The 112732-nt window shown below is 72.5% G+C and carries 100 protein-coding genes and 2 pseudogenes (1 of these 102 cut by a window edge); 47 read left to right on the top strand and 55 right to left on the bottom strand.

What is annotated here, in order from left to right; all coding sequences use genetic code 11:
* The 5 genes from ACFY9E_RS00510 to ACFY9E_RS00490 all read right to left on the bottom strand — a co-directional run.
* A protein-coding gene (locus tag ACFY9E_RS00510) for a beta-propeller fold lactonase family protein (protein ID WP_390980222.1) crosses the window boundary here: on the bottom strand, positions 1-1082 show its 5' portion. The gene continues 112 nt to the left of window position 1, outside the view; the window shows 1082 of its 1194 coding nt (coding positions 1-1082); the start codon lies at positions 1080-1082; the stop codon falls past the left edge of the window.
* Between the two features lie 108 nt (positions 1083-1190).
* On the bottom strand, positions 1191-2297 hold the full coding sequence (locus ACFY9E_RS00505) for a hypothetical protein (protein WP_390977885.1): 1107 nt from the start codon (positions 2295-2297) through the stop codon (positions 1191-1193).
* A gap of 45 nt (positions 2298-2342) precedes the next feature.
* A complete protein-coding gene (locus ACFY9E_RS00500; protein WP_390977883.1) occupies positions 2343-3596 on the bottom strand; it encodes an aromatic acid exporter family protein in 1254 nt (417 codons plus the stop codon).
* A gap of 129 nt (positions 3597-3725) precedes the next feature.
* The gene (locus ACFY9E_RS00495) at positions 3726-4220 is read right to left on the bottom strand and encodes an FBP domain-containing protein (RefSeq protein WP_390977881.1); all 495 of its coding nucleotides are present in this window, start codon (positions 4218-4220) and stop codon (positions 3726-3728) included.
* A gap of 102 nt (positions 4221-4322) precedes the next feature.
* Positions 4323-4976: a PAS domain S-box protein gene (locus ACFY9E_RS00490; protein WP_390980220.1), complete on the bottom strand. Its 654-nt coding sequence runs from the start codon at positions 4974-4976 to the stop codon at positions 4323-4325.
* Positions 4977-5121: 145 nt separating this feature from the next.
* Between ACFY9E_RS00490 and ACFY9E_RS00485 the strand changes: the two genes are divergently transcribed.
* The 4 genes from ACFY9E_RS00485 (at position 5122) to ACFY9E_RS00470 (ending at position 11042) form a co-directional block, all read left to right on the top strand.
* Complete coding sequence (locus ACFY9E_RS00485) at positions 5122-8304, top strand: cytochrome P450 (RefSeq protein WP_390977879.1); 3183 nt, start codon at positions 5122-5124, stop codon at positions 8302-8304.
* A gap of 30 nt (positions 8305-8334) precedes the next feature.
* A complete protein-coding gene (locus tag ACFY9E_RS00480) occupies positions 8335-9306 on the top strand; it encodes a phosphotransferase (RefSeq protein ID WP_390980218.1) in 972 nt (323 codons plus the stop codon).
* A 109-nt stretch (positions 9307-9415) separates the two neighbouring features.
* Complete coding sequence (locus tag ACFY9E_RS00475) at positions 9416-10705, top strand: ROK family protein (protein ID WP_390977877.1); 1290 nt, start codon at positions 9416-9418, stop codon at positions 10703-10705.
* 61 nt (positions 10706-10766) lie between these two features.
* Positions 10767-11042, top strand: a complete 276-nt coding sequence (locus ACFY9E_RS00470) for a hypothetical protein (RefSeq protein ID WP_390977876.1) — start codon at positions 10767-10769, stop codon at positions 11040-11042.
* Between the two features lie 95 nt (positions 11043-11137).
* On the opposite strand, the gene ACFY9E_RS00465 is transcribed toward ACFY9E_RS00470, so the two are convergent.
* The 4 genes from ACFY9E_RS00465 to ACFY9E_RS00450 all read right to left on the bottom strand — a co-directional run bounded on the left by ACFY9E_RS00465 (position 11138) and on the right by ACFY9E_RS00450 (position 15467).
* Complete coding sequence (locus tag ACFY9E_RS00465) at positions 11138-12166, bottom strand: NAD-dependent epimerase/dehydratase family protein (protein WP_390977874.1); 1029 nt, start codon at positions 12164-12166, stop codon at positions 11138-11140.
* A 210-nt stretch (positions 12167-12376) separates the two neighbouring features.
* Complete coding sequence (locus tag ACFY9E_RS00460) at positions 12377-13558, bottom strand: aromatic acid exporter family protein (RefSeq protein ID WP_390980216.1); 1182 nt, start codon at positions 13556-13558, stop codon at positions 12377-12379.
* A 166-nt stretch (positions 13559-13724) separates the two neighbouring features.
* A complete protein-coding gene (locus ACFY9E_RS00455) occupies positions 13725-14390 on the bottom strand; it encodes an HAD-IA family hydrolase (protein ID WP_390977872.1) in 666 nt (221 codons plus the stop codon).
* Between the two features lie 39 nt (positions 14391-14429).
* A complete protein-coding gene (locus ACFY9E_RS00450; RefSeq protein ID WP_390977870.1) occupies positions 14430-15467 on the bottom strand; it encodes a PHP domain-containing protein in 1038 nt (345 codons plus the stop codon).
* 123 nt (positions 15468-15590) lie between these two features.
* Here ACFY9E_RS00450 and ACFY9E_RS00445 point away from each other — a divergent pair, with 123 nt between their 5' ends.
* Both ACFY9E_RS00445 and ACFY9E_RS00440 read left to right on the top strand, forming a co-directional pair.
* Positions 15591-16400 (top strand): SDR family oxidoreductase, encoded by an 810-nt coding sequence (locus ACFY9E_RS00445; protein ID WP_390977868.1) that lies wholly within the window; start codon positions 15591-15593, stop codon positions 16398-16400.
* Between the two features lie 66 nt (positions 16401-16466).
* Positions 16467-16703 carry a hypothetical protein gene (locus tag ACFY9E_RS00440; protein ID WP_390977866.1) on the top strand — a complete coding sequence of 79 codons (237 nt, stop codon included), beginning with the start codon at positions 16467-16469 and terminating at the stop codon, positions 16701-16703.
* A 159-nt stretch (positions 16704-16862) separates the two neighbouring features.
* Here the strand turns inward: ACFY9E_RS00440 and ACFY9E_RS00435 are convergent, their stop codons facing one another.
* The 4 genes from ACFY9E_RS00435 to ACFY9E_RS00420 form a co-directional block, all read right to left on the bottom strand.
* On the bottom strand, positions 16863-17408 hold the full coding sequence (locus ACFY9E_RS00435) for a VanZ family protein (protein ID WP_390977864.1): 546 nt from the start codon (positions 17406-17408) through the stop codon (positions 16863-16865).
* Positions 17409-17588: 180 nt separating this feature from the next.
* Positions 17589-18251, bottom strand: a complete 663-nt coding sequence (locus ACFY9E_RS00430) for a DUF4230 domain-containing protein (RefSeq protein ID WP_390977862.1) — start codon at positions 18249-18251, stop codon at positions 17589-17591.
* Positions 18252-18354: 103 nt separating this feature from the next.
* On the bottom strand, positions 18355-18732 hold the full coding sequence (locus tag ACFY9E_RS00425) for an anti-sigma factor antagonist (protein WP_390977860.1): 378 nt from the start codon (positions 18730-18732) through the stop codon (positions 18355-18357).
* Positions 18733-18933: 201 nt separating this feature from the next.
* Positions 18934-19371 carry a MarR family transcriptional regulator gene (locus tag ACFY9E_RS00420; RefSeq protein WP_390977858.1) on the bottom strand — a complete coding sequence of 146 codons (438 nt, stop codon included), beginning with the start codon at positions 19369-19371 and terminating at the stop codon, positions 18934-18936.
* 103 nt (positions 19372-19474) lie between these two features.
* Here ACFY9E_RS00420 and ACFY9E_RS00415 point away from each other — a divergent pair, with 103 nt between their 5' ends.
* Positions 19475-20929 (top strand): aldehyde dehydrogenase family protein, encoded by a 1455-nt coding sequence (locus ACFY9E_RS00415; protein ID WP_390977855.1) that lies wholly within the window; start codon positions 19475-19477, stop codon positions 20927-20929.
* Positions 20930-20951: 22 nt separating this feature from the next.
* Positions 20952-22058: a zinc-binding dehydrogenase gene (locus ACFY9E_RS00410; protein ID WP_390977853.1), complete on the top strand. Its 1107-nt coding sequence runs from the start codon at positions 20952-20954 to the stop codon at positions 22056-22058.
* A gap of 776 nt (positions 22059-22834) precedes the next feature.
* Here the strand turns inward: ACFY9E_RS00410 and ACFY9E_RS00405 are convergent.
* Positions 22835-23785, bottom strand: a complete 951-nt coding sequence (locus tag ACFY9E_RS00405) for a zinc-binding dehydrogenase (protein WP_390977851.1) — start codon at positions 23783-23785, stop codon at positions 22835-22837.
* A gap of 71 nt (positions 23786-23856) precedes the next feature.
* On the opposite strand from ACFY9E_RS00405, the gene ACFY9E_RS00400 reads away from it, so the two are divergent.
* The 6 genes from ACFY9E_RS00400 (at position 23857) to ACFY9E_RS00375 (ending at position 29404) form a co-directional block, all read left to right on the top strand.
* On the top strand, positions 23857-24801 hold the full coding sequence (locus ACFY9E_RS00400; RefSeq protein WP_390977849.1) for a helix-turn-helix domain-containing protein: 945 nt from the start codon (positions 23857-23859) through the stop codon (positions 24799-24801).
* Between the two features lie 261 nt (positions 24802-25062).
* Positions 25063-26799 (top strand): ATP-binding protein, encoded by a 1737-nt coding sequence (locus ACFY9E_RS00395; protein ID WP_390977847.1) that lies wholly within the window; start codon positions 25063-25065, stop codon positions 26797-26799.
* Positions 26796-27206, top strand: coding sequence for a roadblock/LC7 domain-containing protein (locus ACFY9E_RS00390; protein ID WP_283972747.1), 411 nt, complete (start codon positions 26796-26798; stop codon positions 27204-27206). Before ACFY9E_RS00395 ends, ACFY9E_RS00390 begins: the two co-directional genes overlap by 4 nt.
* Positions 27203-27574: a DUF742 domain-containing protein gene (locus ACFY9E_RS00385; RefSeq protein ID WP_104784390.1), complete on the top strand. Its 372-nt coding sequence runs from the start codon at positions 27203-27205 to the stop codon at positions 27572-27574. The genes ACFY9E_RS00390 and ACFY9E_RS00385 overlap by 4 nt, the downstream gene beginning before the upstream one ends.
* Positions 27555-28157, top strand: a complete 603-nt coding sequence (locus tag ACFY9E_RS00380; protein ID WP_390977845.1) for an ATP/GTP-binding protein — start codon at positions 27555-27557, stop codon at positions 28155-28157. The genes ACFY9E_RS00385 and ACFY9E_RS00380 overlap by 20 nt, the downstream gene beginning before the upstream one ends.
* Complete coding sequence (locus ACFY9E_RS00375) at positions 28154-29404, top strand: cytochrome P450 (protein ID WP_390977843.1); 1251 nt, start codon at positions 28154-28156, stop codon at positions 29402-29404. The genes ACFY9E_RS00380 and ACFY9E_RS00375 overlap by 4 nt, the downstream gene beginning before the upstream one ends.
* A 46-nt stretch (positions 29405-29450) precedes the next feature.
* Here ACFY9E_RS00375 and ACFY9E_RS00370 read toward each other — a convergent pair whose 3' ends face one another.
* Positions 29451-30482: a 7-epi-alpha-eudesmol synthase gene (locus tag ACFY9E_RS00370; protein ID WP_390977841.1), complete on the bottom strand. Its 1032-nt coding sequence runs from the start codon at positions 30480-30482 to the stop codon at positions 29451-29453.
* A 305-nt stretch (positions 30483-30787) separates the two neighbouring features.
* Between ACFY9E_RS00370 and ACFY9E_RS00365 the strand changes: the two genes are divergently transcribed.
* On the top strand, positions 30788-31252 hold the full coding sequence (locus ACFY9E_RS00365; RefSeq protein ID WP_390977839.1) for a pyridoxamine 5'-phosphate oxidase family protein: 465 nt from the start codon (positions 30788-30790) through the stop codon (positions 31250-31252).
* 79 nt (positions 31253-31331) lie between these two features.
* Positions 31332-31724 (top strand): VOC family protein, encoded by a 393-nt coding sequence (locus ACFY9E_RS00360; RefSeq protein ID WP_390977837.1) that lies wholly within the window; start codon positions 31332-31334, stop codon positions 31722-31724.
* A 147-nt stretch (positions 31725-31871) separates the two neighbouring features.
* Here the strand turns inward: ACFY9E_RS00360 and ACFY9E_RS00355 are convergent, their stop codons facing one another.
* Positions 31872-32168 (bottom strand): DUF4235 domain-containing protein, encoded by a 297-nt coding sequence (locus tag ACFY9E_RS00355; protein ID WP_390977835.1) that lies wholly within the window; start codon positions 32166-32168, stop codon positions 31872-31874.
* Positions 32169-32204: 36 nt separating this feature from the next.
* Complete coding sequence (locus ACFY9E_RS00350; RefSeq protein WP_390977833.1) at positions 32205-33230, bottom strand: glutathione S-transferase C-terminal domain-containing protein; 1026 nt, start codon at positions 33228-33230, stop codon at positions 32205-32207.
* A 139-nt stretch (positions 33231-33369) separates the two neighbouring features.
* Between ACFY9E_RS00350 and ACFY9E_RS00345 the strand changes: the two genes are divergently transcribed.
* The gene (locus ACFY9E_RS00345; RefSeq protein ID WP_390980214.1) at positions 33370-34290 is read left to right on the top strand and encodes a cation diffusion facilitator family transporter; all 921 of its coding nucleotides are present in this window, start codon (positions 33370-33372) and stop codon (positions 34288-34290) included.
* A gap of 88 nt (positions 34291-34378) precedes the next feature.
* Here the strand turns inward: ACFY9E_RS00345 and ACFY9E_RS00340 are convergent, their stop codons facing one another.
* Positions 34379-34828 carry a nitroreductase/quinone reductase family protein gene (locus tag ACFY9E_RS00340; RefSeq protein WP_390977831.1) on the bottom strand — a complete coding sequence of 150 codons (450 nt, stop codon included), beginning with the start codon at positions 34826-34828 and terminating at the stop codon, positions 34379-34381.
* 104 nt (positions 34829-34932) lie between these two features.
* Positions 34933-35565 (bottom strand): LysE family transporter, encoded by a 633-nt coding sequence (locus tag ACFY9E_RS00335; RefSeq protein ID WP_390977829.1) that lies wholly within the window; start codon positions 35563-35565, stop codon positions 34933-34935.
* A 349-nt stretch (positions 35566-35914) separates the two neighbouring features.
* Between ACFY9E_RS00335 and ACFY9E_RS00330 the strand changes: the two genes are divergently transcribed.
* Together ACFY9E_RS00330 and ACFY9E_RS00325 are read left to right on the top strand one after the other, a co-directional pair.
* Positions 35915-37111, top strand: a complete 1197-nt coding sequence (locus ACFY9E_RS00330; RefSeq protein ID WP_390977827.1) for a cytochrome P450 — start codon at positions 35915-35917, stop codon at positions 37109-37111.
* Positions 37112-37124: 13 nt separating this feature from the next.
* On the top strand, positions 37125-37319 hold the full coding sequence (locus ACFY9E_RS00325) for a ferredoxin (protein ID WP_390977825.1): 195 nt from the start codon (positions 37125-37127) through the stop codon (positions 37317-37319).
* A gap of 9 nt (positions 37320-37328) precedes the next feature.
* Here the strand turns inward: ACFY9E_RS00325 and ACFY9E_RS00320 are convergent, their stop codons facing one another.
* Positions 37329-37880: a TetR family transcriptional regulator gene (locus tag ACFY9E_RS00320; protein WP_390977823.1), complete on the bottom strand. Its 552-nt coding sequence runs from the start codon at positions 37878-37880 to the stop codon at positions 37329-37331.
* Between the two features lie 91 nt (positions 37881-37971).
* Here ACFY9E_RS00320 and ACFY9E_RS00315 point away from each other — a divergent pair, with 91 nt between their 5' ends.
* The 3 genes from ACFY9E_RS00315 (at position 37972) to ACFY9E_RS00305 (ending at position 40109) form a co-directional block, all read left to right on the top strand.
* Positions 37972-38430 (top strand): DUF1348 family protein, encoded by a 459-nt coding sequence (locus ACFY9E_RS00315; RefSeq protein WP_390977821.1) that lies wholly within the window; start codon positions 37972-37974, stop codon positions 38428-38430.
* 28 nt (positions 38431-38458) lie between these two features.
* Positions 38459-38998 carry a flavoprotein gene (locus ACFY9E_RS00310; RefSeq protein WP_390977819.1) on the top strand — a complete coding sequence of 180 codons (540 nt, stop codon included), beginning with the start codon at positions 38459-38461 and terminating at the stop codon, positions 38996-38998.
* Between the two features lie 142 nt (positions 38999-39140).
* On the top strand, positions 39141-40109 hold the full coding sequence (locus tag ACFY9E_RS00305) for an aldo/keto reductase (protein WP_390977817.1): 969 nt from the start codon (positions 39141-39143) through the stop codon (positions 40107-40109).
* Between the two features lie 15 nt (positions 40110-40124).
* Here ACFY9E_RS00305 and ACFY9E_RS00300 read toward each other — a convergent pair whose 3' ends face one another.
* Positions 40125-40967: a phytanoyl-CoA dioxygenase family protein gene (locus ACFY9E_RS00300; protein WP_390977815.1), complete on the bottom strand. Its 843-nt coding sequence runs from the start codon at positions 40965-40967 to the stop codon at positions 40125-40127.
* Positions 40968-41030: 63 nt separating this feature from the next.
* On the opposite strand from ACFY9E_RS00300, the gene ACFY9E_RS00295 reads away from it, so the two are divergent.
* Both ACFY9E_RS00295 and ACFY9E_RS00290 read left to right on the top strand, forming a co-directional pair.
* Complete coding sequence (locus tag ACFY9E_RS00295; RefSeq protein ID WP_390977813.1) at positions 41031-41969, top strand: helix-turn-helix domain-containing protein; 939 nt, start codon at positions 41031-41033, stop codon at positions 41967-41969.
* A gap of 372 nt (positions 41970-42341) precedes the next feature.
* The gene (locus tag ACFY9E_RS00290) at positions 42342-44798 is read left to right on the top strand and encodes a ricin-type beta-trefoil lectin domain protein (RefSeq protein WP_390977811.1); all 2457 of its coding nucleotides are present in this window, start codon (positions 42342-42344) and stop codon (positions 44796-44798) included.
* A 12-nt stretch (positions 44799-44810) separates the two neighbouring features.
* On the opposite strand, the gene ACFY9E_RS00285 is transcribed toward ACFY9E_RS00290, so the two are convergent.
* Positions 44811-46040 (bottom strand): SLC13 family permease, encoded by a 1230-nt coding sequence (locus tag ACFY9E_RS00285; protein ID WP_390977809.1) that lies wholly within the window; start codon positions 46038-46040, stop codon positions 44811-44813.
* A gap of 197 nt (positions 46041-46237) precedes the next feature.
* Positions 46238-48625: a SpoIIE family protein phosphatase gene (locus ACFY9E_RS00280; RefSeq protein ID WP_390977807.1), complete on the bottom strand. Its 2388-nt coding sequence runs from the start codon at positions 48623-48625 to the stop codon at positions 46238-46240.
* A 256-nt stretch (positions 48626-48881) separates the two neighbouring features.
* Between ACFY9E_RS00280 and ACFY9E_RS00275 the strand changes: the two genes are divergently transcribed.
* From ACFY9E_RS00275 to ACFY9E_RS00265, 3 genes are all read left to right on the top strand, one after another.
* Positions 48882-51977 (top strand): glycoside hydrolase family 2 TIM barrel-domain containing protein, encoded by a 3096-nt coding sequence (locus tag ACFY9E_RS00275; protein WP_390977805.1) that lies wholly within the window; start codon positions 48882-48884, stop codon positions 51975-51977.
* A 153-nt stretch (positions 51978-52130) separates the two neighbouring features.
* Positions 52131-54374, top strand: a complete 2244-nt coding sequence (locus ACFY9E_RS00270; protein WP_390977803.1) for a glycoside hydrolase family 9 protein — start codon at positions 52131-52133, stop codon at positions 54372-54374.
* 76 nt (positions 54375-54450) lie between these two features.
* On the top strand, positions 54451-55242 hold the full coding sequence (locus ACFY9E_RS00265; protein WP_390977801.1) for an alpha/beta fold hydrolase: 792 nt from the start codon (positions 54451-54453) through the stop codon (positions 55240-55242).
* On the opposite strand, the gene ACFY9E_RS00260 is transcribed toward ACFY9E_RS00265, so the two are convergent.
* Positions 55202-56719, bottom strand: a complete 1518-nt coding sequence (locus tag ACFY9E_RS00260) for a cytochrome b N-terminal domain-containing protein (protein ID WP_390977799.1) — start codon at positions 56717-56719, stop codon at positions 55202-55204. The genes ACFY9E_RS00265 and ACFY9E_RS00260 overlap by 41 nt on opposite strands.
* Positions 56716-57648 (bottom strand): sigma-70 family RNA polymerase sigma factor, encoded by a 933-nt coding sequence (locus tag ACFY9E_RS00255; protein ID WP_390977797.1) that lies wholly within the window; start codon positions 57646-57648, stop codon positions 56716-56718. Before ACFY9E_RS00255 ends, ACFY9E_RS00260 begins: the two co-directional genes overlap by 4 nt.
* Positions 57649-57823: 175 nt before the next feature.
* Between ACFY9E_RS00255 and ACFY9E_RS00250 the strand changes: the two genes are divergently transcribed.
* From ACFY9E_RS00250 to ACFY9E_RS00240, 3 genes are all read left to right on the top strand, one after another.
* Entirely contained in the window at positions 57824-58069 is a 246-nt protein-coding gene (locus ACFY9E_RS00250; protein WP_283972723.1) for a hypothetical protein, read from the top strand.
* 3 nt (positions 58070-58072) lie between these two features.
* On the top strand, positions 58073-58450 hold the full coding sequence (locus ACFY9E_RS00245) for a toxin Doc (RefSeq protein WP_390977795.1): 378 nt from the start codon (positions 58073-58075) through the stop codon (positions 58448-58450).
* A gap of 324 nt (positions 58451-58774) precedes the next feature.
* The gene (locus tag ACFY9E_RS00240; RefSeq protein ID WP_390977793.1) at positions 58775-60397 is read left to right on the top strand and encodes a ricin-type beta-trefoil lectin domain protein; all 1623 of its coding nucleotides are present in this window, start codon (positions 58775-58777) and stop codon (positions 60395-60397) included.
* Between the two features lie 58 nt (positions 60398-60455).
* Here ACFY9E_RS00240 and ACFY9E_RS00235 read toward each other — a convergent pair whose 3' ends face one another.
* The 3 genes from ACFY9E_RS00235 to ACFY9E_RS00225 form a co-directional block, all read right to left on the bottom strand.
* Complete coding sequence (locus ACFY9E_RS00235) at positions 60456-61625, bottom strand: alpha-hydroxy-acid oxidizing protein (RefSeq protein ID WP_390977791.1); 1170 nt, start codon at positions 61623-61625, stop codon at positions 60456-60458.
* An 81-nt stretch (positions 61626-61706) separates the two neighbouring features.
* Positions 61707-62405 (bottom strand): alpha/beta fold hydrolase, encoded by a 699-nt coding sequence (locus ACFY9E_RS00230; protein WP_390977789.1) that lies wholly within the window; start codon positions 62403-62405, stop codon positions 61707-61709.
* Between the two features lie 58 nt (positions 62406-62463).
* Complete coding sequence (locus tag ACFY9E_RS00225) at positions 62464-63021, bottom strand: hypothetical protein (RefSeq protein ID WP_390977787.1); 558 nt, start codon at positions 63019-63021, stop codon at positions 62464-62466.
* Between the two features lie 326 nt (positions 63022-63347).
* On the opposite strand from ACFY9E_RS00225, the gene ACFY9E_RS00220 reads away from it, so the two are divergent.
* A complete protein-coding gene (locus ACFY9E_RS00220) occupies positions 63348-63782 on the top strand; it encodes a protease inhibitor (RefSeq protein ID WP_390977785.1) in 435 nt (144 codons plus the stop codon).
* Between the two features lie 164 nt (positions 63783-63946).
* Here the strand turns inward: ACFY9E_RS00220 and ACFY9E_RS00215 are convergent, their stop codons facing one another.
* The 10 genes and pseudogenes from ACFY9E_RS00215 to ACFY9E_RS00170 all read right to left on the bottom strand — a co-directional run bounded on the left by ACFY9E_RS00215 (position 63947) and on the right by ACFY9E_RS00170 (position 73869).
* Positions 63947-64153: a CDGSH iron-sulfur domain-containing protein gene (locus ACFY9E_RS00215; RefSeq protein ID WP_390977783.1), complete on the bottom strand. Its 207-nt coding sequence runs from the start codon at positions 64151-64153 to the stop codon at positions 63947-63949.
* On the bottom strand, positions 64134-64790 hold the full coding sequence (locus tag ACFY9E_RS00210; protein WP_390977781.1) for a HemK2/MTQ2 family protein methyltransferase: 657 nt from the start codon (positions 64788-64790) through the stop codon (positions 64134-64136). The genes ACFY9E_RS00215 and ACFY9E_RS00210 overlap by 20 nt, the downstream gene beginning before the upstream one ends.
* A 22-nt stretch (positions 64791-64812) precedes the next feature.
* Entirely contained in the window at positions 64813-65820 is a 1008-nt protein-coding gene (locus tag ACFY9E_RS00205) for an iron-containing redox enzyme family protein (RefSeq protein WP_390977779.1), read from the bottom strand.
* Positions 65821-65928: 108 nt separating this feature from the next.
* Entirely contained in the window at positions 65929-66129 is a 201-nt protein-coding gene (locus ACFY9E_RS00200; RefSeq protein WP_390977777.1) for a hypothetical protein, read from the bottom strand.
* A gap of 48 nt (positions 66130-66177) precedes the next feature.
* Positions 66178-67188 carry a Ppx/GppA family phosphatase gene (locus ACFY9E_RS00195; RefSeq protein WP_390977775.1) on the bottom strand — a complete coding sequence of 337 codons (1011 nt, stop codon included), beginning with the start codon at positions 67186-67188 and terminating at the stop codon, positions 66178-66180.
* A gap of 124 nt (positions 67189-67312) precedes the next feature.
* Positions 67313-67638 (bottom strand): annotated as a pseudogene (locus ACFY9E_RS00190) (MFS transporter); the annotation flags it as partial.
* A 42-nt stretch (positions 67639-67680) separates the two neighbouring features.
* Positions 67681-70506, bottom strand: coding sequence for an NHLP bacteriocin export ABC transporter permease/ATPase subunit (locus ACFY9E_RS00185; RefSeq protein ID WP_390977773.1), 2826 nt, complete (start codon positions 70504-70506; stop codon positions 67681-67683).
* A gap of 1 nt (position 70507) precedes the next feature.
* Complete coding sequence (locus ACFY9E_RS00180) at positions 70508-72733, bottom strand: NHLP family bacteriocin export ABC transporter peptidase/permease/ATPase subunit (RefSeq protein WP_390977771.1); 2226 nt, start codon at positions 72731-72733, stop codon at positions 70508-70510.
* Positions 72730-73536, bottom strand: coding sequence for an HlyD family efflux transporter periplasmic adaptor subunit (locus ACFY9E_RS00175; RefSeq protein ID WP_390977769.1), 807 nt, complete (start codon positions 73534-73536; stop codon positions 72730-72732). Before ACFY9E_RS00175 ends, ACFY9E_RS00180 begins: the two co-directional genes overlap by 4 nt.
* A gap of 117 nt (positions 73537-73653) precedes the next feature.
* Positions 73654-73869, bottom strand: a complete 216-nt coding sequence (locus tag ACFY9E_RS00170) for a type A2 lantipeptide (RefSeq protein WP_390977767.1) — start codon at positions 73867-73869, stop codon at positions 73654-73656.
* A gap of 744 nt (positions 73870-74613) precedes the next feature.
* Between ACFY9E_RS00170 and ACFY9E_RS00165 the strand changes: the two genes are divergently transcribed.
* Entirely contained in the window at positions 74614-76005 is a 1392-nt protein-coding gene (locus tag ACFY9E_RS00165) for a trypsin-like serine protease (RefSeq protein ID WP_390977765.1), read from the top strand.
* 115 nt (positions 76006-76120) lie between these two features.
* Here ACFY9E_RS00165 and ACFY9E_RS00160 read toward each other — a convergent pair whose 3' ends face one another.
* On the bottom strand, positions 76121-78277 hold the full coding sequence (locus tag ACFY9E_RS00160) for a SpoIIE family protein phosphatase (RefSeq protein ID WP_390980212.1): 2157 nt from the start codon (positions 78275-78277) through the stop codon (positions 76121-76123).
* 263 nt (positions 78278-78540) lie between these two features.
* On the opposite strand from ACFY9E_RS00160, the pseudogene ACFY9E_RS00155 reads away from it, so the two are divergent.
* A pseudogene (locus ACFY9E_RS00155) lies at positions 78541-79122 on the top strand (LuxR C-terminal-related transcriptional regulator); the annotation flags it as partial.
* Here ACFY9E_RS00155 and ACFY9E_RS00150 read toward each other — a convergent pair.
* The 4 genes from ACFY9E_RS00150 to lanKC all read right to left on the bottom strand — a co-directional run bounded on the left by ACFY9E_RS00150 (position 79045) and on the right by lanKC (position 85734).
* Positions 79045-81018, bottom strand: coding sequence for an ATP-binding cassette domain-containing protein (locus tag ACFY9E_RS00150; RefSeq protein WP_390977763.1), 1974 nt, complete (start codon positions 81016-81018; stop codon positions 79045-79047). The pseudogene ACFY9E_RS00155 and the gene ACFY9E_RS00150 overlap by 78 nt on opposite strands.
* Positions 81015-82856, bottom strand: a complete 1842-nt coding sequence (locus ACFY9E_RS00145) for an ABC transporter transmembrane domain-containing protein (RefSeq protein ID WP_390977761.1) — start codon at positions 82854-82856, stop codon at positions 81015-81017. Before ACFY9E_RS00145 ends, ACFY9E_RS00150 begins: the two co-directional genes overlap by 4 nt.
* Positions 82857-82938: 82 nt before the next feature.
* On the bottom strand, positions 82939-83055 hold the full coding sequence (locus ACFY9E_RS00140; protein ID WP_031113019.1) for a SapB/AmfS family lanthipeptide: 117 nt from the start codon (positions 83053-83055) through the stop codon (positions 82939-82941).
* Between the two features lie 84 nt (positions 83056-83139).
* Positions 83140-85734 carry a class III lanthionine synthetase LanKC gene (gene lanKC / locus ACFY9E_RS00135; RefSeq protein WP_390977759.1) on the bottom strand — a complete coding sequence of 865 codons (2595 nt, stop codon included), beginning with the start codon at positions 85732-85734 and terminating at the stop codon, positions 83140-83142.
* 185 nt (positions 85735-85919) lie between these two features.
* On the opposite strand from lanKC, the gene ACFY9E_RS00130 reads away from it, so the two are divergent.
* Entirely contained in the window at positions 85920-88367 is a 2448-nt protein-coding gene (locus tag ACFY9E_RS00130) for a SpoIIE family protein phosphatase (RefSeq protein WP_390977757.1), read from the top strand.
* 99 nt (positions 88368-88466) lie between these two features.
* Here ACFY9E_RS00130 and ACFY9E_RS00125 read toward each other — a convergent pair whose 3' ends face one another.
* On the bottom strand, positions 88467-89162 hold the full coding sequence (locus ACFY9E_RS00125) for a DJ-1/PfpI family protein (protein ID WP_390977755.1): 696 nt from the start codon (positions 89160-89162) through the stop codon (positions 88467-88469).
* A 154-nt stretch (positions 89163-89316) separates the two neighbouring features.
* Here ACFY9E_RS00125 and ACFY9E_RS00120 point away from each other — a divergent pair, with 154 nt between their 5' ends.
* The 7 genes from ACFY9E_RS00120 (at position 89317) to ACFY9E_RS00090 (ending at position 94998) form a co-directional block, all read left to right on the top strand.
* Positions 89317-90252 (top strand): LysR substrate-binding domain-containing protein, encoded by a 936-nt coding sequence (locus ACFY9E_RS00120; protein WP_390977753.1) that lies wholly within the window; start codon positions 89317-89319, stop codon positions 90250-90252.
* Between the two features lie 80 nt (positions 90253-90332).
* Positions 90333-90752, top strand: coding sequence for a CBS domain-containing protein (locus ACFY9E_RS00115; protein WP_390977751.1), 420 nt, complete (start codon positions 90333-90335; stop codon positions 90750-90752).
* A gap of 240 nt (positions 90753-90992) precedes the next feature.
* Complete coding sequence (locus ACFY9E_RS00110; protein WP_390980335.1) at positions 90993-91175, top strand: hypothetical protein; 183 nt, start codon at positions 90993-90995, stop codon at positions 91173-91175.
* Between the two features lie 104 nt (positions 91176-91279).
* Positions 91280-92347 (top strand): glucose-1-phosphate thymidylyltransferase, encoded by a 1068-nt coding sequence (locus tag ACFY9E_RS00105; protein ID WP_390977749.1) that lies wholly within the window; start codon positions 91280-91282, stop codon positions 92345-92347.
* Positions 92344-93324: a dTDP-glucose 4,6-dehydratase gene (rfbB, locus tag ACFY9E_RS00100; protein ID WP_390977748.1), complete on the top strand. Its 981-nt coding sequence runs from the start codon at positions 92344-92346 to the stop codon at positions 93322-93324. Before ACFY9E_RS00105 ends, rfbB begins: the two co-directional genes overlap by 4 nt.
* The gene (gene rfbD / locus ACFY9E_RS00095; protein ID WP_390977746.1) at positions 93321-94208 is read left to right on the top strand and encodes a dTDP-4-dehydrorhamnose reductase; all 888 of its coding nucleotides are present in this window, start codon (positions 93321-93323) and stop codon (positions 94206-94208) included. Before rfbB ends, rfbD begins: the two co-directional genes overlap by 4 nt.
* Complete coding sequence (locus tag ACFY9E_RS00090; RefSeq protein ID WP_390977744.1) at positions 94195-94998, top strand: class I SAM-dependent methyltransferase; 804 nt, start codon at positions 94195-94197, stop codon at positions 94996-94998. The genes rfbD and ACFY9E_RS00090 overlap by 14 nt, the downstream gene beginning before the upstream one ends.
* 120 nt (positions 94999-95118) lie before the next feature.
* Here ACFY9E_RS00090 and rfbC read toward each other — a convergent pair whose 3' ends face one another.
* Together rfbC and ACFY9E_RS00080 are read right to left on the bottom strand one after the other, a co-directional pair.
* A complete protein-coding gene (gene rfbC, locus ACFY9E_RS00085; RefSeq protein WP_390977742.1) occupies positions 95119-95724 on the bottom strand; it encodes a dTDP-4-dehydrorhamnose 3,5-epimerase in 606 nt (201 codons plus the stop codon).
* A gap of 4 nt (positions 95725-95728) precedes the next feature.
* Positions 95729-97672 carry a glycosyltransferase gene (locus tag ACFY9E_RS00080; RefSeq protein WP_390977740.1) on the bottom strand — a complete coding sequence of 648 codons (1944 nt, stop codon included), beginning with the start codon at positions 97670-97672 and terminating at the stop codon, positions 95729-95731.
* 209 nt (positions 97673-97881) lie between these two features.
* On the opposite strand from ACFY9E_RS00080, the gene ACFY9E_RS00075 reads away from it, so the two are divergent.
* Together ACFY9E_RS00075 and ACFY9E_RS00070 are read left to right on the top strand one after the other, a co-directional pair.
* Positions 97882-98391: a YfcE family phosphodiesterase gene (locus ACFY9E_RS00075; RefSeq protein WP_390977738.1), complete on the top strand. Its 510-nt coding sequence runs from the start codon at positions 97882-97884 to the stop codon at positions 98389-98391.
* A 32-nt stretch (positions 98392-98423) separates the two neighbouring features.
* Positions 98424-99233, top strand: a complete 810-nt coding sequence (locus ACFY9E_RS00070; protein ID WP_390977736.1) for a methyltransferase domain-containing protein — start codon at positions 98424-98426, stop codon at positions 99231-99233.
* A 124-nt stretch (positions 99234-99357) separates the two neighbouring features.
* On the opposite strand, the gene ACFY9E_RS00065 is transcribed toward ACFY9E_RS00070, so the two are convergent.
* From ACFY9E_RS00065 to ACFY9E_RS00045, 5 genes are all read right to left on the bottom strand, one after another.
* Positions 99358-99963 (bottom strand): carboxymuconolactone decarboxylase family protein, encoded by a 606-nt coding sequence (locus ACFY9E_RS00065; RefSeq protein WP_390977734.1) that lies wholly within the window; start codon positions 99961-99963, stop codon positions 99358-99360.
* A gap of 73 nt (positions 99964-100036) precedes the next feature.
* Positions 100037-101089: an alcohol dehydrogenase catalytic domain-containing protein gene (locus ACFY9E_RS00060; protein WP_390977732.1), complete on the bottom strand. Its 1053-nt coding sequence runs from the start codon at positions 101087-101089 to the stop codon at positions 100037-100039.
* Positions 101090-101117: 28 nt separating this feature from the next.
* Positions 101118-102125, bottom strand: a complete 1008-nt coding sequence (locus ACFY9E_RS00055) for a zinc-binding dehydrogenase (protein ID WP_390977730.1) — start codon at positions 102123-102125, stop codon at positions 101118-101120.
* 131 nt (positions 102126-102256) lie between these two features.
* A complete protein-coding gene (locus tag ACFY9E_RS00050) occupies positions 102257-102589 on the bottom strand; it encodes an antibiotic biosynthesis monooxygenase (RefSeq protein ID WP_390977728.1) in 333 nt (110 codons plus the stop codon).
* 128 nt (positions 102590-102717) lie between these two features.
* Positions 102718-103824, bottom strand: a complete 1107-nt coding sequence (locus ACFY9E_RS00045; RefSeq protein ID WP_390977726.1) for an XdhC family protein — start codon at positions 103822-103824, stop codon at positions 102718-102720.
* Positions 103825-104013: 189 nt separating this feature from the next.
* On the opposite strand from ACFY9E_RS00045, the gene ACFY9E_RS00040 reads away from it, so the two are divergent.
* Positions 104014-105996, top strand: a complete 1983-nt coding sequence (locus ACFY9E_RS00040) for a GTP-binding protein (protein WP_390977724.1) — start codon at positions 104014-104016, stop codon at positions 105994-105996.
* Between the two features lie 82 nt (positions 105997-106078).
* Complete coding sequence (locus ACFY9E_RS00035) at positions 106079-107950, top strand: cellulase family glycosylhydrolase (RefSeq protein ID WP_390977722.1); 1872 nt, start codon at positions 106079-106081, stop codon at positions 107948-107950.
* On the opposite strand, the gene ACFY9E_RS00030 is transcribed toward ACFY9E_RS00035, so the two are convergent.
* Positions 107931-109184 carry a YncE family protein gene (locus ACFY9E_RS00030; protein ID WP_390977720.1) on the bottom strand — a complete coding sequence of 418 codons (1254 nt, stop codon included), beginning with the start codon at positions 109182-109184 and terminating at the stop codon, positions 107931-107933. The genes ACFY9E_RS00035 and ACFY9E_RS00030 overlap by 20 nt on opposite strands.
* Positions 109185-109362: 178 nt before the next feature.
* On the opposite strand from ACFY9E_RS00030, the gene ACFY9E_RS00025 reads away from it, so the two are divergent.
* Positions 109363-110022, top strand: a complete 660-nt coding sequence (locus tag ACFY9E_RS00025) for a TetR family transcriptional regulator (protein ID WP_390977718.1) — start codon at positions 109363-109365, stop codon at positions 110020-110022.
* A 273-nt stretch (positions 110023-110295) separates the two neighbouring features.
* On the opposite strand, the gene ACFY9E_RS00020 is transcribed toward ACFY9E_RS00025, so the two are convergent.
* Entirely contained in the window at positions 110296-110856 is a 561-nt protein-coding gene (locus ACFY9E_RS00020) for a TetR family transcriptional regulator (protein ID WP_390977716.1), read from the bottom strand.
* Positions 110857-110952: 96 nt separating this feature from the next.
* Here ACFY9E_RS00020 and ACFY9E_RS00015 point away from each other — a divergent pair, with 96 nt between their 5' ends.
* Entirely contained in the window at positions 110953-111561 is a 609-nt protein-coding gene (locus ACFY9E_RS00015; RefSeq protein ID WP_390977714.1) for a DUF2867 domain-containing protein, read from the top strand.
* A gap of 93 nt (positions 111562-111654) precedes the next feature.
* On the opposite strand, the gene ACFY9E_RS00010 is transcribed toward ACFY9E_RS00015, so the two are convergent.
* Positions 111655-112005, bottom strand: a complete 351-nt coding sequence (locus ACFY9E_RS00010) for a hypothetical protein (protein ID WP_390977712.1) — start codon at positions 112003-112005, stop codon at positions 111655-111657.
* Positions 112002-112732 (bottom strand): cbb3-type cytochrome c oxidase subunit I (locus ACFY9E_RS00005; protein WP_390977710.1); only part of this gene is annotated, 731 nt, incomplete at its 5' end. The genes ACFY9E_RS00010 and ACFY9E_RS00005, both read right to left, overlap by 4 nt.

Below are 112732 nucleotides of genomic sequence, written 5' to 3'. Positions count from 1 at the left end.
TTCGCCGCGAACAGCAGCGTGCCCTCCGGTGAGAAGGCGATCTGGCGCGGGAAGTCCCCGCCGACCGGCACCGTGTCGAGCAGCCTGAGCCGGGCGCCGTCCGCCTCGACGGCGTAGCGGGTGAGGCTGTTGTGGCCGCGGTTGGCGAGGTAGGCGTACCGGCCGTTCGCGGTCACCAGCAGCTGCGCCGGGTAGTTCGTCCCCGGACCGGTGCCCGTGGACTGCGCCTCGCCGACGGTCAGCCGGCCGGAGGCCCGGTCGTACGAGCAGACCGCCACCGTGTTGTCGACCTCGTTGGCGAGATAGGCGTACCGGCCGCCCGGATGGAACGTGAGGTGGCGCGGTCCGGCGCCCGGCCGGGTCCGCGCCTGCGCGACCTCGGTGAGCGTGCCGGCCTTCTCGTCCAGCCGGTACGTGTAGACGGTGTCCGTGCCCAGATCGACGGCGAGGACATGGCGCCCGTCGGGACTCGTGACGAACTGGTGGGCGTGCGGGCCCTCCTGACCGGGGCCGGGCGGCGGGCTGGAGTGCCGGACGAGGGCGGTGCGCTCGCCGAGCGCGCCCGAGGCGTCGATGGGGTGCACGGCCACACTGCCCGAGCCGTAGTTCGCGCTGAGCAGCCAGCGCCCGCCCGGGTGCACCGACAGATGGCAGGGCGCCGCGCCACCGGTGCTCCGGCGGCCCAGGAGCTTCCGGTCGGACAGCCGGACGGCGGTCACGGCACCGTCGTCCCGCTCGTCCACCGCGTACAGCGTGCCGCGGTCCGGGTGGATCGCGAGGTACGACGGGTCGCCGACGCCGGTGATGGTGCCGTCGGCGGTGATCCGGCCCGTCGCCGGGTCATAGGTGGCCAGGCCGATGCCCTTGCCGCCGCCCTCGACGGAGGTGTAGGTGCCGAGGTGGAGCGGGCGGGGCCCGGAGGGGCGCCGGGCCTCGCGGGACGGGCCGGCGCTCGCCTCGGGCACCGGGGTCGCAGTCGTCGTGGGCGCGGGTGCGTCGTCGCAGGACGGCAGGGCCGCCGCGGCGGCCCCGCCCGCCAGTGCGCCGACGAACCGGCGCCTGCTCCAGCCACCACTGTCCATGTCGCCCCTCAGGTCGTCACTCGTCCCCGTCGTGACAGCCACCTTGACGTTTCCCGGCCGTCGGGTGCAACAACGGCAGCGGGTGGGCGCGAAGCGCAGCGGGGCCGGTTACCAGTTCCCGTCCTCGACGGGCTTGCCCGGGGCGTCCCCCAGTTGCTGCGTCTGGCCCGGCGTGGGCGGCTGCCAGGGCTCGTGGTCGTCACCGAGCCAGTCGCCGACCGGCTTCACGGAGCCGAGCGTGTCCGTGGGGGCGAGGTCCTCCCCGTCCTCGTCGTAGTAGTCGAACCAGGGCAGGCCCGCTCGGGTGTACGCGGCCCGGTCCACCGGCGAGGGCGGCGCGGCCTCGCCGGTGATCCGGCGCCACTCCGGCGGCGTCACCAGGTGCACGAACACCCGTCCCTCCGGACGCTCCGACCAGTGGGAGAGCGGCCGGTCGTCCTGGTAGACCTCCTGCCGCATGGAGCCGCCGACGCCGAGACCCATCGCCACGGCCGCGCGCGGCGGGCCCGCCGGGGCGGCACCGGCGGCGGGCGCCGGAACCGCTCCGGGCGCGGGCGGGGCCGCCATGGCCATCGGGGCGCCGAAGCCGCCGGACGAGGACGGGGCCGCCATGGGCATCGCGGCGCCCCAGCCGCTGGGCGGCTGCATCGCCCGCTGCCGCTCCGCCCGCTGCCGCTCCTCCGCACGCCACCGCGCCAGCTCCCGGTCGTTCAGCGCGAAGGACTGCAACTGGACCCCGCCCCACACCTCCTCGCCCGTGACCTGCCCCTCCACGGTGGCGCCCAGGCCGAGCGGGACGGCCACGAACTGCCGGACCGTGCCCGTGCCGGAGTTGATGCCGTCCAGCCAGGGCTGGCGGGGGAGCACCACGTAGTTCTGGGGGCCGCGCGCCAGGCGGTCGCTCCAGGGGCGGCCCGAGACCGCGCACACCTTGCCGACGCCGACCTGGAGGGCGGCCGGCTCCGAGGTGCCCGCGAAGCTCAGCCACATCGCCTCGCGCAGATACACCGGCAGCATCACACCGCCGCGCGCCCGCCACGCCTCGGGCACTCTGTCCGCGTAGTCCGCGACCCGCCGCACCGGGAACTCGCCCAGGCCCGGCGGCAGCGGATGGGTGCCCGTCTCCGGCAGGCGCAGGGTGCGGATGAACCGGACCGCCACCCCGCCCGGCAGCCGCAGTGTGTTTCCGTCGATCCGCACGGTCGTGTCGGCCATCGGCCCGCTCCTCACCTCAGGTGCCGGCCCTTGCCGACGTTCCCCTCAACGAGAACGCCCGCCGAACCCCGCGCGGTTCCGCCACATCTGTTCCGTGACGCCCAGCCGCTCCCGCAGCCGCGTCAGGCGTGGCATCCGCGCGCGTTGTTCCCGCGACACACGGTCCAGTTCCTCGAACAGGCGCCGCGTGCGGTGCTCGGTGTCGAGCTCGTCGAGGATGCGGTTGACCTCCGTCAGGACGGCGCCCGGAAGCTGCCAGTGCCGCGGGTCGCGCTCGGCCTCCTCGCGCAGCAGCAGACCCAGTTTGTCGCGGGTGCCCGCCGCCGTGCGCAGCTCCGCGGCGAGACGTTCCTCCGCCGACTCGGCGCTCGCGCTGAGGTGGGTGGTGACCAGCACCGCGAAGCTCACGACGGCGTCGGCGATCTCGGAGAGCAGCTGTTCCAGGGCGGCACCCGTCTCGGCCTCGAACAGCGGCTCGGGTTCGCGCTCCTTCGCGAGGTCGGTGAGGGAGCGGGCGAGCACGCGCAGCACGACCGTGCAGATCTCCAGCGTGTCCAGGCCGGTGCGCATCACGACCCGGTGCAGCACGCTGTCCTGCACACGCGGGTTGAGCCGCAGACTGTCCTCGGCCTGCCTGAGCGCCGCGTCCACCTCGACGATGTCGTGATCCAGGCGGCGCGCCTCGTGCAGCTGCTTCTCCGCGCGGTGCACGGGCGTGCCGCCGGCCGCCTCCTCGCCCATGCGCAGCATCAGCTGCCGCAGCCGGCGTGCCAGGCCCTCGATCGACTCGCCCGCCTCCTCCACCCACACCGGCGGAGCCAGCAGCAGGTTGCAGGCGAGTCCGACGACGGCGCCGATCAGCGTCTCCACGACCCGGGCCCAGGCCGTGTCCCCGACAGTGGTGACGCCGAGGACGAGCATCGCGCTGATCGCGACCTCGGGTACGTACTCCTCCACCCGGACCAGCCGTCCCACCGCCAGCGAGGCCACGAGGAGCAGTGCCAGGCTCCACCAGGTCAGGCCCACCAGCAGGCTGAAGGCGATCGCGACGAGGACGCCGGTCACCACGGCGTTCACCCGCCGGAAGCCGTTGGTGATCGTGGCGTACAGCGTCACCTGCACGACCAGCAGTGCCGTCAGGGGAGCGGTGAGAGGTGCCGGCTCGGGGCTCAGCCGCAGTGCGATGACGTACGCGATCGTCGCCGCGATCGCGGACCGCAGCGTCTGGACGACCACGGGGTCACGACGCTTCCTCACGATCCGCTCGGCGCGGGCCGTCCACTCACGTACCTCTCGCATCCTCTGGCTGTTCCCCTTCCCCGGCGTAACGAACGCATCCATGATCACATCCATGACGGACGCTCACGAAGGACGTTAACGCCGGGGGAAACCAGGGGCGACCGAGGGTGCTCGGGCGGACACCTCGTCTCAGGCGGACACCTTGGCGAGGAAGGCGGCCAGATGGCCCGCGGTCCGCTCGATCTGCTCCTCCAGGGTGAGGCTCTCCTCGAACCGGGCCCCGGTCTCCGGTGTCTTCTTCCCGCGTACGTACAGGGAACAGGCGAGGTCGGTGCACATGTACACGCCGACGGAGTTGCCCTCGCGCCCCGCGGCCCCCGCCTTGCGCGCGGTCATCAGCGCGACCCCGCCGCGCGGGTGCGTCGTCAGGCACAGCGAACACATGCTGCGGTGCAGGAACCCGCGCTGCGCGGCCTGGAATCGCATCGCGACCCCGACGAGCCGCCCTTCCCGTTCGGTGACCAGATAGCTCCGATCCGGTGCTCCCGGATCCCGCCACCCGAGAAAGTCGAGGTCGTCCCACGGGCGGTCGTCGAGGTCCCGGGGCACGGCGAGGCGCTTGGCCTCTCCCTTGGAGCAGTTGACGAAGGAGGTGCGGATGTCCTGCTCGCTGAGTGGTTTCACGGGGATGCTCCCGGGGTGGTCGTCGCGAAACCTAGGGGTCCTAGGTTTTGTGGGCCAGGTCAGGGTAGGCAGTCGCGCCGGAACGAGGCCACCGGATTTTCGTCAGGCCTCGTCGGCCGGGACGCCCGGCGGCCAGACCCCGGCCCTGAGGACCCCGAGCGCATACGCCCGGGCCACGAGTTCCGTCCGGTTGGACGCACTCCAGCGGGAGGACAGGCGGCGCAGATGGTAGGTCACGCCGTCGGTGGTGAGGCCGGTCTCGCGGGCCGCCCGGGCCGTTGTGGCACCGGCGGCCAGGAGGGCCAGGATGCGGGCCTCCATCGGTGTCACCCGGGCCTGCTCGGCGGGCGCGGCGGGGGAGGGGGAGGGCTTGTTGTCCACCCGGAGCATCACCAGCAGGGCCGGGGTGTCCTGCACCGTGTCGCTGACCGGATCCGCCGTCAGTTCGCCGTGGCGCTCGGTGCCGCAGGGTGCCCGCCAGCGCACCGAGACCTGGTAGCGCGAGCGGTGGCGCAGACGCAGGGCCTCGGCGATGCGCTCGACCTGCGTGGCCTCCCGCGGACTGAACAGGTCCAGCACGTCACGGCCGCGCAGCCGGCCCGGCGTCGTACCGCACTCCGCGGCCATCGCCGGATTGGCCAGCAGCACCGCCCCGTACACATCGCACACCGCGACCGGCATCGCGACCCGGTCGAACAGGAGCAGGGCGCGGTTGCGCCACGTCACGGCCTCCCGCCGGGCCAGGTCCACGAGCATCTCCTGCCACGCCGGGCCGCTCTCCCGCAAGAGCGGCGCTTCTGCTCGCACTACACAATCATGTAGGGCCGCGGCACGGGCCCCGGGGCCCGGTGGATCACGCTGGAGCGCAGTACTTCCGTAGCGCGAAAGGCAGTTGCCCGTCATGCCCCCCACCGGACAGACTCCCCCGACCGCCGACACCCTCCCCGGCGTCCCCGTCGCCGACATCTCCGCCACCGGACCCGGCGGCGCGCCCGTCCAGCAGGCCATGGACCTGATGCGTGAGCACGGGCCCGTGTTCGTGCGGCGGCTGTACGGCCGGGACACCCTGTTCGTGGGCGACCTCGATCTCGTGGCCGACCTGGCGGACGAGCAGCGGTTCGCCAAGCACATCGGGCCCGGCCTGGAGAACGTCCGCGAGTTCGCCGCCGACGGCCTGTTCACCGCGTACAACGACGAGCCCAACTGGGCCAAGGCGCACGACATCCTGATGCCCGCCTTCGCGCTGGGCTCGATGCGCACCTACCACCCGGTGATGCTGAAGGTGGCCCGGCGGCTCATCGCGTCCTGGGACCGCGACGCCCGGGCCGGGCAGCCGGTGAACGTCCCCGACGACATGACCCGCATGACGCTCGACACCATCGGGCTCGCCGGCTTCGGCTACGACTTCGGCTCCTTCGAGCGGGCCGAGCCGCACCCCTTCGTCGAGTCGATGGTCCGCTGCCTGGAGTGGAGCATGACCCGGCTCGCGCGCGTGCCCGGCAAGGACTACTCCGCGCGGGACGCGGCCTTCCGCGACGACTCCGCCTACCTCGCCCGGGTCGTCGACGACGTCATCGACGCCCGCACCGGTGCCGACCAGAGCGACGCCGACGACCTCCTCGGCCTGATGCTCACCGCCGAGCACCCGGCCGACGGCACCACACTCGACACCGCCAACATCCGCAACCAGGTCATCACCTTCCTGATCGCCGGCCACGAGACCACCTCCGGCGCCATGTCCTTCGCGCTGTACTACCTCGCCAAACACCCCACCGCCCTGGAGCTCGTGCGGCGCGAGGTCGACGAGTTGTGGGGCGGCCAGGCCGACCCCGAGCCGACGTACGACGAGGTCGGCAGGCTGACCTACACCCGCCAGGTCCTCAACGAGGCCCTGCGGCTGTGGCCCACGGCCGCCGTCTTCTCCCGGCAGGCCCGCGAGGACACCCTGCTCGGCGGGCGCATCCCGCTGCGCGCCGGACAGTCCGCCCTCGTCCTCACGCCGATGCTGCACCGGCAGCCCGTGTGGGGCGACAACCCCGAACTGTTCGACCCCTCCCGCTTCACGCCCGAGGCCGAGGCGGAGCGCCCGGTGCACGCGTTCAAACCGTTCGGCACCGGCGAGCGCGCCTGCATCGGGCGCCAGTTCGCGCTGCACGAGGCGACCATGCTGCTGGCGATGCTCGTGCACCGCTACCGGCTGAGCGACCACGCCCACTACCGGCTCACGGTCAAGGAGACCCTCACCCTCAAGCCCGAGGGCTTCACCCTCGCGCTCACCCCGCGCACCCCCGCCGACCGTGTCCACACCCCGCTGCCCGGAGCCGCCCCGGCCCGGGACGCCGAGTCGGCCGCGCCGCAGGGCCTGCCCGCCCGCGTCCGGCCCGGCACCGCCGCCCTCTTCCTGCACGGCAGCAACTACGGCACCTGCCGTGACTTCGCCGGCCGGCTCGCCGACGAGGCCGCCGCCATCGGCTGCGACACCGAGGTGGCACCCCTCGACGCCTACGCGGGCGGCCTGCCCACCGACCGGCCCGTGGTCATCACCGCCGCCTCCTACAACGGCCGCCCCACCGACGACGCCACCGCCTTCGCCACCCGGCTGGAGGAGACCCACGACCTGTCCGGTGTGACGTACGCCGTCCTCGGCGTCGGCGACCGCAACTGGGCCGCCACCTACCAGCACGTCCCCACCCGGATCGACGAACGGCTCGCCGAGTCGGGTGCCGTCCGGCTGCTGGAGCGCGCCGCCGCCGACGCCTCGGGCGATCTCACCGGCACCGTCCGGGAGTTCACGACGGCACTGCGCACCACCCTGCTGGAGCGGTACGGCGACCCGGACGCCACGGCCCCGGACCCCGGGCCCACCGCCGCCTACGAGGTCCGCACCCTGACCGGCGGTCCGCTGGGCGTCCTCGCCGAACGGCACGGACTCGTCCCCATGCGCGTCACCGAGGCCCGCGACCTCACCGCGCCCGGGTACGCGCGCCGCAAGCGGTTCGTCCGCGTCGCCCTGCCGGAGGGCGTCACCTACCGCACGGCCGACCACCTCACCGTGCTGCCCGCCAACGCCCCGGACCTCGTCACCCGCGCCGCCACCGCGCTCGGCGTCGACCTCGACACCGTCCTGGACATCCGCGCCACCCGCCCGCGCCGCGACGGCATCGCCGTGGACCGGCCCCTGACGGTACGGCAGCTCCTCACCCACCACGTGGAACTGCAGGAACGCCCGGGCGCCGGGCAGCTGGCCGCGCTCGCCGCCGCCAACCCGTGCCCGCCGGAGCGCGCGGCCCTGGCCGCCCTCACCGACGACCCGCGCACCCTCGTGGAGATCCTGGAGGACCACCCGGCGCTGCGGGGCGCACTGGACTGGCCGCGGCTCCTCGACCTCCTGACCCCGCTGCGCCCGCGCCACTACTCCATCTCGTCCTCGCCCGCCGTCGACCCCGGCCACGTGGACCTGATGGTGTCGCTGCTGGAGGCACCCGCCCGCTCCGGCAAGGGTGTCTACCGGGGCACCGGCTCCGGACACCTCACCACCCTCGGTCCGGGCGACACGGTGTACGCGCGCGTGCAGCCGTGCCGGGAGGCGTTCCGCATCGACGTCCCCGGCGACTCGGCACCGGTCGTGATGGTCGCGGCCGGCACCGGCCTCGCCCCGTTCCGCGGCGTCATCGCCGACCGTGCGGCGGCGGCCGCGACGGGCGCCGAACTGGCCCCGGCCCTCTGCTACTTCGGCTGCGACGCACCCGAGGCGGACTTCCTGCACGCCGAGGAACTGCGCGCCGCCGAGGCGGCCGGAGCCGTCTCCCTCCGCCCCGCCTTCAGCGAGACCCCCGAGGGCGAGGTGCGGTTCGTGCAGCACCGGATCGCCGCCGAGGCCGAGGAGGTGTGGACCCTGCTGGACGCGGGAGCGCGGGTGTACGTCTGCGGGGACGGTTCCCGAATGGCACCCGGGGTGCGGGAGGCGTTCCGTACCCTGTTCCGCAAGCACACGCCGGATGCCGACGAGGCCGCCGCCGAGCAGTGGCTGGACGGGCTGATCGCGGACGGGCGTTACGTCGAGGACGTGTACGCGGCCGGCTGACCGAAATGGCGGGGAGGGGTGGGGCGCACGGTGGCGGACTCCTGGGAACGGGCCCGGCACATCCTTCAGACGGCGGGTCTGGACCCCGGTCGCCTCGTCCACCTCGCCCCGCTCACCGGCGGCACGTACAACACCGTCGAGGAACTCCGCCTCACCGACGGCAGCCGCTATGTGCTGAAGATCCCGCCCGCCGCGGCCGTCCCCGGCATGCGGCACGAGAAGCGGCTGCTCGTCTCGGAGGCCGAGTTCTACCGCTCGGCCGCCCGGGCCGGGGTGCCCGCGCCGCGGGAGGTGTCCGCCGGGGACGACTTCCTGCTGATGACGGCCGTCCCGGGCGATCCGTGGGACGGCACGCTCACCGGCACGGAGCGGACCGCCCTGCGCACGGAACTGGGACGCCAGGTGGCCCGCCTGCACCGTGTGACGGGCCCGGGCTTCGGCTACCCCTCCGGTGCCCTCGGGCCGCTCGCCCCCGACTGGCGGACCGCCTTCACGGCGATGTTCGACGCCGTCCTCGACGACGCCCGGCGCTACGGGGCCCGGCTGCCCCGGCCCGTCGACGCGGTGGCCCGTGCCGCCGCGTCCGCGTACGGCGTACTCGACGAGGTCGGCGAACCGTGTCTCGTCCACTTCGACCTGTGGCCGGGCAACATCCTCGTCGACCGCCCGGACGGACAGGCCCGCATCGGCGGCCTCATCGACGGCGAGCGGATGTTCTGGGGCGACCCCCTGGCCGACTTCGTCTCCCTGGCGCTGCTCGGGGACATCAGGAGCGACGAGGCGTTCCTGGCCGGCTACCGGCAGGCGGGCGGCCGGGCCGGCTTCGACGCCGCGGCCCGCCTGCGACTCGCCCTGTACCGGACCTATCTGTACCTGATCATGCTCACCGAGACGGTCCCCCGCGAGGCCGGTGAGCAGCAGGAGCGCTGGGTGCAGGAACGGGTCGCCCCGGAACTCGTCGCGGCTCTGGACGAGATCGAGGAGGGTCGCAGGCCCCGCTGAGCGGACCTCCGGTTAGCTCACACCGTGAAATAAGGGGTGGAGGAATGTCGCGCCGTGCCCGGCCCCGACGGTATGTTGCAGGTCGGACAGGGGATGCGAGGGGAGCCACATGGCGGCGCGGAACGGGCGCACGGTACGCGATCTCAGGCGGGCCAACCGCACGGCCGTGCTGCAACGGCTCTACTTCGACGGCCCGCTCAGCCGCTTCGAACTCGGCCCGGCCACCGGGCTCAGCTCGGGTTCCGTCAGCAACGTCGTCGCCGACCTGGTCGCCGACGGGCTGGTCGAGGAGGCGGGCAGCGTCGACTCGGACGGCGGCCGGCCCCGCACCCTGCTGCGCGTGGCGCCCGGCAGCGGCCACATGATCGGCGTCGACGTCGGCGAGACCAGGGTCCGCGTCGAACTGTTCGACCTCACCCTCACCGAACTCGCCCGCGCCGAGCACCCGCTCACGCCGCAGCGGTACGACGTCGAGGTCATCGTCGACCACGTCCGCCAGGGCATCGCCGAGGTCCTGGACACCGCCGGCCTGGCGCCCGAGAGGCTCCTCGGCGTCGGCATCGGCGTCCCCGGCATCGTCGAGCGCACCCCCGACCGCGGCGCGCTCGTGCACGGGCAGACCATCGGCTGGGACGCCGTCCCGCTGGAGGCCCTGCTCCGCACCGGCTCCCCGCTGCCGGACACCGTCCCGTACTTCATCGACAACGGCGCCAAGACGCTGGGCCAGGCCGAGATGTGGTTCGGCGCCGGCCGGGGCGCCCGCAACGCCGTCGTGGTGCTCTTCGGCTCCGGCGTCGGCGCGAGCCTGGTCACCCCCGACGTGGAGCAGGGCCGCGCCGTCGAATGGGGGCATCTGACCGTACGGGTCCGGGGCCGCCGCTGCCGGTGCGGGGCCCTGGGCTGCCTGGAGGCGTACGCGGGCGCCGAGTCGCTGCTCGCCCGCTGGCGCGAGGAAGGTGGCCGGGTCCCCGACGGCACCGACGAGGAGACCGCCCTCACCACGATGCTCGCCGCGGCCTACCCGCCCGAGGGCGGCACGGCCGACCCTGTCGCGCTGGCCGTCCTGGAGGAGACCGCCGAATACCTGGGCGCGGGCCTGTCCGACCTGATCAACCTCTTCCAGCCCGAGCGCATCCTCATCGGCGGCTGGGCGGGCCTGGCGCTCGGCTCCCGCTTCCTGCCCGCCGTACGCCGCCACGCCATGTCGTACGCGCTGCGCCACCCGGCCGGGAAGGTGACCGTCGACCTCGGCAGGCTCGGGCCCGACGCGGTCACCGTCGGCGCCGCGATCCTGCCGCTGGCCGACTTCTTCGCCCGCGGCGGACGACGCCCCGACCCGGCGCCGGAGTATCCGCTCCCCGCCTGGCGCACCGCACTTCAGGAACGGACACCGCGCTGAGGTTTCACCGATCACCGCGGAGGTACTCGCGTGGCGCCCGGACCACAGAAGGGAGCGCGCCGTGACCGACCACCGCCTCGAAGGACCCGGCGAGAACGGTGAGCCCATTCCGCGGGACATGCCGGACCAGCAGGCCGACGACGGCGAGGACCCGTGGGAGGTCGCCCCGCGCTTCACGGGCACCGGCAAGGACGACAGTCGCGAGAGCGGCGACGAGACCGACGAGCCCGCCGGTGACGTCCCCGACACGGACGAAGCGGGGACGGGCCGGCAGGGCGCACCGCGCTCGGGAACGGTCCACCCCGAGCATCCGGTGCCGGACGAGCCCTCCGCATAGGAGGGCATCCCAGCGAGGGCCGCAGCCGACTGTGGGGGTCGGCTGCGGCCCTCGCGCACGTCCTCATGCCCGAGGATGTGCGCGAGCCGCCCGGATCAGCCCACCTTGCGTCCCCGCAGCGGTTCCGTGCGCGCCCCGGCGCCCTCCCGGAGGCCCAGCAGGAACTCCTCCAGCACCTCGGGCGCCGTGTGCTCCGGTCGCCAGCCGAGCTCCGTACGCGCACGCGTCGAGTCCATCAGCGGCAGCCGCAGCACCGCGTCGAACAGGTGCGGTGAGGCGGGCAGCAGATGCAGGCCCCAGGCGGCGGCGATCGCCGACCGGGCCGCGGTGCGCGGCAGCCGCACCGGACGGGCGTCGAACATCTCGCTCAGCAGCCGCGCGTCGACCGGCGGATCGGCCGCCAGGTTGAAGGCACCCCGGACATCGGAGCGCAGGGCCAGCCGGTACGCGTTCGCCGCGTCGTCCGTGTGCAGGGCCTGCATCCTCAGCCCCGGGATGTCGGGCAGGAAGGGCAGCAGCTCCGGGCGGGCCAGCGGGCCGGGCAGGAAGCGGCCGCCGAAGATGCGGCGCTGCTCGCTCGCCGACTCCCGCTGGAAGAGGAAGGCGGGCCGCATCCGCACCACCCGCGTCCCCGGACGGTCACGCTCGAAGGTGTCCAGCGCCCGCTCCAGATACGCCTTCTCCCGGCAGTACGCGGCGTCCGGCCAGCCGTGCGTCGGCCAGGACTCGTCCACCGCCTCGTCCTTCGGGCCGGGCGAGTACGCGCCGACCGACGAGGCATGCACCAGCGTCGGCACTCCGGCCGCCGCCACCGCTTCGAAGACCCGCATGCTGCCCAGCACGTTGGTGCGCCAGGTCACCGCCGGGTCGTGTGTCGGCTGGAACGCCCAGGCCAGATGGACCACCGCGTCGGCGTCCGTGAACCGCTCCACCAGATCGGGCCGCTCGGAGGACAGATCGACGGCGGCCCAGTCCGTCTTCGGGGGCGACCAGTCCGGGATACGCCGGGCCAGGCCCAGCACGGAGGCGACCTCCGGGTCCTGCGAGAGGAGGCGCACCACGCTGGTGCCCACGTTGCCGGTGGCGCCCGTGACGACGACCCTCATGCCTGTTCCGCTGCTCACCTTGCGCTCCTCTCGGCCGCGTGGTTCCACGAGACGTGCCGAGTACCCGGGCGGAGCGGATTGCACGTGGGCAAGGGAGAAGCCCCGGCCGGACGGGGGAATCACGGCCGGGGCGGCTGAAGGGCGGGTCCTGGTCCGGACCCACGCCTTGTTCAACGGGCAACCATCTCTGGGTGTTCCGTGCTCACGGCGCCCGCCCGGTGAGGTGCGTCACTGCTCCCGGTCGTCCGGGACGGTCTCGGCCCAGAGGTTCTCCGCCTGGAGGAGCAGCGTGCCCAGGACGGCGGTGGGGGCGGCTCCCTCCCCCGCGTGACGGCGCAGCTTGTCCTGCAGTTCCTCGTGCAGCTCCCGCATCGCCTCCTCGGCCTCCTCGTCCGGCCGGGCGGTCACGCCTCCGTCGAGCAGGCCGTCGGCCTGAGCGCGCAGGGCGTCCCCGATCAGCTCCAACAGCCGCGCGTACGAGCGCAGGGCAGGCCCCTCGGGCGGGGCGGGCGACCGGTTGTCGTCCACGGACACCGCGAGGGCCCGGGTGAGCGTGGTGACGTGCCCGGTGACCCGGCCGAGCCGCTCGTCCTCCTCCTCCGCGGGCAGGACACCCTCGTGCGGGACGCGGTGCAGGGCGCGCAGCGGCGCGTAAGTCAGGCGCAGGCTCTCCTGGCTCCACCGGCGTGCCGAGCGAAGCGCCTTAAGCCGGTGGTCCAGCCGGGCCGAGGCCCTGACCCAGCCGTAGGCGGTCTGCGCGTCCCACTCGCCCTCGCGCAGATCGGCGGCGACGGTGTGCAGGACGTCCCCGGCCTCCCGGGCCAGCGCCGCCAGGTTCTCCCGCACGTCCCGCAGATGGATCGGGGGCAGGATCAGCGCGTTGACGGCGACGCCGATGACCGCGCCGATCGCGGCCTGACCCACCCGGTGCCCGACGGCGGACAGGCTCACCATGCCCGAGGAGAGGGTGAACAGGGCCGTGGTCGCCGCGTAGATGCCCTGGTCGCCGAAGCGGGGCCAGTTCGCCAGCAGCATGAGCACCGGTACGGACAGGGCGAGCGCGCCCGTCGTGTCGTCGGTGAGGGCCTGCGCCCCCGAGGCGACCAGGGTGCCGACACAGATCGCCCCGAACTGGCGCGCACCCTGCACCAGCGAACTGAAGACGGTGGCCTGGACCAGCACCAGCGCCACCCAGGGCGCCATGAGTGCCAGCGGGTCGCCCATCCAGACGCCGCCCACCAGCCAGGCGATCACCGCCGCCCCGGCCGCCTTCAGCGACTGGACGACCAGGTCCCGCTGCCGGCCGGGCCCGCGCCACGCCGCTCGCAGGGCGTTGACGGCCCCCAGCGTGTCGCGCCGTACGGCATCCACCGGCCGCACGGAGCGCGCTCCCTGCTCCAGGCTGCGCATCCGGCCCCGGGCCGTCGGCGCTCCGCGAGGCGGCGTACCCGAGGCCGCCCCCTGGTCTTCGTCCTTGTCCTTCCGTCCGCGGAAGGCTCTCGCCGTCCGCCGTACCGCACTCGTCACACGCGTCATGCGCTGCGGGTATCCGCGTGACCGTGGGTTTCACGTCGCGTCATGACAGCGGGCTGTCGCCGAGGGCCGACAGCAGGTGTGCGGGGTCGGCGTAGACCGCGTCCGCGCCGGACTCCTCCAGATCGGCGCGCGGGACACCGCCGCACAGGACGCCCACACAGCGCACCCCGGCCCCGGTGCCCGCCCGCATGTCCCACACGGTGTCGCCGACGAACACCGCCCGCTCCGCCGGCACCCCGGCCAGCTCCAGGGCGTGTTCGACCGGCTCGGGGGAGGGCTTGCCCTCGTCGACGTCGTCGGCGCTGGCCGTGGCCGCGATGGCCTCGTCCGCGTCGATCGCCCGGCGCAGCGCGCTCAGCTCCGCGCCGCCCGCCGAGGTGGCCAGCACCACCGTCCAGCCCTCCCGGTGCAGCCGCCGCAGCAGCCGGCCGGCCTCCGGCAGCGCGGGCAGCCGGTCGAAGTACTGCCCGTACAGCGCCTTGTGCCCGGCGCTGATGTCGGCGTCCTGGTCCGTGTCCCGGTCGTCACCCAGCAGATGGGCGATCAGGTCGGTCGACGGCAGGCCCACGGCCCGGTGAACGGCGTGCATCGGAACCTGGTGGCCCGCCTGCCGGAAGGCCTCCCACCAGCTCACGACATGCAGATGATTGGTGTCGACCAGCGTGCCGTCAACATCGAACACGGCCGCCCGTCCCGCGCTTCCCATAAGTGCAGTCCCTTCCTCTCCGGCCGCGCGGGTACCACGTCAGGCGCCCGCCACGCCCGACGGCACCCGCCGCTCTCGCGTCCAGGCCAGAAGCTCGTCGAGGGACCACGTGGTCACCACCCGCTCGGGCGGCACCCCGCACTCCTCCGCCCGCATGCACCCGTTGATCTGCCAGTCCAGCTGCCCCGGCGCGTGCGCGTCGGTGTCGACGGAGAACAGCACTCCGGCGTCCACCGCCCGGCGCAGCAGCCGCCGGGGCGGGTCGAGCCGCTCCGGCCTGCTGTTGATCTCCAGGGCCGTGCCCGTCTCCGCGAGCGCCGCGAACACCTCGTCCGCGTCGAACTCCGACTCCGGCCGCCCCCGGCCGGTCACCAGCCGCCCCGTGCAGTGCCCGAGCACGTCCGAGTGCGGATCGCGTACGGCGGCCACCATCCGCCGGGTCATCGACCGGGCGTCCATGCGCAGCTTGGAGTGCACCGACACCACCACCACGTCGAGCCGGTCCAGCAGCTCCGGCTCCTGGTCGAGCGAGCCGTCCTCGAGGATGTCGCACTCGATGCCGGTCAGCAGCCGGAACGGCGCCCAGGTCTCGTTCAGTTCCGCCACCACGTCCAGCTGCTCCCGCAGCCGTTCGGGCGACAGGCCGCGCGCCACCGTCAGCCGGGGCGAGTGGTCGGTCAGCACCGCCCACTCGTGGCCCAGCTCCGCGGCGGCCCGTCCCATCTCCTCGATGGGGCTGCCGCCGTCCGACCAGTCGGAGTGCAGATGGCAGTCCCCGCGCAGCAGGGCCCGCAGCGTCTCCCCACCCCGCACGGCGGGCCGCTCCCGGGCCTCGCCCTCCAGTTTCGACAGGTAGCCGGGCACCTGGCCGGCCAGCGCCTCCCGCACCACCTGCGCGGTCTTCGGACCGACCCCCTTGAGCCTCTCCAGCGATCCGTCCGCAGCCCGCCGGCGCACGTCCTCGCCGAGGTCCTTCAGCACGCGGGCCGCCGTACGGAAGGCGCGCACGCGGTAGGTCGGTGCCAGGGACCGCTCCAGCAGGAAGGCGATCCGGTCCAGTGCCTCGACGGGGTCCATCGCCACCTCCATCTCAAGGGTTCCCCAGCGCCCGGCGGGCCGCACGACGGGCCCGCGGTTTGCCCCGTATCCCCCCGGGTACTGCGATGCCTCGTCCCGCCCCCGCCGACGAGGAGGCTCGTCATGCCCGCTCCCAGCGCGTCACCCAGCAAGGTCGCCGTGATCACCGGCGCCGACTCCGGCATCGGCCGGGCCACCGCCGTACGCCTGGCGCAGGCGGGTATGGACGTCGGGATCACCTACCACAGCGACCGCGAGGGCGCGCAGGAGACGGCCGACGAGGTGCGCTCGCACGGGCAGCGGGCCGAGGTCGCCCGGATGGACCTCACCCGGCTGCCCGACGCCGCCGACACCGTCGACGCATTGTGCGAGCGGCTCGGCCGGATCGACGTGCTGGTCAACAACGCCGGCACCGGCACCATGACGCCCTTCCTGGACCTGGAGCTGTCCGATGTGCGCGAGGTCCTGGACGTCGACCTCGTCGGGCCGTTCCTGTGCGGGCAGAAGGCGGCCCGGCACATGATCGGGCACGGTGAGGGGGGCCGGATCATCAACGTCACGTCCGTCCACGAGCACCAGCCGCGGGTGGGCGCCGCCCCCTACTGCGCCGCCAAAGGCGGTCTCGGACTGCTCACCCAGGTCATGGCCCTCGAACTGGCCGAGCACCGCATCACCGTCAACGCCGTCGCGCCCGGCGAGATCTCCACGCCCATGACCGGCCAGGAGGACATCGACCCGCACACCGAGAGCCGCCCGGGCATCCCGCTCGGCCGGCCCGGTGACGCCCGCGAGGTCGCCGCCGTCATCGCCTTCCTCGCCGGCCCGGACGCCTCGTACGTCACCGGTGCCTCCTGGAGCGTCGACGGCGGCATGCTCCGGATGGGCCCACAGGCCGGGTCCCACCTGACCGGCCACGACTGGCGCCGTCCCTGAGCGGGCCGGCCGATCCGCGGGCGCCCAGGACCCGCGTCGGCGCCGGTTGCGTTCTACGCTCGATGCATGACCGAAAGCGCGAGCCCGTACATATCCCACCCGCGGATCATGGTGCTCGGGGTGCAGCCGGCCACACCGCCGTTCCGGATCGTGCAGATCGACGGCCAGGTGGTCGGGGAGGCCCGGGCCGTCACCGACGTGCTGTCCGCCGCGGCCGCGTTCGGCATCACCGTGCACGACATGGACGATCCGGACGTGGTCCGCTGGGTGGGCGGAGACAAGTTCACCTGGACGGTGCACTAGGGCCCGTCGGCGGCGCGCCAGGGGGTGTCCGCGAAGCCGCGTCGGCCGCCCGGAGGGCGGGCCCTGCGGCGTCATGGGGTGCCCTCTGCCCGAGCGGAGCCGAAAGCTCGGGGGAGGGTGCCGGGCGTCGCGGGGCGGACGGGACGTTGCGGACGCCCCTTAGGCCTTGCCGGTGGAGGGTTCCTGGTCCGCCCGGTCCGGGCGCGGCTTGCGCGCGTGCACGGCCCTGCTGAGGCGGCGCCCCAGGAGCAGGTAACCGATGAGCGCGCCCGTCGTGTTGAGGATGACGTCGTCGATGTCGAAGGCGCGTCCGGTGACCAGGGCGCCCTGCGCGAACTCCACGAGGAGCATCACGACCGCGGTCAGGAGCAGCACGCGCAGGATGCCCCGGGTGCGGGGGGCGACCACCGGCACGAGGACGCCGAAGGGAATGCCGAGCAGGATGTTGCCACCGATCTGTTTGACGGCGTCGCGCAGCGCGGGCTGGTCGAGATAGGCCTTCAGGGAACTGCCCGGCTGGAGATTGCTGTGGGTCAGCGCCTCCGAGGCGGGGGAGGGCTGCAGGGTCAGCCGGGCCAGCACCACGGCGAAGGCGACCATGAACAGGAACGCGCACAGTGTCGCCAGCAGCCGGACGGGCCAGGGGAGCGGGCGTCGCTCGCTCCCTGACCCGGTGGTCCGGTGACGTGAGGCTGCACTGGCCATGGGGGTCCTCCAGTCTTCAACTGCGCTGCGTGACACGGCGGTTACCCCCGGGCGGGCCGACGATGCCGTGGGGGGTCGTTCTCGGCCACGGTCCCCGGCGATGTCGCCGGGGACCGTACCCACCCTCGGTTGCCCCGTGTCCGCCAGGGCACTCCAGGCCGGGAGCCCGTGCGGAGCCGATCAGCTCCCGTACGACACCCGCACCTCCTTGAAGCCCAAGGAGCGCAGCAGGCCTTCGAGCATGCCGGTGGTGTTCGACTCGGCGCGTGCGGTCAGCTCGCTCTCCTTCGCCGCGTCGCCGATGTGCCGCACCGCGAGCTTCTGCACGGCCTGTTCGCCGTTGGGGTTGTCCGAGAAGAGGTCGCCGAGGCGGTCGAAGAGACCGCGCTGCTTGGAGACCGCGTAGGAGCGGTCGGGGTCGAGGGCGGGCTTGCCCAGTCGCGCGTGGGGCAGCCGGAGCGTGGCGGACGTGCGGTCGCCGTTGACCTTCACGTCGTTCTCGCCGACCTTGCCGAGGTCGACATAGGCGTCGACGGTGCCCGCGCCGACGTACAGGGTGCGGGTGCCGCGGATCGCGTCGGGCAGGAGCTTGGCGTCCTTCTCCAGGTCCACGACCACCTGGAAGTTGCCGGAGGCCGCGTCGTAACGGCTGATGTCCTGGATGGACTTCAGCAGCGCGGGGCCGGACCGGTCCTGCGTCTCGGTGCCGAACAGGTCCTTCAGGCCCGGGAGCACGCTCAGACGGAGCCCGGCGAAGAACACGACGAGCACCAGCACGAGCGCGGCCACCACCTTCGCCCAGCCGGGCATGCGCCTGGGGAGGCGCTTGACGGGAGTCGTCATGCGACGGCCCTCCTTCCTACTGTCCGGATGCCCGCCACAACCCGGGCCAGACCGCCGAGTTGAGGATCGGGTGGCCTCGGCGGAAGCACGCGGGGCGCATTCCTCACGGGTGGGACGTCGCCTCCGGCTGTTCCAGCGCCGCGTCCAGCGTCGGCTGCGGAGGCAGCACCCGGGACAGTCCGGTGATCCGCAGGACGCGCAGGGTCAGCGGATGGGAGCAGACCAGGAGCACGTGTCCCCGCCGGTCGAGCACCCGCCTGCGGGCGCGGTACAGCAGCCGCAGACCGGAGCAGTCGAAGAACTCGATCCCGCTGAGGTCGATCACGACCCGGGCGGCGGGGCGGTTCGTCTCCCGGTCCAGGTGCGGGGCGATCTCCGAGGCCGCGGCGAGATCGATCTCGCCGCGGAACTCCAGCACCGTGTGCCCCCGTTCCTGGCGGACGCGCAGATGCCGGGTGAGCGGTGCAGGTTCCTGCCGCACGACGAGATCGCCTCCAGCCTGCTCCGTGCGTGGGGAGGGGCCACGGCTCAACGCCGTTCCCCGCCCTGCAAGTTACCCTCCATCGAGTGAATTTGAGCATGTTCGATTGACATATGTCTTTGAATTGCGGCCGAGTTGGCCGGTGTTCGCGCCGGGGTGTGCGCGGGTGCGTTCCGGGGGCGCGCTCAGGGGTCGGCCGGGTTACGACAGCGCGTGCCAGGCCTTGGTGAGTGCCTGGCGGAACTGCTCCGTCTGGTGCGCCGTGAGGTCGCGCACCATCCGCTCCTCCAGCTCCCGGACCGGCCCGGTGTACCGGGCGAGCAGCTCGCGGCCGGAGTCGGTGAGCAGGATCAGCAGCTCCCGGCGATTACGGGGGTTGCGCTCCCGGCGCACCAGCTCGCGGCCCTCCAGGGAGCGGACCAGGTCCGCGATGGACTGGGCGGTGACGAAGGAGTCGCGCGCCAGCTGGGCGGCGGACAGCCCGTCGTGGCGTTCCAGCACGGTCAGCGCCGTGTACTGAAGGGCGGTGATCCCGGACGGCCTGACCAGCTCGTCCAGATGCGAGCGCACGACGAGCTCCACTTGCTTGACCATGTAGAGGAGGGAAGGAGGCGCCTTGGTCACCTGTGAGTCGAGCATGGGGGCAGGCTAGACCATTGACAGGAAACCTGTCTGTAAAGAGACTGCGCACAAACAGGAATCCTGTTTGTTGAAATCTTGGCGACGACGCTGGGGAGTGGCGATGACCACCTTCGAGAGCACACCCGGGCAGCTGTTCATCGGGGGCCGATGGCGCGAGGCCGCCGACGGGGCGCGCACCGGGGTGGTCGACCCGTCCCGGGGCGCGGTCGTCACCACCGTGGCCGAGGCGGGCCCCGCCGACGTCGACGCGGCCGTACGCGCCGCCCGCGAGGCCTTCGACGACGGCGCCTGGTCCGGTCTGAGCGGCCGGGAGCGCGGCCGGGTGCTGCAGCGCGTCGCCCAGCTGATCCGGGAGAACGCCGACGAGCTCGCCGCGCTGGAGAGCCTGGACGTCGGCAAACCGATCACGCTGTGCGGCGCGGTCGACGTCACCAACGCGGCCAACGACTACGAGTACTACGCCCATCTCGCCCAGAGCCAGGACGGCGCTCTGCGCGACCTCCCCATGAACGCCCTCGCCTACACCAAGCGCGAGCCCCTCGGTGTGGTCGCCGCGATCACCCCGTTCAACTTCCCGCTGATCCTGGCCGGTTCGAAGATCGCCCCGGCGCTCGCGGCCGGCAACACCGTCGTCCACAAGCCCGCCGACGAGACGCCGCTCAGCGCCCTGTACATGGCCCGGCTGCTTCAGGAGGCGGGCGTCCCCGACGGTGTCGTCAACGTCGTGACCGGCAGTGGCCCGGTGGCGGGCGAGGCTCTGCTGTGGCACCACGGTGTCGACAAGGTCGCCTTCACCGGCTCCACCGCGATCGGCCGTCACGTGGCGAGCGTCGCCGGAGAGGCGCTCAAGCCCGTCACCATGGAGCTCGGCGGGAACGCCGCTCACCTCGTCTTCGAGGACGCCGACCTGGAGAAGGCCGTCGGCGCGGTCATCAAGGGCTTCGTCTTCAACACCGGTCAGTTCTGCATGGGCGGCCCGCGCCTGCTGGTGGCCCGCTCGGTGTACCCCACTCTGCTCGGCATCCTCGCCGAGGCCGTGCCCGGTGTGCCGGTCGGCGACCCGCGCGACCCGGCCACGGTCATCGGCCCGATGGCGGCCGAGAAGCATCTGAAGAAGGTCGAGGAGTACGTCGCCCTGGCCCGCAAGGAGGGCGCCCGCATCGTCTGCGGCGGTGAACGGCTCGACCTCGACGGCGGCTACTACTACAAGCCCACCGTCATCGCCGACCTGGCCAACGACTCCCGCGTCATCCAGGAGGAGATCTTCGGCCCGGTCCTCACCGTGCAGCCCTTCGACGACGAGGACGAGGCCGTCGCCCTCGCCAACTCCACGCCCTACGGCCTGGCCTCGGGCGTCCAGACCAGCCACCTCGCCCGCGCCCACCGGGTCGCCGACCGGCTCCAGGCGGGCATCGTCTGGGTCAACGACTGGGCGATGCTCGACCCCGCGGTGCCCTTCGGCGGGGTGAAGGACTCCGGCTACGGCCGCGAGTACGGACCCGAGGCGCTCGCCGGTTACACCAAGGTCAAGTCCGTCGTCGTCTCGCTCGACTGAGCACCGTCAAGGAGTCATCGCGATGCCCACCACCACCCGTGCCGCGGTCGTCGAATCCGGCGGCGCGCCCTTCACCCTCTCCGACGTCGTCCTCGACGAGCCCGGCCCGCACGAGGCGCTGGTCCGCATGGTCGCCACCGGCCTGTGCCACACCGACCTCGGGGTGGCGAGCGGCGGACTGCCCTTCCCGCTGCCCGGCGTCCTCGGCCACGAGGGCGCCGGCGTCGTCGAGGCCGTCGGGCCGGCCGTCACCGGCGTCGCGCCGGGCGACCACGTCCTGCTCTCCTTCACCTCCTGCGGCGACTGCCGCAACTGCCGCGGCGGACACCCCGCGTACTGCGCGACCTGGCTGCCGCTGAACCTGATCGGGGGCAGCCGGGCCGACGGGACGAGCACCATCAGCCGGGGCGGCGAGGCCCTGGGCGGCCACTTCTTCGGCCAGTCCTCCTTCGCCGAGCGGGCCCTGGCCGACGAGCGCAGCCTCGTCAAGGTCGACCCGGACGTGCCGCTGGAGTCGATCGCCCCACTGGGCTGCGGCGTGCAGACCGGTGTCGGGGCGGTGTGGAACGTTCTGAAGCCGGAGACCGGCGGCACGGTCGTCGTGCTGGGCGCCGGAGCGGTCGGCCTGTCCGCCGTGATGGCGGCGGCCCTCACCCCGGCCACCAGGATCGTCGCCGTCGACCGGGTCGCCGAACGCCTGTCGCTGGCCGAGGAACTGGGCGCCACCCACACGGTCGACACCAGCGGGACGGACCTCGCCCCGGCCCTCGCCGACATCACCGGCGGGCAGGGCGCGGACGGGGTCGTGGAGACCACCGGCAACGTCGGCGTGCTGCGCCAGGGCGTCGACGCGCTCGCCGCCCGCGGCACCCTGGTCGTCGTCGGCGCCCCGCCCTTCGGCACGGAGGTCGCCCTGGACGTCAACGGCCTGCTCGGCGGCAAGCGGATCGTCGGTCTCACCCTCGGCGACAGCGAGACCCGGACCATGATTCCGGCCCTGGTCCGCCTGGTGAAGGACGGACGGCTCCCGCTGCACCGCCTGATCAGCACCTACCCCTTCGGGGACATCGACCGGGCGGTCCAGGACATGAGGTCGGGCAAGACCATCAAGCCGGTCCTGACGTTCTGACGCCGCCGCGGCCGGCCGGGAGACCGGAGCCACGGCCTTCGTCGTCGCTCGGGCCCGGGCCCGAGCGCCACGCCGGCCCGATAGCCGGGGGAGTGGCGGCCCGGGACGGCTCGGGTGCACCGGGAGCCGCGCGGCGCACAGTCACGACGGCCCGGCTCGCCCACCGGCCGCCGGTCCGCTTCCGGCTCTTTCGCGCCCGCTTGGTGGGGCCGGGGCCGGTCCGGGCGCGTGTAGCCCGGCTGTGTCTGACCGTGGCTCGGGAGACGGTCGCGTAGCGTTCCGGCCCCCGTGTCCACCATGGAGGTGCCCCGGCTGTCCTCCGGCCGGGGCACTCGTTCTCGTGGGGCGGCCTGGGATGTTCCGGCTCGCCCACCGGCCGCCGGTCCGCTTCCGGCTCTTTCGCGCCCGCTTGGTGGGGCCGGGACCGGTCCGGGCGCGTGTAGCCCGGCTGTGTCTGACCGTGGCTCGGGAGACGGTCGCGTAGCGTTCCGGCCCCCGTGTCCACCATGGAGGCCCCGGCTGTCCTCCGGCCGGGGCACTCGTGCTCGTAGGGCGGCCTGGGATGTTCCGGCTCGCCCACCGGCCGCCGGTCCGCTTCCGGCTCTTTCGCGCCCGCTTGGTGGGGCCGGGACCGTCCGGGTGCCTGTCGGCCGGTGCCTGACCGAGGCCCGGGAGGCGGTCACGCAGCCTCGGGCATCGGCTGCCCGCCGGCCGGGGCACTCGTGTCCGCAGAGCGCCCCGGGGTGTTCCGGCTCGCCGGCGGGGCGGGGGTGTGGTCAGTCGTTCAGCAGTACCAGCTTGCCCGTGGTGCGGCCGGTGTCGCCGAGGGTGTGTGCCTCGGCCGCGTCGGCCAGCGGGAAGGTCCCGGCGATCGTGGCGCGCAGCTTCCCCGCCTCGACCAGTCCCGCGACGGCCTCCATGCCGCTGCGGTCGGCGTCCACCAGCATCCGCAGCGCCCGCACACCGAGCCGCTCGGCCTCCTCGTAGAGGTCGTCCGAGCCGCCCGGGAGGATCGAGACCAGCACACCGCCGGGGCGCAGCACCCGCAGCGAGCGCAGGGAGGTGTCACCGCCGATCGTGTCCAGGACGACATCGACGTCCTTCACGGCCTCGGTGACGTCCGTCTCGCGGTAGTCCACCGTCTCGTCCACACCGATCTCGCGCAGGAAGTCGTGCTTGCCCGCGCTCGCCGTGCCGATCACGTACGCGCCGCGCGCCTTGGCGATCTGGACCGCCACATGCCCGACCCCGCCGGCCGCGGCGTGGATCAGCAGCCGCTGCCCGGGCCGGAGGTCCGCGTGCTCGGTCAGCGCCTGCCAGGCGGTGAGGGAGACCAGGGGGAGCGCGCCCGCCTGGGTGTGGTCGACGCCCGCCGGCTTGCGGACGAGGGCCCGGACCGGGGCGATGACGTACTCGGCGTGCGAGCCGTGTCCGTACGGATACGGCAGCATGCCGAAGACCTCGTCACCGGGCGCGAAGGCCACCACGCCGATGCCGACCGCCTCCACCACCCCGGAGACGTCCCAGCCGAGGACGAAGGGCGGCTCGCCCAGGAAACCGCCGGTCGCGCGGTGCTTCCAGTCGGTCGGGTTGACCCCGGCGGCCCGCACCCGGACAAGTACCTCGTTGGGCCTCGGCACCGGGCGCTCGATCTCCACTTCCTTCAGGACCTCGGGACCGCCGAGGACGTCCTGGCTGATGGCTCGCATCGTGTTCTGTGTGCTCATGGTCAACCAGCGTGCCGGGCCGCACACCCTCCGCCAATGGCAAGATTGCCAACCTTCGATAGAATCGTGCCATGCGACGCGAACGAGTGGTGGTCCTGGCCCTGGACGGGGTGTACCCCTTCGAGCTGGGCATCCCCAGCCGGATCCTGGGCGCGGCCGACGGCCGGTACGAGGTTCTCACCTGCTCGGTCGACGGCCGTCCGGTGCGCACCAACGCGGACTTCGGCATCACCGTGGAGCACGGCCCCGAGGTCCTGGCCACGGCCGGCACGGTGGTCATCGCGCCCGTCGCGCCCTCCCACCTGACCGAAGAGGTGTCCGGCGAGGTCCTGGCCGCGCTCGCGCTCATCCGCCCCGGCACCCGCATCGTCTCCATCTGCACCGGCGCCTTCGTCCTCGCCGCCGCGGGGCTCCTCGACGGACGCCGGGCGACCACCCACTGGCAGGTCGCCGACCGCTTCCGGCGCATGTTCCCGCGGGTCGACCTCGACCCGGACGTGCTGTTCGTCGACGACCACCCCTTCCTCACCTCCGCCGGGGCCGCCTCCGGCGTGGACATCTGCCTGCACCTCGTCCGCAAGGACCACGGCAGCCACCTGGCCAACAGCGTCGCGCGCCGTTGCGTCGTCCCGCCCTTCCGGGACGGCGGCCAGGCCCAGTACATCGAGCAGCCCGTCCCCGAGCAGGGCGCCGCGAGCACCGCCGCCACCCGCGCCTGGGCCCTGGAGCGTCTCGATGAACCGCTCACTCTGGCTGATCTCTCCGGTCACGCCCGGATGAGCCAGCGCACCTTCGCCCGCCGCTTCCACGACGAGGTGGGTCTCAGCCCCGGCCGCTGGCTGATCCAGCAGCGCGTGGCCCGGGCCCGGCATCTCCTGGAGTCCAGCGACCTGACGGTCGATCAGATCGCGGGCCGGGTCGGCTTCGCGACCGGAGCCTCCCTGCGCCAGCATCTGAACGCGGCGATCGGCGTCTCTCCGCAGGCCTACCGCCGCACCTTCCAGACCGCCCGCTGACGGCCGGGGCACCCGCGCGACCTGGCATGCGGCCAATTCCACTGGCAGCAAAGACATTTGTCGACCTGTTGCCTTCCTTCAGAGCGTGACGGAAGCCTCACGTCCGGCGGGCGGGCGCGGTTGATCCTTTCGGGTCCAAACCCGATAAGGTTCCGATCGGCGCTGCGAGTTGACGCGATCGCGTCCGGTCGACACGCAGTGCGTACTCATGAGTGCGGTCCACACCCCCCCTGTTGATTCGTGTTGCTTCGAAGGATGCAGATGGAACTCGCCACTCCGCCACCGGCGGCGCGGGCCCCTGTCGCCTGGTACAGCTGGTGGTTGTTGCCGCTGGGACTGGGAGGCGGGACCGTTGCCGCCACGTTCATGAGCTCGGAGCGAATAACCGCGGCCGTCGCCGGAGTCGCGGTGACGGCGGCCGGTGCCGTGTGCGTACGTCTGCTGCTGCGCACCCGGGCGCAACTGCACCGGGCGGAGGGCTCCTTCCGCACCACGCAGGCCGAGCACAACCAGCAGTGGCAGCAGCATGTGGCGGCCCTGGAACGCAAGTTCGCCGCCGAGCGCGCCGCCCTGGAGTCCCAGCTCAACGAGCAGAACGCGACGTACGAGCGGCGCCTGGCGGACCAGAGCGCCACGTACGAGACGCAGCTCGCCGACCGGTCCCGGGCCTATGAGGAACGGCTGACCGACCAGGCCACGTCCTACGAGGCCCAGCTCGCCGACCAGGCCGCGGTCTGGCAGGAACAGCTCTCCCACCAGCTCGCCGCGGTCACCCGGCTCGCCGACGAGCAGCTGCCCGACGCGATGGAGAAGCTGCGTGCCGGCGACGCCATCGACGACCTGCTGCCCACGGTCAACCAGTGCGCCAAGGTGAGTTCGGAGCTCCAGGCCGAACTGCGCAAGCTGCTGCGCACCTCCCTGATCGGCCTGGAGGCGGAGTTCGACCGCTCCACCTCCGCCGAGCAGGCAGTGATCAGCATCGGCAACCGCATCCACGTGCTGACCAGCAAGCTCCGCGGCCGACTGCACGAGATGCAGGGCGAGCACGGCCGCCTGCCGGCCGTCGCCCGGGGCCTGATGGAGCTCGACCAGGAGCTCGGCCCCGCCGACTCCCTCGCCGCGAGCATCGGTGTGCTCGGCGGCTCGGACCGGCCAGGCCGGCAGTGGCAGGAACCGCAGCGGCTGCTGAGCGTGGTGCGCGGCGGCATCGGCCGCATCAAGGACTTCCACCGGATCCAGGTGCGCCACCTGCCCGAACTCGGCGTCGACGGCGGTCTCGTGGACCACCTCACGCTGATCCTGGCCCACCTCCTGGACAACGCGGCCCGCTACTCGCCGCCCACCGAGCCGGTGCTCATCTCCGGCAAGGAGGTTCCCAACGGGGTCGGCATCGAGATCCAGGACTCCGGCAAGGGCCTGAGCGAGGAGAAGAAGCGCGAGGCCGAGCACGCCCTCGCGGGCACCGCGCCCGGCGCGGGCCTCGGCGGCATCACCGAGGACGCCAACATCGGTCTCCGGGTCGTCGGCGCCCTCGCCCGCCGCTACGGCATCCGCGTCACCTTCGCGGACTCGCCGTGGCTCGGCACCTCCGTGGTGATCGTGGTCCCGCACAAGTACTTCAGTCCCCTGCCCACGGCCGCGACCGCACCGGCCGCGCCCGCCCCGGAGATCCGCACCGCCACGGCCGCCCCGGCCCGCGAGACGGTCATCGCGCCGGCCCCACCGGCCGCGCAGGCCGAACCCGGGGAGACCACACCCGGCGGGCTGCCCCGGCGCCGCAGCAAGCGGAACGAGACGGAGGCGGCCAAGCAGGCCGAGCGGACCGAGCGGGGAACCGTCGCCGCCGTCCCGCCGGACGCGTCCTTCTCGGGACTCGCCGCCTTCGCCACCGCCGGACGCGACGCGGCGGAGGCCTTCCCGGCGGCCGACGACCGCGACACCGTCGCCGGCCGCGAGTACACCGAGCACCGCACCGAAGAGAGCGATCAGTCCTCATGACGCAACAAGGAACAGACGTGAGCTGGGCGCTCCGCGATCTCGTCGAGAGCATCCAGGAGATCCGTTTCGCCCTCGTGGCCTCCAGCGACGGCAAGGCCATCACCTCCTACGGCGCCGAAGACCCCGACGACGTGGACCGCTTCGCCGCCGTGGTGGCCGGCCTGCAGGCCCTGGCCCAGCCGGTCGCCGAGCAGTTCCCCAAGTACGCCGGGCAACTGCGGCTCGCGATGATCGAGGTGGACGGCGGGCACCTCTTCGTCGTGCGCGCCGGTGTGGAGACGTACCTCGGTGTCCTCGCCAGGGAAGGCCTCGACCAGGGCCTGCTCGGACACCAGATGAGGGACCTGGCCCGCAGGATGGGTGAGCTCCTCGGTACCACTCCGCGCCAGGAGGAGCACTCTGGATGAGTGCTCCCCGCAGGCCGTCGGACCCGTCCGGTCTCGAGCGCTACTACGTCCTCACCGGAGGGCGCAGCGGACCGGGCGGTTCGGCGTCGAGCCTCGACGTGGCGACCCTGGTGGTCGCCCGCGCCGCCCCCTTACCGGGCATGCAGCACGAGCACGAGGAGATACTCCGCCGCTGCCGCGACCCGCTGTCGGTCGCCGAACTCGGCGCTCACCTCGGGCTCCCCTTCAACATTCTCGCGGTGCTGCTGTCCGACCTGCTGGACGCAGGTCGCGTCGAAGCCCGTAACCCCATCCCGGCCCACGAAGCCGGCCGCGGGCCCGACCTCGCGCTCCTTGAGGAGGTACTCAGTGGACTTGAAAGGCTTTGACCAACCCGGAGGCTCGGCCGGGGACACCCGCTCGGTGAAGGTGATGATCGCCGGCGGGTTCGGCACCGGGAAGACCACCATGGTCCGGTCGGTCAGCGACATCAAGCCGCTCACCACCGAGGAGACCCTCACCCAGGCCAGTGCCGACGTCGACCATCTCATCGGCGTCGCGGACAAGACGCAGACCACCGTCAGCCTGGACTTCGGCAAGATCGGCATCAACGAGAGCCTGGTGCTGTACCTGTTCGGCACGCCCGGCCAGGAGCGCTTCTGGTTCCTGTGGAACGGGCTGTTCAAGGGGGCGCTCGGCGCGATCGTCCTGGTGGACACCCGCCGTCTGGAATCCAGCTTCCGGGCGATCGAGGAGATGGAGCGGCAGGAAGTCCCCTTCGTCGTGGCGCTGAACGTCTTCCCCGACTCCCGGAACTACCCCGTCGAGGAGATCCGGGACGCCCTGGACATCCCCGAGAACACTCCGGTGGTGGCCTTCGACGCCCGCGACCGGGCCTCCAGCCGGGATGTCCTCGTCGCCCTGATCCACCATCTGAAGGAACGCTCGGCCGTGGCCCTGGAGCCCCGATGAACGACTCGACCGAAGCCGGCCTCCAGGCCATGCGCGGCTGCCCCGTCGCCCACCACGGGGCCGACCTGGCCCGGCTGTACGGCCCGGACGCCGCCACCGACCCGGCGGGCATCTACGAGCGGCTGCGCAAGGAGCACGGTTCGGTCGCGCCGGTCCTGCTCGAAGGGGACGTGCCCGCGTGGCTGGTCCTGGGCTACCGCGACAACCGGCGGGTCCTCGACAACCCCCGCCAGTTCAGCCGGGACGCGAGGATCTGGCGTGACTGGGCCGAAGGGCGCGTGGAGGAGACCTCGCCGCTCATCCCGATGATCGGCTGGCGGCCGGACTGCGTGTCCCAGGACGGCGAACCGCACCGCAGGCTGCGTGCGGCCGTCACCGACGGGCTCCAGGCGGCGGCGGCCCGCGGCATCCGGCGCCACGCGACCCGCCTCGCGAACAAGCAGATCGACGCGTTCGCGGACACCGGCCGGGCCGACCTCGTCTCGGACTACGCCGAGTACCTGCCGATGCTCGTGCTCTCGCGCATCCTCGGGCTCCCCGAGGCGGAGGGGCGCGACCTGGTCGAGTCCTGCGCCCACGTCCTCAAGGGTGGTGAGGACGCCCTCGCGCACAACGAGCGCATCATGGTGATCCTCGGCGAACTGGCCGAACGCAAGCGCGCCGAGCCCGGCGGAGACTTCACCACCGCCCTGCTGGGGCACGCGGCCGGTCTCGACGAGGACGAGGTGGTCAGCCATCTGCGTCTGGTGCTGATCGCCGCGCACACCACGACCAGCAACCTGCTGGCCCGGGTGCTCCAGATCATCCTCACCGACACCGCCCGGCTGTCCGGACTGATCAGCGGCCAGCTGAACATCTCCGCCGTGGTGGAGGAGGTCATGTGGAACAGCCCGCCGCTGGCGGTGCTGCCGGGCCGGTTCGCCGCGAGCGACCTGGAGCTCGGCGGCCACCAGATCCAGGAGGGCGACCTGCTGGTGCTGGGTCTCGCGGCGGGCAACACCGACCCCGAGGTCCGGCCGGACACGGGCGTCTCGGTGCAGGGCAACCAGGCGCACCTGGCGTTCAGTTCGGGTCCGCACGAGTGCCCGGGGCAGAGCATCGGCCAGTCCATCATCGAGATCGCGGTGGACGTCCTGCTGCACCGCCTGCCGGGCCTGACCCTGGCCGTGCCCGCGGAGGAGCTGACCTCGACCGCCTCCACCTGGGAGTCGCGGCTGGACAGCCTGCCGGTCGAGTTCGTCGTATAGGGCGCCACGTGATGCCCGGCCGGACGTCCGGCCGGGCACCGGCGTGTCATACGCTCAGCAGGTCGTCCACCGGGCCGCGTCCGGCCAGTTCGGCCGTGGCCACCGGGCCCTCCTTCGCCGCCGCGTAGCGGCCGGTCGTCAGGGCCCACTCGTAGTTGCCGTTGATCCAGTGCTGGATGACCTCCACCCCCATCCGCACCCGGTCCCGCTCCGCGTCGTCGAGCCGCAGTTCGTCGCACATCCGGGGGACGCTCTCCTGGAGTTCGAGGTACTCGTCGAGACAGCCGATCGTCAGCCGGTACGCCTCGTCGACGGCCTCCTGCCAGGAGCAGCCCCGCTCCCGGCGCAGCACGGCGATGAGGTTGTGGCCGTCGCCGCGGCGCTTCTCCCGCTCGAAGGAGTGGATGTCGTTCATGAACCCGATGGTGTCCGCCGCCAGATCGCGCATCCGCTCCATCACCGGATGCGCCATCGCCTGAGCCGGCACCTCGAAACCGCGGCTGCGCTCACCCGCGTCGATGCTGTGGTGGATGCCGACCGTACGGCGCCGGAAGGCCGTGTACTCGTCGAGCGCGAGCGTGCCCTCCAGGCCGCGGGCGGCCAGGTCGACCTCCTCGCAGTGCGCGACGAGGAACCTCCCCCAGGAGGCGGCGAACCGCGTCTGCCATGTCAGGGACATGCCATTCGAGAGATGGTTCCACACCTCGGCCCAGGCGAGGGATATCGGACAGACCACCCGGGGCGGACTGCCCGCCGGGCGCAGGGGAGTGGCGATCAGCTCCCGGGCGACCTCCGCTATGCGGTCGGCCCGGTCCGGCCGGCCGGCGTCGAACTGGTCGTCGAAGAGGAAGGCCAGGGAGAACCAGTTCATCAGGACGACCATGTCCTCGGCCGACGCGTGCGGATAGGTCCGGGCGGCGGCCAGGGGCAGGTCCCATGACTTGTACTCCTCGAATCCCTCCCGGCTGCGGACCAGGCGCATGTCCCACACCCAGCGCAGATGCCGCGCCCGGGCGAACTCCAGATGCTCACTGACGGGTGTGTCGAAAGGGAGGTCGAACCGGACGTCCTGAGGCATGTGCTTCCTTTCGGGAGACGGACCGCAGAGCCCCCCGCCCCTGCGAGCGGACGGTGCCATGACCGGCCGCACACTCGAACTCGACTTCGCACGGCGAACGTTGAACCGAGAAGCGGTACGAGACTGCCCACGGCGCGAATCGGCCATTCCGTGACACGGCCGTGATCTCGGTTACTGTGAAAAGTGCTTGAGCTGCGTATACTGCCTCGTCCCTCGTCAGGCACGGTTTGTCCGCCGAGCCTCCGGCGCCCGGGGACGCCACACTGGTCCGCGTCCGTTCGACGACTCGCCAGGAGGCCACCGCGATGACGTCCGCACCCGTTCGCAGCGCCGAGCAGCGCAAGAAGGACACCCTGCACCGCCTGGACCACGACGTGGACGCCTGGGTCGCCACGGCGGACAGCGCGACGGGGACGCCGTACCTCGTCCCGCTGTCCTTCCTCTGGAACGGCTCGTACCTGCTCTTCGCCACACCCGCGTCCAGCCCGACCGGACGGAACCTGGCCGCGTCCGGCCGGGCCCGGGTGGGCATCGGGCCGACCCGTGACGTCGTCCTCGTCGAGGGCACCGTCGAGACGGTGCAGCCCGGCGAACTGACCGAGCAGGACGCCGAACTCTTCGCCGCCAAGACCGGGTTCGACCCTCGCCGGCTCGCCACGCCGTACCTGTACTTCCGGGTCGTGCCGCGGCGGATCCAGGCCTGGCGGGAGGCCGACGAGCTCGACGGCCGCGAACTCATGCGTGACGGACGGTGGTTGAAGACCGACTGAATCGGCCGGTCCGGGATATCCGCAAGGTACGGGTCCGCGGGGCACGACCGCCTTGCGGCCGGAATCCTGCGGAGGAGACATGGCACTGGTGAAAGCGGGGGTCCTCGTGCTCGACTGCGCCGAGCCCGAGAAGCTCGCCGTGTTCTACAAGGAACTGCTGGAGGGGGAGGAGTCGGACGCCACCGCCAACCGGGTGGAGATCAAGACCGCCGACGGCTTCCGGGTCGCACTGCGCCGGGACGTCAACGCCACTCCGCCCAGCTGGCCGCGCCCCGAGAACTCCCTCCAGGCCCATCTGGAGTTCGTGGTCGACGACCTCGACGCGGTCGAACGCCGCGTCATCAGCCTCGGGGGTCGCCCCTTGGAGGCCAAGGAGCCCTCGGGCCCGCTGGAGGAGCGCGGCTACGCCGACCCGGCAGGTCACTCGTTCATCCTGCGCCGCACCGCACCGACGGCACCCAAGCAGGGCTGAGCGCGGGGCTCACCCGGTGCCGCGGGGCCCAGTGGTCGAGCAGCCGTGGGCCCGCGCCCCGGGGTGCGCCCTCCGCGAACCCGATCGGGGCGGACGGCCGCACAGGACGGCCCCGCCCGGCAGAGGCCGGGCGGGGCCGTCGCGGTGTCAGTCCCGGCCGCCCTTCTCGCCGGCCGGCCACGTGCCGGTCGAACGCTCGATGGCCTTGGCGCCCGCGCGGTCCACGGCGCTGCGCACCACCGCGAAGAGGGCGCCCTGGATGGCGGCGGCCAGGAGCACTTCGCCCCAGCCGCGGTCCTTGTCCAGCGCGTCGGGCGCGTCCTCCTCGTGCCGGATCGCCATCCACGTCTTGCGGAAGGCCAGCCCTGCCAGCCAGCCGCCCGACCAGCCGAGCACGAACCCGAGAGGCTTGTACGCGAGGGACATCTTCTTCTTCTTCGCCACGAGAAACTCCTTGATCGCTGAGGGGAATGGAAGTGGTCAGGGGGTGTGCGCCGCCGGGATCCGCTCCTCGGCGCGGACCGGCCCGGGCGGTGTGCCGTCACCGAACGGCCGGCCGCCCAGCTCCTCACGCCGGTGCGGGGTCAGCCAGCCGGACAGGTCCGGGCCCAGCGGCACGATGCCGGTCGGGTTGATGCCCGTGTGCACCTGGTAGTAGTGGCGCTTGATGTGGTCGAAGTCGACGGTGTCGCCGAATCCCGGCGTCTGGTACAGGTCGCGGACGTACGCCCACAGCACCTGGTTCTCCGTCAGCTTCCAGCGGTTGCACTTGAAGTGGCCGTGGTAGACGGCGTCGAAGCGGACCAGGGTGGTGAACAGCCGGATGTCCGCCTCGGTGATCGTGTCGCCGACGAGGTACCGCTGCCGTGCCAGCCGGGTCGTGAGCTGCTCCAGCCGCCGGAACACACCCGCGCAGGCGGCCTCGTACTCCTCCTGCCCGGTGGCGAAACCGGCCCGGTAGACGCCGTTGTTGACGTCCTCGTAGACGTCCGCCATCACTTCGTCGATCTCGTCGCGCAGCGCGTCCGGGTACAGGTCGGGCGCGCCGTCCCGGTGCAGGGCCGTCCACTCGGTCGCGAGGTCGAGGGTGAGCTGCTGGTAGTCGTTGGTCACCAGCCGCCCGCTGGGCACGTCCACGATCGCCGGCACGCTGACACCGCCGGGGTGGTCGCGCTCGCGGCGGTCGTAGGCCTCGCCGAGGTAGCGGATGCCGAGGACCGGGTCGCGGCCGTCCTCGTCCAGCGTGAAGCGCCAGCTGCGGTCGTCCTGGATCGGGTCGGCGACGGCCAGGGACAGGGCGTCCTCCAAGCCGAGCAGCCGCCGGGAGACCAGCGACCGGCTCGCCCACGGGCAGGCCCGGCTGACGACCAGACGGTAGCGGCCGGCCTCGACCGGCCAGCCGTCCCGGCCGTCCGCGGTGATGCGGTCCGCGAAATGCGCCTTGGAGCGTTTGAACGCCCTCCTTCCGTAGCCGGTGTTGCCGTCGTCGCCGTCGTCGCGGCTCATGGGGGTGACCTCCTTGCCGTACGTGGACCCTGGTGAACGCGTTCCCCGTTTTCCGCGGACGGCACGGTGTGAGCACCGCCGACCGGGGCAATCGGCGGAGGTGAGTGATGAGGGAAGTGATCGCAGGACACGCGTCACCGTGCTGGTGGCGCTCGCGGCCAATCTGGTGATCGCGGTGGCCAAGGCCATCGGCGGCCTGGCAGCCGGGTCACCGGCTTTGCTGTCCGAGGCGGCCCACTCGGTGGCCGACAGTCTGAACGAGGTGTTCCTGCTCGCCGCGCTGCGCCGCAGCCGACGCCCCGCCGACCGGCGTCATCCCTTCGGCTACGGCAAGGAGCGCTTCTTCTGGTCGCTCCTCGCGGCCGTCGGGATCTTCGTCATGGGCGGCTGTTTCTCCTTCTTCCAGGGTTTCGAGGCCCTGACGAGTGGTGCGGAGGAGGAACTCGGCGGCTATGTCGCCGGTCTGATCGTTCTCGGGATCGCCCTCCTCGCGGAGGGCGGTTCGCTGGTGCGGGCGCTGTACCAGGTGCGCAGGCAGGGGGGCGCGGGTGCGGGGATGCGCGATCCGGCCCTGCGGACGGTCGTCGCCGAGGACGGCACCGCGGTGCTCGGCGTCACGCTGGCCATCGTGGGCATGGCGCTGCACATGGTCACCGGCCAGGTGGTGTGGGAGGCGTCGGCCTCCCTGGCGATCGGCGCGCTGCTGGTCTACGTGGCCTTCCGGCTGGGCCGTGAGGCCCGCGACCAGCTGATCGGCGAGGCGGCCGACCCGGAGTCGAGCGGGCGGATCGAGGCGCTGCTGCGGGCCCAGCCGGAGATCGACAGTGTGGAGGCGCTGTTCACGATGAAGACCGGCCTCGACACGGCCCTCGTGGCCGCCCGTGTCGACCTGGTGCCCGGTCTGGACAGCGAGCGCGTGGAGGAGGTCGCCGTGCGCATCAAGCGGTCCATCGCCCATACGGTGCCCGAGGCGGACCAGATATTCCTCGACGTGACCGACCGGCCCGCCCGCGAGGCAGCGGAAAGCCCCGCCGCGACGGGGGAACGCGGCGGGGCCTGAATCTCGCGTGCCCCGTCGATGCCGGTTCACACACCCGGGGGAGGAAGATTTCTCCGCCGGCCGCCCGCACCGGGCAGCCGGCCCCGCTTCAGCCGGTCTCGGCCGGCTCCAGGACGAACACCGGGATGTCCCGGTCCGTCTTCTTCTGGTAGTCGGCGTACGCCGGGTAGGCCGCGACGGCCCGCTCCCACCACGCCGCCTTCTCCTCGCCCGTGACCTCACGGGCGGTCATGTCCCGCTTCACCGGCCCGTCCTGGAGTTCCACGTGCGGGTCGGCCCGCAGGTTGAAGTACCAGACGGGGTGCTTCGGCGATCCGCCGAGGGAGGCCACCGCGGCGTAACGCCCCTCGTGCTCCACGCGCATCACCGGCGTCTTGCGCAGTTTGCCGCTCCTGGCGCCCCGTGAGGTCAGGATGACGACCGGCATCGTCGAGCCCTGCAGTGTCGTCCCCTCCGTACCGCCGGAGCTCTCGTACAGCTCCACCTGCTTGCGCACCCACTGCGTCGGGCTGGGTTCGTACTCGCCCTCGAGAGGCATGGCATCCGTCCCATCGTCGCGTCCGCGGCTCATTGCCACCTGCCTTCAACGCCCGTACCGCCGGGAATCATCCGCACCCCGGTGGATCCGGCCGGAAACGAGCCTCACCCGGGCGCGAGCGCCATCCGCGCGGCCAGAGCGGTCATCACCGCGCTCGCCACCAGTGCCGTCGCCAGCCGCCCGCGATGGCCGGTCAGCGCGCGGCCCAGCAGGGCCCCGCTCCCGGCCAGCAGCACCTGCCAGCTCGCGGAGGCGGCGAAGGCGGCCAGCACGAACACGCCCTGCTCCAGGGGACCGACGGGGCCCGTGGCCTGGGAACCGAGCACCAGGGCCGCGAAGTAGATGACCGTGGTGGGGTTCAGCAGGGTGATGCCCAGCAGGCCCAGATAGGCCCGGGCGGGGCTCGGGGGAGCGGGGGCGGTCCGGGTCGCGAGCCGGTGGCCGCGGTACTCGCGCAGCGCGGTGACCGCGCCCCATGCCGCCAGGGCGAGCAGCACCAGCACGCAGATCCACCGCAGCGGCCCGAGCACCGGCCGCAGCGCGGACGCCAGGGCCGTGCCGCCGAGGGTGGCGGCGAGGGCGTAGAGCCCGTCGGCGGTGGCGACGCCGAGCGCGGCGCAGACACCGGTGCGCAGGGAGGTGCGGGCGGTGAGGGACACGAGGTAGGTCCCGACGGCACCCACGGGGACGGCGATGCCGTACCCGGCGAGCAGCCCCGCGACGAGCGCGGCGGTCATGACCGCGGCGGCGTCGGTCCTCCCCGGCGGCCGGACCGCTGCTGTCGGGACGCGGCGGAAGCGGCGGCGGACAGCGGCGGGAGAAGGGTGAACGTAGGCATGGCTGGATCCTGAGGCCCGCACCACTCCACCGACAACCGGTTTTCGCATCGGCGTCGCCGCACCCGCGCCCGGGCCGGGACGCCGATCCCGCGCCGGGGGCACAGCCCCGGACGGTTCGAACGGGAAGACGGCACTCCCCGGCCATGTTGATGCCGCGACCGATCTGGCCGAACTTCGTGTCGCCTCATAGATGCCCGGGGCATCTAATGAAGATCGGCACGACGCACTACTCGTCTGCGAGGTCTTCATGACGGACACGACCGCACCCGTCGCCTTCCCCCAGAGCCGGACCTGCCCCTACCACCCGCCCGCCGCCTACGACGCACTGCGCGCCGAGCGCCCCCTGACCCGGATCACCCTCTTCGACGGCAGTGAGGCCTGGCTCGTCAGCGGGCACGCCACCGCCCGCGCGCTGCTGGCCGACCCGCGACTGTCGTCCAACCGCGACCGGCCCGGTTTCCCCGCCCCCACCAAGCGCTTCGCCGGGATCCGCAACCGCAGAACGGCCCTGCTGGGCGTCGACGACCCCGAGCACCGCGCCCAGCGGCGGATGGTCGTCGGGGACTTCACCCTCAAGCGGGCCGTCGAACTCCGGCCACGCATCCAGCAGATCGTGGACGAACGGCTCGACGCGATGATCGCCGGGGGCCCGCCCGCGGACCTGGTGAGCGCCTTCGCGCTGCCGGTGCCGTCCATGGTGATCTGCGCCCTGCTCGGCGTCCCGTACGCCGACCACGACTTCTTCGAGACCCAGTCGCGACGGCTGCTGCGCGGCCCGGAGACCGCCGACGTCCTCGACGCCCGGGACCGGCTGGAGTCGTACTTCGGGGAGCTGATCGACCGCAAGCAGCAGGACCCCGGCACCGGCCTGCTGGACGATCTGGTCCACCGGCAACTGAGCGAGGGCGACCTGGACCGCGAGGGCCTGATCGCCATGGCCCTCATCCTGCTGGTCGCGGGCCACGAGACGACCGCCAACATGATCTCGCTCGGCACCTTCACCCTGCTCCAGCACCCCGAACGGCTCGCCGAACTGCGCGCGGACCCACGGCTGCTGCCCGCCGCGGTCGAGGAGCTGATGCGGATGCTGTCGATCGCGGACGGCATGCTGCGCCTGGCCGTCGAGGACATCGAGGTGGCCGGGACGACCATCCGCAAGGGCGAGGGCGTGGTCTTCGCGACCTCCGTCATCAACCGCGACGAGACGGTCTACCCGGAGCCGGACACGCTCGACTGGAGCCGTCCGGCCCGTCACCACGTCGCGTTCGGCTTCGGCATCCACCAGTGCCTCGGCCAGAACCTCGCCCGTGCCGAGCTGGAGATCGCCCTGCACAGCCTCTTCGGCCGGCTGCCCACCCTGCGCCTGGCCGCCCCGGCCGAGGAGATCCCCTTCAAGCCGGGCGACACGATCCAGGGGATGCTCGAACTCCCCGTGAGCTGGTGAGAGGCCTCCGCCCATGCACATCGGCATCGACAAGGACGTCTGCATCGGCGCGGGACAGTGCGCCCTGACCGCCCCGGACGTGTTCACCCAGGACGACGACGGCTACAGCACCCTGCTGCCGGGCGGGGAGGACGGTGGCAGCCCGCTGCTGAGGGAGGCGGCCCGCGCCTGCCCGGTCGGCGCCATCACCGTGTCCGCGGTGACCTGAGGCCGGAACTCACACGGCGTCCAGGAGCAGCCGGGCCGCCTCGCGCGCCTCGGCCGCGGGCTCGGCGCTCCTGGTGACGCCCGCCGTGACCATGGCACCCTCGGCCAGCAGGAACAGCTGCCCGGCCGGCGCGCCGGGCAGCCCCGCGTCCGCCACGAGCGAGCCGAGGTACTCCCGGAACGCCCGCTTGTGCGCGCGCACCTGGGCGGCCACGCGCGCCGACGTGGCACCCAGCTCGCCGTACGCGTTGATCCAGGCGCAGCCGCGAAAGCCCGGCTCGCCGAACCACTCGCCGAGCCAGTCGAAGACGGCCAGGATCCGCTCCCGGGGCTCCTCGTGCCGCTCGACGTAGGCGGCCAGCTGCCCGCGCCAGCGCGCGTCGCGCCGCTCCAGATACGCCTCCACGAGTTGTTCCTTCGCCGGGAACAGCTGGTAGAGCCGCTTGAGCGAGACCCCGGAGGCGCCGCGCACGTCGTCCATGCCGACCGACCGCACACCCCGTCCGTAGAACAGTTCCTCGGCGGCGTCCAAGACCCGCTCCCGGGCCTCCGCGCTGTCCATGGACGACCCTCCTTGACGCGAGAACGAGCGTTCTCCTACGGTAGCAGCCACGTGGAGAACGCTGGTTCTCCCCTGCTGACCGGGAGGAACCATGGCCGACCGCCCGCCGCTGCCGCCCTTCACCCGCGAGAGTGCCGCGCAGAAGGTCCAGGCCGCCGAGGACGCCTGGAACACCCGCGACCCGCACAAGGTTTCCCTCGCCTACGCGCCGGACTCCGTCTGGCGCAACCGCGACACCTTCGTCACCGGCCGCGCCGGGATCGTCGACTTCCTGACCCGCAAGTGGGAACGCGAGCAGGAGTACGCGCTGCGCAAGGACCTGTGGGCCTTCGACGGCAACCGCATCGCCGTCCGCTTCCAGTACGAGTGCCGCGACACCCACGGGCAGTGGTGGCGCTCCTACGGCAACGAGCTCTGGGAGTTCGACGAGCACGGCCTGATGACCCGCCGCGAGGCGAGCATCAACGACGTGCCGATCGAGGAGAACGAGCGTCGCATCCACGGTCCCCGGCCGGAGGCCGAACGGGGAGACACGTTCCCCCTCCGGTGAACCCGGGCGAGTCGCTAGGGTTTCCGGGATGACCGAACAGGCCGCCGCCCGAAAGCCCTTCCTCTACGTCGTCGTCTGCGCCGCCGGCATCGCCGCCGACGTCAGCAGACTGATCACCGCCGCGCAGGAACGGGACTGGGAGGTGGGCGTCATCGCCACACCCGTCGCCATGAACGGCTTCTTCGACACCGCCGCCGTCGAGGCGCAGACGGGCCGCCCGATCCGCTCCGCCTGGCGTACCCCCGGCGCGCCGCGCCCGTTCCCGGCGCCCGACGCCGTGGTGGTCGCGCCCGCCACCTTCAACACCGTCAACAAGTGGGCGGCCGGCATCGCCGACACCCTCGCCCTGGGCACCCTGTGCGAGGTCACGGGCCTCGGCGTACCGATCGCCGTCCTGCCGTGCGTGGCCGGCGCGCTGGCCGCCCACCCCGCCTACCGGGACAGCCTCGAACGGCTTGGCGGGATGGGTGTGCGGTTCGGCGAGCCGTACACGGGAGAGCCGGGGGAGGACGGCGGGCGGCCGGAGTTCGGGTGGGAACGGGCCCTGGACCTGATCGCACGCGGCTGACGGTCGGGCGCGATCGCCCGTCGGCCCCACCCGGAGACAGCGGCGATGACGGCCCGTCAGGCGGCCCGACCGGCCACGTCTTCGAGCACACACGAACACGTACGCTCGCCGGGGAAACCCTCCGAAGGCAGGAGCAGCAACGATGCAGTACGTGAAGCTCGGTTCGACGGGCCTGGACGTCTCGCGGATCTGTCTGGGGTGCATGACCTACGGTCTGCCCGACCGCGGTACGCACGAGTGGACCCTCGGCGAGGAGGCCTCGCGCCCACTGATCCGGCAGGCGGTCGAAGCGGGGATCAACTTCTTCGACACGGCGAACGTCTACTCCGACGGCACCAGCGAGGAGATCGTCGGCCGGGCCCTGCGCGACTTCGCCCGCCGCGACGAGATCGTCCTCGCCACCAAGGTGCACGGCCGGATGCGGCCCGGGCCGAACGGCGGCGGACTGTCCCGCAAGGCGATCATGACCGAGCTCGACCAGAGCCTCACCCGCCTCGGCACCGACTACGTCGACCTCTACCAGATCCACCGCTTCGACCCGCACACCCCCGTCGAGGAGACGATGGAGGCCCTGCACGACGCCGTCAAGGCGGGCAAGGTCCGCTACGTCGGGGCGAGTTCCATGTACGCGTGGCAGTTCTCCAAGGCCCAGTACACCGCGCGGCTGAACGGCTGGACGCCATTCGTCTCCATGCAGAACCACTACAACCTGATCTACCGCGAGGAGGAGCGTGAGATGCTTCCCCTCTGCGCCGACCAGGGGGTGGGCGTCCTGCCCTGGAGCCCGCTCGCCCGCGGCCGCCTCACCCGGGACTGGGACACCACGACCGAGCGCAGCGCCACCGATGCCTTCGGCGGCAGCCTCTACCAGGAGGGCGACCGCACCATCGTCGAGGCCGTCACCCGCATCGCCGGGGAACGGGGCGTCCCCCGCGCGCAGATCGCCCTCGCCTGGCTGCTCCACCAGCCCACGGTGACGTCCCCCATCGTCGGGGCGTCCAAGCCCGGGCATCTGGAGGACGCGGTGGCCGCGGTGGAGATCCGGTTGAGCGACAAGGAACTGGAGGAACTGCAGAGCCCTTACGCCCCCCACCCCATCGCGGGGCACTGAGCGGGTCCTCGGAGATCAGTGCGGCCCCTGCGGCGCGAACTCCGTTCCGCAGGGACCCGCCCCCTCGCTCTCCGCCAGCTCCACCCTCGCGCCGCTCATCGCCAGCGTCCGGTAGAACCGCCCGATCCGCTCCGCCGACCGCCCCACGTAGTGTCCGATGAAGGACCGCCGGAACCGCTCGGCCGCCCGGTTCGGCTGCGACCCGTGCACCAGGCTCCCGTTGAAGAACAGGACGTCTCCCGGCGCCATGTCCACCGGCACCGGCGCCAGCCCCGCCGGCGGCGGAACGTACTCCCGGGCGAAGGACACCTCCGCGTCGGCGAGTTCCGGGCAGAACAGGTCCATCAGGTGCGTGCCGGGCACGACCTCCAGACCGCCGTTCTCCCGGTCGATCACATCGCAGGCCACCCACGCCGCCACGCACGTACCCGGCTCCACCCGCAGATAGAAGTTGTCCTGGTGCAGCGCCTGCCCCCGGGCCCCCGGCGGCTTGAAGTAGAACATGCTCTGCGCGGCCAGCACCTCCTCCCCGAGAAGCGCCTCGAGGACCGTTCGCAGCCGGGCGTCCAGCAGGACCTCTCGCGCGCGGTCGTTGATCTCGTGGGGGTGCATCACCCGGGGCCACACGTGCAGCGGGTCGGCGCCCGGCGTGTCCGCCGCGCGCGGCTCGAAGTGCCCGGGGACCGGGCCGGCCGCCCGCAGGGCCGCGAACTCGCCGCACAGCCGATCGATCTCGTCGCCCCCGAAGAGCCCGCGCACCACCGTGAAACCGTCCTCCTCGAAACCCTCCCGGTACCTCCGGAGCCCGGCGGGGTCCAGGATGGAAGCGCCGGCGGCGCCGTTGCCCGTGACTGTCATGAACGCACTCCTCGGTCCGGTGTTCTCGGTCCGGAACGCTAGGCCGCCCGGCCGTCGAGGAGGATGCCCGTGCGTGCTGACCGATTGCCCGACACTGCTGAGCCGAGGAACGCCGCCCACCCCGGGGACCCAGCTCCGCCGCCCGGGCTGGTCGTGCTCGGACACTTCGACCAGCCGCCGGGCTACGGCGTCAGCCGGCCGCACGGCTCCCCGAGCTGGCTCTTCACCTGGACCACCGGAGGCCGGGGGCACCTGTGGCAGGGCGGTGTGCGGACCTCGGCCGGCGCGGGGGACCTGGTCGTGCTCGCCCCGGGCGTGCCGCACGGCTACGAGGTCGAGGCCGGGGCCCGGAACTGGCGGTTCTGGTGGGCGCACTGCCAGGCCCGCCCGTCCTGGGCCGCGTGGCTGCGGCCGTACGACGCCGGCGACGGGGTGCACGTGGTCACCTCCGCACCGGCCGGGGTGCACGACCGCGTCGGGACGGCGTTCCGGCGGATGCACGCCGACGCCCGCTGGACCGGCACCGGGGCACCGCCCGACGCGGCAACACCGGACGGGCAGGTCGCCGTGGCGCACGCCAGCGCGGCCCGCGAACTGGCCCTGAGCGCACTGGAGGAGATCGTCCTCCTCACCACCGCCGGCGCCCGGCCGGCGACGCCCCGCCCGGGACTCGACGCACGGATCCGCCGCGCCCAGGAGCTGATCGACGCCGACCCGGGCGCCCCGCACACCGTCCGCTCGCTCGCCCGAGAGGTCGCTCTGTCGCCGTCCCGCTTCGCCCATCTGTTCAGCAGGCAGCTCGGCCAGTCACCCATGCGCGCCCTGCGCGAGGCGCGGCTGCGCCACGCCGCCCGGCTGCTGGAGAACACCGATCTGCCCGTGGAACGCGTCGGCGCGGCCTCGGGTTTCGTCAGCCCCTTCCACTTCAACCGCGCCTTTCGCGAACGCTACGGAGCACCGCCCGGGGCGTACCGCGCGACGCACGGCGGTCCGCCCGGCTGAGCACCGCTATTGGTTCCGCGGGAGGTGCCGAAAGGGCGGCGAGGAATGACGGCCGACGGCGTGAGCTGCTGTGCGGGGCATGTTCCAATGGTTTCCGGCCGGCTTCCGGAAGCGGACAAATGTGAGCTGGTAAAGGGAACGGACGGGGCGGAAATGCCTTTCTCTCCACTGATTGACACTTTGTCAAAAGGCGCTGGCCCCGCCCGCAATGCACGAAACCGTGACGTCACTTGTTCCCTGTCCCTGACCTGTGCAAAGGTGTGCCGTGTCGGCGTGTCCCCACATGCCTTTCTTCGTATGCGCGAGGCCGCCGGGCCGGCATACCCCTTGGTACGGACTTTTATTCCGCAGGTCCTTGAGAGGAATGCAGCCGTGAAAGACGCAGGCCCGTCGAATTCTCCGGCCTCGGCCCACGGGTTCGGCGCGACGGACGAGCAACTGAGCGCGGAGCTGAGGAAGTGGACCGGGGCGACGCCCGCGCTCCAGCCCGTCGGTGAACTGCTGGACCGGCACTGGGAGGCGGCCTTCGCCTACGCCCGGCTGTGCACCGACGGCCCCCGCTCCGCGGGAATTCTCACCACGGCCGCGTTCACCCGGCTCTTCGGCGAGACCATCCGCCAGAACGGCCCGACCTCCGCCTGGCGGCCCCATCTGCTCGTCACCGTACGGCGCATCGCGGCCGAGTGGGCCGCCGACCACCGGCACGACATGCTCCATCCGGAGCTGCTCTCCGGGACCGGCGAGAGGGAGCGGCCCACCGCCCGTCTGCTGCCGCCGCCGCACCGGCGTCTGCTGTCCGGCGCGTTCCAGCGGCTGCCCCAGTCCGCCCGCTGCCTGCTGTGGCATGCCGAGGTCGAGGCCGAACCGCTCACCGCCCCGGCCGGGTTGCTCGGCCTGGACGAGGAGGGCGCGCGTGTCGAACTGGGCCGGGCCCGGGACCGGCTGCGTGAGGAGTGCCTCCAGCTGCACCGCGAACTCGCCCCCGACGAGGAGTGCCGGCGCTATCTGCGCCTGCTCGACGTGACGTACCGTCGCGGCGGCCTCGGCATCGACCCCGATCTACGCGCGCATATCGAGGGCTGCGGGCACTGCAGCGCCGCCGCGGACCAGCTCGACCAGTTCAACCACGCCCTGGGTGTCGCCCTGGCGGAGGCGGTACTGGGCTGGGGCGGCCGGGGTTACGCGGAGAGCCGCGCGGGCGAGGCGGGGGAGAGCGCCGGCGGTGGGCGTGCCGTGCAGCGGGGACGGCCCCGGGGAGCGGCCGGTGCGGCCCCGGCCGTTGCGGCACGCGACCTGTTCCCGGACCCGGTGGCTCTGGCACGCGAGGTCTTTCCGGACCCGGCCGGTGTGACGCACGAGATCATCCCGCCCCCGGCCGGAAGGGCGCGGGAGGTGGCCCCGGACGCGGTGGGCGTGGCGCCCGAGGCCTTCCCGGGACCTTCGGGGCGGGCGCACGGGGCGTTTCCGGATCCGGCGGGTGTGGCGCCCGAGGCCTTCCCGGGTGCTTCCGGGCGGGCCCACGGGGTGGTCCCGGATGCGGTCGGTGCGCGCGAGGTCTTCCCGGACCCTTCAGGGCAGCGGGCGCGTGGGGGCTTCGCGGACCCTTCCGGCACGGCGCGCGAGGTCTTTCCGGACCCTGCTCGTGCGGCGCGTGGGGCTTTCCCCGACCCGGCCGGAGAGGGACGTGACGGCTTCCCGGACCCGGTCGCCCTCGCCGGCGCGGTCGGGGAGTCGTTCACCGATCCGGGCGGCCCGGCGGCCGTGCCACCGCCCCCCGCGGGAGCCGGCGGCGTGGACCCGGCCGTGGACCGGGGCCAGGCTCCGGCCCCGGCCCCCGCGGGCGTCTCCGTACCGCCCCCGACCGCGCCCCCTGGCCCTCGGCGTAAAGATTCCCGAACCGCCGCCCGGAGATCCGCCCACAAGGCGGCCCGCCGGGCCGCCCGGCGGCGCAACCTCACCGCGGGCATCCTGACCGCCGGCGGCCTGGTCGTGCTGCCGCTGGTGCTGTGGTCCACCGGCAACTCCGGCGACGGCGCTCCGGCGGGCGCGGACCGGCCCGCCGAGGAGGCACCCGACTCCGACGTGGACGCGTCGGCCACCGACCCGTCCCGGGCCGGGTCGGGCGACGCAGGGAAGGGCGCCCTGCGCGGCCGGCTCCACAACGTCGCCTCGGACCTGTGCGTGGGCATCGACGGCAAGAAGGCCGTCGCGGGCGGGGAGGCCGAGCTCACGGCGTGCTCCGCGGACTCCGCCCAGCAGTGGACGTACGAGACCGACGGGCTGCTGCGCAACGGCGCCGCCCCCGACCTGTGCCTGGACTCGCAGCTCGGCTACTCGGTGCGGCTCGCCCCCTGCACGGGCGCCTCCCGGCCGGACCCGAAGAACATCCGCTACGACTTCACCCTGCAGGGCGCCCTGGTGCCCCGCTGGGACCAGGACCTCGCCTTGGCCCCGGCGGCGACCGACGGCTCGGGAGCCCTGGTCGTCAAGACCCGGGCGGACGACGACACGCAGCGCTGGGTGATCGACACCTCCAAAGCCGATCTCCAGATGGAGGCCGTCACCTGGAGCGCCGCCGCTCCGGCGCCGCGCCCCGCGCCCACGCCGGCCCCCACCCCGTCGAAGGCGCCCGAGCCGGCACCGACCCCGTCCGCGACCTCCTCGGCTCCGCAGCCGGCGCCGAGCACTCCGGCCGCCACCGACTCGCCCTGCTACCGCTACGGCTACTACTGCGACGCCGACGGTCAGTACGGCAACCCGGACCACGGCTACCCCGGCTATGGCTACGGCTACGGCGGTTATGGCCACGGCGGAGGCGGCCGCCGCTGACCCGGTGCGCGCTCAGGCCCCGACGACGCTCAGGGACAGCCACAGCGCCACCACGGCCGGCACCAGCGCTGCCGGTACGGCGAGCAGTCCGAGCCGCGTGAACTCCCCGAGCCCGACCCGGTGCCCGTGCTGCTGCACGATCCGCCGCCACAGCAGGGTCGCCAGCGACCCGGCGTAGGTCAGGTTCGGGCCGATGTTCACACCGAGCAGTACCGCCAGCACGGCGCCCGGGCCGGATCCGGCGGTCAGGGGCAGCAGCACCAGCACCGCGGGCAGGTTGTTGATGAGGTTCGCCAGGACGGCGGCCAGCGCCGCCACGCCCAGCAGCGTCAGCAGTCCCGATCCGCCGGGCAGCACGCGGTGGAGGGCGTCGGCGAGCCCGTGGTCGACGACCGCGCGTACGACGACACCGAGTGCGAGCACGAACGCCAGGAACGCCGGGGCCGCGGAGCGCACCACCGTCAGCGGGGTGGCCCGGCGCCGCACCAGCGCCCGCCCCGCCAGCACCAGGGCACCGGCCAGCGCGGCCCACGCGGGCGCGATGCCGACGGCGGAGGCCACCACGAACCCGGCGAGCGTGCAGCCGACGGTGACGAGGGCGAACAGCGGGAGCGGCTCGGGAGGCCCCGCGGGCTCGGAGGAGGGGAGAGGCGCCGCCAGTTCCTCGTCGAAGAACCGCCGGAACACCAGGTACTCGGCGGCGATCGCGACCAGCCAGGGCAGCGCCATCAGCGCCGCGAAGCGGGTGAAGCTCAGCCCGCTCGCCGTGAAGGCCAGCAGATTCGTCAGGTTGGAGACCGGCAGCAGCAGCGAGGCGGTGTTCGACAGATAGGCGCAGGCGTACAGGTGCGGCCGGGCCCGGACGCCCATGCGGGTGGCGGTGGCGAGTACCACCGGCGTCAGCAGGACGACCGTGGCGTCCAGGCTGAGCACGGCCGTGATGACGGACGCCAGGGCGAACACCGCGGTCAGCAGCCGTGTGGGGCGCCCCGCCGCCCAGCGGGCCATCCACGCCCCGCACGCCGTGAACAGTCCCTCGACATCGCAGAAGTGGGCGAGCACCAGCACGGCCGCGAGGAAGCCGACCACGGGCCCCAGCCGCTGGATCTCCTCCCAGGCGTGGTCCGGTGAGATCACTCCGACGGCGACCGCGAGCCCGGCGGCGGGTACCGCCAGGACGGCCTCGGGCAGCCCTTTCGGCCGGGCGACGGCCCAGATGAGCACGGCGGCCAGCAGCGCCACGGACAGGACTTCGGCGAGCGGGGTGTTCAGGGCGGGTCCTCCGGGGCGTGATCAGGTCGTGCCCGCCCATGAAACCAGGCGACGGTAAGAGACCCTCGGCGGCCCCGCAGCGGTGGCCGGGGCGCGCTGCCCGCCGTGGACGGCGTCGACGCCCCGCCCCGGCGCAGGCCGCACGGCCGCCGGCGCGGCGGGGGCGCTCAGATCTCGTCGTCGAGCAGGGCCAGCTCCGCCCAGATCGTCTTGCCCTCGGCGGTGTGCCTGCTGCCCCAGCGCTGGGTGAGCTGGGCGACCAGCAGCAGACCGCGGCCGCCCTCGTCCCAGGTCTTGGCCCGGCGCAGGTGCGGCGCCGTGTGGTTGGTGTCGGACACCTCACAGATCAGCGTGGACGCGTCGTGGATCAGCCGCAGCCGGATGGGCGGGGCGCCGTAGCGGATGGCGTTGGTGACCAGCTCGCTCACCACCAGTTCGGCGGTGAACGTGGCATCCAGCAGCCCCCAGCGTTCGAGCTGGTCGACGACCTGCTTGCGGATGGGGGCCACCAGTGCCGGGTCGGCGGGGATGTCCCAGGTCGCGACCTGCGCGGACGGCAGGCCACGGGTGCGGGCCAGCAGCAGGGCCACGTCGTCGGTGGAGCCGCCCGGCGGGAGCAGGGTGTGCAGCACGCGGTCGCAGGTCTCGTCCAGGGAGTCGGAGGGCGCCGACAGGGCCTCGCGGAGCATCCGGCTGCCCGCGTCGACGTCCCGCTCGCGGCTCACGAGCAGCCCGTCGGTGTGGAACGCCAGGACGCTGCCCTCGCGCAGCTCCATCTCGGCGCACTCGAACGGCAGCCCCCCGACGCCCAGCGGGGGACCCGAGGGCAGGTCGAGCTGCTGTGCCGGGCCGTCCGGCGGCACCAGCAGGGGCAGCGGATGACCGGCCCGGGCCAGGTTGCAGCGCCGCGACACCGGGTCGTACACCGCGTACAGGCAGGTCGCCCCCACCTCTCCGGTGCCGTTGTCGCCGCCGGACTCCTGGGACAGCCGGACGACGAGGTCGTCGAGGTGGGTCAGCAGTTCGTCGGGGGCCAGATCGATGTCGGCGAGGGTGCGGACGGCGGTGCGCAGCCGGCCCATGGTGGCCGAGGCCTGGATGCCGTGGCCGACGACGTCGCCGACGACCATGGCGACCCGCATCCCGGACAGCGGGATCACGTCGAACCAGTCGCCGCCCACGCCGGAGCGGGTGGCCGGCAGATAGCGGGAGGCCGCCTCGACCGCCGCCGTGCGCGGCAGCGTGCGGGGCAGCAGGCTGCGCTGCAGGGTGAGGGTCGTCTCCCGCTCGCGGGAGTAGCGGCGCGCGTTGTCGATGCAGACGGCCGCCCGGGCCGTGACCTCCTCGGCCAGCAGCACGTCGTCGTCGGTGAACGCCTCGGGGCGCCTGAAGCGGGTGAAGACGGCGACGCCGAGGGTCGTGCCCCGGGCCTGGAGCGGGACGGACATCGTGGAGTGGATGCCGTACTCGCGGATCCGCCGGAAGCGGACCGGGTCCCAGGCGAGCCACTGCTCGAGGTCGCCGGAGGCTCCCGGGGCCACGACCGTGTGCCCCGCGACCAGCGAGGCGGCCTGCGGGGAGCTCTCCGGGTAGACGTCCACCTGCCCCGGCTTGGCGACGGCCTCGGGGCTGCCGCTGTTGACCGACTGGTGGGCGGCCCGGCGCAGGTTCACCGGCGGGACCGGCGGTCCGGCGGACTCGCCGCCGTGCTCCCGCGGGTCGAGCAGGTCGACGCTGACGAAGTCGGCGAGCGCGGGGACGCACACGTCCGCGAGCTCCTGGGCCGTTCGGTTGACGTCGAGGGTGGTGCCGATGCGCACGCTCGCCTCGTTGACCAGTTGCAGCCGCTCCCTGGACCGGTACTGGTCGGAGAAGTCGTGGGCGGTCACGCACACGCCCCGCACCCGGCCGGTGCCGTCGGTGAGCGGCGCCATCCGGGCCAGCCAGGCGTGCGGGCCCCGGCTCTCGCCGGTCGCCTTCATGTACGTCTGCATGTCGAGGGGCCGCCCGGTGTTCAGCACCCGGCGCAGATGCTCTTCGAGCTCGGTGTTCTGCGGCCGGCTGCCGATGTCGGTGGGCCGTAGGCCCAGGAGCCGCTCGGCGGGCAGCCCCAAGAGGGCCGCCATGGCCTCGTTGACGCCGCGCAGCCGCAGTCGCTCGTCGTAGACCATCGTGGCGCAGGGCGACTGGCTCAGGGCCATGCGCACCAGCGGGTCGTCCGGAAGCCCCTGGCCGGAGGACTCCGGCGGGGAGACCGCGAGCCAGTCGGTCGTCTCCGCTCCGTCCGGCGGCCTGCTGTGGGCGACCACCCACACGGAGACGGGGTGGCCGTCGCGGTGGCGCAGGGTGAGTGTGCCGCTCCAGCGGGAGTCGTCCGGCACGGGCGGCGGGTCGTCGCGGTCGGCCAGCAGCGAGGCGGCCGGGCGGCCCACGACCTCGGCGGCCGTGTGCCCCAGCAGGCGGCGGGCGCCCTCGCTCCATCCGGTGAGCGTGCCGTCGGCGGCGATGACGGCACGGGCGGCCAGGCCATCGTCGAACGCCTCGTCCGGGCTCATCGTCGCGACTCCATACGGACACTCACAGTGAACAGGGAGGTCAGTTGAGTTCCAGCGTAGTCCGTAGGTGCCCGGCGTGGACCGGTAACCCCTGTACCGCCTCCCCGGCCGGGGTGAGGAACGCATCCGGCCCGAGCGGCCCGTGTGGCAGAAGGAGGCGCCCGCACCCTTGACGGCCCGGTGTGACACATCGACAGAATCTGTTTGGTCGCGATCAGTTGTGAGTACTTCTGGGCCCTAATGAGGGAGAGTCGTCATGTCGGTCACACGCAGATCGGTTTTGCTCGCCTCCGCTGCCGCCCCCGCGGCCGGAACGCTGCTCGGCACCCCGGAGGCGTGGGCCGCCGGGGAGGCCCGCGGAGCGTCCGGCCGCCGCACCGTCGCACTGCGCGACGGCTGGCGCTTCGCGCTGGTGAATCCGGGCGGCATCACCGACCCCACCGGCGCCTACGCCGACGCCCACCTGCCCGGCCACGACGACTCCGGATGGCGCGAGACCGCCGTCCCGCACGACTGGAGCATCGAGCAGACCCCCACCACCGAACACGGCACCACCAGCGGCACCGGATTCCTGCCCGGCGGGCTCGGTTGGTACCGGCTGGCCTTCACCCTGCCGCCCACCCTCGCCGGCAAGCGGATCTCGGTGGAGTTCGACGGCGTCTACATGGACTCCACCGTCTACTGCAACGGCAAGGAGGCGGGCCGCCACCCCTACGGTTACACCGGCTTCGCCCTCGACCTCACCGACCTGGTGCACACCGACGGCACCACCGAGAACGTGATCGCCGTCAAGGTCCAGAACCGGCTCCCCAGCAGCCGCTGGTACTCGGGCAGCGGCATCTACCGCGAGGCCCGCCTGGTGATCACCGAGCCGGTGCACGTGGCCCGCTGGGGCACCCGCGTCACCACGCCCGAGATCACCGCCGAGCGGGGTGTCGTACGGGTCGCCACCTCCGTCGTCAACGACTCGGGCAGGGACGCGGACGTCGAGATCGTCTCCCGGATCACCGACCGCAAGGGCCGGACGGTCGCCCGTACCTCCTCCACCGCCACCGTCACCGGCGAGAAGACCGAGACCCACGAACTCACGGTCCGCCGCCCGGAGTTGTGGGACTTCGAGGCTCCGCACCGCTACACCCTGCACACCGAACTGCGGGTCGGGGGCAGAACCACCGACACCTACCGCACGGTCTTCGGCTTCCGCACCTTCCGCTTCGACCCGGACGAGGGCTTCTTCCTCAACGGCACCCACCACAAGATCAAGGGCGTCGACCTCCACCACGACCTGGGCGCACTCGGGGCCGCCGTCAGCATCGACGCCGTCCGCCGGCAGATGGAGATCATGCGGTCCATGGGCGTCAACGCCCTGCGCACGTCCCACAACCCGCCCGCGCCCGAGGTGATCCAGGTCTGCGAGGAGCTGGGCGTCATCATGCTGGTGGAGGCGTTCGACTGCTGGCGCACCGGCAAGAACCCGTACGACTACGGCCGGTTCTTCGACGAGTGGTGCGAGAAGGACACCACCGAGATGGTGCTCGCGGCCCGCAACTCGCCCGCCGTCCTGAGCTGGTCCATCGGCAACGAGGTCCCCGACTCCACCTCCACCGCCGGCCTCGCCATGGCCGACCGGATCATCGAGGCGATCCGGGCCGCCGACGACACCCGCCCGCTGGTCATCGGCTCCGACAAGTACCGCCGCCTGCCCGCCAAGGGCTCCGCGGCCGACCTGATGCTGGCCAAGCTGGACGGCCTCGGCCTCAACTACAACACCGCCAAGTCGGTGGACCAGCTGCACGCGGCCTACCCGCACCTCTTCCTCTTCGAGTCCGAGTCCTCCTCCGAGACCTCCACCCGCGGCGCCTACCAGGAACCCGAGCACCTCAACACCGGCGAGAACCACACACCCGGCAAGCGCGCGACCTCCTCCTACGACAACAACCTCGCCTCCTGGACCATGAGCGGCGAGTACGGCCACAAGAAGGACCGGGACCGGAAGTGGTTCGCCGGGCAGTTCCTCTGGTCGGGCATCGACTACATCGGCGAGCCCACGCCGTACGACGTCTTCCCGGTCAAGGCGTCCTTCTTCGGCGCGGTCGACACCGCGGGCTTCCCGAAGGACATGTACTACTTGTTCCAGAGCCAGTGGATCAGCGAGCCTATGGTCCACCTGCTGCCGATGACCTGGAACCACGCGAAGGGCGACACGGTCGAGGTCTGGGCGTACGCGAACGTCGACACCGTCGAGCTGTACCTCAACGGGAAGTCCCTGGGCGTACGGCGCTTCGACACCAAGAAGACCGTCGACGGCCGGGTGTACCTGGAGACGACCGAGGCGACCGGCGACGACAAGACCTTCACCGGCGGCCCGTACCCCGGCAGCTACACCAGCCCGAACGGCAGCGCCGGCAAGCTCCACCTGACCTGGAAGGTGCCCTACGCGCCGGGCGAGCTGAAGGCCGTCGCACGGCAGGACGGCAAGGTGGTCGCCACCGACGTGCTGCGCACCGCCGGCGCCCCGCACGCGATACGCCTGACCGCGGACCGCGAGGCCGTCGCCGCGGACGGCCGCGCCCTGGTCTTCGTGACCGCCGAGGTCGTCGACCGGCGCGGTGTGGTGGTGCCCGACGCGGAGCACCTGCTCTCCTTCGAGGTGGCGAACGGCTCCCTCGCCGGGCTCGACAACGGCCGCCAGGAGAGCGCCGAGCGGTACCAGGCGAGCACCCGGACGGCCTTCCACGGCAAGGCCCTCGCCATCGTCCGGTCCGGCACCGCGCCGGGCGCGGTGAGGGTGACCGCCCGGGCCGACGGGCTGCGCGCGGGCACGGCGACCGTACGCGCCACCCGTGCGGAGGACCGGGCCGAGACGGCCCCGGCCGCTTTCGAGCCCGAGCATCCGGCCCCCGTCGGCTTCCCGCACGCGGACGCCGGTTACTCCGGACGCCCGGACACCCGGCCCGCCGCCATGCTCGACGGGGACCCGGCCACCGGCTGGTCCAACGGATTCTTCAAGCAGGCCACGGCCCTGCTGCCCGCCTTCGACGGGGCGCGGGCGCAGGACTGGGTCTCGGTCGACCACGGGCGCACCCGCCGCTTCGACCGGGTGGACGTCTCCTTCACCGTGGACGCCACGCACAGCCTGCCCGCGGCGGTGGGCGTACAGGTGTGGGACGGCCGCGCCTGGCAGGCCGCGCGGAACACCGAGATCGGCTGGGCCACCGCGTCCGACACTCCCACCGTGATCACCTTCGACGCCCTACGGGGCTCCCGGATCCGGCTCACCCTGACGAGCCGCCACCCCGGCGAGCCCCGGGGCGCGATCCGCATCACCCGGCTGGACACCCCGGCCGCCTGACCCCCAGGGCGCCACGGTCCGGACGGGCGGCGGACAGCCAGTCCTGTCCGGACCGTTGACGGCACGTCACATCAGCAACAACCATGGCCTGCGTCCGCATCTGGGAGCGCTCCCACGCCGAGCGCCACCCGCACCTCCCGGAGGAGCCCAGACGTGAAACGACGTAGAACCGCCCTGCTGTCCCTGACGGCCCTGCTGGCGGCCGCGCTCACCGCGCTGCCCTCCGCACCGGCCGGGGCCGACGAGGTCGAGCAGGTCAGGAACGGCACCTTCGACACGGTCACCGAGCCCTGGTGGACGACCAGCAACGTCACCGCGGGCCTGTCCGAGGGCCGGCTCTGCGCCGATGTCCCCGGCGGCACCGCCAACCGCTGGGACGCCGCCGTCGGGCAGAACGACATCACCCTCGTGAAGGGGGAGTCGTACCGCTTCTCGTTCAGCGCGAACGGGACACCCGCCGGGCACGTGGTGCGGGCGATCGTGGGCCTGTCGGTGTCGCCGTACGACACCTACCACGAGGTGTCACCGCAGCTCAGCGTCTCCGGTGACACCTACTCGTACACGTTCACCTCGCCCGTCGACACCGCGCAGGCCCAGGTCGGCTTCCAGCTCGGCGGCAGCGCGGACGCCTGGCGCTTCTGCATGGACGACGTCTCGCTGCTGGGCGGCGTGAAGCCGGAACCGTACGAGCCCGACACCGGACCCCGGGTCCGCGTCAACCAGGTCGGCTATCTGCCGGCCGGCCCGAAGAACGCGACCGTGGTCACCGACGCCACGGCGAAGCTGCCCTGGCAGCTCAAGAACTCCGGCGGGACGGTCGTCGCCCGGGGCACGACCCTGCCGCGCGGCGTCGACGCCTCCTCCGGGCAGAACGTCCACACCATCGACTTCGGCGCGTACCGCACGAAGGGCACGGGGTTCACGCTCGTCGCCGACGGTGAGACCAGCCGTCCGTTCGACATCGGCGCGAGCGCCTACGAGCGGCTGCGGCTGGACTCGGCGAAGTACTACTACACCCAGCGCAGCGGCCTCGCGATACGCGACGACCTGCGGCCCGGCTACGGCCGCCCGGCCGGTCACCTGGGCGTGGCCCCCAACAAGGGCGACACCGCCGTGCCCTGTCAGCCCGGCGTGTGCGACTACACCCTCGACGTCAGCGGCGGCTGGTACGACGCCGGCGACCACGGCAAGTACGTCGTCAACGGCGGCATCTCCACCTGGGAGCTGCTGAGCACCTACGAACGCGCCCGGCACGCCCGCACCGGGCAGGCGGACAAGCTCGGCGACGGCACGCTCACCATCCCCGAGAGCGGCAACAAGGTGCCCGACCTCCTCGACGAGGCCCGCTGGGAGCTGGAGTTCCTGCTGAAGATGCAGGTGCCCGACGGCAAGCCGCTGGCGGGCATGGCCCACCACAAGATGCACGACGAGCAGTGGACCGGCCTGCCGCTGATGCCCCATGACGACCCGCAGAAGCGCGAGCTGCACCCGCCGTCCACGGCCGCGACCCTGAACCTGGCCGCCACGGCCGCGCAGGCGGCCCGCCTGTACCGGCCCCACGACAAGACGTTCGCCGGCAAGGCGCTGGCCGCCGCGCGCAAGGCCTGGTCGGCGGCGCTCGCCCACCCCGACCGCCTCGCCTCCGAGAGCGACGGCATCGGCGGCGGTGCCTACGCCGACAGCGACGTCAGTGACGACTTCTACTGGGCGGCGGCCGAGCTGTACCTCTCCACGGGGGAGAAGCAGTTCGAGGAGCATCTCCTGAAGTCCCCGGTCCACACGGCCGACCTCTTCAAGCCGATCGGTTTCGACTGGGCCCGCACCGGCGTGGCCGGTCGGCTCGACCTCGCCACGGTGCCCAGCCGGCTGCCCGGCCGGGACAAGGTGCGCCAGTCCGTGATCAAGGGCGCCGACCGCTACCTGGCCACGCTGAAGGCACACCCCTACGGCATGCCGTACGCCCCGGACGGCGACAAGTACGACTGGGGTTCCAGCCACCAGGTCCTCAACAACGCCGTCGTCCTCGCCACCGCGTACGACATCACCGGCGCCTCGAAGTACCGTGACGGCGCGCTGCAGAGCATGGACTACATTCTCGGCCGCAACGCGCTGAACATCTCCTACGTCACCGGCTACGGCGAGGTCAGCGCCCACAACCAGCACAGCCGCTGGTACGCCCGCCAGCTCGACCCGAACCAGCCCAACCCGCCGAAGGGCACCCTCGCGGGCGGGCCGAACTCGAGCATCCAGGACCCCTACGCACAGAGCAAACTCCAGGGCTGCGTCGGCCAGTTCTGCTACATCGACGACATCCAGTCCTGGTCGACCAACGAGCACACGATCAACTGGAACGCCGCCCTGACCCGCATGGCCTCCTTCGTGGCGGACCAGGGATAGGGACCGGACCGCGGTGCCGTGTGCCGGGGGAGTCCGCCGACAGGACGCCCCCGGCACGCGCGCGTAGCCTGGTGTCATGCCAGCGGTGCGGGTCGACGGCATCGAGGTCGCGTACGACAGGGCGGGCCAGGGCCCGCCCCTCGTGCTCGCGCACGGCGCCACGACGGACGCCCGGCTGTTCGGTGGCCAGATCGAGGACCTGGCCGACGAGTTCACCGTCGTCGCCTGGGACGAACCCGGCGCCGGCCGCTCCTCCGACGTACCGTCCTCGTTCACCCTGGCCGACTACGCCCGCTGCCTGGCGGCCGTCATCGAGGACGTGGACCTGGGCCCGGCCCATGCCCTCGGCCTGTCCTGGGGCGGGACCGTCGTGCTGGAGCTCTACCGGAACCACCCCGTGCTCGTGCGGACGCTGCTCCTCATCGACACCTACGCCGGGTGGAAGGGCTCGCTGCCCGCGGCGGAGGTGCGGTCCCGGGTCGAGGGGGCGGAACGGATGCTCGCGGTCCCCGCGGAGGCGTTCGCACCGACCATGCCGGGCCTGTTCGCCCGGCAGCCACCCGCCGAAGCGGTACGCCTGCTGTCCGTGATGTCGGCCGACACCCGCGCCCAGAGCATGCGGACCGAGCTCACCGTCATGGCCGAGGCCGACCAGCGGGACCTGCTGCCGAGGATCGAGGTCCCGACGCTCCTGCTGTGGGGCGAGCTCGACGCGCGCTCGCCCGTGGAACCGGTCGCCCACCAGTTCCTCGAAGCGATCCCGCGGGCCACGCTGGTCGTGCTGCCCGGCGTCGGGCATCTCAGCAACGTCGAGGCGCCGGAGCCGTTCAACCGGACCGTCCGGGAGTTCTGCCGCGCCCACTCCTGACCGGGCCCGCGACCGCCCGGCGCCGCGGTGCGTGGCCGACGGGTTCCCCGGGCCGCTCATGGGCGGTCAGGACGTGCAGCCGGGCCCGGTCGAGCGGCTCGTGCACCTCGACGTACTCGCCGTGCGGCAGCCGCTTGATCACACCGGTCGCCCGGCCGTGCGCAACGAGCTCCTTGTCGCGCAGTTGCAGCCCCAGACAGATCCGCCGGGTGACGACGAAGACGAGCGCCGGGACGACGAACATCCCGATCCGCACCGCCCACGTCACCGTGTTGATCGACAGATGGAAGCGGGTCGCCACGATGTCGTTGCCGCCGCCCGCCAGCAGCACCAGGTAGAGACTGATCCAGGCCGCCCCGATCGCCGTACGGACCGGGCGGTTGCGCGGCCGGTCCAGCAGATGGTGCTCGTGCCGGTCGCCGGTGAACCTGGCCTCCAGGAACGGGTACACCCCGATGAAGAGCAGCAGCAGCGGGAACACCACGATCGGGATGAGCACGCCCAGTACCAGCGTGTGCCCCCACAGCGTGACCTCCCAGCCCGGCATGATCCGCACCAGGCCCTCCGCGAAGCCGAGGTACCAGTCGGGCTGCGCGCCCGTGGACACCTGGTCGGCGCGGTACGGGCCGTACGACCACACCGGGTTGATCGTCGCCACCGCCGCGATCAGCGCCAGCACCCCGAACACCAGGAAGAAGAAGCCGCCCGCCTTCGCCAGGTACACCGGCATGAAGGGCGTCCCCACGACGTTGCGCTCGGTGCGTCCGGGCCCCGCGAACTGGCTGTGCTTGTGATGCACCACCAGCAGCAGATGGGCGACGATCAGCGCCGCCATCACCCCGGGAACCAGCAGCACGTGCAGCGCGTAGAAGCGGGCCACGATGTCGTCCCCGGGGAACTCGCCGCCGAACAGGAACATCGCCAGGTACGTCCCCACGACCGGCACGGACAGCAGCGCGCCGTGCACGAACCTCAGGCCCGTGCCCGACAGCAGGTCGTCCGGCAGCGAGTAGCCGAACAGCCCCTCGAACAGGCCGAGGAGGAACAGCAGCCAGCCGAACAGCCAGTTGACCTCCCGCGGCTTGCGGAAGGAGCCCGTGAAGAAGTGCCGCATCATGTGCGTCAGCATCCCGGCGACGAAGACCAGCGCCGCCCAGTGGTGCAACTGCCGGATCAGCAGCCCGCCGCGCACGTCGAAGCTGATGTCCAGCGTGGACGCGTACGCCTCGGACATCCGCACGCCGTTCAGCGGGACGTAACTTCCCTGGTAGGTCACCTCGTTCATCGACGGGTGGAAGAACAGCGTCAGATACACGCCGGTGAGCACCAGCACCACGAAGCTGTACAGGCAGATCTCGCCCAGCAGGAACGACCAGTGGTCCGGGAACACCTTGCGCAGGTACTTCCTGCCGAGCGTGTGGGTGCCGAGCCGCCCGTCGAACCAGTCGGCCAGGCGTTCGCCGCGCCCGGCGCTCACACCGCCGCCCCGGGCAGGTGGGCCAGCTTGTCCGGGTTGGCCACGACGTAGATGCCGCGCACCCGGTCGCCCTCCGGCGTGAGGTCCAGGACCAGGACGGCGAACGGCGCGTCGCCGTCGAACAGGACCGCCGCGTCGTCGCCGTTCACCCGCCGGTAGCGCCAGACGGGGTGGTCCGGGCCGCCCCGGCCGGAGGTGAGCAGCCGGGTCACCTTGTCCCGGCCGTGCACCGGGCGCAGGCCGGCCCGCCGGCGCTTGCCACCGGCGTCCGTCCACGCCGTGACGTCCGGCGCGAGCACCTCCATCAGCGCCGCGATGTCCCCGCCGAGCGCCGCCCGCACGAACCGCTCTGTCGCCTCCCGGCGCACCCGCGGATGCGCCTCGTACCGTGGCCGCCGGGCGTGCACGTGCTCCCGCGCCCGGTGCGCCAGCTGCCGTACGGCGGCGGGGGAGCGGTCGATGATCTCCGCGATCTCGGCGTGGGGGTAGCCGAACACCTCACCCAGCACGAACACCGCCCGTTCCAGCGGTGTCAGCGATTCCAGGACCACGAGCATCGCCAGCGACACCGACTCGGAACGCAGCGCCGGCGTCTCGGCCGTCTCGGTGTCCTCCGCGGAGACCAGGGGCTCGGGCAGCCACGGGCCGACGTACGTCTCCTGCCGGCGGCTGATCACGGCACGGCGGCGCAGCGCGTGGTTGACCGCGACCCGCACGAGGTAGGCGCGCGGGTTGTCGACGCCCGCCAGGGGGGCACCCCCGCCGCGGGCCGTCCAGGACAGCCATGTCTCCTGCAAGACGTCCTCGGTGTCGGCGACACTGCCGAGCATGTTGTAGACGACGCCGAACAGCAGCTCGCGATGGTCGACGAACACCCCGGTCGCCGCGTCGAGCGGGGCGTCGGTGCCGGGTGTGGAGATCTCGGTCATGCGTGGGCCTCCCTCGGGCGCGCTCACCACTGCGAGCCGGGCGGGGCTCCGGAATGTGACATCGCGCGGCCCCATGTGACCCACATCTCAGGCACGCCATCACGTCGGTACCTCCGGGATGCCCGCCTGACCAGGGGATATTTACGAGTCAGTACCCGAGCGGTACCGTGAAGGCATGCCAGCTCTCAACGTGGAGTTCAGCGACCGCGAACTTGAGGACCTGCGGCAGATCGCCAAGGAGCGCGGTACGTCCATGAAGGCCCTCGTCCGGGAGGCGGCCGCGGCCGACATAGCCCGCCACCGGGCGCTCCAGGAGGGTGCCGAGGCCTTCCGCCGGTTCTTCGCGACCCACGCCGACGAGTTCGCCGCCGCGTTCCCCGACGACGAAAGGCCCGCCAAGGGCGAAGGGCGGGCCGCCTGACCCATGGCACCCGTGATCCACATCGACGTGCCCTGGCTGCTTCAGCGCCACGAGGAGGTCCTGCCGGACCAGCCCACCGTCAACGACTTCTCCGCGCTGGTCGCCGCCGTCGCCCGGCACCGCGTCGACCCGCCGCGCCTCGGGGTGAACTCCGACCCGGCCTGGCGGGCCGCCGCGCTGCTGCACACCATCACGGTGCTCCGGCCGCTGCCCTCGGCCAACGCCCGCTTCGCGTGCGCGACCGCCGTGGCGTACATGTTCGTCAGCGGCGTCGGCATCGACCCGCCCTACGGCGCTCTCGTCGACCTGGCCCGCGACCTCTTGTCCGGCACCATCGACGTCTACGGCGCCGCGGACCGGCTGCGCTCCTGGCAGATCTGAGGAACCGCCCGATGCACACGGGCCGCATGGAAATGTCGAAAACGGGTGCGAATCACGCGCATGTGTTCCCCCGTTTCTGACTTTCTGTCAATGGCGGGGATGTTGTCCGGGCGCCTTGTTGGCCGTGTGGGGGTTGTGCAAGAGTGAAACGCGCGTGCGGGGGGAATGGCCGGATGTCGCACGTGATTTGTGGACCACGTCCGATGTGCCGTCGGTGAATTCGCACCTCCCGCGCCACGCCCAAAAAGGTACGCACCGAACGGGCCTCCTTTTTCGGCGGCAGGACTTCTGTGTGTCTCACATGCGTGGGAAGGAACCATCTCAGTGCCCACCCCCCACCCCCCTCGTCCTCCGTATCCCCCGCCCGGCGGGGATCCCGGGGAATCCGATGAATCACTCGCCGCCCCACTGAGAGGCAGCCCGGAGGGCGGGGTAGCCGCCCATTCCGTCGCGCTGCTGATGGCGCGGCACTACGAGCCGGCGCACGACTACGCGGTCATCTGTCTCGCCTCGTCGGCGCAGGTCGCCGCCATGGTGACCGGGACCGCCTTCCACCGGACCCTCAACCGTCTCGCCTTCGGCGAGTCGGCCGTCGCGCTGCGCCCGGCCCTTCTGGTGACGGTGCGCGACACGATCCGCGAGTGGTCCGGCGACGATCGCATATCAGCCGTTCTGCCCGCGTTGCAGAAACCGGCCGGAGGGCGTGGGCTGCGCGCGGCGACGTCCATGACCCCGGAAAATCGCACCCTCGCCGAGCGGGCATTCCAGGCACTTCCCGCCGCCTCGCGCTGTTTGCTCTGGCACGTCGAGGTCGAGGCGGATCCCATAAGCGTCCCCGCCGCTCTGCTGGGCATGGACACCGACGTCGCTTCGGCGGCTCTCGAACAGGCGCGTGGCACATTCCGTGAAGGCTGTGTCCTTGCCCATCGCGAACTCGCGCCGACCCACGATTGCCGGTTCTACAACCGCCTCCTGGATGTCCCGATACGCCGGGGCGGCGCCCTGCTGCCCGACGTCGAGCAGCATCTGGCGGAGTGCCGCTACTGCCGGAACGCGGCAGAGCAACTGAGCCATTTCGAGGGCTCGCTGGGGCCGTTGATCGCCGAGGCGGTACTCGGCTGGGGCGCCCGCCGCTACCTCGACTCGCGCCCGGGACGGGCGTCGCACGGCACGCGGGGCGCTCGCGCGGGCCGGCGCGGTGGCGGACGGCGGGGCGGCGGGCGGCACGGGTTGCTGTCCCGGCTTCCCGTGCCCGCCCGGGTTCCGGAGACGCTGCGCTCCTCACGGGCGATCCTCTCGGGCGTCGGCGCGCTCTCGGCCGGAGTGCTGGCGACGGTGCTCATCATCAGCGCGTCCTCCTACGACGGGGGAGAAGCCGACCCGGCCGGCTCCAGCAGCGCCGCCGGCGGCAAGGGCTCCACGTCGGTGACACCGCCCGGCACCGCGGGGCTCCCCGCGACACAGGGGGTGACACGGCTGCGCAACGCGGGTGCCGACCTGTGCCTCGACATCCGGGACCTGCCGAAGGAGGGCTCGGGCGCGAAACTGGCGGAGTGCTCGACGGTGTGGACCCAGCAGTGGACCTACGAGGACGACGGGCTGTTGCGCAGCGTCGCCGACCCCGGGCTGTGCCTGGACTCCCACAAGGACGCCGGCGTCGTCGTCCTCGGTACCTGCGCCGACGAGGATGCCGAGCGGGGCGACGACGTGCGCTACGACCTCACCGTGCAGGGGGAGTTGCTGCCCCGCTGGGACGAGCAGCTCGCCCTGGCCCCGGCTGACGACGATCCGGACGCCGACATCGTCGTCAAGGTCCGCGACCGCTCCTCCGGCATCCAGCGCTGGCAGCCCGATCCCCTGCCGACGGCGTCGGGTTCCCTGTCGATCGAGGAGCAGGACGGCCCGGCGGCCCGCCGTGTGACGCTGTCCGACGGCCGGACGGCGTGACGACGGGTCCCGGAGTCCGAGCGGGGCTGCGCGGCGCACACGCCGTGCAGCCCTGCCGTCAGACCGGGTCCTCGACGAGGTCGGCCGGGCCGATCGTGCTCGGTGTCGCATGGCCCGACAGGGCGAGCGTCAGGTCGAGTTCGGCGAGCAGGCAGCGGATGACGTGCTCGACGCCGGACCGGCCGTCGAGGCCGAGGCCGTAGACGTACGGGCGGCCGACGAGGACCGCGCGGGCACCGAGGGCGAGGGCCTTGAAGACGTCGTCGCCGGTGCGGATGCCGCTGTCGAACAGGACGGTGAGCCGGTCACCGGCCGCCTGCGCCACCCGGGGGAGCGCGTCGGCCGCCGCGACGGACCCGGCCACCTGGCGGCCGCCGTGGTTGGAGACGACCACACCGTCCATGCCGGCGTCGGCGGCCAGGCGTGCGTCGTCCGGGTGCAGGACGCCTTTGAGGACGATCGGGCCGTCCCAGTTCTCCCTCAGGAACGCGAGGTCCGGCCAGCTCTTGGCCGGGTCGGAGAACATGCCGACGAAGTGCATCACGGCCGCGTTCGGGTCCTCGTGCACCGGCTTGGCCAGACCTGCCTGGAAGGCAGGGTCCGAGAAGTAGTTGGCGGTGCCGACACCGTGCAGGAACGGCAGGTACGCCTGGTCGAGATCGCGTGGGCGCCAGGACAGCAGCGGCGTGTCCAGGGTGACGACCAGCACGCTGAAGCCGGCCGCCTTCGCCCGGTTCAGGAAGCTGCGGGCCACCTCGGGGTCCCTCGGCCAGTACAGCTGGAACCAGCGCTCGGCGTCCCCCATCGCCTCGGCGACCTGCTCCAGGGGAGTGCTGGACGCCGACGACAGGATGTACGGCACGTCCTGCGCGGCGGCGGCCCGGGCGGCGGCGGACTCGGCGTCCGGGTGCATGATCGACAGCACCCCGACCGGGGCCAGCGCGACAGGGGCGGGCAGGGCACGGCCCAGCACCTCGACCGACAGGTCCCGCTCGTGCACGTCCCGCAGCATGCGGGGCACGATCCTGCGGCGCTCCAGGGCCGCCCGGTTGGCGCGGGCCGTACTGCCGTTGCCCGCGCTGCCCGCCACGTAGCCGACCGGGCCGGGCCCGAGCCGCTGCTCGGTCAGCTCCTCCAGCCGGGTCAGATCGGTGGGCAGCCGCGGTACGGCACCCGTCATCCCGTTCAGATAGATCTCGTACTGGAAGTCCGCCCAGTGCCTGCCCACCGTACGCCCCGCCTCTCGTCGTCTCCTCGTCGAGACCGTGCCGTACGGGCGACGATACCGAGCGGTATGCGCAGGGGCGGATCAGGGGCGGTCCGCCGCCGTGTGCAGCAGGCGGGCCAGTGCGCGCGGCCGGGAGAACATCGGCCAGTGCCCGGTGTCCAGCTCCACCAGCTCCCAGGAGTCGCTCTCCAGGAGTGCGGCCACGGCCGGCATCGGCTCGTCCCCGTCGAGGAGACACTTCACGTACGTCGCCTGGAGTTCGCCGAGGGGACGGCCGAGGACGGCCGGTTCGGTGAGCGTCACACCGGGGTGCGGGGTCGCGCCCTCCACCAGGCGGGCGATCTGCTCGTCCGTCAGCCCCTGCCCCGCGCAGTCCTGCGGGCCGAGCGGTGGCCAGTACCCGGAGTGGTCGGCGATGGCCTGCCGGACCTGTCCGCTCGGCCAGCCCGACAGGAACGACTCCCCCTCCACCGGCACGTTCGCGTCGACGAACACCACGCGTCGCAGCCGGTCGCCGATCCGCTCGGCGGCCTGCCCGACCGGGATGCCCGAGTAGCTGTGCCCGACCAGGACGACGTCCCGCAGGCCGAGGCGTTCCACCTCCTCGACGATGTCCCGGACATGCGTCTGCTGTCCGGCCGGCTGTGTGCCGCGCTTCTCGGCGAGGCCCGACAGCGTCAGCGCATGGACGTCGTGCCCGGCGGTGCGCAGCTCCGCGGCCACCTCGTCCCATGCCCACGCCCCGAGCCATGCCCCTGCCACCAGTACGAAGTCCGTCATGCGGGCAACGTAGCCGAGGGGTCTGACAACGCCCCCCGCATCCGGGCCCGTTCGATGGTCACTCCCGGTCGTCCGTGGGCGGTGTGCGGTCCGGCTCGGCGTCCGGACCCTGGGCCCTGACGCGCTGCACGTGTTCGAGCGAGTCGCGCAACTCCGCGAGCCAGTCGTCCGTATGGCGTTGCACCAGGCGCACGCACCAGGCCAGCGCGTCGCTGCGGCTGCGGGCGACGCCGCCCGCGATCAGGGTGTCGAGGACCTGGCGCTCCGGCTGACGCAGCCGCGTCATGACCGGCGCGGCCACGTGGGTGAAGAGCGTCCGCCGTCCGCCGCACTCCACGCCCCAGGACACCTTCCTGCGGTACCGCTGCTCGGCTTCCCGGGCCACGGCCATCCGGTCCTCCCGGGTGCGCTCCCGGAACTCCTGCACCCGGCTCTCCAGGGCCGCCTCCCGCTCGGTGGCCGGGGCGTCCTCGGTCAGCCGGGGTTCGGGGATGCGGCCGATCACGGTGATCTCCTCGCGGTCGACCGTGAGCTCGGTCAGCTCCTCGAAGAGGTCGTCCGGCAGACGGCCGGCGAACCAGCCCCGAAGCTTGTCTCGCTGCTCTGTCGTAATCATGTAATGACGATTACTCGGCCGGACCATGAACACAAGGGGTCACCAAGCGGTCGGCCGAGAGCGAAATCGGAATGTTTCAGGCCGATTAACGAACACCTGGAATTCGGCCATCTGGCCGCTTCATGACCCCGAGGACCGCGCAGTTACGGGCTTCACCCGTGCGGATTCCGTAACTTCGCGCCACTGATTCAATACGCAATGTTACTGAAACCCGTGGGGTCGATGTGTGTTTCCGCGGCGGACTCGGCAGACTCGCGCTCGCCGCTCCGGGCACCGACCGAGCACGGGCCGGCACACCCTGTAATCGATGCGGAAGGATGCACACAATGCGGAACACCGCGCGCTGGGCCATGACTCTCGGCCTGACGGCCACCGCCGTCTGCGGCCCCCTCTCCGGGGCGGCGCTCGCCGCCCCGGGTCAGGCCCCCACCGCGCTCTACGCCCCGTCGGCCCTCGTCCTCACGGTGGGCCACGGTGAGAGCGCGATCGCAGCGACTCCGGAACGCGCGGTCACCCTGACCTGTGCCCCGACGCCCGCCGGCACGCACCCGGCGGCCGGCCCGGCCTGCGCGGAACTGCGCGGCGTCGGCGGCGACTTCGACGCTCTGACGGCGAAGGAGGGCGTGATGTGCACCAAGCAGTACGACCCGGTGGTCATCACCGTCGACGGAGTCTGGCAGGGCAAGCGCGTCTCCTACGAGCGCACCTTCTCCAACGACTGCATGAAGAACGCCTACGGCACCGGCGTCTTCTCCTTCTGAGAAGGCCGGGCCCACAGACCGGGATCGCGCTGAGTCCGTGAAGCGCAGCGGGCCGTGGCTGGGGAGCCGGGCCGTTGTCACGGGAATTCGCGATCCCGCGCAAGGGAGCCGGCGGGCGGAGTGGGGCCGCCCGCCGGCTCCTGGGCTCTTCTACGCCCGGGGCCTCAGGCCCGGTCGCGATGACTGGTGTCGCACCACGGGTAGCGGCGGCTGCGGCGGCACGTGCACAGGGCCACGCGGAAGCGGTCGGAGGTCACCACCGAGCCGTCCTCCAGCTCCACCTCCACCGGGCCCTCCATCAGCAGCGGACCCTTGCGCTGGACGGCGACACGACGCGCCGCCGCCGGCCGGTCAGACGGGGAGTTCGGCACGGACGACCACCAGCTCTTCCTTGTCGTCGGCGGCGGGCAGCAGCCCCCGCTCCCGCAGCCAGCGTTCCCGGCCGCGCAGCACCGGCCCGAACTCGATCCGGTGCCGGCGGGTCACCGCGGCCTTCAGGTCGGCGGCGCGCAACTGTTCGACGGTCACGTCCGGGCCGCTGAGCGCCGACTGCACCAGCAGCAGCACTCCGCCCGGGCGCAGCAGACCGGGCGCCTCACGGCAGATCCGGTCGACGACCAGGCGTCCGTCGTCGCCGGCGTCCCAGGCCCGGGCCGCGCCCCGCGGTGGCCTGCGATGACCGTCCGGCGCCGGCACGTACGGCGGATTGGCGAGGATCAGATCAAAGGTCCTTCCGCGCACGGGGTCGAAGAGATTCCCGTGCCGGATGCGGACCGGGAGCCCCGCCAGCCGGGCATTCAGCCGGGCGGCCCATACGGCGCTCCAGGACACGTCCACAGCGGTCACACGGCCGCCCCGGCGCGCGGCTTCCAGCGCCAGGGCTCCGCTGCCGGTGCCCACGTCGAGGACTTCCGCGCCAGGGGGCAACGGCTCGTCGGACAGGGCACCGGCCAGCAGCTCGGTGTCTTCCTGCGGGGCGTACACGCCCGGGGGTACCAGTGCAATCACGAGATGCCGAGTACCCCGGCCATCAGGAGATATGAGCAGTTTCCCGGGCAAGCGGTTCACGCAGTGACGAACGTGACGCGCGCCAGTCCGAGAGCAGCCGGGTGCCGAAGCGTTCCTCGACGAACTCGGTGGCGTCGATGCCGAAGGCGACGTCCGCGGCGAGATGGGGCTCCTGTTCCAGGAGCCCGCCGATGACGTCGTGACGCACCACCTGCTCGTGGACGGCGTCCGCCTCGACGTGCTCGTCGTAGAAGTGCTCGGCGGCGGGTCCGGCGCCCGTGCGGCGCATCGCCTCGGCGAGCCGCCGCGACCCCGGTGACGAGGTGATCTCCACCGCCGCGAAGTGGCCGACCAGGGCACCCCTGAGGGCCCGGTGCAACCCGAACAGGGACATCATGTTCACGGTGGTCAGGGCCTCGGCGGACGAGGCGTCGAGATAGCGGCCGTACGTGGTGTCCAGGCCCAGGTCCGTCATCAGGCCGGCGAACAGGACGGCGTGCACGCGATCGGCGCGGCCGCCGCCCCACTCGTCGAACTCCACCGCCGCCATCCCCGCCTTCGCCCGGCCGTACAGCCGCGGCAGCACCCAGGCGTGCGGGTCGGCCTCCTTGAGGTGGTACAGGGAGCGCTGGGCCGCGTACTCGCGCAGCTGCCACAGTTCGCCCTCGTCGCGCAGGAAGTGGCTGACGCCGGTGCCGTCGACGGGCTCGACCAGCAGGTCGGCCAGTGCCTCGTCCACGGTGTCGTGGACGTGTGCGTCGGTGCGCAGCGCGGACAGGAAGCGGTGTTCCATGGCCGCGCGGACGCGCAGCAGGTCGGGGTCCCACTCGCGCTCAGGGGATACGTCCGCGAATCCGCGGTAGTGCAGCTCGTAACAGAGGTACAGCGCGAGCTGGAGGTCGTCGCCGTACACCTCGGCCCGGGCGACGTCCTCCAGGTGGGGCAGCCGGCCCGCGCCCCGCAGGTAGGCGTCGACACCCCTGCTCAGCGGGCCGCGCGGGGTGGGCAGTCGTGGTCCTTCGTGCTCCATGCGCGCCGGGTACCCGCCCGGCGGCGAAGGTCACCCGCCCCGTCGTGCGGGCGCAGCCGCCCGGGCCGCCTCCCGCCCCATGCGGCCGCGCCCGCCTCCGCCCGTCGCTCAGTCGCCCTCGGACTCCTCCTGCGCTCGCGTATTGGGGGTGACGGCCTCGCCGGCCTCGCCCCGGTGGCGGCGCCGGCCGGCGGAGTCCCGGGTGCGGGTCTCGGCGTCCTCGACCTCCCGCAGCACCTCTTCGAGCGCCGTCGCGGGCGGCGTGGTGTGCTGGTCCTCGTCCCGGTCGTGATCCTTGTGCTCGGACACGGCGGTCTCCTTCCTGCGTTCGGTACGTCCGCTCACGGCGGTGGGTGTTCAGCTGGTGGCGGAGGAGGCGATGCGCAGCGGCACCGGGTCCGCGGGGGCTGCCTCCTCGCTGAGGCGGACGACCTCCGCCCACCAGGAGGGGCCGTCCTCGATGTGGCGCAGCAGCACGCCCTCGCGGATCGCCCAGGGGCAGACCGTGACGGCCTTGATGCCGGTCAGTTTCAGCGCGGTGTGCCCGACCACCGCTCCCGCCAGGCTCTGCGCGGCACGCGGTGCCGAGATGCCGGGCAGATGCGCGCGTTCAGCGGCGGGCAGGGCGGCCAGCTGCGTGATCGCCGCCCGCAGGTCCGAGCGGTGCATCCGCCGGTCCACGAACGGGCCGTGCCGTCCGGGTGCCGCGCCGCACAGCCGCCCCAGCTGCTGGAAGGTGCGGGAGGTGGCGACCGCGGTGCGCGGGCCCTCCCAGCGGATGCGTGCCGCGACGTCCCGCAGCTGATGGCGGACCTTGCGGCGCAGCGCCCGCACCCGCTCCGGCGAGGGCGGGTCCTCGTCCTCGAAGAACTCGTGCGTCAGCCGCCGCGCACCCAGCGGCAGCGACGCCACGAAGTCGGGCAACCGGCCGCGGCCGAAGGCGACTTCGAGGGTGCCGCCGCCGATGTCCAGCAGGGCGAGCGGACCCGACCGCCAGCCCATCCAGCGCCGGGCCCCGAGAAACGTCAGCTCGGCCTCGACCTCGCCCGGCAGCGTGCACAGGTCGATGCCCGTGCGGGCCCGGACGGTGTGCAGTACCTCGTGCCGGTTCGGCGCGTTGCGCACCACGGCGGTCGCGAACGCCAGCGGGCCCGCCGCACCCCACCGGGTGGCGGTCCTGCTCGCCTCGGCCACCGCGTCGACGAGTTGCCCCACGGCCTGCTCCGGGATGGGTCCCCCAGGTGTGACCTGCTCGGACAGCCTGAGTCGCCACTTGGCGGTGTGCACGGGCAGCGGCACCCCGTCCGCCGCGTCCGCGACCACCAGTCTGACCGTGTTCGATCCCACGTCCACCACGCTGATTCGCATGGGCGGTGGGTACCCACATACGGGGCGGGTCAACAGGCCGCACCCTGCGCACCGGCGAGGACACGCCACCGGACGGCGGGGCCGCCGTGTCCCTGCGCACGCCGGCCCCGGCAGCTCCCGACGGTCACCTGCGCACGACCGGCGGCGCCTGCGCGTCCTGCTCCGGCACGCCGCGCCGGTGCAGGACCAGGGTGATCAGCGCCCCCGGGGCGACGAACCCCGGCCACCAGAAGGCCGCGGTGTAGCTCTCGATCGTGGCCTCGGCTCGCACCGGCTTGCTGCTCGGGTCCTTGCCGGCCAGGTAGTCGGTCGCCGCGCTCGCGGCGAGGGTGTTCAGCAGCGCCGTACTGACGGAACCGCCCGGATGCCGGTCAGCCGGGCCATGCCGGCCGTGGCGATCGCGAAACCCAGCGGGACGACGGTCTGCGGGCCGAGGCGCGGCAGCAGCACAACGACGACGTTTCGCTGGGACCGCCGGGGGAGCGCCCTGCGTCACGCCATCTGGCGGCGGACCAGCTCGTGGAGGCGGCCGTTGGTGTCGGCGAGGAGCTGCGCGGGCGGGCCCTGCTGGATGACCTTGCCCTCCTCCATCACCACGACCCGGTCGGCGTCCATCACGGTCGACAGCCGGTGTGCGATGACGATCCGGGTCGCGTGCAGGGCCTTGGTGCTCTCGATGACCGTGCGCTGCGTCTCGTTGTCGAGGGCGCTGGTCGCCTCGTCGAAGAAGAGGATGCGCGGTCGGCGGATCAGCGCCTGGGCGATCATCAGCCGCTGCCGCTGCCCGCCGGAGACGGCTCCGCTGCCCGCCACGATGGTGTGCAGGCCCATCGGCATCCGCTTGATGTCCTCGGCCAGACCGGCCATCTCGGCGGCCGCCATCGCCTCCTCCGGCGTGTACGGCTCGGTGCCGCAGATGACGTCCAGGATCGAGCCGGAGAACGGCTGCGCGTGCTGGAGCACCACACCGCACTGGCGGCGCACCGCCGACTGGTCCAGGGCCGCCAGGTCCTGCCCGTCGTACAGCACGCTGCCCGACACGGGCCGGTCGAAGCCGATCAGCAGCCGCAGCAGCGTCGACTTGCCGCAGCCGCTCGGACCGACGACCGCGACGAACTCGCCCGGCCGCACCTCGAACGACACGTCGTCCAGGACCAGCGGACCGTCGTCCGAGTAGCGGAAGGACACCCGCCGTGCCTCGATCGCCCCGGTCAGCGGACCCGGCCGGGTGCTCGCCGTACGCACCTCCGGCGTGGCGTCCAGAACCGGCTTGATCTCCTCGAACAGCGGCAGCGCGGCCACCGCCGAGACGAACGCGCCCGTCAGCTGGGTGACCGAGGTCAGCAGCATCGTCACCGACGTGTTGAAGGTGAGGAACGCCGCCGCCGACATCGAGCCCCGGGCCGGGCCCGCCAGCAGCATGAACATCAGCAGGGTGCACAACGGCAGATACACCGCGCCCAGCACCGTCGTGAGGTTCTTGATGCGGCCGACCTTCTGCTGGAGCTCCCGGCTGCGCGCGAACTGCGACGCCCACGCGGCGTACGCGTAGTTCTCGGCGGCGGCCACCCGCAGCTTGGGCAGGCCGCGCAGCGTCTGGAACGCCTGGTTGTTCAGCTTGTTGGAGAGCACCACCAGCCGCCGCTGCCAGCGCACCTGCCACAGCCCCAGCCCCAGGAAGACCGCCGCGATCACGACGAGCATGCCGATCGCGGCCATCGCCATCGGCACGCTGTACCAGAGCAGCAGCCCCAGGTTCATCGCGCCGACCGTCACCGACTGGGCGACCGTCGGGCCGACGCCCGCGAGCAGCCTGCGGATCGCACTGATGCCCATGGCGGCGCTGGCCAGCTCGCCCGTGGAACGCTCGGTGAAGAACTTCGTCGGCAGCCGGAGCAGCCGGTCCCACACCGCAGGCTGGAGCGTGGCCTCGATCCGGCCCTCCAGCCGCAGGATGGTCAGGTTCTGCAACAGCATGAAGGCGGCCGCCACCACGCTGCTCAGCATCACCGCGAGGCACACCTGCACGATCAGCCCGGTCTGTGCCTTCGGCACGAACTCGCCCAGCACCTTGCCGGTCGCGACCGGCACGAGCGCGCCGATCGCCACCGTGACCAGACCGCTGAGCAGCAGACCGGTCAAGTCGCCGCGCATGCCCTGCATGCAGAACCGCAGCAGCCTCAGCGGACTGAGCCCGCGTTCGGGCAGCGGACGGTAGAACATCACCGCGCGCGGCTCGAACTCGTCGGCGTTGGCCTTCTCGACCGGCGTCTCACGACCGGTCGACGGATGCACCGCGACATAGCCGCCACGCCGCCACAACAGTGCCACCGGCGCCCCCGACAGGGCCCGCTGCCCGACCAGCGGCCCCACGTTGTCCCGCCACCAGCGGCCGTCGAGCCGTACGGCCCGGGTACGGACGCGGGAGGCCAGGGCGACCTGCTCGACCGGGTCGAGGCGGTCGCCGCCGGTGCCCTTCTGGGTCGGCTCGGTGAGGCGGATCCCGGCCGCCTCACCGACCAGCTTGCAGGCCGCGTAGGTGGCGTCCGCGTCGGCCGCGGTGGTGCGCCGGGAGGAGCGCTTGCCGATGGAGGCGAGCAGCGTCCGGTCGGCCTGGACGCGCACCGCCTCACCGGCCTTGATGCCCTCCGCCGTGCGTGTCTCGTGGGTGCGCTCCAGCTGCTCGATCCAGCGGTCCAGCGTGGTCAGCAGCCGGTACTGCTGGTCGACCATGGACTGCCACAGCGCGGGGTCCATCAGCAGGTCGGCCGCGGCCTCCGCGCCGTACAGCGAGCCGTACTGCACGCTGCCCGGCGGCACCTGCATCCAGAACACGTCGTCGTCGGTGGGCGCGGCGGCCCGCTCGGTGGCCATCGGCGCCTGGAACAGGATCGACAGGCTGCGGCCGACCCCCAGGGCGAGCGCGTACTCCAGCGGGCTCGTCGTCGGCGGCACGTACTGCGGGTTGCCGTACTCGTCGTACGACCAGGTCGCGGTGTGGGCGGGCTGGTACAGCTCGCGCAGGCCGATGCGGTGCACCACGCAGTCCCGCAGCGGCCGGGCCACCAGGGTGTGCTGCGGGCCCGGCACCGGGCCGAGCACCAGCGAGCCCGCCTCCAGCCGGCCCAGATGATGCCAGTGACCCTGCTGTCCGGCGTCGACCGCGAACAGGTCCACGGCCCCGGACGCGATCAGCCACAGCACCTGCGGGCCTTCGAGGTCGAGGCGGTTGAACCCGGCGCAGTCGATGCGCGAGCCCATCTGCCCGAAGGCGCCCAGCACGAGGTCGCCGTCGTGCCCTTCGTGAACGGCCGTCATCTCACCGCTCCCTGACCAGTGCCGCGTACGCGCCGCCGCGGGCCACCAGGTCCTCGTGCCGTCCCCGCTCCACGACCGTGCCGTGTTGCAGGACGACGATCTCGTCGCTGTCGCGCACTGTGCTGAGGCGGTGCGCGATCACCACGCAGGCGCAGCCGCGCCGGCGCAGGTTGTCCATCACGACCTGCTCGGTCTCCGCGTCCAGGGCGCTCGTCACCTCGTCGAGCACCAGGATGCTCGGCCGGCGCACCAGTGCCCGCGCGATCTCCAGACGCTGGCGCTGTCCGCCGGAGAAGTTGCGGCCGTCCTGCTCGACCTTGCTGTGGATGCCGCCGGGGCGGCGGGTGATCACGTCGTACAGGGCGGCGTCGCGCAGCGCGTCCTCCACCGCGTCGTCCGGGATCGAGGGGTCCCACAGCGCCACGTTGTCGCGGACCGTGCCCTCGAAGAGGAACACCTCCTGGTCGACGAAGGAGACCGAGGCGGCCAGCGCCCCGCGCGGGATGTCCTCGATGCGCTGCCCGTCGATGCGGATCACGCCCTCCCACGGCGCGTACAGCCCGGAGATCATCCGGGACACCGTGGACTTGCCGCTGCCCGAGCCGCCCACCAGCGCGACCTGCTGCCCGGGGCCGACCGTCAGGTCGAAGCCGGTGAGCAGGGGCTTGTCGAGCGGGCTGTAGCCGAACGTGATGTTCTCCAGCTCGACATGGCCCTGGAGGCGGCGCGTGGACTCGCCGGCGCCGGGGCGGCCGTAGAGCGGGTCGGCCTTGAAGTTCTCCACGTCCTTCAGCCGGGCCACGTCCGCGGCGAAGTCCTGGATGCGGCCCGCGACGCCGTTCAGCCGGGTCAGCGGGGCCGTGAACCGGGTGACCAGTGCCTGGAAGGCGACCAGCAGACCGACCGAGATGTGCCCCTCGACCGCCCGCATGCCGCCGATCCACAGGATGAGCGCGCTGTTCAGGGTGGCGAGGGTCGGCGCGACCACGCCCAGCCAGGCGCTCGGCACGCCCAGGCGCTGCTGCTCCTCCAAGGTGGTGGCGTGCTGCCCGGCCCACTTGCGGAAGTAGCCGTCCTCGCCGCCGGTCGCCTTCATCGTCTCGATGAGCTGCAGACCCGTGTAGGCGGTGTTGGTGAGGCGGGCCGTGTCCGCGCGCAGTTTCGCCGTGCGCGTGGCGCGCAGCCGGATGACGATGCGCATGGCCACGATGTTCAGCAGCGCCACGCCGATGCCGACGAACGTCAGCTGCGGGTCGTAGGTGTACAGCAGGACCGCGTACAGGACGACCACGACCGCGTCCACGCCCGCCGCCGCGAGGTCGCGGGACAGCGTCTCGGACACCGCGTCGTTGGACTGGAGCCGCTGCACCAGGTCGGCCGGGCTGCGCTGGGAGAAGAACGTCACCGGCAGCCGCAGCAGATGCCGCAGGAAGCGGGCGCTGGAGAGGGTGGAGGAGATGATGCGGCCGCGCAGCAGATTGGCCTGCTGGAGCCAGGTCAGCACGACCGTGAGCAGCACACACGCGGCCATCGACGTGAACAGCACGCCGAGCAGCGAGGTCTGGTTGCCGATCAGGAACTCGTCGATGTAGGTGCGGCTGAGCGCGGGCACCGCCGCGCCGACCGCCACCAGCAGCAGGCTCGCCAGCACCGCCGCGGGCATCGTGCCGGCCGTGCCGCGCAGCCGGGCGGGCATCGCGCCGAGGACTCCGGGCTTGCGGCCGCCCCGGGCGAAGTCCTCGCCGGGCTCCATCACCAGCACGACACCGGTGAAGCTGCCGTCGAAGTCCTCCATGGGCACGAACCGGCGGCCCTTGCCGGGATCGTTGATGTAGACGCCGCGACGGCCGAAGCGGCGGCCCATGCCGTCGTAGACGACGTAGTGGTTGAACTCCCAGAACAGGATGGCCGGTGACGTCACCTCGGCGAGGGCCGCCAGGTCCATCTGCATGCCCTTGGCCGTCAGGCCGTAACTGCGGGCGGCCTTCAGCAGGTTGCTGGCGCGTGAGCCGTCACGGGAGACGCCGCAGGCGATGCGCAGCTCCTCCAGCGGGACGTGCTTGCCGTAGTGGCCGAGCACCATCGCCAGGGAGGCGGCGCCGCACTCGACGGCCTCCATCTGGAGGACGGTGGGTGTGCGGACGGTCTTCGCCCGGGCCTTGGGCACCTTGCGCTTCGGCGGGGCGGCGCGTCGTCTGCTCCGGGGCTCCTGTGCGGTGGCGCTCATGGCAGCAGCCAGTCGACGGGGCGCTGATCGGCCAGCCGGATCGAACCGGAGGCCAGCGTCATGGAGGTCAGCTTGAACGGGGGCCCGTCCGCGGACGACCACCGGTAGCCGCTCTTCGTGGCGGACGACTTGTCCAGCCGGACCGTCACGGCCACCGGCCTGCCCTTCTTGGTGAACTGCTCGCCCAGCTGGCTGTCCCCGAGGAACGCGGCGATCTGCTGCGGGGACTGGGCGGAGCGGTCGACCGACTTCACATGGCCGCGCAGCACGCCGTACTCCTGCGTCGGCACCGACTGCACGGTCAGGTCCACGGCGGCGTCGTCGGGGATCGAGGCGGCGTTGGCGGTGGGGACGTACACGGTCGCGTAGAGGGGGTCCTCGGTGCGGGCGACCTTCTCGACGGCGGCGACGTTCGCGCCGGTCCGGATGATCTGCCCGACGGTCGCGGCGAGCGCGGAGACGCGGCCCGCGTCGAGCGTGCGTACGACCGCTTCGCCCTTGGCCGTACGGACCTTGAGCACGGGAGAGCCCGCGGGCACCTGCTGGCCCTGCTTCGCGAGCACGGCGGTGACCTGGCCCGCGACGGGGCTCTGGAGGACGTAACTGCCCTGCCCGTGCGTGAGGATGGCGGGCGCGCTGACGGTGGAGGTCACCGAACCGGTCACCGCCCAGACCGAGGCGGCCGCCATCGCGACCACCGTCACCGAGAGCACGAGCCAGCCCTGCGGGCGCGCGAACCGCACCGGCAGGTCGAGTTCCTCCGGTGACTGGAGCTTGGCGAGGGCCTGTTGGCGGAACTGCAAGGGAACTTCCCTCACCCGTAGAAGAGGTACCGACGGCCGCGACAGAAGCTGTCACGGCACCCGAAGAACCCGGAACCGCCGGCTGCGGCTCCGGGACTCAACGGCACGGGGGCTCGATCAGAGACCGGCGACCAGGTTGGTGACCGGGGCCGTGTTCAGGCCGGTGACACCCTCGACGGTGCCGACGGCCGTGTCGACCAGGCCGGAGACCGGAGCGATGCCGTTCACCGTGTCGGTGACGGTGTTCACGGCGTTCACGGCCAGACCGCCGGAGACGGCGTCGAGCTCGGCGTCGGCGATCTCGACGGTCTCAACCTGGGGGGTGGAGTTCATGATGGAACTTCCCTTCATATGGATATCTCACAAGGGGGGAGCGGCCCCCTCTGGGGACAGATGACGGCCGCGACCGCGAGTGCCGGACTTTCGTTTCCGAATGCCCTGGGCGGCCCCCGCGGTGCGATGGATCAAAGCACGCTGCGGGTCCGCCCTTCCAATCAACCACCTCCCTCACCAGGGAACTTGCGCCTCGGAGGCACCGATCCGTGCAGGTTTGGACACCGCACGGGAGCGAGTTCTTCACATGGGGCACCGCATCGGCGCATTCGGGCCCTTGCTTCCCGGGGCGGCGAATCCGGCACTCCCGCCCCAAAGGCGTGACCGACGCGGCCGGGGTGTGGATAACCCTCCTTTCAGTGACCGGGTTGAGCATTCGATGTGCAGATTCGCTGAAGCCGGGATTCGACTCCGTGATGTCGACGGATCGTTTCCGATCGGATACGGAGCGTTGCGTTCCGCTGCTCCGCGGGGACTCCGCCGCCTGAAAGGCCGTCATCCGGCCATGCCCCTCCCCGGGATCGACGGACCCCGTCTGCCGGACCGGCCCGTGTGAGCAGGCCGGCCGCGAACCGAGCGGTCGGCGCACGGGCGACGGGAGTTGGCCGATTCCGCTATGCGAAGGGATCACTCGCAAACGGAATTGAACGCCCCGTGCGGCCCGTGCGTACCAACAGCCATCCAGGCGCCCCCCAGAAGCTGCCGGACGGCGGCACGTACTCCGTCCCCCAGGAGGAGAGAAGTTTGAGTCACAAGCGAATTCCGAAGCGCAAGGCCGCGATAGCGGCGGGCAGCGTGGTGGCGCTCGGCGCGGCCGCGATCCTGCTCCCCCACGCCAACGCCTCCCAGGACGGTTCGTCCGGTGACGCGGCGGCAGCGCCGAAGACCCTGAAGGCGGGCGACGCCTCGGATCTCGCCTCGCAGCTCTCCGGGCTCCTCGGTGAGGCGTTCGGCGGCTCCTACTACGACAGCGCCGCCAGGCAACTGGTCGTCAACGTCGTGCCGGGCGACAACAACAACGTGGTCGTGCAGGCGAAGGCGGCCGGCGCGAAGGTCCGCGAGGTCGACAACAGCTGGTCGGATCTCCAGGACGGGGCGTCGACGCTGAAGTCCGAGGCGACCATCGCGGGCACCTCGTGGTCGATCGACCCGCGCACCAACAAGCTCCTGGTGACCGCGGACAGCACCGTGACCGGCGCCAAGTGGGACAGACTCCAGTCCACCGTGCAGGAGCTCGGCTCCGGCATGGCCACGCTCAAGAAGTCCTCCGGCACCTTCAAGCCGTTCGTCTCCGGCGGGGACGCCATCTTCGCGGGCGGCTCGCGCTGCTCCCTCGGTTTCAACGTCACCGCGGGCGACGGCTCCCCGGCCTTCCTGACGGCCGGTCACTGCACCCTCGGCGGCAACGAGTGGTCCGACACGCAGGGCGGCCAGCCGATCGCCACCGTCGATCAGTCGACCTTCCCCGGCGCCGGCGATTTCGCACTCGTGAAGTACGACGACCCGGCGACCGAGGCCCCCAGCGAGGTCAACACCGGCAACCAGACGGTCCAGATCACCGAGGCCGCCGAGGCGACCGTCGGTCAGCAGGTCTTCCGGATGGGCAGCACCACCGGGCTCAACGACGGCCAGGTCCTCGGCCTCGACGCCACGGTGAACTACCCGGAGGGCACCGTCACGGGCCTCATCCAGACCGACGTCTGCGCGGAGCCGGGCGACAGCGGCGGCTCGCTGTTCACCCAGGACGGTCTCGCGATCGGCCTGACCTCCGGCGGCAGCGGTGACTGCACGGCCGGCGGCGAGACGTTCTTCCAGCCGGTGACCACCGCCCTGGAGGCGGTCGGCGCGACCCTCGGCGCGGGCGGTGCCGCGGGCGGTGGCGCCGGCGACGAGGCCGGTGCGGGCGATGAAGCGGGCGCGGGCCAGGAAGCCGGTGCGGGCGGCGAAGCGGGTGCCGGTGAAGAGGCCGGTGCCGGTGACGAGGCTGGTGCGGGTGCCGGCGAGGAAGCCGGTGCCGGTGACGAGGCAGGTGCCGGTGAGCAGGCCGGAGGCGGCGAAGCGGGTGCCGAAGCCGGCGCCGGTCAGGACGCGGGTCATGACGTCGGGGACAACTCCGGTCTGACCGAGTCCCGCTGACCCCTGCACAGTCGTCGGCAGCCGGTCCGACGCGGCCGGCCCGGTTCCGCCCCCTTCCTGGCGGGACCGGGCCGGCCACCGGCGTTGTCCGTCCGGGTGCCGGTGCCCCGCGGCGCTATTCGAGGGCCCTGATCAGCAACAGGGCGATGTCGTCTCGCCGTTCCTCCCCGTCCGCGTGGTACCGCTCCTGCTGGACGAGGCTGTCGGCCAGTTCGTCCAGCGGCCGGTCCCCGGCGTCGGCCAGCCACCCGCCCAGATCCGCGAGAGCCTCCTCGAAGTCCGTGCCGGGGGACTCGACCAGCCCGTCCGTATAGAGGACGAGCAGCGAACCGGGGGGCAGGGCGACCTCCGTCGTCGGATACACCGCCGAGGCGTCGATGCCCAGCAACGGGCCGCCCGCCAGGTCGAGGACGCGCACCCGCCCGTCCGGCCGTCTCAGCAGGGGCGGGGGATGCCCCGCCCGGGACATCACGGCCCGCCCGTGCGCCGGGTCGAGCCGCAGGTACAGGCAGCTGGCGAAGAGGTCGGACCCCAGGTCGAGCAGCAGCCGGTTGGTGCTGCGCATGACCTCCTCGGGCGCCTGGCCCACGGTCGTGTACGCGCGCACCGCGGTGCGGACCTGCCCCATCAACCCGGCCGCCGTCACGTTGTGGCCCTGCACGTCCCCGATCACCGCGGCCGCCGTCCCCCGGGTGCCGACCAGGTCGTAGAAGTCGCCGCCGATGTCCATGCCCTGCGTGGCCGGCACATAGCGGCCGACCGCCTCGATGCCGGGCAGCGACGGCAGGGAGTGCGGCAGCAGCGCCTCCTGCAGGCCGTGCGCGAGCCGGTGCTTGGCGTCGTAGAGCAGCGCCCGCTCCAGCGCCTGGGCGATCAGCCCGGCCATGCTGATCATCACCGCCCGCTCCTCCGTCGGGAACGCATGCGGCTCGGCGTAGGACAGGACGCACGTCCCCACCGGGCGGCCCTGGGCGATCAGGGGCAGGTAGGCCCAGGCCGCGAACCCGTCGGGGGTCGCGAGCCGCGCCGGGTACAGCCGTTCCAGCTGCTCCTGCGACTCGAAGAACGCGGGCACGCCCGTCCGCAGCACCTGGGTGCCGGGTGTCGGCTCGGTCAGGGGCATCCCGTCGAACCGTTCCACCACGTGCGGGTCCCGGTATCCGCGGTGCCCGAGCACCTGCAGCCGGTTCGCCCGCGAGCCCAGCACGACCAGCGCCTGACTGCCCACGGCCGGGGCGATCTCGTCCGCGACCAGCTGCACCACGTCCTGCACCCCCACCGCCTCGGTGAGCGCGCCGGCCAGGTCCAGCACCTGCGTGATGGTGACCAGCCGGGACGGCGTCCCGTCGGGCGGCGGTACGGTCCGGTTCATCCGCGACACGGCCCTGGACCTCGTGATGCGGACGCTCAGGCCCGTCGTGCTCGGGTACAGCCGGAACGACAGCCACTCGCCGGGCGGGCGCAGCGCCACGAACGACGTGACGTGCTGGCTGAGCAGAGCGGCCCGGTAACGGTCCTCGTACACCGGGTCGTTGAGCCACGGCACCGACGCCCACAGCTGGGTGCCGAGCAGTCGGCTGACCGGCACGTTCAGCAGCTCGCCCGCCGCCGCGTTGACGAAGCCGATCCGGCCGTGCAGGTCCAGCGAGACCAGCCCGTACGGCAGCCGGCTCACCATCCGGGCGGCCTCGACCGTGCCGAGCGTGCCGGCCATGCCGCCCACCAGGGGCGCGGCGAGCAGATCGGTCTCGGGGTGCGGCGGAACGCTGTGCTCGGCGGCCCGCTCCAGCCGGACGGCCAGCCGTCCGCAGGCCGCGGTCAGATGCTCGCGCTCGTGGTCGGACATCTCCGCCGGATGCGTGCCCGGCCAGGTCACGAAGACCGCGCCGTACACGGTGGACTCGGTGGCGACGGGCACCGCGGCCAGGGCGAAGGGATAGGGCAGCACCACGGCGATCCGCGGGTAGAGGCGGGCCATCTGCTCCTCGCCGCCGACCCACACCAGCCGCCGCTCGCGCGCCGCGTCGGCGACCGGGATCGGCGCGTTCATGCCCACCCGCTCCCAGGGCGCCGCGAACGCCCGCGGCAGACCGGCCATCACCGCCATCTCCAGCACCGGCTGGTCCGGCGCCATCAGGTACACCGCGCCGGAGTGGGCGTGCACCTCGTCCATCATCGACGCCAGAGCCAGGGAGAGCACGGGACGGCCGACAGGCGTCCTGGCGGCTGCCGGCGCCTGCGCGGACGACTGCCCGTCGGACACGCCGACCACCTCCTCGCACGGCCGCGCGACCGGGTCCAGGAACAAATCTCCCCCCTGACGGCACGTCCCGCACGGCGAGCGGGCCCCACGACGACCTCGGTTACCGTCGGTCACAGGTGCTGTGGCCCCGCAAGGGGCGCCTGCCTACCCCGACCGTCCCGACCCATGCCCCCGTAGTCGAAGCGTGGCCGGGCGTACGGGCGCTGGACGTGCGCCCCCGCGCACCCTGATGGCCGGTTCTTCGCGCCCACGCAGGGTCACGCTCGCGAACAATGGGGCACGCGCTCAACCAGGACGAGGGGGGCGTACGGCGAGCGGAGGGGGTGGCAGTGATCCGGGTGCTTCTGGTGCACGACGAGTGTCTGGTGCGGTCGGTGCTGGCGGAGTGGCTGCGGCAGGAGTCCGGGCTGGCGGTGCACGACACGTCGTGGCGCGGCGCGCCGGGCATGGTGCGGTCGGTACGGCCGGATGTGTGCGCGGCGGACCTGGAGTGCGCGGACTCCTACGGCATCCCTCCGCTGGGCGAGCTGTCCCGGCCCGGACCGGACCGGGTGCGTCCCCGATTACTCGTCCTGGCCACCGCGAACCGGCCGGGCCTGCTGAAGCGGGCCGCCGAGGCGGGGGCGCTCGGCTACGTCGACAAGGAGGGCTCCCCCGAGAACCTGCTGCGCGGGATCCGCCGCGTGGCCGAGGGGGAACGTTTCGTCAACGACTCCCTGGGTTTCGGATTCCTCAAGGCGGCCGAGATGCCGCTGACCCGCAGAGAACTGAGCGTGTTAACCCTCGCGGCCGAGGGAGCCTCCATCGCGGAGATCGCCGGGAGCCTGCACCTGTCCCACGGAACGGTGCGCAACTACATGGCGGCCATCACCCGCAAGACCGGGGCCCGCAACCGCATCGACGCGATACGCATCTCGCAGGGCCAGGGCTGGCTCTGATCCCCGCCGGGCCGGTGCGGGAGCCCAGCTCCCGACGAGGTCCCGGTACAGCGCGCACGACCGCATCAGCTCCTCGTGACCGCCGTACGCCGTGCTCCGTCCGTCCATCACCAGGACACGGCCGGCGCGACGCGCGGAGCTGATGCGATGGGCGACGACCACCAGGGTCCCGCCCGGCCGCGCGGCGAACGCCCGCTCCGCACGCTCCTCCGCCCCGGGGTCCAGATGGCAGGTCGCCTCGTCCAGCAGAGCGAGCGGGGCGTACGACAGATAGGCCCGGGTCAGCGCGACCAACTGCCGTTCGCCGGCCGACAGCGCCGTCGGGTCGACCCGGGCGTCGAGCCCTCCGAGCCGACCGGCCAGCGGGGCGAGCCCGACCGCCTCGGCCGCGGCCAGCAGCTCCTCCTCCGGCACCGGGTCCGGACGCAGATAGGCGAGGTTCTCGGCCAGGGTGCCGCCGAAGACGTACGCCTCCTGTGGGATGAGCACCCGCCCGGCGACGGCCCCCGGGCCGGGCACGGGGTGACCGCCCACCCGGACGGTGCCGCACGAGGGCGAGAGCAGCCCTGCCACGAGTGCGGTGAGCGTGGACTTGCCGGCGCCGCTGGGACCCACCACGGCCAGGTGCACGCCGCGCGGGAGGACCAGGTCGAGATCCTGGACGACGGGTGCGCTGGCGGGACCGTAGGCGAAGGTGACGGAGGCGAGGGAGAGGGCGGGGGCTGCCCCTTCGGCGGATCGGTCCGGCGAGGGGCGGCGGATCGGCACGCGGGGGCCGGCCGTCGCGGGGGCGGTGCTGCCGTCCGTGCGGGTGGTGCCGTCGATGCCGGCGCGGGCGGCCGCGCCCGGCGGGGCGGCGTCGTGGTGGTCGGCGGTGTCCGTCCCGGTGAGTCTGCGCAGGACCACCGTCAGGCGGGAGCCGCTCGTGCCCAGACCGTGGATGAGGTTGCGGAGGGCCGGAAGCAGGGACTGCGTGACGTAGGCGAGGGCGCCGACCAGGGCGCCGGTGCTGACGCCGTGGCCGAGGAGCCAGGGGGCGGTGGCGAGCAGCAGCACGAGGGGCAACTGGCCGCCGATCGTCAGGGACGCCACACGCAGCACGCCCCAGTGGGCCAGGGCACGCGCCGCGCGCAGTTCGGCCTCGACCCGCTCCCCGGTGCCGGCGGCGATGTGCGCCTCCGCGCCGGTCGCGGTGATGTCCCGCAGGCCCGGGCAGACGGTGCCGAGATCACCGGCGAGGGCCTCGTCGGCGACGAGGAACGTTTCCTGCCGCCGTGCCAGTGGCCGCAGCGTCGCGGCGAACAGCGCGATGCCGACGGCCAGGGGCGGCCCGACGACCAGCAGCAGCGCGGGCGCGAGCGTGAACAGGCCGGCCAGGGCGCCGGCGGACGTGAACACGAAGGAACGGGAGACCATGACCAGCCCGGCGAACGTGTCCCGGGCGATCTCCACCTGCTGGGTGAGGCCGGACAGGGAACCCGCGTCACCGGTCCGTACCCCGCGCGAGACCACCCGTTCCACGAGCCGGTCCCGGAAGGGTTCGACCAGCGCGGCGACGGCCGCGTAGACCCGGGCGGTCCCGTACGCGCCGAGCAGGACGCCGATCCCGGTCACCGCCAGCCAGAGCAGTCCGATGTCCGCCCGCCCGCGCAGAAACCCCTCGTCCAGCGCCCGGGCGGGGCCGTATCCGATGAGGAAGGTCTGCCCGGTCTCCAGCACGGACCAGGCCGTGAGCCGCAACAGGACCCGCCTGCGGGCCAGCAGGAAACGCAGACCCCGGGCGGTGAGGCCGGTGGCGATCGGGAGCGTCATGAATCCGTCCCCTCCCCGGCGGCCGCACCCGTAACCCTCCGGCCGCTCATGCTGTCCGTCTCCCCACTCGCCCCGCCCCGGGCGTGAGACACCGACGGCACGTCGCCGTCGCCCGTGTCCCCGGGCCCCGCACCCTCCCCGAACACCGCCCGGTACTCCGCGAGCCGCCACAACTCCTCGTGCCGTCCCACCGCCCGCACCCGCCCCCCGTCCAGCCACGCCACGGCATCGGCGCACGCGGCGGTCGCGCCGCGGTGGGCGACCAGGAGCCGGGTGGCGGCCGGGCCGTCGCCGAAGAGGGCGTCGGTGATGTGCCGTTCCGTCACCGTGTCGAGGCTGGAAAGGGCGTCGTCCAGGATCAGCAGACGCCCACCGTGCGCGAACGCCCGGGCGAGGCCCAGCCGTTGGGACTCGCCGCCGGAGCGCGGGGCGTCGGCGACGGCCGTGCCGTAGCCGTCGGGGAGGCGGCGCACGAAGTCGTCGGCGAGGGCCGTGCGGGCCGCCTCGCGGATCACGCCGGGGGAGGGGGACGGCAGGCCGAGGCCGATCGCCTGCTCGACCGTGCCGCCGAGGAGGGCGGGGCGGGCGAAGGCGTAGCCGACGGCGCGGCGCAGGTCGTCGTGCGGCAGCTCGCGCAGCGGCACACCGTCGAGGAGCACCTCGCCCGCGTCCGGGTCGGCCAGCCGTCCGGCGAGCGCGGCGAGGAGCGACTTGCCCGCGCCGGAGCGGCCGACCACCGCCAGGGTCGTGCCGCCCGGTACGTCGAGGTCCACCCCGTCGAGCACGGTGTGTCCGCCGCGCCGGGCCGTCACACCCCGCAGTTCCAGCCGCCCGGGGCCGTCGGGCAGCCGGCGGGTGCCGAAGGCGGTGGCGGGCTCGGTCTCGACCTCACCGAGGCGCCGGGCCGCGGCCCGGGCCCGGGCCAGGCCCGCGAGCCGGCCGACCAGCACGCCGACACCGGTCGCGAGCACCGCGTACCGGGAGGCCGCGAGCACCTCGCCCACCGAGAGCCGGTCCCGGGTGAGCAGTACCCCCGCCACGGCGACGACCGCGAGTTGCAGCAGCGGTGCCACGGCGACCGCCCGGGCCGCGGCCCGCCCCTGCACCCGCCACATGCGGTGGCCGGCCCGGGACAGATCGGGCAGCGGCCGCAGCACCCGGGCGGTCTCCCGGTCCTGCGTGCCGGCCGCCCGGACGGTGCGCACCCCCTCGACGGCCTCGGCCAGCGCCGCCGCGATCCGGCCCTGGGCCCGCTGATAGCGCGAGGCGCTCTCGGAGGTGTCACGGGAGACGGCGCGCAGGAGAAGCGCCAGCACGGGGGCTCCGGCGAGGAACACGGCCGCGAGCCACCCGTCGATCACAGCGAGCGCGACCACCCCGCCGACGGGACCGGCGAGCGCGGCCAGCAGCGCCGCACGGGCCGCCGGGGTGGTCCCCGCCTCGGCCGCGTTGCCGATCAGCCGCGCGACGAGGTCACCGGAGCCGAAGCGGTCGGCGGCGCGCGGGCCGACGCCCAGGACGTGCCCGGTCAGCCGTCGGCGCAGCCATGCGGTGGTACGGGCGTCGACGGTGCCGGTGAGGACGGTCTGGACCGCGTCGAGCAGGGCGAGCAGCAGGACGAGGCCGGCGCAGCAGAGCACCCAGCGCGTGGCGGGGGCGTGCGCCAGCAGAAGATCGAGGGCCCGGCCCAGCGCGGCCGGCAGCAGCAGCCCGGCACCTGTCGCGGCGATGCTGACCAGGCACAGCACCACACAGCGGGACCCGCTGTACCGGGTGGCCGTGCGCAACAGGGCGCGCGCGTGTCCGGCCGCCGGGTCGTCGTCGGCGCGCGGGGGCATACGGGCCTTTCCTGGAGCGGGACGGACCCCGGGCGGCCCCTCCCCGAAGGGAGGGAGCCGCCCGGAGCGAGCAGACCGTAGGTCAGAGACAGAGCAGAACGCTCGCGGCGCTGATGCAGGAGAGCAGGCTCACCGTGCTGTTGCCGCCGCCGTCCGTGCGCTCTTCGGTCTCGATGGTCTGCAGGTCGAGAAGTGCCATGATGTGTCCTTCCGTTGGGTGTCCGTCCGTGGTCATCCGTGGGGACGGGGTGGTGTCACGACTCCGCGGGAGCGCGGAACCGCGTCAGTGGGGCCGCCTGCCCGGCGGCGGGAGGAACGGCAGGTGGGCGTCGGTCGCCGGGTCGAGGGCCGCGCCGAGCGCCAGCAGGCACCCTGCCGTTCCGGTGGCGAGGTCCATGGAGAGCCGCATCATCTGGTGTCCGGGGAAGGCCAGTTGGCCCTGGTAGGCCATCGCGAACCAGCCGAGCCCGGCGATCTGCCCGGCCAGCCGGTCCTCCGTCGCGCCCGGCGTGGTGGTGCGGCTGAGGTGCAGGATCATTCCGGCGCGGCCCTGGAAGAGCCCGGGCTGCGCGTAGAAGCGTGAGGTGGCCGCGGTGAGCACGCCCGAGCGGGCCGTGCCGAACTCGCCCGCGAGAGCGGGGGCGTGGGCCACGAGGTCGTCCAGGACCATGCCGAGGCCCGCGCTGCCGTCACCGAGGTAGGGCAGGGTCCGCCAGCCCTCGTCGACCTCCAGCGACCCGTTCTCCCGGGTCACGCAGGACGCCAGGTCCCGGCGCAGGGCCACCGCCGCAGCCTCCAGCCAGGCCTCCTCGCCGGTCCACTCGTACTGCCGCAGCATGAGCAGTGCGGGGCCGCTCGCGCCGCGCAGCAGTCCGGCGCGCGGCCGGGACGCGGCCGGGACCGGCTCGGTGAGCCGTTGCACGAGGATCCGCGCGGCCTCGTGGGCCCGCTCACCCAGCTCCGCCTCGCCGGTCGTACGGGCCAGATGCCCGAGGACGAGGCCGAGCCCGGCCAGTCCGCCGTGCAGGTCGGAGGAGAGGTTCTGCCACCGCTCGGCGAGGATGCCCTCGACCAGGTCCAGCGCCCGCTGCCGGTGCCCGAGCCGGTCGAGGACCAGGGCGACGCCCGCGAGTCCGTCGTACAGGCCGAGCGGGGTGCCGACCGGGGCCGGTGCCGTCCGCTCCAGCAGCCAGCGCTCACCCTCCTCGTACCGCTCGGCGCCGGCTGCGTCCAGCGCGAACAGCACCCCCGCGGCGCCGTGGGCGATCCCGAGCCCGCCGCCGTCCGAGAACTGGGCGACGTCGCCGGGGAAGAGCCGGTCGTCGCGCTCCGGGGTGGCGGAGGCGAGGATGGCCTTGACCATCGAGTCGCGGCTGTACGGCCAGTCGCCCGGGTCCACCGGCGAGGAGGGAGCGGCCGGCGTACGGCCGGACACCTCGCGGGTGATCTCGGTGACCGCCGCGTCGAGGAACTCCCGCGGCACGTCCGGGAACTGCTCCGCGATCACCTCGGCCAGGTGCGCCGCCTTGCCGCGGTCGACCACGAACAGTGTGGTCACGGGCAGGAACAGGGCCAGCCGCAGACAGGCCAGCGCATAGCGGTCGATGTCGGCGCCCCGGCGGTCCGGCGGCGCGAAGAACCCGGGGTGGGCGACGACCTGGCGGCCGTTCTCCTCCGCCGGGGCCGCGGCCTCGAAGTCGAGGAGGAACACCGTCTCCTCGTCCGGGGCGACCATGATGTTGAAGACGTGCAGGTCGTTGAAGACGATGCCCCGGGCGTGCACCGCCGCCACGGCCTCCTCCACCCGGCGGTGGATGCGCAGCGCCCACGCCGTGTAGGCGGCGACGGCCTCCGCGTCGGGATCCTGGGTGAGCAGCGGATGCCGCTCGGCGAAGAAGGAGTTGAGCGGACGGCCCTCCAGGAAGTCCATCACCAGGAAGCGGTGCCCGCCGAGCTCGAACCAGTCGCGCACCTCCGGGACCACGCCCGTGCCGGCGACCCGCTCCAGTGCCTGCTTCTCCCGCTCCAGCCGGGCGATCGCGTCGGCGCCGTCCGAGGCAAGACCCGCGTGCGGCCGGCCCTCCTTCAGGACGACCTTGCGCCCGTCACGGGTGTCGGTGCCCGCGTACACCCCGCCGCCGTTGGAGAAGTGCAGCGCCTTCTCGATGCGGTACGGCAGCTCGCCCGTCGTCGTGTTGTTCCGCGCGTCGAGGTGCGGCTGGAGGAACGCCGGCAGCGTCACCCACTCCGGCACCTGGAAGGACGGCGACCGCCGGTCCGGCACCAGCCGCCCCTCGCCGTCCCGCACCGCGGGCACCAGCGAGCCCCGCTCGTCCACGACGAACGCCCGTGCGAAGGCGCCGTAGCGGACGTACAGCGGGCCCTCGCCCCAGCGCAGGTCGGTGAGGATGTAGGGCCCCTCGAACCCCTCCAGCAGTGCGCCCAGCTCGCGCAGCACCCGGTGCAGCTGCTCCTCGTCGGCCGGATAGACGGTGACGAACTTGCCGCTGCCGTCGCGCGGCGCGTACTTGGTGTTGCGCAGGTGGAGCAGGTGCGGGCCGGGCACGAACTTGAAGGGGACGCGCCGCTCGACGCAGTAGTCCCACACGATCCGGGCGATCTCCTCCGCGTTCGCCCGGGTCGCCGAGGCGTGGATCTTCCACCCCTGGGCCGGGCCCTGCAGCGGTTCGCCGTCCGGGCCGAGCGGCGTCATGGTCAGCCAGTCGCCGATCCGGGCCGATTCCCAGCCCTCCGGCAGCGGCCGGCGGGCCGTCTCGTAGAGGTGGGGGGCTGTCCCCGCCCCGTCCCGCGCAAGCCGGTCCGGCGTCTCGTAGAAGTGCCGGTCGGCCAGCGCGTACACCTCGTACCGCTTGTCCATGCGTCCCCCTCCTGACAGGCACCGAGCCTTCCAGCCACGCACCGTGCCCGGACAGTCACGCCTGTCACGAGAACACCGTGCGGAACGCATGCGTCAAGACTTGTTCGGTTTCCTTCGAGCGCCCGTGCCGACGCCGGTCCACGGAACGCCCACAGGGGCTGCGCAGGTGTCCTATTAGCGCTGTAATGGCCAACGTGGTCAGTCAGGGCGCACAAGAGCGCGGAACGCGAACGTTGCGTGCCGAAGGTGCCCTCAAGGCGATCGCGGTCGATCACGAGTCGCCCGACCGGCTGCGCCGCGTCCTCGAACAGGCACTCGTCTTCGCCGGTGCGGCGTTCGCCGGCGTGTACGCGCCCAGCGAGGACGGCGAGCTGCTGTGCCTGATGGAGTCGGCCGGCGTCCCGAGGACGCTCTACGGACTGCGCGACAGCTACCCGCGCGCCGGGCGGTCCCCGGTCGCCGAAGCCCACCGCGGTGGACGGCCGGTGTCACTGGGCCCGGCGGAACTCGCCGAGCACGCCCAGGCGCGGCGCGTGCCGTCCGGGGGCTTCCACCTCACGGCCCTGCCCGTGCAGGAGGACGGCGGCTGCCTGCTGGCCGTGAGCGAGCGCCCCGGAGGATTCGCCGCCGACGACCTCAGGTGCCTGGAGCTCATCTCCGAGGCGGTGGCCTTCACCGCCCCGGCCGCGCCCGCCGAGGCCGGCGAACTGCCGCCGAGCGCCTTCAGCCTCGCCATGGACACCGGCCGCGTCCGCGTCGGCGACGACCTGCTGGACCTGTTCGGCCTGGACCCCGTGGAGTTCGACGGCCGGATCGAGACCCTGCTCAGCCTGACCGTGCCCGAGGACCTGCCCTCGCTGATGTCGGTGGTGGAGGCCGACCACATGTCCATCGGCGACCGGGAGCTGGAGTTCAGGGTGCTCCAGCCCGCCGGGCCGCCGAAGTGGCTCCGGCTGCGCGGGCGCCTCCTGCCTGGCGGCGAGGGCCGCCCGGCCCGGCTCGTGGGCACGGTCGTCGACGTCTCCACCCTGCGCTCCGACGTCACCGACGTGGCCCGCGTCCAGCGTCTGGCCGCCGCGCTGGCCACCGCCGTCACCGTCCGCGACGTGGGCAAGGCCGTGGTCGCCGCGCTGCGCCGGCCGCTGAGGGCCGACCGGATCGCGCTGGCCGAGCTGGAGAGCGAACGGCTCGTCGTCACCGTCCTCGACCCGCCCGAACCCGAGGCCTGGCCCGAGCTGTGGCGGTCGGAGTGGCGCACCGAGTGGCCCGACGCGCCCGTACGCGCCATGCCCACCCTCGCCGCCGCGCTGCGCGAGGGCCGGGCCCGCATCTGGCCCGCCGGCAGCCCGCTGGAACGCGCCCTGGCCGAGGTCGGCCCCGGCGGCCTCGCCGTCCTGCCGCTGCCGGCCGGCAACCGCATGGCCGGCGCCTGCCTGATCGGCTGGGACACCCCGCACGACTTCGGCACCGACGAACGCGCCCTGCTCACCGCCTGCGCGGGCCTCGCCGGACAGGCCCTGGTGCGGGCCCGGGCCTTCGACGCCGAGCACGAACTCGTCGGCATGCTCCAGCGCCAGCTGCTGCCGCGCAGCCTGCCCCGGCTGCCGGGCGCGGTGGCCGTCGCCCGCTACCTGCCCAGCACGGCGGGGCTCGAACTCGGCGGTGACTGGTACGACGTCATCCCGCTGCCCGACAACCACGTCGCCCTCGTCATCGGCGACGTCCAGGGCCACAGCGCCGGCGCCGCCACCCTCATGGGCCAGATGCGCACCGCCCTGCGCGCCTACGCCGTCGAGGGACACCCGCCGGACGTGGTCGTCGCGCACGCCAACCGGCTGCTCATGGACATGGAGAGCGACCTCTTCGCGACCTGTTGCTACGTCGATGTCGACCTGGAGGAGGGCGCGGCCTGGTGCGTGCGCGCGGGGCACCTGCCGCCGGTGCTGCGCTACCCGGACGGCCGGACCGAGATCGCGGAGGCCGAGGGCGGGCCACCCCTCGGGGTGGTCACCCGGGCCGACTTCCCCATGAGCCCGCTCCGGCTCCCGCCCGGCACCGTGATCGCCCTGGCCACGGACGGGCTCGTCGAGACGCCCGGCTCCGACATCGACGACGGCATGGACCACCTCGCCGAGCGGCTGGCCGACGCCGCCCCCGCCGACCTGGGGCTGGTCGCCGACGCCCTCCTGGGCGACGCCCCGCGCAGCGACGACGTCGCCCTGCTGCTCCTGCGCTACGACGGCATGGAGCTGCGTCCGCTGCGGGAGAGCTGGACGGTCTGGCGCGTCCCGCAGGCCGTCGGACACGCCCGCCGCTTCGCCCGGCGCGCCCTGCGCTCCTGGGGGGTCACCGTCGACCAGGACGCCGCCCTCCTCGTCGTCTCCGAACTCGTCACCAACGCCCTGGTGCACACCGACGGCCAGGTCCGCATGGACCTCACCCTCGTCAACGACCGCCTGCGCATCGCCGTCGCGGACGCCTCCCCCCGCTCACCGGTCAGACCGACCAGCATCGGCTGGGAGGCCACCGGCGGCCGGGGCATCCTCCTCGTCGAGGCCCTGACCGCGACCTGGGGCACCCTGCCGGTCAGCGGCGGCAAGCAGGTGTGGGCGGAGCTGGCGCTGGGCCGCTGAGCAGTCCACCGGCCCGCGCCCGGCGCCCACCGGCCCCTGCCCGGCGCCCACCCTCGCGCCCGGCGCCCACCGGGGCGTGACCGCACCGCCCCCCGAGGTTCAGCCCAGCCGCTTCAGCAGTTCCTCCGCCAGCGGGGCCGACGACGCGGGGTTCTGGCCCGTGACCAGGTTGCGGTCGGTGACCACGTGCGGGGCCCACGGCTCGCCGGCCCGGACGGTCACCCCGGCCTCGGTGAGACGGTCCTGGAGCAGCCACCGGGCGCGGTCGGCGAGGCCGCCCTGGATCTCCTCGGCGTTGGTGAAGGCCGCGACCTCGTAGCCGGCGAAGACGTTCGCCCCGTCGGCCCCGACAGCGGCCAGCAGCGCGGCCGGCCCGTGGCAGACGACACCGAGCGGCCTGCCCGACTCCAGGGCCCGGGCGAGCAGCCGGCCGGATGCGGCGTTGACGGCGAGGTCCTCCATCGGGCCGTGACCGCCGGGGTAGAAGACGGCCGCGTAGTCGTCCAGCCGGACGTCCTCGAGACGGACGGGACGCCGCAGCTCGGTGAAGGACTCCAGCGCCTTCGCGATCCGGTCGGCGTTCTCCTGGCCCCCGTTCACCTCCGGGGCGAGGGAGGCCCGGTCGACGGTCGGCTCGACACCGCCGGGCGTGGCCACGACGACCTCGTGCCCGGCGGCCCGGAACGCCTCGTACGGGGCGACGGCCTCCTCGGCCCAGAAGCCGGTGGGGTGCTCGGTGCCGTCGGCCAGGGTCCAGGTGTCGGCTCCGGTGACGACGAAGAGGATCTTCGACATGGTGGGTGATCTCCAGGGGACGGGCCGCGGTCGGACAGCGCGGCGATGACTCGGACGAGGACGACCGTAGGCGTCCGTACCGTCGGTTTTCCAATGGGTGCACCAATGGATTCCATAGGAATTCCAATGGCGGGGCACGGTAGGGTCGGATCGCGTGAGGCCCATCGATCCCGTCGGCGCGACCGGCACGCCCGCGCAGCCCGACCTCAACCTGCTGCGCACCTTCCTGGCCGTCTACCGGTCCGGCTCCTTCACGGCCGCCGCGCACCTGCTGGGTCTGTCCCAGCCGACCGTCACCACGCAGATCCGCTCGCTGGAGCGGCAGACCCGCCGTGAGCTGTTCGAACGGCTGCCGCGCGGCGTCGCCCCGACCGCCGTGGCCGACGAACTCGCGGCCCGTGTCGCGGCCCCGCTCGACGCGCTCGCCGAGGCCACCGGCCACGGCCCCCGGGAGGAGTCACGCGCCGAGCCGGTCCACCTGGCCGGACCCGCCGAACTGCTGTCGACCCGGGCCCTGCCCGCCCTGGTCCCGCTCGTCACCGAGGGTGTGCGGCTGCGCGTCGCCCTGGGACTGACCGAGCCCCTGCTCGACGAACTGCGCGCCGGCCGCCACGACCTGGTGATCGCCACCACCCGGCCCCGCGGCCGCACCCTGTCCGCCGTGCCTCTCACGGACGAGGAGTTCGTCCTGGTCGCCGCCCCCGTCTGGGCCGACCGCATCGCGCGGCGCCCGGCCGCGGACGGCCCCGCCGCGTTGCACGACGTCCCGCTGATCACGTACGCCGAGGACCTGCCCATCGTGCGCCGCTACTGGCGGCACGTCTTCGGCCGGCGTCTGAACTGTCGCGCCGCCGTCTCGGTACCGGACCTGAGGGCCGTCCTGGCGCTGGTCACCGCCGGTGCCGGCTTCAGCGTGCTGCCGCGCTACCTGTGCGCCGGGGGACTGGAGTCCGGTGCCCTGGTGCTGCTCGACGCCCCGGAGGACGTGCCGATCAACACCGGCTTCCTCGTCCAGCGGCCGGGCACCTCGGGCAACCGGCACGTGACCCTCGTCCGCGACCGTCTGCTGGAGGCCGGCCGTACCTGGTGACACCGCGGGCCGACCGGGTACCCGACGCGGGACAGGACGGATAAACCGCCACGAGCCGAAGGAAGAGGAAGAGGAACGTCATGGCTCAGCATGTCCGCGACATCATGACCGGCGACCCTGTCACCGTCGGGCCGCAGACCTCTGTCGCCGAAGTGGCGCGCATCATGCGCGACGAGGACCTCGGAGTCGTCCTGGTGACGGACGGCGACGACCTGCGCGGCCTGGTCACCGACCGTGACCTGGTCGTCCGGTCGATCAGCCGGGGCGGCGACCCGGAGGAGACCACCGTGGCCGGGGCGTGCAGCGACGACCTGGTCACCGTCGGTCCCGACGAGGACCTGGGCCACGCGGTGGAACTGATGCGCGAGCACTCCGTGCGCCGCATCCCGGTCGTCGACCACGGGCACCCCGTGGGCATCGTCTCCCTGGGCGACCTGGCCATGGAGCGCGACCCGGAGTCGGCGCTCGGCGACATCAGCGCCGCGCGCCCCAACGCCTGACCCGCAGCCACCCACCGGACGGTCCCGCGCACCCTGTCGTGCGCGGGACCGTCGCAGTCGTGCGCGGGACGTCGTACGTCCGTCGGAACACGCGGCCGAACACGCTGCCGAACACGTTCTCCGAACACCTCGCGGAAGGAGGGGAGTTCGGGAGCGCGGCACAGGCGTCACGGGCCGGGTTTGTTCGGTTTTTCGCTGGGGACTCGAACAAGAGCGGAAGCAGAAGGAAGATGATGAGTCGTGGAGTCCATGGACACCAGTGAGAAGCCCGTCGCCCGTCAGCACGAGACCGGCTGGTCGAAGGCGCGTCGTCTGCGCGGCAAGGCCGCGCTGCGGACCTGCCTCCCGGCCGTCGAGGACCGGGGCACCCCCGGGGTGGTGCGCTCCGGGGCGGAGTGGAACATCGTCCGGGGCGAGGACTGACCCCTCCCCGCAGGACAGCGCGGTGACGATCCGAGTAACTGCGCGCATCGACAACTAAAAGAAGTGATGTTCACATCCGCCGGATCACGACTAAGGTGAACCGAATGAAGGCTCTCGTGCTGTCCGGCGGCGCAGGAACGCGGCTGAGGCCGATCACCCACACGTCGGCCAAGCAACTGGTGCCCGTGGCCAACAAGCCCGTGCTGTACTACGGGTTGGAGTCGATCGCCGAGGCCGGTATCACCGACGTGGGCATGATCGTCGGGGAGACGGCCGGGGAGATCGAGGAAGCGGTGGGGGACGGGTCGAAGTTCGGCCTCGACATCACCTACATCCCCCAGGAGCGGCCCCTCGGGCTGGCCCACGCGGTGCTGATCGCCCGGGACTACCTCGGCGACGACGACTTCGTGATGTACCTCGGCGACAACTTCATCGTCGGCGGCATCACCGGCCTCGTCGAGGAGTTCCGCAGCCATCGGCCCGACGCCCAGATCCTGCTCACCCGCGTGGCCGACCCGCGTGCCTTCGGAGTCGCCGAACTCGACCCGTCCGGCCAGGTGATCGGCCTGGAGGAGAAGCCCGACCAGCCCAAGAGCGATCTCGCGCTGGTCGGCGTCTACATGTTCACGCCCCTCATCCACGAGGCGGTCCGCGCCATCGAACCGTCCTGGCGCGGCGAACTGGAGATCACCCACGCCATCCAGCACCTGATCGACACCCGCGCCGACGTGCGCTCCACGGTCGTCAAGGGCTACTGGAAGGACACCGGCAACGTCGCCGACATGCTCGAGGTGAACCGCACGGTCCTCGAAGTCATGGAGCGCCGCATCGACGGCGAGGTGGACGACGCCTCGGAGACCATAGGACGCGTGGTGGTCGAAGAGGGCGCGCGGATCGTCGGCTCCCGCATCGTCGGGCCCGCCGTCATCGGCTCGGGCACCCTCGTCAGCAACTCCTACGTGGGCCCCTTCACCTCCGTCGCCGAGAACTGCCGCATCACCGACAGCGAGGTGGAGTTCTCGATCGTGCTGCGGGACTCCTCGATCCAGGGCGTCGGCCGGATCGAGGCCTCGCTGATCGGCCGGCACGTCGAGGTGACCCCGGCCCCCAGCGTCCCCAGCGCCCACCGCTTCGTCCTCGGAGATCACAGCAAGGTGCAGATCACTTCATGAACCTCCTCGTCACCGGCGCCGCCGGGTTCATCGGCTCCCGCTACGTGCGCGCCCTGCTCGCCTCGGACGCGCCCGACGCGCCCCGCATCACCGTGCTGGACAAGCTCACCTACGCCGGCACCCTCGACAACCTCGAACTGACCCACCCCCGGCTGGAGTTCGTGCAGGGCGACATCTGCGACGCCGAGCTCGTCGACAAGCTGATGGCCGGTGCGGACCAGGTCGTGCACTTCGCCGCCGAGTCCCATGTGGACCGCTCCATCACCGGCGCCGCCGACTTCGTCCGCACCAACGTCCTCGGCACCCAGACCCTGCTGGACGCCGCCCTGCGCTACGACGCGGGCCCCTTCGTGCACGTCTCCACCGACGAGGTCTACGGCTCCATCGAGTCCGGGTCGTGGCCCGAGGACCACCCGCTGCAGCCCAACTCGCCGTACTCGGCCTCCAAGGCCTCCTCCGACCTGCTCGCGCTGGCCTACCACCGCACCCACGGCCTGGACGTGCGCGTCACGCGCTGCTCCAACAACTACGGCCCGCACCAGTTCCCCGAGAAGGTCATCCCGCTGTTCGTCACCAACCTCCTCGACGGCCACAACGTGCCGCTGTACGGCGAGGGCCGCAACATCCGCGACTGGCTGCACGTCGACGACCACTGCCAGGGCGTCGACCTCGTCCGCACCAAGGGCCGCCCCGGCGAGGTCTACAACATCGGCGGCGGCACCGAGCTCACCAACAAGGAGCTCACCGGGCTGCTCCTGGACGCCTGCGGAGCGGACTGGGACCGGGTGGAGTACGTCGAGGACCGCAAGGGCCACGACCTGCGCTACTCCGTCGACTGGTCCAAGGCCCGCGACGAACTCGGCTACCGCCCCCGCCACGACTTCACCACCGGCCTCGCCGAGACCGTCGCCTGGTACCGCGACAACCGGTCCTGGTGGGAGCCCCTGAAGCGGCGCGTCGCCCAGGAGCGGGCATGAGGTGGCTGATCACCGGGGCGGGCGGGATGCTCGGCCGTGACGTCGTCGAGGAACTCACGAGGCGCGGCGAGAGCGTCATGGGTCTCGACCGCACCGCCCTGGACATCACGGACGCCGCGGCCGTCGACGCCGCCGTACGGGAGCACCGCCCCGACCTCGTCGTGAACTGCGCCGCGTACACGGCCGTCGACGACGCCGAGACCGACGAGGCCCGCGCCCTGGAGATCAACGGCGACGGCCCGCGCCTGCTGGCCCGGGCCTGCGCCGCGCACGACGCCCGCCTCCTCCACGTCTCCACGGACTACGTCTTCTCCGGCGAGTCCCGCACCAGCCCGTACCCGGAGGACCACCCGACGGGCCCGCGCACCGCCTACGGCCGCACCAAACTGGCCGGGGAACGGGCCGTACTGGAGGAACTCCCCGGGGCGAGCGCGGTGCTGCGCACGGCGTGGCTCTACGGCGTCCACGGCTCCAGCTTCGTCCGGACCATGATCGGACTGGAAGCGCGCCGCGACACCCTCGACGTCGTCGACGACCAGCGCGGGCAGCCCACCTGGAGCGCCGACGTCGCCGAGCGGATCGCCGACCTCGGCCCCCGGATCGGCCCTGACGCGCACGGCGTCTTCCACGCCACCAACTCCGGCGAGGCCACCTGGTACGACCTCGCCCGCGAGGTGTTCTCCCTCATCGGCGCCGACCCGGACCGGGTGCGCCCCACCAGCAGCGCGGCCTTCCCCCGGCCCGCCCCCCGCCCGGCGTACAGCGCCCTCGCACACCGCCGGTGGCAGGAGATCGGCCTGCCCCTGCCGCGCGACTGGCGCTCCGCCCTGCACGAAGCACTGCCCCGCATCCGCAAGGAAGGTCTTCCTCGTGAAACGCCATGAGTTCCTCCGGGAACTGCACAAGGTCAGCGCCAATCGCAACTACCTGGAGATCGGCGTCAACGACGGCCGCAGCCTGACGTTGTCCCGCGTCCCCAGCATCGCGATCGACCCCGCCTTCAAGGTGGTCTCGGAGCTGAGGTGCGACGTCCACCTGGTGAAGGCCACCAGTGACGACTTCTTCGCGCGCGACAACCCGCTCCAGCACCTCAAGGGCGGCCGTCACCCGCTGCGCAACCTGCGCCGCGGCCGCAGCCCGATCGGCTACTGGCGCCGCACGACCCTGGACCTGTCGTTCATCGACGGCATGCACCTGTTCGAGTTCGCGCTGCGCGACTTCATGAACGTCGAGAAGTACTCGGACTGGGGCAGTGTGATCGTCCTCGACGACATGCTGCCGCGCAGCATCGACGAAGCGGCCCGGGACCGGCACACCAACGCCTGGACCGGCGACGTCTACAAGATCACCGAGGTGCTGGCGCGCTACCGCCCGGACCTGGTCACGGTGCAGGTGGACACCGCCCCCACCGGCCAGCTGGTCGTCTTCGGCGCCGACCCGGACAACCGGGTCCTGCACGACAAGTACGACGAGATCATGGCCGAGTACAAGATCCCCGACCCGCAGAAGGTCCCCGAGGCGATCCTGGAGCGGGCCGGCGCGGTCCGCCCCGAGGCGCTCCTCGAAGCGGGCTTCTGGCGTCCCCTCGCCCAGGCCCGCAACCGCGGTCTGCCCCGCTCCGTGGGCTGGGAGCCGCTGCGCAAGGCCCTCCAGCAGGTCGGTGTGAGCCGCTGAGCGACGGCGCCGGCCACCGCCCGGGGGTGGCCGGCGCCGACGACCTTCCTTCCCGGCACACCGCAGGCCCGGACGCTGCACGCGTCCGGGCCTGCGGTGTGCCGGGGGCCGGCCGAGGGGTCACCTCCCCGGCCGGCTCCGCAGTTCCTCGTAGTACGCCAGGCAGGCCTCGTACGACGGGAGCAGTCCCCGCCGTTCCGCCTCCGCGAGGGTCGGGGCCTGTTCGTCCTTGGGGGACAGGAGCGGGGTGATGTCCTCGGGCCATTCGATGCCCAGGGCCGGGTCGAGCGGGTGGATGCCGTGCTCGCGGTCGGGGGCGTAGCCCTCCGAGCACAGATAGACCACCGTCGCGTCGTCGGTGAGGGCCATGAAGGCGTGCCCCAGCCCCTCCGCGAGGAACACGGCGTGCCGCGTGCCGTCGTCGAGGCGTACGGCCTCCCACGCGCCGTAGGTGGGGGAGCCCACCCGGATGTCGATCACCACGTCCAGGACGGCACCGCGTACACACGTGACGTACTTGGCCTGGCTGGGCGGCACATCCGCGAAGTGCACACCCCGCAGCACGCCCCGCTTCGACACCGAGCAGTTCGCCTGGGCCAGGGACAGGTCCCGGCCCGTCGCCTCGCGGAACTCCGCACCGCGGAACCACTCGTGGAAGCTGCCCCGGTCGTCCGGGAAGATCTTGGGCTCCAGAACCCAGGCGCCCTCTATCTCCAGGGGTCGCATGCCGTCACCGCTCTCCGGTCCTGATACGGGAATTCACCTTCCGGCGCGCGGCACCGAGCACGCGTCGCGCACGCCGGGCCAGCCGCAGCGCGACACCGGGCCCGGGCGCCGGTGTCACCAGTACGCTCCCGTCCCCCGCCCGCAACGCGAACGGCAGGCCGGTGAAGCGAGCCTGGTCCGCGCCCGGGTTCAGGCACACGGCCACCCGCCAGATGTCGCCCGAGAGGTCCTCGGCGGGCAGCGCCGCCGCCAGCACCGAGCCCGGCCGGTCCGCGTCGGGGGAGAGGGTGCCGGGCGTCTCCAGGATCCGGTGGGAGGAGACGAACCTCAGCCGCACCCCGGCCTCGTCCGGGACGTGCACCGGGAGCAGGACGCGCAAGCGCCCCTCGGAGACGGCGACGTCCCCCAGCTGCACGCGGCCCAGCCCGAGCCGCTTGCCGCGCGCGCCGAGCTCCAGGGAGAGGTTGCCGTGCGGAGTGGTCCAGTACGGCAGGACCGGGCGGTCACCGACGACACCCGCCTGCGGCGTGGGCCGGTCCTCACGCGGAGCGGGGCCCAGCCGGCACTCCTTGGTCCAGCCGCCCGCCTTCACCCGGACGAGTGCGTCCCAGGCGCCGTCACGCGGCAGGTCGGCCGGGTCGACGGTGGCGGTGGCCCGCAGCACCAGCCGGACCTCCTCGCCGTCCCCGGCCGGCACGGTCTCGCGCGTGAACTCCACCGGCTGGAAGTACTGCGCGGCGCTGGAGCGCTCCCGCAGCAGCAGGTCCGCCGTGGCCTGCCCGAACCGCGCGGCGGTCTCCGAGGCCACCCACCGCACCGCCTCGGGCACGTCCTTCGGCACATCGGTCAGCGGCGTCGCCTCGACGGTGGCGGGGAACGTCATCGGTTCGCCGCCGGACAGGTACTCGGCCGTGAAGCCGATGGTGAGGGAGCCGTCGCGCCACTCGATGTCCCCGGGGGTCGCCCGGGGCGCGACGCCCGCCTCCCACTCCGCGAAGGCCACCACGTCGTCGTAGCGGTCGGCCGCCGTCAGCGCGGCGATGACCTGCTGCGTCGGCTGCAGACCGGCCGCCACGCCGGGCCCGAAGCGCTCCACGACGACTTCGTGGATCTCCCCGAACAGCTCCCTGCGGTAGTCGTCCGGCAGGGTCAGGAACCGCCGCGCCCGCAGCCGCTCGACCATCTCCACGCGCAGCCAGCGGCGGAACAGCCGGTCGCGCACCGGGCCGGGCTCCGTGTACCGCTCGACGACGTCGAGGGCCTCGCGGAGGTTCCTGAAGTAGCCGACCGGGTCGAAGCGTTCGAAGCCGGCGTTGGAACCGTCGTCCCGCCGGAGGTGGTAGTAGCAGACGTAGTCGCTGAGCACGGAGACGTTGTCCGCGCGCAGATACGCCTCGGCGACGAAGACGTGGTCCTCCAGGCGCCGCCTGCCCTCGGGAAAGCGCAGGCCGATGCGGTCCAGGAAGGCCCGGCGGACCATCTTGTGCGGGGTGAGGCTGTCGATGAGCGGGGCGTTCTCGACGGTGGCCCGCGGGTGGTTGCGGCGGAACAGCTCCACCGGCACCCCGCGGCCCTTGCCGGCCATCTTGCCCACCACGACGTCGGCGCCGTTGGCCACGCCGTAGTCGTACATCCGCTCCAGGGCCTCGTCGCCCAGGTAGTCGTCGTTGTCGACGAACATCACGAACTCGCCCCGGGAGGCCTCGATGCCGACGTTGCGGGGCTTGCCCGACCAGCCGGAGTTCTCCTGGTGGATGACCTTCATCCGGGGGTCCTCGGCGGCGAGCGCGTCGAGCCGGGCCGGGGTCTCGTCGGTCGAGCCGTCGTCGACGAAGATCACCTCGAACTCGTCGGGAGGCAGCGACTGCCGCTGCAGCGAGGAGATGCAGTCCTCGATGTAGATCCCCGGGTTGTACACGGGGACGATGACGCTGACCTTGACCGGCATCGGGTTTCCGGGCCCCTTCGGGTCGCTTGCCGTAGACGTCCTGTTGTACTGCGTGTGGCCCGATGCTAACCCGGTCGGCGACGCGGCCTCACCTTTCGAGACCCGGCCGTGATCATCTCCACCGCACGGCAACTGAGCTGCACTGTCTGTCTGTTCGCGGTCAAGCCGCCTTACGGGCGGGAGTACCCGGCAGCCCCTAGGCTGAGGACGTGCGCCTGCTCTTCATGTCCGACACCCACCTGCCCAAGCGGGCCCGGGAACTGCCCGCCCCCCTGCTGGCCGAACTCCCGCACGCCGACGTCGTGTTCCACGCCGGGGACTGGGTCGACACGGCCACCCTCGATCTGCTGGAGGACCGCTGCCGCAGGCTCGTCGGTGTGTACGGCAACAACGACGGGCCGGACCTGCGCGCCCGGCTGCCCGAGGTGGCGTACGCGGACCTGGGCGGGGTGCGCTTCGGCGTGATCCACGAGACGGGTTCCAAGCAGGGCCGGGAGCAGCGGTGCGCCGCCCGTTTCCCCGATCTGGACGTGCTGGTCTTCGGCCACAGCCACATCCCCTGGGACACCACGGCCCCCACCGGCCTGCGCCTGCTGAACCCGGGCTCCCCGACGGATCGCCGCGCACAGCCCCACTGCACCTACATGACCGCCACCGTCGCCGAGGGGCTGCTCTCGGACGTGGAACTGCACCGGCTGCAGCCCCGTCCACCGCGCTGAACGTCCCGTCCGTGCCGTGACATGATCGCCGGATGGATCAGGACGAGGGGTACCTCCTGGACAACCGGCAGGCCGAGGCCGGTACGCGCTTCGACGCGCTGTCGGCCCTCTTCGACGCCTGGACGTTCCGGCACTTCGAGACGGCCGGGATCGCCGAGGGGTGGCGGTGCTGGGAGGTCGGGGCCGGCGGGCCGAGCGTGCCGGCCTGGCTGCGTGAGCGCGTCGGGCCGGCCGGGCGCGTGCTCGCCACCGACATCGACGTGTCCTGGACCGGGGCGGCAGCCACCGACGGCGTCGAGGTGCTCCGGCACGACGTCGGCCGCGACGCCCCTCCGCCCGGCCCCTTCGACCTGGTGCACGCCCGTCTGGTGCTGGTCCACGTCGCCGAACGCGACGCCGCGATGCGCGCCATGATCCAGGCGCTGCGTCCCGGCGGGCTGCTGCTGGTCGAGGACGCCGACCCCGCACTGCAGCCGCTGATCTGCCCCGACGAGCACGGCCCCGAGCAGGAGCGGGCCAACCGGCTCCGTGCCGGCTTCCGCGAACTGCTGCGCCGGCGCGGCGCCGACCTCTCCTACGGGCGCAGACTTCCCCGGCTGCTGCGCGAGGCCGGCCTGGTGGACGTGCAGGCCGACGCCTACTTCCCGGTCGCGTCGCCCGCCTGCGACGTCCTGGAGGCGGCCACCGTCCGGCAGGTGCGCGACAAGCTCGTCGCGGCGGGCCTCGCCACGGACGAGGAGATCGAGGGGCACCTCGCCGCCGTCGAGGCGGGACGCCTGGACCTCGCCACCTCACCGATGATCTCGGCCTGGGGCCGCAGACCGTCGGGCGACGGCTCGTAGCGACGCGTCCGGAGTCGGTCCCGTGACCGATGGCGACCGCCTCGACGACTCAGCTCGTGCGGCCTCCGTCGCGTCACTCACACCTTGCGGCGGCCAGGTGACGGGCCGGCTGCTCCGGACGCCCTCACCTGTCGTTCGTTTCCCCCTCGGCGAAGCCGGTGACGTCGAAGCCGGACTCCAGTTCCACACCGGTGGCATTCAGGAAGAAGGCCACCATGTGGTACTGCCCCACCAGCATGACGATCTCGATCAGTTCGGCGTCGCCGAAGTGCCCGGCCAGACCCTCCCAGGTCCCGTCGGACATCGTGGCATCGCCGTGCAGTTCGTCCGCCGCGCGGATCAGGAGCCTCTGGAGATCCGCCCAGCCGGGTGCCTCAGGCCCTTCGCCGATGCGGTCGATGTCCGCGTCCGTGACGCCCGCGGCCCTGGCCAGGGGGAGGTGCCGCCCCCACTCGTACCGCGCGCCGGTGTTCCACGCGGTGCGCAGGATCAGCAACTCGCGCAGTTCTCCCGGCAGTCGGCCGCTGCCGAGCAACTGGCCGCCGAAAGGCATGAACTGCTCGTAGAGATCGGGATGGCGCACCAGCGTGGTGAAGATGTTCGGGATCCCGCCCCCGGGGTCGTGGGGAGCGGCGGCCAGCAGTTCCCGGGTCCGCGGGTCCCACTGTTCTTCGGGGAGCGGCTTCAACCGCGGACGGGTGGGGCGGGCGGCTTCGTGGCGCTGTGACATGGCGGCCTCCGGTTTCCGAGGGACTCACCCTAGGAGACCGGCTGAACGCCTGGCGGTGAAGGGTCGGGACCAGTCAACCCGTCGGGTCGAGAACGATCTTGCGGACGCCGTCGGAGCGGCCTGCGAACAGTTCGTACGCCGCGGGTCCTTCGGAGAGGGCGAAGCGGTGGGAGACCACGGCCTCGGGCTTGATCCGTCCGGCACGGGTGAGGGCGAGCAGGGGAGGGAGTTCGTAGTGCACCGAGCACAGCCCGATGGCGAACTCCAGTTCCTTGACTTGCGCCAAGCCCATGTGGAACGGGAAGGCCCTGCTCTGGCTGACCCCGATGACACTGACCCGGCCGGCCTGCCGGACGGCCTTGAGGGCGAGCTCGATGGTGGCGTCGGAGCCGACGGCCTCCACCACCGCGTCCGGCCCCCGGCCGGATGTCATCTCCCGGATGGCCGTCCGTGCGTCGTCACCCTCGACCGGCTCGACGCCCAGGCCGGCGGCGAAGACGCGGCGCTCCGCGACCAGGTCCACGCCCAGCACCCGTGCCGCGCCCATCGCGAAGGCGGACTGAGCGGCCATGAGGCCGACCGGGCCGAGGCCGATGACCAGGACGGTCTCACCGGGCTGGATGCGGGCACGGCGGCACCCGTACCAGGCGGTGGGGGCGTTGTCCGTCAGGACGACGGCGGCCTCGTCGGAGATGTCCTCGGGCAGGTGCACCAGATTGACATCGGCGTAGGGCACCGCCAAGGCCTGGGCCTGGCTGCCCGGGAGCTTGGGGCCGACTCCGTAGCAGAGCTCCGTGCTCGACGTGGCGCGCTCGCATCGGGCGGTGAACCCGGCCGCACACTGCCGGCACTGCGCACAGCCGACGGAGGCGGGCACCAGGACCCGGTCGCCGGGCTTGAAGCGGGTGACCTGGTCGCCGGTGTCGACGACCACGCCGACGCACTCGTGCCCCGGCGTGTAGCCCAGTTCCGGGCTGAACCCGTTGCCGCCGTAGATGTGCAGGTCGCTGCCGCAGATGCCGGCCGTGGTCACCTGCACCACCGCGTCGGCCGGGCTGGTGACGGCCGGGTCGGGGACGTCCGCGTAGCGGATGTCGTGACGGCCGTGGTAGGTCAGTGCCTTCATCGGATCTCTCCCTCCCCTCGGCGCCCGGTCAGTCCGCGATCTTCAGCACCAGCTTGCCGTGGTTGTCACCGCGGAACAGGCGCATCAGGGTCTCGGGGAACGCCGCGACCGAGCCGGACACCACGTCCTCCAAGGACTTCAGCCGCCCCTCCGCCCGCCACGTGGCCATCTGTGCGATGCCCTCCGCGTACCGTTCGGCGTAGTCGAACACCACGATGCCCGTCATGGAGGCGCGGTTCACCAGCAGCGACAGGTAGTTGGCGGGGCCTTGCGGCTTGGTGCTGTTGTACTGGGAGATCGCGCCGCAGACCACGACGCGGGCGCCGCGCGCCAGCCGCAGCAGCACGGCGTCCAGAACGTCGCCGCCGACGTTGTCGAAGTACACGTCGACGCCGTCGGGGGCGTGCTCGCGCAGGGCCTTGCGGACGTCCTCGCTCTGGTAGTCGATCGCCGCGTCGAACCCGAACTCGTCCACGACCAGGCGGCACTTGGCCTCGCCGCCGGCGATGCCGACGACCCGGCATCCGAGGATCTTGGCGATCTGCCCGACGACGCTGCCGACGGCCCCGGCCGCTCCGGAGACCACGACGGTCTGCCCCGGCTCGGGACGCCCGACCTCGATCAGGCCGAAGTAGGCCGTCAGGCCCGACATGCCGAGCGTGCCGAGATAGGTCGGCAGGGGAGCAGCCGCAGGGTCGACCTTGGTCACGCCGCGCCCGTCCGACACGCAGTACTCCTGCACGCCGAACGCGCCCGACACATGGTCGCCGACCGCGAACCCGGAGTGCCGGGAGGCGACCACCCTCCCCACCGCGTTGGCGCGCATCACCTCGCCGATCTCCACCGGGCGGATGTAGGACCTGCCCGCGTTCATCCAGCCGCGCATCGCCGGGTCGATCGACAGACAGAGCACCTGTACCAGGAACTCCCCGTCGCCCGGCTGCCCCGCCGGCTCCTCGACATGCTCCCAGTCGGTGGGGCGCGGCTCTCCCACGGGACGTGCGGCCAGGCGTATCTGGCGGTTGATCATGCTCATCTCCGGCGACTCTCTCGGGTGCATACCGTCCAGTCGGTACGGCGGTGAGCGTACGGGTGGCCGCCGTCCGGGGCAAGAGCCCGTCCGCTACGACTTGCGGCTCACGCGGGCGGTCGGTCCCGAGCGGTGAACTATTGCTGTCCCGGCACCGCCATCTCTCCGAGGAGCGACCAGTCGTCCTGCGGGACGTTCGCGTTCACGATGCGCGGCGTCTCGGCCAGATGGGGAGGCAGCGTCTGCTGCGCGGTCTTGAAGTGCGCGGACTGTACGTGTGCGGCTCCGGCCTCGTCGTCGCGGAAGGCCTCGACGAGGACGTACTCCGACGGCTCGTCCACGCTGCGCGACCAGTCGAACCACAGGCAGCCGGGTTCGGCGCGCGTCGCCCGGGTGAAATCGGCGGCGATCTCGGGCCAGCGGTCGGCGTGCTCGGGGCGGACTCGGAACTTGGCGGTGATGAAGATCATGGGATTCCCCTCGCTGAGGTGCTGATGTCCGATGTACTGCGTCCGATGTGCTGATGTCCGGTGTACTGATGGCGACACGTGCGTACGGACCCCGCTCGATGGCGACGTGACGGGAGCGGCTCCGGTGATCAGGAGGACCGGCCCGGGTGCACCGCCCCTTCCGTCGCGGTGAGCGGCGCGCCGGTGCCGCCCCAGCGCAGCGCCACGATCTCGGCGGCCACGGACACCGCCACCTCCTCGGGCGTACGGGCCCCGAGGTCCAGGCCGACCGGTGAGCGCAGCCGGGACAGCTCGTGGTCCGTGAGACCGGCCTCGGCCAGCCGCTGCGCCCGGTCGGTGTGGGTGCGGCGGCTGCCCATCGCCCCGATGTAGGCGGCCGGGCGGCGCAGCGCCTCGGTCAGCAGCGGCACGTCGAATTTGGGATCGTGTGTCAGGACGCAGATGACCGTGCGCTCGTCGGTGTCCGTGTCCCGCAGATAGTGGTGCGGCCATTGCGCGACCACCTCGACGCCGTCGGGGAAGCGCCGGGGCGTGGCGAAGACCGGGCGGGCGTCGCAGACGGTGACGCGGTAGCCGAGGAAGTCCCCGATGCGGGCCACCGCCGCCGCGTAGTCGATCGCGCCGAAGACCAGCATCCGCGGCGGCGGCGCGAACGACTGCAGGAACACGCTCACGGAGTCCTCGCGGCGCTGCCCCTCGGGCCCGTAGTGCCGCAGGCCGGTGGCGCCGAGAGCGAGTTCGCCGCGGGCGTCGGAGGTCACGGCCGCGTCCAGGCCGCTCGCGCCGAGCGTGCCGGCGGTCCGGTCCGGCCGGACCACGAGCGCCGCCCCGCGTCGCGCCGGGCCGTCGGTGACGGTCGCCAGGGTGACCGGCTCGCCCGCCGCGACCGAGTCCACGAGCACGCCGAAGCCGGGATCCCGCTCGGGCGTGACCGCGCGCACCAGCAGCGTGATCTCGCCGCCGCAGGTCAGACCGACGGCGAAGGCGTCCTCGTCGCTGTAGCCGAAGGTCTCCAGCCGGGCCTCGCCACCCGCGGCCGTCTCCTGCGCCAGCTCGAACACCGCGCCCTCGACGCAGCCCCCGGACACACTGCCCACGACCTCGTCGCCCGGGCCCACCGCCATCGCCGCACCCGGTCCGCGTGGCGCGCTGCGGCTGACCTGGACGACGGTCGCGAGACCGAACGGGGCCCCGGCCGCGTACCAGCGGCCGAGCACCGGGAGAACGTCACGCACGAGCCGCTCCCTTCCCTGTAGGCGCGCCCCGCCGGGTACCCCGGCAGCGGCTAATTCCGTTGTGACCCTCCGGGCCGGTCTGCTGCACTGGACGGCAGACGTCACCGAATCCGAAGGAGCCCCAGATGCGCGCAACGTTCATGTCCCCCCAGTCAGGAACGGACCTCTCTCCGAAGGACATGACGCTTCGTGCACATGCTCAACCTTGGAATCCTCGCCCATGTCGACGCCGGTAAGACCAGCCTGACCGAGCGGCTGCTCCATTCGGCCGGGGTGATCGACGAGATCGGCAGCGTCGACGACGGGAACACCCGCACCGACACCCTCGACCTGGAACGGCAGCGCGGCATCACCATCAAGTCCGCCGTCGTCTCGTTCCCGCTCGACGGCGTGACCGTCAACCTCATCGACACTCCCGGTCACCCGGACTTCATCGCCGAGGTCGAGCGGGTGCTCGGCGTGCTGGACGGCGTCGTCCTCGTGATCTCCGCCGTCGAAGGGGTGCAGGCCCAGACGCGCGTGCTGATGCGCACCCTCCAGCGGCTGCGCATCCCGACCCTGCTCTTCGTCAACAAGATCGACCGGAGCGGGGCACGTCACGAGGAGGTGCTGCGGGAGATCTCGGCCCGTCTGACACCCGCGATCGTGCCGATGGGGACCGTCGGCGGTCTCGGCACCCGGTCGGCCCGCTTCGTCCCCCGTACCGCACCGGCCGCCGCCCTCGCCGCCGTCGACGTTCTCGCCGACCACGACGACGCCCTGCTGTCCGCGTACGTCGGGAACACCGTCACCGACGCCCTGCTGCACCGGTCCCTCGTCGCGCAGACACGGGAGGCGCTCGTCCACCCGGTCTACTTCGGTTCCGCCGCCACGGGCGCGGGCCTGGAAGCCCTCCTGTCGGGCATCGAAGAACTGCTCCCGGCGGCCGACGGGGATGCGGACGGGCCGCTGTCCGCAAGTGTGTTCAAGGTCGAGCGGGGGCCGGCGGGGGAGAAGCTCGCCTACGCCCGGATGTTCTCCGGGACCCTGCGCGTCCGCGACCGGGTCCCCTTCGGAGCGGACGGAGCCGAAGGCCGGATCACCGGGATCAGCGTCTTCGGCGACGGCACGGACACCCGCCGGGACACCGTCACCGCCGGCCGGATCGCCCGCCTCACCGGGCTCGGCGACATCCGGATCGGCGACGCGATCGGCGAACCCCGCAAGGCCTATGAGCACTTCTTCGCCCCGCCCACCCTGGAGACGGTCGTCGTACCAGGCCCGGGCGCGCACCGGGGAGCGCTCCACCTCGCGCTCACCCGACTCGCCGAACAGGACCCGCTGATCGGCCTGCGCCACGACGAACGCCGCCAGGAGACCTCCGTCTCCCTCTACGGCGAGGTCCAGAAGGAGGTCATCCAGGCCACCCTCGCCGACGAGTACGGCCTCGACGTCACCTTCCGCGAGACCACACCGCTGTGCGTCGAACGGCTCGTCGGGACCGGGCAGGCCGTCGAGTTCAACAAGCAGGACCCGAACCCGTTCCTCGCGACGGTCGGCCTGCGCGTCGAGCCCGCGCCGGTCGGCTCGGGCGTCGCCTTCCGGCTGGAGGTGGAGCTCGGTTCGATGCCGTACGCGTTCTTCAAGGCCGTGGAGGACACCGTGCGCGAGACGCTCCTCCAGGGGCTGCACGGCTGGCAGGTTCCCGACTGCACGGTCACGATGACCCACAGCGGTTACTCGCCCCGTCAGAGCCATGCCCACCAAGGCTTCGACAAGAGCATGTCGAGCACCGGAGCCGACTTCCGCGGCGTGACCCCGCTGGTGCTGATCGAGGCGCTGCGGCGGGCCGGGACGCGCGTCCACGAGCCGATGCACCGTTTCCGCATCGAGGCTCCGGCCGACACGCTCGGCGCCCTGCTGCCGGTCCTCGCCGGGCTCGCGGCCGTGCCCGAGACGACGCTGAACCGGGACGACCTCTGCGTCCTGGAGGGAACTGTGCCGGCCGCCCGGGTGCACGCGCTCGAACAGCGACTGCCGGGACTCACCCGGGGCGAGGGCGAGCTGGAGAGCTCCTTCGCCCACTACGCGCCGGTGACCCACGGCACGATCCCCGAGCGCCCGCGCACCGATCACAACCCGCTGAACAGGAAGGAGTACTTGTTGAACGTGACACGAAGGGTGGGCGGCTGAGGTGTGCGCGCCGGCCGAGCGGGAACTTACTCCAGAGTCAGGGGTGTTGACGGTGTCCTGATATGGCCTGACTGTAGTGGACATGCCGACTATCCGAGCGCGTCTGCTGGTCGTCCTGGCCGTCCTCTTCGGCTCCGTGTCGGTGGCGGGTGTTCCGCCGGCCACCGCCGCGCCCCCTCCCGGCTCCCTCTGGTTCGACGACCCCACCGTCACCGTGCGGAACGGCCGCTTCACCGATGCCCACGGCCGCGAGGTCGTGCTGCGCGGCTACAACGTCTCCGGCGAGACCAAGCTGGCGGAGAACAAGGGCCTGCCCTTCGCCTCGGTCGCCGACGCCCGCACGTCGGCGACCGCGCTGCGCGCCCTCGGCGGCGGCAACACGGTCCGCTTCCTGCTCTCCTGGGCGTACGCCGAACCCGAGCGCGGCCGGGTGGACACGGCTTATCTGGCCGCCGCCACCGACCAGATGAAGGCCTTCCTCGACGCCGGCATCCGCGTCTATCCCGACTTCCACCAGGACCTGTACTCGCGCCACCTCTTCGACGACGACAGCTGGTACACCGGCGACGGCGCGCCCAAGTGGGCGGTGGACGCCGGGAACTACCCGGACGAGTCCTGCGGGATCTGCCTCTTCTGGGGGCAGAACATCACCCAGAACGAGGCCGTGAAGCGCGCTACGCACGACTTCTGGCACAACGCGCACGGCGTGCAGGACGCGTTCCTCACCACCGCCGAGAAGACCATGGCGTACGTGCGACAGCACCTGAGCGCCGACCAGTTCAAGGGCATCGTGGGCTTCGACCCCTACAACGAGCCGCACGCGGGCAGTTACGACTCCGGACAGACCAGCCGCGCCTGGGAGAAGGACGTGCTCTGGCCGTTCTACGAGAAGTTCCGGACCCGCATGGACGCGGCCGGGTGGCGCGACAAGCCCGCCTTCGCGGAGCCCAACCTCTTCTGGAACGCCAACCTCGACTTCCAGAAGCAGGAGGGCGGTCTGCTCGACGCCGGGAAACTCGGGCCGCGCTACGTCTTCAACACCCACTTCTACGACCAGAAGGCCATCTCCGGCGTCTTCATGTGGGGCAAGGCGGCCGACGGCCAGTACGCGGGCGATTTCCGCACCGTCCGGGACCGGGCTGCCGCCGCGCAGACGGCAGCGGTGGTCAGCGAGTTCGGGCACCCCCTGGCCGGCAACGTCTCCGACAAGGCGCCGACCGTCCTCAAGGCGATGTACCAGGCCCTCGACTCCCGCCTGAAGGGCGCCGACTGGTGGTCCGACCCGGCCGCCTCGGGACCCCTGCTCTCGGGCACGCAGTGGCAGTGGGACATCTACAACGGCCGCCATCGCGAGCTGATGAACGGCAACCCCGACAAGGTCCTCACCGCCGGTGACGCCTGGAACGACGAGGACCTGTCCGCCGTACGCCTGGACGACGCGGGCAAGCCCGCGCTGCGCCAGGACGCCCGGCTCCTGGACCGCCTCTACCCGAGCGCCACGGCCGGTGAGACCGTCGGCTTCACCTACGAGGACCGCTCCCGGGACGGCTCGACGACCCTGACCTGGAACCCGGTGCCCGGTGCGCTGCCGAACGTGCGACGGATCGTGGGGTCCGGGCAGTACGGGCTGCTGCTGTGGCGCTCGGACGGCGGCCCGGCCCCCACCGAACTCCACCTCCCGGCGAGCTTCCCGACCGCGTCCACCACGGTCGTCTCCGACCTGGGCACGGCCCACGCCCCGCCGGCCTACACCTCGGCCACCCCGGTCGGCGTGGCGCAGGAGCCCGGCGGCACGGGAAGCCGCCGCCTGCTGCTCACCGCGCCGGACTCGGGGGTCCTGCACTACGCGCTGGTGACCAACGGGGCGACGGCTCCCTCGGCGGAACTGCTCGCGGCGGCCCGCTCCGAACTGGCGGCGTGGGCGGCGAAGGAGGTCAACGAGCGGAAGGGCTAGTCCAGTCGGCCGCCACATGGCCGAGCCGGACGCGCTGCGGATGGTCACCGACCGGCACGGACACGACCTTCTTCCCGGTGGCGAAGTCGATGGCCGTGACCTGGTCGGTGCCGCTCTCGGAGACCACGCAGGACCTGCCGTCACCGCTGACCGTGGCCCAGTAGGGCTTGGAGGCGGTGACGAGCGGGCCCTCCTGGAGGGTGGCGCGGTCGACGACGGTGGCGTAGTCGTCCATGGTGCCCGCGACGCACAGCTTGCGTCCGTCCGGGCTCATCGAGATGCCGTGGTGACGCGAGTCGTTGACGAAGGACGTGCGGTCGTCGCTGGTGGCCGCGTTCTTCGGCAGGGTCTTGGTGCGCGTGATCTTGTCGGCGGCGATGTCGTACTCGAAGAAGCCGTTGAAGAAGGAGACCTGGAAGTACAGCTTCGACTCGTCCGGCGAGAAGACGGCCGGGCGGACCGCGTCGGAGTAGTCCTTGAGGCCGAGCGCGTCCAGTTGCGGGCGCATGTCGATGACCTTGACCTGCTTGAACGTCGTGGCGTCGACGACGGTGACGCGCCGGTCGCCCTTCGTCCAGTCCAGCCACGGGGCATCGGTCTGCGTGTTCACGTCGCCGATCGCCATGTTGTAGATGTACTTGCCGTCCCGGGTGAAGATGTTCTCGTGCGGCTTGTCGCCGGTGCCGAACTTGCCCAGTTCCCGGCCGGAGACGATGTCCAGCACGTGCACGGTGTTCGAGGTCGACGCCGACACCGCGACCCGCTTGCCGTCGGGGGAGACCGCCATGTGGTCGGAGCGGTAACCCGACACCGGGAAGCGCCAGTTGAGCCGCCCGGACTTGAGGTCGATCGACACGACGTCGGCGAAGCTCGGCCGTGAGACGACCACCGACGTCCCGTCCGGCGTGGAGTACATGTCGTCGACGAACTGGTCGTGGCCCTCGCCGACGCTGTTGCGGATCGCCATGAAGTAGATCCACCTGATCGGATCGGCGTTGATCTCCGCCATCCGCTCGGCCTTGTCGGGGACGACGTCGATCCGGCCGATCTTCGCGAAGTCGCCCGTGGAGCGGATGACATCGGCGGTGCCGTCCCAGTTGTTGCCCACGAACAGCACCTCACGCAGCGCGGCGGAGGAGCCCGGGGTGGCCGCGGTGGCAGTCGCGGGAGCGGTGACGGTCAGGGCGAGGGCTGCGGCTACGGAGCACAGGTGCCGGCGTCGGAAGACGGGCATGACTGCTCCCCTCTCTGCTGGGGTGAGCTTTGTGAGTGGAACATGCCAAAGCTGGGCGCGTTGGGATCTGAACACACGTGCTTTCAGAGTGAACTTACTGCAAAGTAAGGAAGGGGTGGCTTCTCCACAAGACCGCGTGCACGACAAAATCAGTGTTCGAACCACGAAGGGAGAGCCGGTGCCGGGCAGACTCAGAGCGCCGACCGGCCGCTACGGTGGCAAAACCGCCGAGGAACGACAGGCCGAGCGGCGCCGGCGGTTTCTCGACGCCGCGCTCCGGCTGTTCGGCGACACGCCCGGCTTCCGCTCCACCACGGTCGCGGCACTCAGCGAGACGGCCGGACTGTCCACGCGGCAGTTCTACGAGGAGTTCCGGACGCTTGAGGACGTGCTGGCCGCCCTGCACCTCCAGGTCAACGGCTGGGCCGAGGCGGCCGTGCTGGAGGCGGCCGGGGCCGCCGCGGACCTGCCGCTCGTCGAACGCGCCACGGCGATCTTCCGCGCCTACGCCGGCAGTCTCGCCGCCGATCCGCGCCGGATTCGCATCACCTTCGTCGAGATCATCGGCGTCAGCCCGCGCCTGGAGGAGCAGCGGCTCGCCCGCCGGGCCGGCTGGGTCGACCTCATCTGCGCCGAGGCCGACGCGGCCGCCGCACGCGGAGAGGCCGCGCCCCGCGACTACCGCCTCGCCGCGACGGGCTTCATCGGCAGCGTCAACGGCCTGCTGCACGACTGGAGCGCCGGCTGGGTCGACGCGACACTCGACGAGGTCGTCGACGAACTGGTCCGGCAACTGCTGGGCATCCTGTGGCCACCGGGCTGGAAGCCGGAGGCGTGACGGCAGTCGCCGGGTGCGGGGGAGCGTCCTGCCGCACGCCGCACGCCGCACGCCGCACGCCGCACGCCGCACGCCGCACGCCGCACGCTGTCCGGGACCGGATCCGGGCCGGTCCCGGACCGGTCCCGGCCCCTGCCGGCGGGACCTGCGCCGGCGCTTCACGGAGCTGCTCGCGGCCACCGCCGTGAGACCGGCACCGCGGACCACGGACCGGACGGCGGCGGTCGACTGAGCCGGGTACCGATGAGCCCGCCTCGAACCGGATCTGACCGGCTACTGGTCCAACAACCGCTTCCTGACCGCGGCGAGGACCTCCGTGCGGCTGCGCGGGCCGTTGTCGGCCGCGATGAGGTGATCGCCGATGCGCAGTGAGAAGGTGATCAGGCAGCGGGCCTCGACATCGCCCTCGTCGGGACAGAAGGCCCCGTAGAGCTCGCGCAGATAGTCCATCCGCCGGTTGTCGGCCCGGCGGAGGCGGCGCGCGACACCTTCGTCGCGCCGGGCCCAGTCACGGATCGCGAGCTCGACCCCGGCGCTGGTCACGCGCCTCTCGCCCGACCCCACGAAGTCGAAGAGACGCCCGAGCCGCTCGCGGGCCTCGCCTCCGTCGCGCTCGACGCGCTCGATGACGTCCTCGGTGACCGCTCGTTCCCAGGTGTCGAGCATCTCCTCCAGCAGTCCGGCACGGTTGCGGAAGTAGCCGTAGAAACCGCCCTTGCTCACGCCGAGCGCCTGGGCGAGGACCTCGACCCGGACAGCCTCGGGGCCGCCGGCGGCAAGTGCCCGCAGCCCCTCCTCGATCCACTTGTCCCGCGGCGTACGGATCGCGCCCATGCCGTGTCTCCCCTCACATGTCCCGGCCAAGTATACGGAGCCGTATAGATGGGTCTATGCTCGATCTATACGCCACCGTATAGACAAGGATCTGTCATGAGCGGTCTGCGCCTTCCCTCAACCGACCACACGTCCCGCCCCTGGCGGATCCACGAGATCGCAGGCGACTTCCGGCTCGAGGATCTGTGGGTCCTGCCGACGCCGGGCGGCCCGGACGACCTGCACCACCTGGTCCAGCAGATGGCGGACGGCAGGGGCGGTCCCGACGGCGGCAACCCCGTGGGCCGCTTCCTGTTCGCGGTGCGCTGGAAGCTCGGTGCGCTGCTCGGCTGGGACAAGCCGGACTCGGGTGTCGGCGGCCGGGTGGCGACGCTGCGCGACCGGCTGCCGGACGACCTGCGCGAGGGGCCGCGGGGGCCCGACCTCGGCGCGGCGCCCTTCACATCGGTCTTCCAGACACACGACGAGTGGGCCGCCGAGTACGCCAACAAGACCATGCACGGGGTGATGCACATCGGCTGGGTCTCCGACGGGAACGGCGGCTACCGCGGCCAGATGGCCGTCCTGGTGAAGCCCAACGGCCGCCTCGGCTCCCTGTACATGCTCGGCATCAAACCCTTCCGGTACCTGGGGGTGTACCCGGCCCTGATGCGATCGATCGGCCGGGAGTGGCGCGAGAACACGGTGCGCCGTGCGGCACGCTGACGCCTCCCCTCTCCGTGACCCGGGCTCCGCCCAAGCCCCCGCTCCTCAAGTGGCGGCGGCTTGGGCGAAAGCACGAGGGTTCACCAGAACCGTTCAGACCGACACCAGCACCACGACAACCGCCGCCACCACCAACGCGACCCCCAGCAGCAGTCCGGCCAGCAGCCGCGCGCGGAGCCTGCGGTACACCGCCTCGTACTCGCCGCGCAGTTCCTCGCCGCGCCGGGCCGTGCGCTGCCACGAGGCCCGGGCGAGGGCGAGATGCTCTTCCGTGAACAGCCGCTCCACCTCCACCCGTTGGGCGTCCGGCAGCCAGGCCAGCCCGGCGGTGAAGCGGGCGGCGGCCGCGCGGGCCTCCTCGCGTGCGGCGGCGGCCAGCAGATGACCCTCGACCTCGTTGTGGAACGCCCGCAGGTCCATGGGGAGCCCCTCCATGGCGGTCATCGCAGCGTCAGCTCCCGCTCCGCCGCGGCGATGGCGTCGTGGTGCAGGTCGAACGCCGGGGACTCGCTGCGGATCTTCGGCAGCGCGACGAAGTTGTGGCGCGGCGGCGGGCAGGAGGTGGCCCACTCCAGCGAGCGGCCGTAGCCCCACGGATCGTCGGTCGCGACCTTCTCGCCGTACTTCGCCGTCTTCCACACGTTGTAGAAGAACGGCAGCATCGACATGCCGAGCAGGAACGAGAAGACGCTCGACACCGTGTTGAGCGTGGTCAGGCCCTCCACCGCCAGATAGTCGGGGATCCGCCGCTGCATGCCCCCGGCACCCAGCCAGTGCTGGACCAGGAACGTGCCGTGGAAGCCGACGAACAGCGTCCAGAAGGTGATCTTGCCGAGGCGTTCGTCCAGCATCTTGCCGGTGAACTTCGGCCACCAGAAGTGGAAGCCGGAGAACATCGCGAACACCACCGTCCCGAAGATCACGTAGTGGAAGTGCGCCACCACGAAGTACGTGTCGGAGACGTGGAAGTCGATGGGCGGCGAGGCCAGCAGCACACCTGTGAGCCCGCCGAAGACGAACGTGATGAGGAAGCCGGTCGCCCAGAGCATGGGCGTTTCGAACGAGAGGCTTCCGCGCCACATGGTGCCGATCCAGTTGAAGAACTTCACACCGGTCGGGACCGCGATGAGGAACGTCATGAAGGAGAAGAACGGCAGCAGCACACCGCCGG

This window comes from Streptomyces sp. NPDC012466 (assembly GCF_042955215.1).
In the GTDB taxonomy this organism is placed as follows: Bacteria; Actinomycetota; Actinomycetes; order Streptomycetales; family Streptomycetaceae; genus Streptomyces.
This window is presented reverse-complemented; position numbering and strand designations above follow the sequence as displayed.

Excerpts from the sequence above, each read along its gene's own strand:
- ACFY9E_RS00505 (WP_390977885.1), bottom strand. The coding sequence starts at position 2,297 with ATGGCCGACACGACCGTGCGGATCGACGGAAACACACTGCGGCTGCCG.
- ACFY9E_RS00500 (WP_390977883.1), bottom strand. The coding sequence starts at position 3,596 with ATGCGAGAGGTACGTGAGTGGACGGCCCGCGCCGAGCGGATCGTGAGG.
- ACFY9E_RS00490 (WP_390980220.1), bottom strand. The coding sequence starts at position 4,976 with ATGCTCGTGGACCTGGCCCGGCGGGAGGCCGTGACGTGGCGCAACCGC.
- ACFY9E_RS00485 (WP_390977879.1), top strand. The coding sequence starts at position 5,122 with ATGCCCCCCACCGGACAGACTCCCCCGACCGCCGACACCCTCCCCGGC.
- ACFY9E_RS00475 (WP_390977877.1), top strand. The coding sequence starts at position 9,416 with ATGGCGGCGCGGAACGGGCGCACGGTACGCGATCTCAGGCGGGCCAAC.
- ACFY9E_RS00460 (WP_390980216.1), bottom strand. The coding sequence starts at position 13,558 with ATGCGCAGCCTGGAGCAGGGAGCGCGCTCCGTGCGGCCGGTGGATGCC.
- ACFY9E_RS00455 (WP_390977872.1), bottom strand. The coding sequence starts at position 14,390 with ATGGGAAGCGCGGGACGGGCGGCCGTGTTCGATGTTGACGGCACGCTG.
- ACFY9E_RS00450 (WP_390977870.1), bottom strand. The coding sequence starts at position 15,467 with ATGGACCCCGTCGAGGCACTGGACCGGATCGCCTTCCTGCTGGAGCGG.
- ACFY9E_RS00445 (WP_390977868.1), top strand. The coding sequence starts at position 15,591 with ATGCCCGCTCCCAGCGCGTCACCCAGCAAGGTCGCCGTGATCACCGGC.
- ACFY9E_RS00440 (WP_390977866.1), top strand. The coding sequence starts at position 16,467 with ATGACCGAAAGCGCGAGCCCGTACATATCCCACCCGCGGATCATGGTG.
- ACFY9E_RS00435 (WP_390977864.1), bottom strand. The coding sequence starts at position 17,408 with ATGGCCAGTGCAGCCTCACGTCACCGGACCACCGGGTCAGGGAGCGAG.
- ACFY9E_RS00430 (WP_390977862.1), bottom strand. The coding sequence starts at position 18,251 with ATGACGACTCCCGTCAAGCGCCTCCCCAGGCGCATGCCCGGCTGGGCG.
- ACFY9E_RS00420 (WP_390977858.1), bottom strand. The coding sequence starts at position 19,371 with ATGCTCGACTCACAGGTGACCAAGGCGCCTCCTTCCCTCCTCTACATG.
- ACFY9E_RS00415 (WP_390977855.1), top strand. The coding sequence starts at position 19,475 with ATGACCACCTTCGAGAGCACACCCGGGCAGCTGTTCATCGGGGGCCGA.
- ACFY9E_RS00410 (WP_390977853.1), top strand. The coding sequence starts at position 20,952 with ATGCCCACCACCACCCGTGCCGCGGTCGTCGAATCCGGCGGCGCGCCC.
- ACFY9E_RS00405 (WP_390977851.1), bottom strand. The coding sequence starts at position 23,785 with ATGAGCACACAGAACACGATGCGAGCCATCAGCCAGGACGTCCTCGGC.
- ACFY9E_RS00400 (WP_390977849.1), top strand. The coding sequence starts at position 23,857 with ATGCGACGCGAACGAGTGGTGGTCCTGGCCCTGGACGGGGTGTACCCC.
- ACFY9E_RS00395 (WP_390977847.1), top strand. The coding sequence starts at position 25,063 with ATGGAACTCGCCACTCCGCCACCGGCGGCGCGGGCCCCTGTCGCCTGG.
- ACFY9E_RS00390 (WP_283972747.1), top strand. The coding sequence starts at position 26,796 with ATGACGCAACAAGGAACAGACGTGAGCTGGGCGCTCCGCGATCTCGTC.
- ACFY9E_RS00385 (WP_104784390.1), top strand. The coding sequence starts at position 27,203 with ATGAGTGCTCCCCGCAGGCCGTCGGACCCGTCCGGTCTCGAGCGCTAC.
- ACFY9E_RS00375 (WP_390977843.1), top strand. The coding sequence starts at position 28,154 with ATGAACGACTCGACCGAAGCCGGCCTCCAGGCCATGCGCGGCTGCCCC.
- ACFY9E_RS00370 (WP_390977841.1), bottom strand. The coding sequence starts at position 30,482 with ATGCCTCAGGACGTCCGGTTCGACCTCCCTTTCGACACACCCGTCAGT.
- ACFY9E_RS00365 (WP_390977839.1), top strand. The coding sequence starts at position 30,788 with ATGACGTCCGCACCCGTTCGCAGCGCCGAGCAGCGCAAGAAGGACACC.
- ACFY9E_RS00360 (WP_390977837.1), top strand. The coding sequence starts at position 31,332 with ATGGCACTGGTGAAAGCGGGGGTCCTCGTGCTCGACTGCGCCGAGCCC.
- ACFY9E_RS00350 (WP_390977833.1), bottom strand. The coding sequence starts at position 33,230 with ATGAGCCGCGACGACGGCGACGACGGCAACACCGGCTACGGAAGGAGG.
- ACFY9E_RS00340 (WP_390977831.1), bottom strand. The coding sequence starts at position 34,828 with ATGCCTCTCGAGGGCGAGTACGAACCCAGCCCGACGCAGTGGGTGCGC.
- ACFY9E_RS00335 (WP_390977829.1), bottom strand. The coding sequence starts at position 35,565 with ATGACCGCCGCGCTCGTCGCGGGGCTGCTCGCCGGGTACGGCATCGCC.
- ACFY9E_RS00330 (WP_390977827.1), top strand. The coding sequence starts at position 35,915 with ATGACGGACACGACCGCACCCGTCGCCTTCCCCCAGAGCCGGACCTGC.
- ACFY9E_RS00325 (WP_390977825.1), top strand. The coding sequence starts at position 37,125 with ATGCACATCGGCATCGACAAGGACGTCTGCATCGGCGCGGGACAGTGC.
- ACFY9E_RS00320 (WP_390977823.1), bottom strand. The coding sequence starts at position 37,880 with ATGGACAGCGCGGAGGCCCGGGAGCGGGTCTTGGACGCCGCCGAGGAA.
- ACFY9E_RS00315 (WP_390977821.1), top strand. The coding sequence starts at position 37,972 with ATGGCCGACCGCCCGCCGCTGCCGCCCTTCACCCGCGAGAGTGCCGCG.
- ACFY9E_RS00310 (WP_390977819.1), top strand. The coding sequence starts at position 38,459 with ATGACCGAACAGGCCGCCGCCCGAAAGCCCTTCCTCTACGTCGTCGTC.
- ACFY9E_RS00305 (WP_390977817.1), top strand. The coding sequence starts at position 39,141 with ATGCAGTACGTGAAGCTCGGTTCGACGGGCCTGGACGTCTCGCGGATC.
- ACFY9E_RS00300 (WP_390977815.1), bottom strand. The coding sequence starts at position 40,967 with ATGACAGTCACGGGCAACGGCGCCGCCGGCGCTTCCATCCTGGACCCC.
- ACFY9E_RS00295 (WP_390977813.1), top strand. The coding sequence starts at position 41,031 with ATGCCCGTGCGTGCTGACCGATTGCCCGACACTGCTGAGCCGAGGAAC.
- ACFY9E_RS00280 (WP_390977807.1), bottom strand. The coding sequence starts at position 48,625 with ATGAGCCCGGACGAGGCGTTCGACGATGGCCTGGCCGCCCGTGCCGTC.
- ACFY9E_RS00275 (WP_390977805.1), top strand. The coding sequence starts at position 48,882 with ATGTCGGTCACACGCAGATCGGTTTTGCTCGCCTCCGCTGCCGCCCCC.
- ACFY9E_RS00265 (WP_390977801.1), top strand. The coding sequence starts at position 54,451 with ATGCCAGCGGTGCGGGTCGACGGCATCGAGGTCGCGTACGACAGGGCG.
- ACFY9E_RS00255 (WP_390977797.1), bottom strand. The coding sequence starts at position 57,648 with ATGACCGAGATCTCCACACCCGGCACCGACGCCCCGCTCGACGCGGCG.
- ACFY9E_RS00250 (WP_283972723.1), top strand. The coding sequence starts at position 57,824 with ATGCCAGCTCTCAACGTGGAGTTCAGCGACCGCGAACTTGAGGACCTG.
- ACFY9E_RS00245 (WP_390977795.1), top strand. The coding sequence starts at position 58,073 with ATGGCACCCGTGATCCACATCGACGTGCCCTGGCTGCTTCAGCGCCAC.
- ACFY9E_RS00230 (WP_390977789.1), bottom strand. The coding sequence starts at position 62,405 with ATGACGGACTTCGTACTGGTGGCAGGGGCATGGCTCGGGGCGTGGGCA.
- ACFY9E_RS00225 (WP_390977787.1), bottom strand. The coding sequence starts at position 63,021 with ATGATTACGACAGAGCAGCGAGACAAGCTTCGGGGCTGGTTCGCCGGC.
- ACFY9E_RS00220 (WP_390977785.1), top strand. The coding sequence starts at position 63,348 with ATGCGGAACACCGCGCGCTGGGCCATGACTCTCGGCCTGACGGCCACC.
- ACFY9E_RS00205 (WP_390977779.1), bottom strand. The coding sequence starts at position 65,820 with ATGGAGCACGAAGGACCACGACTGCCCACCCCGCGCGGCCCGCTGAGC.
- ACFY9E_RS00195 (WP_390977775.1), bottom strand. The coding sequence starts at position 67,188 with ATGCGAATCAGCGTGGTGGACGTGGGATCGAACACGGTCAGACTGGTG.
- ACFY9E_RS00185 (WP_390977773.1), bottom strand. The coding sequence starts at position 70,506 with ATGACGGCCGTTCACGAAGGGCACGACGGCGACCTCGTGCTGGGCGCC.
- ACFY9E_RS00180 (WP_390977771.1), bottom strand. The coding sequence starts at position 72,733 with ATGAGCGCCACCGCACAGGAGCCCCGGAGCAGACGACGCGCCGCCCCG.
- ACFY9E_RS00170 (WP_390977767.1), bottom strand. The coding sequence starts at position 73,869 with ATGAACTCCACCCCCCAGGTTGAGACCGTCGAGATCGCCGACGCCGAG.
- ACFY9E_RS00150 (WP_390977763.1), bottom strand. The coding sequence starts at position 81,018 with ATGACGCTCCCGATCGCCACCGGCCTCACCGCCCGGGGTCTGCGTTTC.
- ACFY9E_RS00145 (WP_390977761.1), bottom strand. The coding sequence starts at position 82,856 with ATGCCCCCGCGCGCCGACGACGACCCGGCGGCCGGACACGCGCGCGCC.
- ACFY9E_RS00140 (WP_031113019.1), bottom strand. The coding sequence starts at position 83,055 with ATGGCACTTCTCGACCTGCAGACCATCGAGACCGAAGAGCGCACGGAC.
- lanKC (WP_390977759.1), bottom strand. The coding sequence starts at position 85,734 with ATGGACAAGCGGTACGAGGTGTACGCGCTGGCCGACCGGCACTTCTAC.
- ACFY9E_RS00130 (WP_390977757.1), top strand. The coding sequence starts at position 85,920 with ATGGCCAACGTGGTCAGTCAGGGCGCACAAGAGCGCGGAACGCGAACG.
- ACFY9E_RS00125 (WP_390977755.1), bottom strand. The coding sequence starts at position 89,162 with ATGTCGAAGATCCTCTTCGTCGTCACCGGAGCCGACACCTGGACCCTG.
- ACFY9E_RS00115 (WP_390977751.1), top strand. The coding sequence starts at position 90,333 with ATGGCTCAGCATGTCCGCGACATCATGACCGGCGACCCTGTCACCGTC.
- ACFY9E_RS00105 (WP_390977749.1), top strand. The coding sequence starts at position 91,280 with ATGAAGGCTCTCGTGCTGTCCGGCGGCGCAGGAACGCGGCTGAGGCCG.
- rfbB (WP_390977748.1), top strand. The coding sequence starts at position 92,344 with ATGAACCTCCTCGTCACCGGCGCCGCCGGGTTCATCGGCTCCCGCTAC.
- rfbD (WP_390977746.1), top strand. The coding sequence starts at position 93,321 with ATGAGGTGGCTGATCACCGGGGCGGGCGGGATGCTCGGCCGTGACGTC.
- rfbC (WP_390977742.1), bottom strand. The coding sequence starts at position 95,724 with ATGCGACCCCTGGAGATAGAGGGCGCCTGGGTTCTGGAGCCCAAGATC.
- ACFY9E_RS00080 (WP_390977740.1), bottom strand. The coding sequence starts at position 97,672 with ATGCCGGTCAAGGTCAGCGTCATCGTCCCCGTGTACAACCCGGGGATC.
- ACFY9E_RS00070 (WP_390977736.1), top strand. The coding sequence starts at position 98,424 with ATGGATCAGGACGAGGGGTACCTCCTGGACAACCGGCAGGCCGAGGCC.
- ACFY9E_RS00065 (WP_390977734.1), bottom strand. The coding sequence starts at position 99,963 with ATGTCACAGCGCCACGAAGCCGCCCGCCCCACCCGTCCGCGGTTGAAG.
- ACFY9E_RS00060 (WP_390977732.1), bottom strand. The coding sequence starts at position 101,089 with ATGAAGGCACTGACCTACCACGGCCGTCACGACATCCGCTACGCGGAC.
- ACFY9E_RS00055 (WP_390977730.1), bottom strand. The coding sequence starts at position 102,125 with ATGAGCATGATCAACCGCCAGATACGCCTGGCCGCACGTCCCGTGGGA.
- ACFY9E_RS00050 (WP_390977728.1), bottom strand. The coding sequence starts at position 102,589 with ATGATCTTCATCACCGCCAAGTTCCGAGTCCGCCCCGAGCACGCCGAC.
- ACFY9E_RS00035 (WP_390977722.1), top strand. The coding sequence starts at position 106,079 with ATGCCGACTATCCGAGCGCGTCTGCTGGTCGTCCTGGCCGTCCTCTTC.
- ACFY9E_RS00030 (WP_390977720.1), bottom strand. The coding sequence starts at position 109,184 with ATGCCCGTCTTCCGACGCCGGCACCTGTGCTCCGTAGCCGCAGCCCTC.
- ACFY9E_RS00020 (WP_390977716.1), bottom strand. The coding sequence starts at position 110,856 with ATGGGCGCGATCCGTACGCCGCGGGACAAGTGGATCGAGGAGGGGCTG.
- ACFY9E_RS00015 (WP_390977714.1), top strand. The coding sequence starts at position 110,953 with ATGAGCGGTCTGCGCCTTCCCTCAACCGACCACACGTCCCGCCCCTGG.
- ACFY9E_RS00010 (WP_390977712.1), bottom strand. The coding sequence starts at position 112,005 with ATGACCGCCATGGAGGGGCTCCCCATGGACCTGCGGGCGTTCCACAAC.